We start from the raw sequence: 88,102 nt of genomic DNA on the forward strand, positions 1-88,102 counted from the left end.
CCGGGGCGCGCGATACGCACGTCGGGCAAGGTCAGAATACGTTGCAACAGCAAATCAAGGATCACCGGGCCGCCGTGGCCTTGCAACTCCAGCACGTCTTCGCCGGTGAAGGAGTTGGGGCCGGGAAACCACAGGGCGATGCCCTGGTCGAGCGGCGTGCCGTCGCTATCGCGAAAGGGCAGATAGTCAGCATGACGCGGCCGGGGAATTTTGCCCAGTACGGCTTGCGCCACGGCCGACGCCGCCCGTCCGGATACGCGTAAAATACCTACCCCGCCGCGTCCCGGTGGCGTGGCTTGGGCTACGATGGTGTCGGTATTGCTCATGGTTGTCTCTCTGCGCGTCATAAAAAAAGGCGGTCATCGACCGCCTGAGGTTGATGACAAAATGCGTCGAGCGGTGAGAATGGATAGATCGTAAAGACGCTGCAAGTACATCCCTGTAAGCTCGAACCGCGCCATCCCTGGCGCGGACGCTTTACTCTTCTATTCCATTCTCACCGTTCTGGTTCGGTAGATAGGTTTGTCAACAATAAGGCGGTCATCGACCGCCTTATTGTTGTGATTATAGGTCAATCAGCGTGGTTATTTTTTCTCGCGGCTGTGCAAGCCGCGTTTTTCCAGACCACGGTAAATCAACTGCTGCTGAATGATGGTCACCAGGTTGCTGACGATATAGTACAGCACCAGACCTGACGGGAACCACAGGAAGAACACGGTGAAAATCACCGGCATGTAAGTCATGATCTTCTGCTGCATCGGGTCGGTGACGGTGGTCGGCGACATCTTCTGGATAAAGAACATCGTGACGCCCATCAGGATCGGCAGAATGTAGTACGGGTCTTGCGCCGACAGGTCGTGGATCCACAGGGCGAACGGCGCATGACGCAGTTCGACGGAGCCCATCAGCATGTAGTACAGCGCCAGGAAGATCGGCATCTGAATCAGCAGCGGGAAGCAGCCGCCCAGCGGGTTTACCTTCTCCGACTTGTACAGCGCCATCATTTCCTGACTCATACGCTGTTTGTCGTCGCCGATGCGCTCGCGCATCGCCGTCAGCTTCGGCTGCAACATGCGCATTTTCGCCATCGAGGTGTACTGCGCCTTGGTCAGCGGGTACATGATACCGCGCACGATAAAGGTGATGGCGATAATGGAGAAGCCCCAGTTGCCGATAAAGCCGTGCAGGAATTTCAACAGCTTGAACAGCGGCTGAGAAATAAACCATAGCCAGCCGTAATCAACGGTCAGATCCAGATGCGGCGCGACCGCGGCCATCTTGTCCTGAATTTCCGGGCCGACCCACAGGGTGGCGTTCAGATTTTGCTGGCTGCCGGCCGGTACGACGGTCGGGGTGGATTTAAAGCCGATGGCGGCCTGGCCGTTACCCAGATTGCTGGTATAGAAGGTATTGGCGCCAGCGGTGGTCGGGATCCAGGCGGTTGCGAAATACTGCTGCAACATCGCTACCCAGCCGCCGTTGGTGGTGATATTCAGGTTCTCGTCCATATCGCCGAAGCTGTATTTTTTATACTTGTCTTCGCTGGAAGAGAACGCCGCGCCGCGATAGGTATGCAGCGCAAAGTTGCTGCTGCCGGTATCGCGGTGCTTCGGTAAATCGATGGATTGTTTCAACTGACCGAACAGCGTCAGTTCCAGCGGCTGAGCGCTGGTGTTATTGACGCTGTAATCCACGCTCAGCGCATAGTCGCCGCGTTTCAGGACAAACGTTTTGGTGTAAGTCACGCCGTCGGCCGCGGTATAAGTCAGCGGAATGCGCAGTTCGTCTTGACCGTCGGCCAGCTCAAAGTGATCCTGTTCGGCAGTGAACAATGGACGCGGGCCATTCGCCGGATTATCCGGACCGTTTTTGCCCGTCAGGCCGCTTTGCGCCTGATAAACGAATTCAGGCGTGGTTTCCAGCAACAGGAAGGGTTTATCGGAACCCAGCGTATCCGGATAAGCCAACAGATTAGCCTGCTCGATGTCGCCGCCACGAGTATTGATGGTCAGAGACAAGACATCGGTTTTAACCGTGATGAGCTTACCTTGACCGCTGGCGGGTACGCCCTGGTTACTGGCATCACCGGATGCTGTATTCGTCGCCTGCTGTATGGCCTGCGTGGTCGCTGGCGGATTTTTGTCCGTTTCCCAGGCCTGCCAGATCATAAAGGTTACGAATAGCAGAGCGATGAGAAAAAGATTGCGTTGCGAATCCATCGTTAATGTTCTCTGTTATTGTCGGTTTTTGGCGGTACGGGATCATCACCACCAGGGTTCAAAGGGTGGCATTTTAATACGCGTTTAAGCGTCAACCAACTGCCTTTTATCATGCCGAACCTGCGAATTGCTTCAATACCGTATTGGGAGCACGTTGGCCGAAACCGGCAATGTGGTCCCAGTAACGGGCTGATAACGAGTTGATAACCGCGTATCAACCCGATCAGCAGGCGAGAGCCAAACGACAGTGCCGACGCCATAATTTTTCCAACGCTTCCGTCAATGTTCGGTTATCCAGTTCAGACACCCCTTTTTTGGCGATCACCACAAAATCCATTGCGGGCAATGAATGTTGATGCAGGCGAAAGCTTTCGCGCGTCAGACGTTTAATCCGATTGCGTTCATGAGCACGTTTGACATGCTTTTTGGCGACGGTAAGACCGATGCGGGGATGCCCCAGCGTGTTCAGGCGGCCGAGAATAGTAATTTGCGGCGTGCCAGCCCGTTGCGGCTGCTGGAAGACGAAAGTGAAATGGCTGGGAGTTAACAAACGTAACTCCCTGGGAAAAGCGAGCTTAACCACTCGGTGGGTTAGCTTTTATTACTTAGAAACGGACAGACGAGTACGGCCTTTCGCACGACGGCGGGCCAGAACCAGACGACCATTTTTAGTGGCCATACGAGCACGGAAACCGTGGCTACGGTTACGCTTCAATACGGACGGTTGGAAAGTGCGTTTCATGGCGATTTCTACCTAAACTTGGATAATTAACTTCACAGTAAACGCGTTTGGCTACTCGGCGTGAAAATGACCGACGCCTCAATCGCATAACAAAGAGGCGGGATTGTAATAATTGTACAGTCCTGAGTCAATTAACATCACACTTTACATGCCGGCCATTCCAATTATTTTTGGATTTCTGTCTGGCGGAGCACAGAAACAGGCATTGACGCGCGGGCAGAGAATTATACGGACTCTGGCATAAAGCGCAAGGATCCTGCTGCGATCCTTGCGGCGAGATCATGATCAATGTCAGCGTAACAGGTTTGCCGTCTGGTTTATTCTGGGGTGAATTTCGTCGTCCCGCCAAGAATAAGATTCTTCCGATCTTCTGGGATGGAGACGGGAACTGTTATAAGAATAGCCTGTGGATAAAAAGGATCAAAACTGTGCGGAAGGGGAGGATCTCTTTCCTGGTTTAGGTTATGATCCGCCGTCCCGTTAGCGATCCTTCTTCGGGATCGTCACGGAAAACCGCATCGGTTACGCGGTGCATCTGTCGTCTTTTGTGGACGGGGGCAGGTGCCAAAATCATGAGTCGCATAAATATCTTATTCTTTTCTTTTTGATCGTTCTTGTTCGAGTGGAGTCCGCCGTGTCACTTTCGCTTTGGCAGCAGTGTCTTGCCCGTTTGCAGGATGAGTTACCTGCCACAGAATTCAGTATGTGGATACGCCCGTTACAGGCGGAGCTGAGTGATAACACTCTGGCGCTCTACGCCCCTAATCGCTTCGTTCTGGATTGGGTTCGTGATAAATATTTAAATAATATCAATGGCTTGTTAAATGATTTTTGTGGGATGGACGCCCCGTTGCTGCGCTTTGAAGTGGGCAGCAAACCGTTGGTTCAGACGATCAGTCAGCCGGTTAGCCATCATAGTAACGGCAATGCCAACGTCGCGGCGGCCGTCCAGGTACGCTCTGCGCCGGTGCGCCCAAGCTGGGATAACTCGCCGGTGCAGGCGGAGCATACCTATCGCTCCAACGTAAACCCCAAGCACACCTTTGATAACTTCGTCGAAGGTAAATCGAACCAACTGGCGCGCGCCGCCGCCCGTCAGGTGGCCGATAACCCCGGCGGCGCCTATAATCCCCTGTTCCTGTATGGCGGCACCGGCCTGGGTAAAACGCACTTATTACACGCGGTGGGCAACGGCATCATCGCCCGTAAAGCCAATGCGAAAGTGGTTTACATGCACTCCGAGCGCTTTGTGCAGGACATGGTGAAAGCGTTGCAGAATAATGCGATCGAAGAATTCAAACGCTATTACCGTTCGGTCGATGCTTTGCTGATCGATGATATTCAGTTTTTTGCCAACAAAGAACGTTCGCAGGAAGAGTTTTTCCACACCTTCAATGCGTTGCTGGAAGGAAATCAGCAGATCATTTTGACCTCGGATCGTTATCCGAAAGAGATCAACGGGGTGGAGGATCGTCTGAAATCCCGCTTCGGCTGGGGGCTGACGGTGGCCATTGAGCCGCCGGAGCTGGAAACGCGCGTGGCGATCCTGATGAAAAAGGCCGATGAAAATGATATTCGCCTGCCGGGCGAAGTGGCTTTCTTTATCGCCAAACGTCTGCGTTCCAACGTGCGTGAACTGGAAGGGGCGTTAAATCGCGTGATTGCCAACGCCAACTTTACCGGCCGCTCCATTACCATCGATTTTGTGCGCGAGGCGCTGCGCGATCTGCTGGCTTTGCAGGAAAAACTGGTTACTATCGACAATATCCAGAAGACGGTGGCGGAATACTATAAAATTAAAGTCGCTGATTTGTTATCCAAACGTCGTTCCCGCTCGGTGGCCCGTCCGCGTCAAATGGCGATGGCGCTGGCCAAAGAGCTGACCAACCACAGCCTGCCGGAAATCGGCGATGCGTTTGGTGGTCGCGACCATACCACGGTGTTGCATGCCTGTCGTAAAATCGAACAGCTGCGTGAGGAAAGTCACGACATCAAAGAAGATTTTTCCAATTTAATCAGAACATTATCTTCATAACACTATGAAATTCATTGTCGAACGCGAACATCTGTTAAAACCGCTGCAACAGGTCAGCAGCCCGCTCGGCGGCCGACCAACCTTACCCATTCTTGGCAACCTGCTGTTGCAGGTGACCGAAGGGGCGCTATCGCTTACCGGCACCGATCTCGAAATGGAGATGGTCGCCAAAGTGGCGTTGACGCAACCGCATGAGCCGGGCGCCACCACGGTGCCGGCGCGTAAACTGTTTGATATCTGCCGTGGTTTGCCGGATGGCGCGGAAATCACCATCATGCTGGATGGCGATCGCATGCTGGTGCGCTCCGGCCGCAGCCGTTTTTCGCTGTCGACCCTGCCGGCCGCCGATTTTCCCAATCTGGACGACTGGCAGAGCGACGTTGAATTCTCGCTGCCGCAGGCGACGCTGAAGCGTTTGATTGAAGCCACGCAGTTTTCGATGGCGCATCAGGACGTGCGTTATTACCTCAACGGCATGCTGTTTGAAACCGAAGGCGAGGAACTGCGCACGGTGGCGACCGATGGTCACCGTCTGGCGGTATGCGCCATGCCGGTGGGGCAGACGCTGCCGTCGCATTCGGTGATCGTGCCGCGTAAAGGCGTGATGGAGCTGGTGCGTTTGCTGGACGGCGGCGAGACGCCGCTGCAATTGCAAATCGGCAGCAACAATATCCGCGCCCACGTCGGCGATTTTATCTTTACTTCCAAGCTGGTCGACGGCCGTTTCCCTGATTATCGTCGCGTATTGCCGAAAAACCCGGATAAAACGCTGGAAGCCAGCTGTGATTTACTCAAGCAGGCGTTCTCCCGCGCGGCGATTCTGTCGAATGAAAAATTCCGCGGCGTGCGTTTGCACCTGATCCAGAATCAATTGAAGATCACCGCCAATAACCCTGAACAGGAAGAGGCGGAGGAAATTCTGGATGTCCAGTACGACGGCACCGAAATGGAGATCGGTTTCAACGTCAGTTACGTGCTGGACGTGCTGAATGCGCTGAAATGCGAGGATGTCCGTTTACTGCTGACCGACTCGGTTTCCAGCGTGCAGATCGAGGATAGTCTTAGCCGGGCGGCCGCCTATGTCGTCATGCCGATGCGTCTCTAGTCTATGGCGGGCGAATTTACTTGCCGGGACGGGGCGCATTCACCATCCTCACGCATGTCGAGTACGCTCCGGCTGCTTGCTGCGTGCGCTCGTTGGGCCGGACGACCATCCGCGCCCAATCTGTCTGTGCCGATAACGATTTTAGATCGCAAGAAATAGTCGCATGGCGCTTACTCGTCTTCTTATTAAAGATTTCCGCAATATTGAAGCGGCTGATTTGGCGCTGGCGCCCGGCTTTAATTTTCTGATCGGAGCGAACGGCAGCGGCAAAACCAGCGTGCTGGAAGCGATTTACACGCTCGGGCACGGGCGGGCGTTTCGCAGCGTGCAGGCCGGCCGCGTGATTCGTCACGACCAGCCGGAATTTGTCCTGCACGGCCGCATCGACGGCGTCGAACGAGAACGTTCGATCGGCCTGAGTAAAAATCGCCAGGGCGACAGCAAAGTACGCATCGACGGCAGCGACGGCCATAGGGTGGCCGAACTGGCGCAACTGTTGCCGATCCAACTGATCACTCCCGAAGGATTTACGTTGCTGAACGGCGGGCCGAAATATCGCCGCGCCTTTCTCGACTGGGGGTGTTTCCATAACGAACCCGGTTTTTTCTCCGCCTGGAGCAATATGAAGCGCCTGCTGCGTCAGCGCAATGCGGCGCTGCGGCAGGTGAGTCAGTACGGGCAACTGCGAGCCTGGGACCAGGAGCTGGTGCCGTTGGCTGAACGCATCAGTGAGTGGCGGGCGCAATACAGCGCGGCGATCGCCGAGGATATTTCCGCCACCTGCCGCCAATTTTTGCCGGAATTTTCTCTTAGCTTCGCTTTTCAGCGCGGCTGGGATAAAGAAAGCGATTATGCCGAACTACTGGAACGGCAGTTTGAACGCGACCGTATGCTGGGGTATACGTCGCTGGGGCCGCATAAAGCCGACTTTCGTATCCGCGCCAGCGGCGTGGCGGTCGAGGATATGCTGTCCCGTGGTCAGCTAAAGCTGCTGATGTGCGCTTTAAGGCTGGCCCAGGGTGAGTTTCTCACCCGTCAGAACGGACTGCGCTGTCTGTATCTGATCGATGATTTTGCTTCCGAACTGGATAGTACCCGCCGCCGTTTGCTGGCTGAACGGTTAAAAGCAACCCATGCGCAGGTTTTTGTCAGCGCCATCGGCGCTGAGCAGATAGCCGACATGATTGGTGAAAATGGCAAGATGTTCCGCGTGGAACAGGGTAAAATAACGGTTCAATCACAGGACTAAAATGAGCGAGAAACGTTGATGTCGAATTCTTATGACTCCTCAAGTATCAAGGTATTGAAAGGGCTGGATGCGGTACGTAAACGCCCAGGTATGTACATCGGTGATACGGATGATGGTACCGGTCTGCATCACATGGTATTCGAGGTTGTGGACAACGCTATCGACGAAGCGCTCGCTGGCTATTGTAAAGACATTGTCATCACTATCCATGCTGATAACTCAGTCTCGGTACAGGATGACGGTCGCGGCATTCCCACCGGTCTGCATGAAGAAGAAGGGATCTCCGCGGCGGAAGTGATCATGACGGTGCTGCATGCCGGCGGCAAATTTGATGACAACTCGTATAAAGTTTCCGGCGGCCTGCATGGCGTGGGGGTTTCGGTGGTTAACGCCCTGTCGGAAAAGCTGGAGTTGGTGATTAGCCGCGAAGGCAAGGTGCATCAGCAAACCTATCGCCACGGCGTGGCGCAGGCGCCGCTGGCGGTGACGGGCGAAACCGAAAGAACCGGTACCACCGTGCGTTTCTGGCCAAGCCACGAGACATTCACCAATGTGGTGGAGTTTGAGTATGAAATTCTTGCCAAGCGTCTGCGTGAGCTGTCATTCCTGAACTCCGGCGTTTCTATCCGCCTGATCGATGAGCGTGAAAAAGATAAGTCCGATCACTTCCACTATGAAGGCGGCATCAAGGCGTTTGTTGATTACCTCAACAGAAACAAGACGCCGATTCACCCGACGGTGTTCTATTTCTCCACCGTGAAAGACGATATCGGCGTTGAGGTGGCGTTGCAGTGGAACGACGGTTTCCAGGAAAATATTTACTGTTTTACCAACAACATCCCGCAGCGCGACGGCGGTACGCACCTGGCCGGCTTCCGCGCCGCCATGACCCGTACCCTGAACACCTATATGGATAAAGAGGGCTACAGCAAGAAAGCCAAAATCAGCGCCACCGGCGATGATGCGCGTGAAGGGCTGATTGCCGTGGTTTCCGTTAAAGTACCCGATCCGAAATTCTCCTCGCAGACCAAAGACAAGCTGGTGTCGTCGGAGGTGAAAACCGCCGTTGAATCGCTGATGAACGAGAAGCTGGTGGATTACCTGATGGAAAATCCGTCGGACGCCAAAATCGTGGTGGGTAAAATCATTGACGCCGCGCGCGCGCGTGAAGCCGCCCGTAAGGCGCGCGATATGACCCGCCGTAAAGGCGCGCTCGATCTGGCCGGTCTGCCGGGCAAGCTGGCGGACTGTCAGGAGCGCGATCCGGCGCTGTCCGAACTGTACCTGGTGGAAGGGGACTCGGCGGGCGGCTCCGCCAAACAGGGGCGTAACCGCAAGAATCAGGCGATTCTGCCGCTGAAAGGCAAGATCCTTAACGTCGAGAAAGCGCGCTTCGACAAAATGCTCTCTTCCCAGGAAGTGGCGACGCTGATCACCGCGCTGGGCTGCGGTATCGGCCGCGATGAGTACAACCCGGACAAGCTGCGTTATCACAACATCATCATCATGACCGATGCCGACGTCGATGGTTCGCACATTCGTACCCTGCTGCTGACGTTCTTCTACCGTCAGATGCCGGAAATCGTCGAGCGCGGACACGTTTATATCGCGCAGCCGCCGCTGTACAAGGTGAAAAAAGGCAAGCAGGAGCAGTACATCAAAGATGATGACGCCATGGATCAGTACCAGATTATGCTGGCGCTGGACGGGGCGACGCTGCACACCAACGCCGCTGCGCCGGCGATGGCGGGCGAGCCGCTGGAAAAACTGGTGGCCGAGCATTACGCGGTACAGAAAACCATCGGGCGTATGGAGCGTCGTTTCCCGCGGGCATTGCTGAACAGTTTAATCTATCAGCCGACGCTGGCCGAAGCGGATTTAAGCGATCGCGAGCACGTTCAGCAGTGGATTGAAACGCTGGTCACGCGTTTGAATAACCAGGAACAGCACGGCAGCGCCTACAGCTTTGTGATTAACGATAATCAGGAACGGCAGATTTTTGAACCGGTTCTGCGTGTGCGCACCCACGGCGTCGATACGGACTATCCGTTGGACTACGCCTTCGTTACCGGCGGTGAGTATCGTAAAATCAATCAGTTGGGTGAAAAACTGCGCGATCTGATTGAAGAAGACGCCTACATTGAACGCGGCGAGCGCCGTCAACCGGTCGCCAGTTTCGAGCAGGCGCTGGAATGGCTGGTAAAAGAATCCCGTCGCGGTCTGGCGATCCAACGCTACAAAGGTCTGGGCGAAATGAACCCGGAACAGCTGTGGGAAACCACCATGGATCCCACCAGCCGCCGCATGCTGCGCGTTACGGTGAAAGACGCCATTGCGGCCGACGAGCTGTTTACCACCCTGATGGGCGATGCGGTGGAACCGCGCCGCGCGTTTATCGAAGAGAACGCGTTGAAAGCGATGAATATCGATATCTGATCGGCGACCTCCCCGTTGCCGGGGAGGAAATCAACATGGCCGGCTCAGACCGTTGAGCCGCCATGAATCGCTTTGTCGTCAGCCTCTTGTTTCCGCCGCCTCGCGATGAAGCCGCTCAAGGCGGTTATCGATGACGGCGAGCGTCTCCTCGCCGAGGGCCAGATCGGCGCCGGCCAGATTTTCATGCAGATGCCGCGCTTTCCTGATCCCCAGAATCACGTTGACGTGCTGATGCCGGGCGCGCAGATAGGCGATGGCCAGCGAACTGGTCGAGACGCCGTACTGCCGTGCGATTTCGCCCAGTTCACGGCTAAAGGCCAGCGCCTTGCGGAAGGTTTCGCCTTGCCACCAGGGGTTATTGCGGCGTACATCGTCGGGCGGCAGGATGTGGTCCTCGCCGATACGGCCGCTGAGCAGTCCCTGCGCCAGGGGCGTATAGGCATGAAAGCTGATGCCGTTATCCCGGCACAGCGGCAGGATGTCGTTTTCCGCTTCCCGGAACAGCATGTTGTACTTTTTCTGCACAATCGCGATCTCCCCATGTTCGATATAACTTTGAATATGGTGCGGCTCGCAGTTCGATGCGCCAATCGCTCTGATTTTCCCCTCTTGCTTCAACTGCATCAGCACGTCGATGGTTTCCTCTATCGGGGTGAGAAACGGCGGCATCGCAGGGTTATGAGTATAGTAAATATCGATATAGTCGGTAGCCAGGCGCTTCAGGCTTTGTTCCACTTCGATCCTGATGGTGCGGGGGCTGAGGTTGCGCTTGACGCGCTTTCCCTCCCAGGTAAAGCGATAGCTGCCCTCATCGTCGTCCCACCACAAACCGCATTTGGTGGAAAGGACGACGCGGTCTCTGCGCCCTTTGATCGCTCGCCCGATGATCTCCTCGCTGTGTCCGAACCCATACACCGGCGCGGTGTCGATACAATTGACGCCGGCGTCCAGCGCGGCGTGAATGGCCCGAATGGACTCCGCATCGTCCGTATCCGGAAACTGAAAACCGCCTCCCATACCGAATGCGCCGAGCGTCAGCACCGACGCCTCGATACCGCTGTTGCCGATTTGCATCGTTTTCATGGCGTCGTTCTCACCCCTGGTTCTGGTCCAGCCGCAGCTTGCCGCCGACGCCCACGTTTTCATCGGCATGCTCTTTGATGATCACGATGGTCTTGACCTTAACGCCCGTCAAAATACGTTCGGCCGCCAGTTGGATATTGCCGACCAGCGCTCTCTTGGTTTCAAGCGGCTTACCGGGCGCGGTATAGACAAAGAAAGTGATCTCTTCGTCCTCTTTGGGCGTACTGTTTGTGCGCGGCAGTTCATGCAGCAAGATGGTTTTGAATGCCGGCGGCAGCCGGAACGATGAGGTGACGGCCTGACCGATTTCGTCAATAAACCGTTGCTTGTCGCTCTCGCTGAAGGGCGTGCTGGCGTATACGATTACCGTTGCCATAATGAAATCTCCTTAATACTGATTACAGGTTGTAGGGTTTTTTGACGCCGTGATAAGTCTTCAGCAGCCATTCCGCATATTCTTTGGAGGAGAGCACTTCAACCACGCTATCCAGCCAGGGTTTGTTCTTTTCCGCCGACCCTTCGGGAATGGCCAGCAGCACGCCGCCGTACTGCTTGTACACGTCCGGCGTTTCCTCAAACAGCGCCGTTTCGATGGTGACGTCGGGATCGGCCATCTGGTATACGGTGATGGACGGCGCCGTCATCGCATCCAGATCGGCGAACGCGCCTACCCGGCTGCGCGGGTCGATCTCGATGAATTTAAGATTTTTGGGGTTTTCGGTGATATCCAGCAGCGTCGGCAGTTCGACGCCGGGGCGTAGCTTGATCAAGCCGTTGGCCGCCAGCAGCTCCAGTTCGCGGGCGCGGTTGGCGGAGTCGTTGGCGATGCCGATTTTGGCGCCGTCGGGAAACGCGTTGACGTCTTTATGCTTTTTGGACACAAAAACGACGGGCGTGGTGTAGATATTGGGGCCGTAGGCGACCAGCCGGGTGCCGTTGCTTTGATTAAAGCTGTTCAAATACTTTTCATTTTGGAAATAGTTGGCGTCGATGCTGCCGTCCGCGGTGGCGTGGTTCAGCGCGATATTGTCATTGAACACCTGCACCCTGATGTCATACCCCGCGGGTTTCAGTTTCTGCGCGACGTAGTCGATATCGGGTTGTTCGCGGGCGATGACGCCGATGACGATTTTTTGCGGTTTCCCGGCGTGTTGCGGCTGGCTGGCGAAGACCGGCGAGGTGAGCGCGGAAGCCAGGGAGAGGACGAGCAAAAGCGTTTTTTTCATATCTGCATACCTCGTTTTCAGGTGATTACTTGAGTTTTCGATAGAGAAGATTGCCGCTGAACTGAATGAACTGGACGATGACGATCAGGATAATCACCGTGCTGTACATAATGGTGTCGTTGAAGTTCTGATAGCCGTAGGTCAACGCCACCGCGCCAAGCCCGCCGGCGCCGACCGTACCGGCCATCGCCGTGAAGCCGAGCAGCGAAACGTATCCCAGGGTCAGATGAGAGACCACCGAGGGGATCGACTCGCTGACAATGACGTGAAAGGTGATCTGCCCGTCGGATGCGCCGAACGATTTGGCCGCCTCTATCAGGCTGGGATTGACCTCTTTGAAACAGCCTTCCAGCAGCCGGGCGAGCAGCGGGGAGCCGACGATGGTGATGGAGAAAATCGCCGCCGTGGTGCCGATGGTGGTCCCCACCATAAATCGCGTCAGCGGGATGAGGGTAATGATCAGAATGATGAAGGGTACCGAACGCAGTACGTTGATGATGGCGCTGATGGTTTCATAAGCCGCCCGGTTGGGCCGCAATCCTTTAACGTCGGTGGTGACCAGAATGAGCGCCAGCACAAAACCGAAAAAGGTGCAGCTCACCACCGTGCCGCCGAGCATGATCAGCGTATCCAGCAAACCGGGAAGAATGATGCGATCGAGTATGGTTTGAAAATCATATTGATACATTACAGGCTTCTCCATTCTGCGCCGATCGCATCCAGATAGGTCTGGGCGTTGGCGAAGTCTCGCCTGTCCATCGCGACCGTGAATGTTCCGGCAATATTGTCGGCATAGCGATCCAGGCCGCCCCACAGGACTTCAAACCGAATGCCGGTCGCCAGGGCGAAGTCGGCCAACAGGCCGGTTCGGTCCGGACGCTGGACGATTTCAATCAGCGCTTTGTTGTGATCGGCGTCCAATGCGCGTATGCCGAGCAGCTCATCCAGCGCCGCCGCGCGCTTAAGGAAAATATCCTGCACCGAGCCGGAGGCCTTCAGTTCCCCTTTGCTCAAAATGGAAATGTTGTTGCAGATTTGCTTCACCACTTCCATCTGGTGGGTGACGACGATGATGGTGATACCCAGCTCCTGGTTGATTTTTTTCAACAGCGCCAGGATTGACTTGGTGATGTTAGGGTCGAGCGCGCTGGTGGCTTCGTCGCACAGCAGGATGTCGGGGTTCATCGCCAGCGCTCTGGCGATGGCGACGCGCTGTTTCTGCCCGCCGGAAAGCTGGTCGGGGCGGGCGTGAGTCTTATCGGTCAGCTCCACCAGTTGCAGCAACTCATGAACGCGCGCATCGGCGTCCGCTTTTTTATAGTGGAAGCACTTCATGGGAAACAGGATATTTTCATAAACCGTTTTTCGTTCCAGCAGGGAAAATTGCTGAAAAATCATTCCAATGCCGCTGCGAAATTTGCGCAGCTCGCCGCCGCGCAATTGGCTGATATCGGTTCCGTTCACCAGCAGCGTACCGCGCTCGAAACTTTCCAATCCATTAACGCAGCGCAGTAACGTCGATTTTCCGGCGCCGCTGGCGCCAACCAGGCCGTAAATGTCCCCATCGGCGATAGTGACGTTGATGCCGCAAAGAACGGGCTTGTCCTGGTAAGACTTATACAGATTCCTGATTTCAATCATGGCAAGCCTTTCTTGTTAACCTAATGAAAAAAATGATTTTTTTAGCAGCCGGAAATTTATGTTATAAACTTTACGCAAAAATTATATCGATCTAATTTTTGCGGAAAAAAATGTCGCTTCTCTCCGCGACCAGAAAATAATAAATTCAGCGATGCATTTAGCGTGTTTATTATTAGCAGGATATTATATTGTCGATAATGTTATTAATAGGGCTTTTCTTATGCGATTTATTCATTAACTAATGATAAATATTCAGTTTAACCGGCAGGTTCCAATGAAAACGAAGGGAGATAAGGTGACATGGCTGCGCGCGGCAATCGGGTGACGCTTCAGGATGTGGCGAATGATGCGGGAGTTTCCAGAGCGACGGCGTCGCTGGTGGTTCGGGGAAGCAACGCCATCAAGCCCAGCACGCACAAAAAAGTCATGGAGTCGATCGCCAGGCTTGGCTATGTGTACGACAGGATGGCGGCCAGTTTTCGTCGGCAAAGTTCTTCCTCGCTGGGCATTATCATTACCGATATAGAAAATCCCTTTTATCATCAAATGATAACCAAACTCGGCGATATGCTTTACGAACGGCAGCACACTTTTCTGCTGGGCATCTCTTCCGAGTCTCTGGAGAAACAGACCCGCGTACTGGAAACCATGCTGGAGAACCGCGTGTGCGGTATTTTCCTGACGCCGGTGCTCGGCACGCCGCCTTCCCTGTTCGATAAACTGCGTACGCTGCGCATACCGGCGCTGCTTATCGGCCGGGAGGTGGAGGGGATCGAAACCGATTATGTCGGCACGGACTATCGCCTCGGTTCGCAACTGGCGATACGTCATCTGGCGGAACAGGGACATCGGCGGATTGCCTATATCGGCGGAACGCCGCCTGGCAATACGGCTTACCGGGAGCGTCTGCAAGGCTACTGTAGCGCGATGCGCGAGCTGGGACTAGACGTTGATCCGCAGCTGATCATCCCGTCGCCGCTGAATCGCGAAGGCGGTATTCAGGCAATCCGCAAGGCGCTGGAGCTGGAGCGGCCTCCCACGGCCTGTTTCTGCCATAACGACGTTATCGCGCTGGGCGTGACCATCGGCCTGCGGCTTATGGGGCGAATTCCCGGCGAGCATATGGCGATTGTCGGTTTTGACAACGTGCGCGAGACGGAAACGGCGGAGCCGGGGCTGACGACGGTTTCGGTGTCGCACGATCGCTGGGGCGTGGCGGCCGCCGGACAAATGATGCGCAGAATCGAAAACCTGCACGGCGAGCCGGTGAAAATCATCATTCCCCCCGAACTTATCGTCAGAAAATCGTCCCTGAGCTTTACCGGGCTGCCGGAGATGAAAGTCTGATACCGGTCAGACGAGGGTTATGCCGCCGAGATAGCCCGCTGCTTGCCGCTGCGCAGTTCCTGTCGCAGAGTGATCAGCGCGGTGATCAGCATAAAAATCACCGCCGACCAGAAAATGGCCTGCGGATGGCCGTGGTCCAGTAACCAACCGAACAGCACCGGGCCTGCCGCGCCGCCGATATTAAAGCCGGTGGAGACAATGCCGAACACGCGCCCTTCGGCGCCGGCGGGAGAGGCCGCCCGCACCAGCATGTCGCGCGAAGGCGCAATCATGCCGGACAGAAAGCCGGCGGCTGCCAGCAGTGGAATCAATACCGCAACCGGCAGCGGGTAGAGGGCGACCAGGGTGATTAATCCCGCGGTTATCGCTAATGCCGCGGTCGCCACCAGCCCATGACGCCGGGTCTTGTCCGCCAGCGCGCCGCCTGCCAGTACGCCGAAGGCGCTGGAAAACAGAAAGGATGTCAGCACGATATTGGCCTGCGACAACGGCAGGTCATAACCCGTCACAAACGCCGTCACCGAAAAGTTTTGGATCGACGAGGTACTCAGGTTCAGCAGCAGGAATAGCGCCAACAGCGCCATGATGGGCAGGGTAAAAACCGCGACGCGGCGTTGTTTGCCTGATTGCGCGCCGGCCTGTGCGCCGGTGTGACGCGGGAGCGGTTGGTCGCGCCCGGTTAACAGCAGGGGAACCGTCAGCAGCCCGAGCGCGCCGGCCACGATAAATGCGCTGTCGGTCCCCGCGAAAGCGGCGACCGCCAGCAAGATCCCAGGGGCGATGGCGGTACCGAAGAAGCCGGAGAAGGTATGAATCGAGAACGCCCGTCCCATGCGTTTTTCATCGATTCCACGCGACAACAGCGCGTAATCGGCGGGATGATAGACCGCATTCGCCACCCCGGCCAGCGCCATCGCCGCCACCAGCCAGACGTAGCTGCTTGAAAAGCTCAGGGACAAAAAGCACAGACTGCCGAGCGTCAGTCCGGCGGTCAGGGTGCGGCGGGCGCCAATGCGGTCAACCATAAAACCGATGGGCGTTTGTACGCAGGCGGAGACAATGTTGAACACGCTTAGCGCGAAACCCAGTTCGACGAAGCTGATATCCCGCTGTTCGGAGAGCAGCGGGATAAGGGCGGGCAGCACCATCATGTGAAAATGGCTCATCAGGTGGGCAACGGAAATTTGAGCCAGCAGGGGCAGCTTGATTCGTTTCATTGTTTGTCGTCAGCAGGCGGTGGTGGATTGACGAGTCTGTCTTCTCGTGAAAGGCTTGCGCAGCAAGCAGGCGTCGTTCCTGAGGCAGCTCAGGCATAAGAGTACCATAATGTTCATATTATTAGCGTTCAATCTTTTTATCGCCGCCGGTTATCCCTGCCGGCGGATGATTGCAACGGGATAGAGGCCGGCAGCGATCGCCGGCCTGCGTTGACGCGGGATCAGGCGAGTCTGAACACCTGGACGTTCTGCGCCAGCGCACGGGCGGCGCAGACCGCTTTTATGGAATGAGAAAGCAAATATATTTCAAGGTACGGTAAATCACGCCGCATTCGGGCGTCCTCCCATTCCTCTGCATAATTTTCCCCCCGAATCAAAAGCAAAAAAACCAAGAATAAGTCGAAGGACAGAATGCATAGGGTCTTTAAAGATTGCCTGCTTTGTGGATAAGGGACAGCGGGTAAGGGCGAAGCCGCTCAGGCGGCGGTTAATGGCTTTGCCGGTGTTGCCCAATAGGCTTCAGCACGTTGCATTTCACGGGCTTTCATAGCTGAATCGCGTTAGCATAAAAGCAGTCATCTGCTGCTGGAAAAACTATGTCTATTAAACTAATCGCTATTGATATGGATGGGACGCTGCTGACGCCCCAGAACCAAATTTCGCCTGCGGTAAAATCCGCTATTGCCGCCGCCCGGGCAAAAGGCGTCCAGGTGGTGTTGGCTACCGGCCGCCCGTTTATTGGCGTGGCCCCTTACCTGGCCGAGCTGGATTTACGGCAGGAGGGGTGTTACTGCATCACGAACAACGGCGCGCTGGTGCAACGCGCCGCCGACGGCGAGTGCGTGGCGCAAACCACGCTCAGCTTTGACGACTATCTCTACTTCGAGGCGCTGGCGCGCAAGCTCAACGTGCATTTCCACGCGTTGGACTTCAATTTCGTCTATACCGCCAATAAGGATATCAGCGCCTATACCGTTCATGAGTCGAACCTGACCGGCATGCCGTTGAAGTATCGCGCGGTGGAAGAGATGGATCGCAACCTGAGGTTTCCGAAGTTGATGATGATCGATGAGCCGCCGGTGCTGGATCGGGCGATCGCCCAGATCCCCCCGGAAGCGTTCGAGCATTACACCCTGATGAAGAGCGCCGAGTTTTATCTGGAAATTCTGGATAAGCGGGTCAACAAAGGCGAGGGCGTAAAAATGCTGGCCGAACATCTGCATATTCCCCGTGAAAGCATCATGACGATGGGCGATCAGGAAAACGATCTGGCGATGATTAACTATGCCGGGACCGGCGTCGCGATGGGTAATGCCATTGATAAAGTGAAAGAGGCCAGCCAGTTCATCACCAAAACCAACGCGGAGGATGGCGTGGCTTACGCGATTGAGAAGTTTGTTCTCAACGCCTGAGCCTCTTCTTATTCGAACCGACCAGGTAAAGTAGGATGGTGTGCATCCGGTGGCTGCGCCGATATCCAGCATATTATGCCGAGAGAATCTCGGCGCGGAATAGCGGTCACTGCGTTTTAAACCATAAAGACTAAGGCGGCCTTCATGCAAGATAGCGCGAAAACCCGTTACGATTCGTTTGCCGAGTTCTATGATTCCTGGCACGACCGGTGGCCAGCCAATGCTAAAGCGTATTGCGTCGACACGCTCGCAGAATTGGCTAACGACCAGCCAGTGCTTGAACTGGGCGTTGGCACCGGCAGAATCGCCTTACCTTTATCTCTGAAAGGGTTGCACGTTTCCGGCGTGGATAATTCGATCAAAATGCTCGATAAACTGCGCGCAAAACCAGGGGGCGATCGTATTTCCACCGTTTGCGCAAATTTTGCCGATGTTCCTGTCGACGGACCGTTCGGCCTGATTTACGTGGTGCTGTCATTTGGCTACTTACTTACCCAAGAAGAGCAACTGGGCTGTTTTATCAATGCGAGCAAGAAGTTAACCGAGGATGGCTCGTTCGTCATTCAAACGGTGATACCGAAAAGCTCAATATTTAACGGCGCAGGCAGTATTGACGATCTGTTTGACGTTCCGTCGACGGACGATGCCGAGACTGTGATGTTGCTTGGTTCAAAAACCAACCTGGAGCGGCAGGTCATCGACCAGCGAGTTATCGTACTGAACGAAACGGGAACACAGGTATATTCCCATAAACTTAGGTATGTATGGCCGTCTGAATTGGATCTGATGGCTCGGATCGCCGGGCTGAAACTGCACGCACGCTGGAGCAACTGGCGCCGGGAACCGTTTACCTCGCAAAGCCCGAGTCAAATCTCCGTTTATAAGCACGGGTGACCCGATGTCGCTATGGGCGGCAACTAGGTTGATTTCTGCTATTGGGGTTGATCGGGAAACGATGATTTGATAGCTTAAATTTTGTGCCGAATATGGACACAAAGTAGCCGACTTAATTTAACGAAAGGAGATTATAATGAAGGGAATAATTTGTGCGTTGGCAAATTTTTCACGCGTTATTCGTGGTCAGAAGTTAGGTTACATCTATACGTATTAACGGTTTACTCATCATATAAGGGGAGTTTTGACTCCCCTTTATTTTATCAGAAGGAAGAGAAGCATCCTATTCCGGAGGAATAACCGCCGGATTATTAAAGGAGAACGATGAGTTATGGATAACGGCAACAATGTCCCTCCCGGGCCGAGAGGCAAATTTTTTACCGGTAACCTGGCTGTTTTTTCCAACAATCCGTTGGATTTCCTGTTGATGTGTTCACGCGAGTACGGGGATGTCGTTCGTATCGCCAAGTTTACCTATCTGGTTAACCACCCGGAACTTATCGAGCAGGTCTTTCACGACAAAAACGGGCTATTCGAGAAAGTCGTCCCAGGCGTCGAGCGAAAAAATCATTCTGCTTTCCCCGATGCGGTAATGAACAGTTCCGGGGCCGACTGGCAAATCAAGCGGCGTAAGCTGCAACCGGCCTTTCATAAGACGCTGATCCGTGAAAATATAGCGCAGACCGCATCCATCGCCACTCGATTTCTCCACGCCTGGCGCCGTAACCCTTCTGTACGCGATATCCGCCAAGAGATGGCGCAATTGTCTATGGAAGTCGGTAGCCGGTTCCTTTTCGGGATGGCGGTCAATAATGATGAAATGCGGCAAATAGCGCACATGGTGGAAGTCGTGATGGCGCTGACGCGCAACCAAATTCGCTTCCCGCTTTTTATTCCCACGAGAAATAACCTTCGTTTGCGTCAGGCGCGCCGCGACCTGGATCAGGTAATGAGCCGTATTATCGAACGATATCGATGCACGATAACCAGTCAGACTTGCCTGCTGGGCATGCTGCTGGAGGAAGATGAAAGCGGGAATTCAGCATGGATACGTGACGAATTGGCCACCATGATCATGTCTGGTCTTGAACCAATGGCGGATGCGTTAACCTGGACATGCTATCTGTTGGCTCTTCACCCCGAGGTTAGCCAAAAATTATTTGACGAAGCCGAGGCCGTTATCGGCGGGCAGGGCGGCATATCGGCCGATAATATTTTAACGCTGCGGTATACGGAAGCGGCGGTTAAAGAAGCGTTGCGCTTATATCCGCCAGCATGGATGACCGGGCGAACCGTGGTTCGCGATTGTACTTTCGGCGGCTATCAGGCTTCGGCCGGTGTGACTCTGACTGTCAGTCAGTGGGTTACGCACCGTGATCCGCGTTATTTCGCGCGTCCTGATGAGTACTGTCCCGAACGGTGGCTGACGGACAATTTTGCCGCGACGTTACCCAAATACGCGTACTTTCCATTTGGCGGCGGCGCGCGTAAATGTATCGGCAATTACCTGACGATGACGCAAATGATCACGATCGTCGCATCGATTGTTCACGGATTCGATATACGGTTAACGTCGGACACAACGGTTCAACCCTATCCGGCCTTGGTATTACGCCCTTTGGGGGTACGAATGTCGGTAGCGCCGAGAATGTCATCAGTCAAAAGGAGCTGAACATGAATGAGATCCGTTTTCCCGTTAAAACGGGGGAATACGAAAACCGTTTTTTCGATTCGACGATATGGAATGATTTTGTGTATCGTGATGACGATGTCGTCATTGCGAGTTATGCCAAGGCGGGTACAACGCTCGTGCAGCAAATTGTCGCTCAACTTATTTTCAACGGAAAGGAAGACGTCGAAATATCGAAGATATCCCCCTGGCTTGATTCCGTTTATCCCGATAAGGCAACCAAGTTAAACCTGGTTGAATCCCAAACCCACCGTCGTTTTCTAAAAACGCACCTGCCGGTGGGGTCGCTCGTATTTTCCCCGCGGGCAAAGTACATTTACATATGTCGTGATGGTCGCGATATCGTCTGGAGCCTCTATGATCATCAGTCAGCCCTTAGGCAAGAAACGCAGACAGAGCTGAACGCCAACGGGGAGAAGCCAGGACGCCTGAGGGTGATGGCTCCGCCCCAGGCATTGATCGTCGATTATTTTACCGACTGGCTTAATCAGGACGGCCACCCGTTCTGGCCGTTTTGGGAGGGCATTCGTTCGTGGTGGTCAATACGCCATTTGCCGAATGTGCTCATCGTTCATTTTGCGAATCTGATTGAGGATATGCCCGGTGAAATTCGACGGATCGCGAAGTTTCTCGATACACCCATTGATGAATCGCAGTGGGAAGCGATAATACGCCATTGCAGTTTCGATTATATGAAAACGCATGCCGCCAGATACGTTCCTCTGGGTACGGGTCTATGGAAGGAAGGGGGCAAGGCCTTTTTCAGTAAAGGGAAAAACGCGCGTTGGCAGGACGTTCTCCCGACTGAACTCAGTGAGCAATACCAACGGCGGGCAGTGAAAGAACTGGGCGAAGATTGCGCCCGCTGGCTGGCAACGGGAAAATCGCGCTAGAAAAAAAACTCTCCCGACGCCACAACGTATGGTTATTTCCAGTCGGTATATTTCGTCATTCATTATTCAATAATAGCAATTATAAATAATTAAGATGAATATAAGTAGCGTCCTAATTTATTTTAACGTAAACAGTCCGCTATTTTTTCTTTCATCACCTCGGTAACGTGATTGACTAACCGGCTTCTGGGAATTTGCGGCGGATAAACCGCGCAGTACGCCATTTTTATATTGGGATGAAAAGGTTTAACAATAACCGGCGAGGAACTATTCAATGCTGAAATAAAGTCCACGACGCCGATACCGATATTCTTTGCCGCCAGCGCGCAGCTGTTGGCCATCGAGGTTTCAATCGGATTATGCAAATAGCCGATTTCGTTTCTGATCGACATATCGATTTGCGCCCGTAACGGCGTGGTTCTGCCCGGCAGAATGGCGCGGTAACGGGTTAAGTCGGCAATGGTAATCTGCTTCGCTTTCGCCAGAGGATGCGCCATCGACAGTACGGCTACGGCGCTGGCTTCACCTAGCGCTTCGGCCTCCAGACCTTTGTTGCCCATCTGTCCAAAGATAAAGCCTACGTCGTAGTGGTTAGCCGTAATGGCCTCGGTGATGTGGCTTGTACTTTCTATATCTAAAAACAAAGAGATATCCGCATATTCCTTGATTAAGGCGGGGAGCATGTCTTCCGAACAGAGCTGCGATAACGCCTGGACCGAGGCAATACGCAGCACGCTGCCTTTGGCGTGACGGATTTCATCGGCAATAAGGGCGATGTGATCCAACCCCAGATAAAGGCGATTTACTTCCCGGTATAGCTTCATCGCTTCGGCGCGGGGAATAAGGCCCCGCCCGTCCCGGTCGAACAGTTTCAGGTGCAGGGCGTCTTCAAAATCCCGAATTAGCCGGCTTACCGCTGGTTGGGTAATGTGCATCATGTTGGCGGCAGCCGTGATCCCGCCGGTAAGAATGACTTTGTGAAAAGCTTCAACCTGACGGGGATTGATACGCATATTGTCCACTCCGAAACATAATATTTGGTTATCAATTCAACACAAAATGTAATTTTTATTTGTTTAGTCTAACGCATAGACTCCAGAAATATAATATTTTATCTACGACATATATCTGCCATGGAATAGCGGGGGTGGTGAATGAAACAAGCAACAAAGGTATTATTTTTCGCGTTTTTATTTTCAACTTCACCTTTGGTTTTTAGCGCCGATTTGAATATTGGTTTGGCGACATCCACCACGTCAATGGATCCTCAGTTTTATGTAGGCGGACAAAATAGCGCAATGGCGCGTAATATTTTTGACGGTTTAGTTTCTCAGGATGAAAAGCAACAAATTTCTCCTGCTTTGGCCGTATCGTGGAAGATTATTGACGATAAAACCTGGGAGTTTTCATTACGGCCAGGCGTGAAGTTTCATGACGGCAGTGATTTTACCGCTAATGATGTCATTGCCAGTATCAAACGCGTCGCGCTGGCATCAAAAAACAGCCCGAGCTCTTACGCGCCTTACGTCAACGACATTGCCGATGTCGAGGCGATCGACCCGTTAACGGTGCGCATCACCACCAAAGCGCCCGCCCCCTTGCTGTTGAATAACTTAAGCCGGGTTTCTATTTTGCCAGCCCGTGTTGAAACGGTGCCGACGGAAACGCTGAACGCCGGGAAAGACGTGATTGGAACCGGACCTTTCAAATTTGTTTCCTGGGTGCCTGATGACCGGGTGGTTCTGGCGCGTAACGACGATTACTGGGGAGGAAAAGCCGAATGGGACAAGGTTACCGTTCGCGTATTTAAAAACAGCAGCGCCCGCGTAGCCGCTCTTTTATCCGGCGATGTGGACATGATCGAAAGCGTTCCTACGGCCGACAGCCGTAATATTCTAAAAAATAGCCAGTTACATACGATTTCAACACCAGGGAACCGTATTATTTATCTGCATATGGACCAACAACGCGACGTATCGCCGTTCGCCAAAGGTCCTGATGGCAAAAATCCATTATTAAAAAAAGAAGTCCGCCAGGCGATGTCTTTAGCGCTTAATCGTCAGGCTATCGTCGACCGTGTTATGGACGGACAGGCCACCCCGGCTTCCCAGTTGGTGCCTAAAGGGTATTTCGGCTATTCCGCTTCCATTCCGGCGCCGGTTTACAACCCGGATAAAGCCAGGCAGCAATTGGCGGCGGCGGGTTATCCCGACGGCTTTACGCTGACGTTCCATGCTTCAAACGATCGTTATCCCAATGACGCGAAAATCGCGCAGGCCATCGGTCAGATGTTTACCCGCATCGGCATAAAAACCGACGTTGTGACGATGCCGGGCAGTGTGTACTTTTCGCGCGCGGCCCGCCTTGAGTTCAGTTTGATCATGGGCGGCGCCGCCATCGAAACCGGGGAAGCGTCCGGCGTGCTGGGGCCGTTGCTGGAGACCTTCGGTCCCAATGGCGGGCAGGGCAACCGCGGTCGTTATTCCAATCCCGCATTCGATAAAGCGCTGCTGGAAGCTCGCACGACCTTGGATAGCGCGCGGCGGGAAGCGCTCTTGGCTGAGGCGATGAATATCGGTATGAACGATCAGGGCGTGATTCCGGTGATGTTCCTGTCCAACACCTGGGCGATGAAAAAGCAGTACACCTACGTGGGTCGCTCCGACGCCTACACGCTGCCCTATTTTGTTCGCTCCGTTCACTAACGGCTAAAGAGGATCGGCATGAGCGCATTCAGCGGCGTTTTTCCCTATCTGGTATCGCCGGTCAAGCCCGACGGTCAGGTTGACCGGGCGGTATTGACCCGGCTGACGGAACATCTTATCGGCTGCGGCGTTCACGGCCTGGTGCCGCTGGGCAGCACCGGCGAGTTCGCCTATCTTTCCGCCGCGCAGCGGGAAGAGGTGGTCAGAACGGTGATCGACGCCGCCCGCGGCCGCGTGCCGGTGATCGCCGGCGTCGCTTCGACGACGATTCGGGACGCGCAAGAACAGACCCGGCGCTATTGCGAGCTGGGCGCCGACGGCATTCTCGCGGTACTGGAAGCCTATTTTCCGCTCCAGGACAGCGGCGTGGAAAGTTACTTCCGCGCCGTTGCGGACGCGGCGCACAACAAACCGGTGGTGCTCTACACCAATCCCCAGTTTCAGCGCTCCGATCTTAGCCTGCCGGTGATTGAACGGCTGAGCCATGTCGATAACATCCGCTATATCAAAGACGCTTCCACCAATACCGGACGTTTACTGTCCATCATTGAACGTACCCGCGGCCGGATGGAGGTTTTCTCCGCCTCTGCTCATATTCCCGCCTGCGTGATGCTGATTGGCGGCGTCGGCTGGATGGCCGGCCCGGCCTGTATTGTTCCCAAACAGAGCATCGCCCTGTACGAGGCCGCCCGCTCGGGCGACTGGGTAACGGCGATGGCTCTCCAGCGTCCGTTGTGGCGCATCAATGAAATCTTCGCCCGGTATTCCATTGCCGGCTGTATTAAAGCGGCGCTGCAATTGCAGGGATTCGATGTGGGCGATCCGTTGCCGCCGCAGACGGCGCTGGACGAGCGGGCGCGCCGGGAGATCGCCGACGTTCTGGCCTCCGTCGATGCTTTATAATGCGTAATGAAGTCTGAAAAAGAGAAAGAGCGCCGAATGCGTGCCGTACCGATTATTATTGATTGCGATCCGGGCATTGATGACGCCATCGCGCTGTTGAGCGCCTTTGTTTCGCCAGAGCTGGATATTCTCGGCATTTGCGCGGTATGCGGCAATCAACCGCTGGAGCGCACGGTGCGCAACGCCTTGCAGATTAGCGAACTGGGTCGGCGGACGGACATTCCCGTTTATGCGGGCTGTCATCGCCCTCTTTTCCGCGATCCTATTCACGGGCAGTTTCACGGCAAAAGCGGCCTGGGGAACACGGTCTTGCCCGAGCCGCGGAAGCAGGCCGAGTCTCAGCATGCGGTGAGCTTTATCATTGAGCAATGCGAAAAAGCCGCCGCCGCCGGCAGGCCGCTCACCCTGTGTACGCTGGGGCCGTTAACCAATCTGGCGACGGCGTTGATTATGAAACCGGCGATTGCCGGCGGCATCGCGCGCATCGTGATGATGGGCGGGGCTTACCGGGAAGCCGGCAATCGCAGTCTGACGTCAGAATTCAATATGCTGGCCGACCCTCACGCGGCGCATGTGGTGTTTTCTTCATCCATCCCCATTGTCGCGCTGCCGTTGGATGCTTCTCACCAGGTGATCCTGACGCCGGAACATGTTGCGCGCTTTATCGCGCTTTCCGGGCGGATTTCCGCGCCGCTGGGGGAGATGATGGCGTTCTGGGATCGTAACGATATTCGCCGTTACGGTTCGCGCGGCGGGCCGTTGCACGATCCGTTGGTTATCGCCTGGTTACTGGCGCCGGACTGTTTCAACAGCGAAAAAGCGCGGGTTTACATTGAGCATGAAAGCGAGCTTTGCCTGGGGCAGACCGTCGCCGACTGGTATGGCAAGACCGACGGGCAGCCCAATGTGGATGTGGTGACGAAAGTGGATGCCGAACGGGTTTTCGAACTGTTTGCCGAACGTCTGAATCGCTATCAAGGGCAAGCCTGATATGGTCAGAGAACGCATTATTATCGATACCGATCCCGGTGTGGATGATGCCATCGCCATCTGGCTGGCGATGGCGGCGCCGGAGCTGGACATCCTCGGCATCACGGTCGTGGCGGGTAACGTACCGCTTGAAGATACGCTGGTTAACGCCTGCAAGGTGGTCGGGCTGACCGGCAGACGCGACGTGCCGGTTTTCGCCGGCGCGGCCGGGCCGCTGGTGCGCGAGCAGGTCTACGGAAAATACGCGCATATCGGGGCATTCTCATCTGAACTGGTGCCGGATTCATCTTTCCGCCCGGAGCAGGAGCATGCGGTCGATTTTCTGGTGCGCACGGCGCGTCAGGCCGCGGCGGACAACAATCCCATCACTCTGTGCGCGCTGGGGCCGTTGACCAACCTGGCTTTGGCGCTGCGTCATCACCCCGATGTCGCCCGTGGCATCAAACAGATTGTGACCATGAGCGGCGCCTTTAGCGCATTGGGAAATCGCGTACCCTGGGCGGACTTTAACGTTTATGCCGATCCCCATGCGGCGGCGATCGTTTTTTCCGCCGGCGTTCCCGTGGTGATTATGCCGCTGGATATGACCTTTCAGGCGTTGATTCAGCGGCAACAGGTTGATGACCTGGCGCGTCGCGGCGGCGCGCCAGGCGTGGCGCTGGCGGCGCTGTTACGCCGCTTCGATCGCAATGAGGTGGCGCGTTTCGGGCGGGAGGGCGGCCCCGTTCACGACGCCACCGTGGTGGCGTGGCTGCTCAGGCCGACATTGTTTAACGGCGTCGCCGCCGCCGTCGGGGTGGAAGTGTCCGGACCTACGGCGGGTTATGTGTTCGCCGATTTTTATCATAAGCTCGCCCAGCCCGCCAACGCGCTGGTGATGCGGGATATCGACGAGCAGGGTTTCCTGTCGTTGCTTGCCGACTACCTGAGCCGCTATGGTTCTGAGGACAGTTGATGATTGCCTACCTGCTAAGCCGTGTCGGACAGACGCTATTGACGCTGATCGTTATGTCGGTGCTGGTGTTCGTCGGGGTTTATCTGGTGGGCAATCCGGTGGATATGTTGCTGGGGGCGACGGCGACGCCCGCCGAAAGACTGGCGGTGATCCAGTCTTTCGGTTTGGATAAGCCGGTCTGGGAGCAGTACGGATTATTCGTGCTGAATGCCTTGCAGGGCGACATGGGGAAATCCTTTATCTTTAACCAGCCGGCGCTGACGTTGATTTTTCAGCGTATGCCCGCCACGCTGGAACTGGCGATGACGGCGTTCGTCATCGCGCTGGCGCTGGGTATTCCGCTGGGGATCTATGCCGGCCTGCGGCCGGACAGCGCGGTAGCAAAGTCAATCATGACGTTTTCCATCTTCGGCTTTAGTTTGCCGACCTTCTGGATTGGTCTGGTCATGATCATGTTGTTCAGCGTCAAGCTGGGGCTATTGCCGGCGTCGGGGCGCGGCCAAACCAGCGATTTATTCGGTATTCCCTTCAGCTTCTTAACCAAAGACGGCCTTGAACACCTGATCTTGCCCGCGTTCAATCTGGCGCTGTTTAAAACCTCATTGATTATTCGTTTAATGCGGGCGGGCGTGATCGAGTGTCTGCAACAGGATTATGTGCAGTTCGCCCGCGCCAAAGGGCTATCGGAAACCCGCATTGTGCTGGTGCATGTGCTGCGCAATACCCTGATCCCGCTGATTACCGTGATCGGTCTGGAACTGGGCTCGCTTATCGCGTTTGCCGTGGTTACGGAAACCATTTACGCCTGGCCCGGCATGGGCAAGCTGATTATCGATTCGATAGCCGTGCTGGACAGGCCGGTGATCCTCGCTTATCTGATGATTACCGTGGTGATGTTCAGCGTCATTAACCTGCTGGTCGACCTGCTGTATGTGCTGGTCGATCCCAGGGTTCGGCTGGGAGGGAATCACTGATGTCCGCCAATACGGTACATCAGCGCGCGGCAGGGCGGGAGCGGAACCATTCCGCCTTCATGCTGGCGCTGATCGCGCTGCTCAAAAACAGGCTGGCGCTGTGCGGCCTGATTATACTGGCCGTCTTTATCCTGTTGGCGCTGTTTGCCCCGCTTCTCTCGCCGCAAAATCCTTACGATCTGATGCAGCTCGATATTATGGACGGGCGGTTGCCGCCCGGCTCCGACAGTCTCGGCGGCGCGACCTATTGGCTGGGTACCGACGATCAGGGGCGAGACCTGCTCAGCGCCATTCTTTACGGCACGCGGATCAGCTTGACGGTCGGTTTTTCCAGCGCGGCGCTGGCGCTGCTGATTGGCGCGTCGCTGGGACTGATTAGCGCCTATGCCGGCGGCAAAACGGATGCGGTGATTATGCGTATCGTCGATATTCAGCTCAGTTTCCCGCCGATCCTGATTGCGTTGATTTTGCTGGCGGTGCTGGGGCAAGGCGTCGATAAAATTATTCTGGCGCTGGTGGTGACTCAATGGGCTTACTACGCGCGCACCATTCGGGGATCGGCGCTGGTCGAACGGCGCCGCAGCTACGTGGATGCGGCGCGCAGCATGGCTTTATCCAATCGACGGATCTTGTTCCGCCATATTTTGCCGAATTGTCTGGCGCCGCTGATTGTGGTGGCGACGATGCGCATCGCCTACGCCATTATGCTGGAGGCGACGCTCTCTTTTCTGGGCATCGGCTTGCCGGTAACCGAACCCTCGCTGGGTTTATTGATCTCAAACGGTTTTGAATATCTGATGTCGGGCGACTACTGGATCAGTTTCTTTCCGGGGCTGACGCTGCTGCTGCTGATTGTGGCGATCAATCTGGTTGGGGATGCGCTGCGCGATATCCTCAATCCACGGCATTAAGGGGGAATGCATGACGTCGCCGGTTATGTCGGTATCGCATCTCACCACGGCTTTTCAGGTGAATGGCGAGTGGATGAATGTGGTGAGCGACCTGTCTTTCACTATCGGCGAGAAAGAGACCGTCGCCGTCGTGGGGGAATCCGGTTCGGGCAAAAGCGTGATGGCGAAATCCATTATGCGGTTGTTGCCTGCCGGGCAGAGTCAGATCGGCGGGGAGATTCATTTCGGCGGCGTCGAATTGCTCTCCTTATCGCCCCGCGAGATGCGGGATGTGCGCGGCAACCGCATCGGCATGATTTTTCAGGAGCCGATGACCAGCCTTAATCCGGTGTTGCCGATTGGTTACCAGATTACCGAGGTGCTGCGTCGCCACCGGGGAATGAATGCCGCGCAGGCGAGGGCGGAGGCCGTTCGCCTGCTGGAAAAGGTGCGCATTCCCGGCGCAAAATCGCGATTAAATGAGTATCCGCAAAGTTTTTCCGGCGGCATGCGCCAGCGAGTGGTGATCGCCATCGCGCTGGCCTGCAATCCGCGACTGCTGATCGCCGATGAACCGACCACGGCGCTGGATGTCACCATTCAGTCGCAGATACTGGCTTTGATTAAAACCCTTCAGGAAGAGGAAGGGATGTCGGTATTGTTTATTACCCATGATATGGGCGTGGTGGCCGAAGTGTCCGATCGCACGCTGGTGATGTATCAGGGCGAAATGGTGGAGAACGCCGCCACCAGAGAAATTTTTCATCATCCCAAACATCCTTACACCCGCATGTTGCTGTCCGCCGTACCCCGATTGGGGGCCATGTCGGGCAGCGACTTGCCGCAGCGTTTCCCGCTGGTGGATCGCCGTACCGGCGAGCCGCAGCCGATACCGGCGACGGTCGATACCGTTGGCGGCGATCAACCGGTGCTGGCGGTGAAAAATCTGGTGACCCGTTTTGATATCCGCGCCGGTTTTTTCCGGCGTTTGTCCGGACGGGTGCATGCGGTGGAAAACGTTTCTTTCGATCTATGGCCCGGCGAAACCCTGTCGCTGGTCGGCGAGTCGGGTTGTGGAAAATCCACCACCGGCCGGTCAATCATCCGTCTGACTGAAGCAGATAGCGGAGAGATTCTGCTTCAGGGGCAGGATCTGCTGACGGCGGATAAGCACGCTCTGTCCGAGCGCCGTCGGCTCATTCAGATGATATTTCAGGATCCCTACGAAAGCCTGAATCCGAGAATACGGGTGGGCGACGCCATTGCCGAGCCGATGCTGGCGCATGGGTTGGCCGGAGCAAAAGAGGTCCATGCGCGCGTCGGGGAACTGCTGGAGCAGGTCGGTTTACCAGGCTGGATGGCCGGGCGTTTTCCTCACCAGTTTTCCGGCGGACAACGCCAGCGGGTCTGTATCGCCAGAGCGTTGGCGCTGGAACCGAAAATTATCATCGCCGATGAGTCTGTTTCGGCGCTTGATGTTTCCGTCAAGGCGCAGGTGATCAATTTGATGCTGGATTTACAACAGCAACTGGGTCTCTCTTTCCTGTTTATTTCCCATGATATGGCGGTAGTGGAGCGGATAAGCCATCGCGTGGCGGTGATGTATCTGGGCGAGATCGTCGAGATAGGGCCGCGCGCCGCCATCTTCGGCAATCCGCAGCATGAGTATACCCGCCGCCTGATTGCGGCGGTGCCGATCCCCGATCCCGACACCCGGCCGGCGCGCGCCGTGGCGAGCGATGAATTGAAAAGTCCGGTAAGAGCGCCTGATTTTGTCTGTCCGCCGCGGCGCTATCGGGAAGTCTCTCCCGGCCATTTTGTGCAGGTGCGGGAGGACGGCATCTGATTCGCGGGACAACCGCCCCCGCATACCTTTGCAAAGCGGCGACGCCATTGCCGCATAAGCAAAGGACTCGCCTTTAAACCGAGGCGAACGCCTCAGCTCTGCGACGCTTTTTGCGGAATATAGCGGTTGGCGACGGTTTCTCCGGACGCCTCCACCGCGCGCAGCGGCGTGGGATGCGCCAGATCGAGATGCGGAAACAGCAGTTCGCCGACCCGATAGGCTTCTTCCAGATGCGGATAACCGGAAAGGATAAAGGTATCGATGCCGAGATCGGCGTATTCCTGAATACGCGCCGCCACCGTCGGGCCGTCGCCCACCAGTGCGGTGCCTGCCCCGCCGCGCACCAGTCCCACCCCGGCCCACAGGTTCGGGCTGATTTCCAGCTTGTCCTTTTTACCGCCGTGCAGCGCCGCCATCCGCTGTTGTCCGACCGAGTCGAAGCGGGCGAAGGCGGCCTGCGCCGCGGCGATGGTGTCATCGTCCAGATGTGAAATCAGCCGATCGGCGGCCTGCCAGGCTTCCTCGGTGGTTTCCCGCACGATCACATGCAGGCGGATGCCGAAGCGCACCTGACGGCCTTTGGCCTGCGCTCTGGCGCGCACCGCATCCAGCTTTTCCTTCACCTGCGCCGGCGGCTCGCCCCAGGTGAGATAAAGATCGACCTGGTCGGCCGCCAGATCCTGCGCCGCCTCGGACGATCCGCCGAAGTAGAGCGGCGGGCGCGGCTGCTGCACCGGAGGATAAATCAGTTTCGCGCCTTTCACCTGAAGATGCTTGCCGTCAAAGTCGACGGCTTCCCCTTCCAGCAGCCGGCGCCAGATCTGGGTGAATTCGGCGGATGCCTCATAACGTTCTTCATGATCCAGAAACAACCCTTCGGCGGCCAGTTCTTCCGGATCGCCGCCGGTGACCAGGTTGAACAGCGCGCGGCCGTTCGACAGCCGATCGAGCGTGGCGGCCTGTCGCGCGGCAAGGGTCGGCGAGATGATGCCGGGACGCAGCGCGACCAGAAATTTCAGCCGCTGCGTCACCGGGATTAGTGACGCGGCAACCAGCCAGGAGTCTTCGCAGGAGCGGCCGGTGGGCAGCAAGACGCCGCCGAATCCCTGCTGCTCGGCGGCCTGCGCCACCTGTTGCAGATAACCGTGGTCCACATGGCGCGCGCCTTCCGAACTGCCGAGGTAGCGGCCGTCGCCGTGGGTGGGTAAAAACCAGAATACGTTAAGGCTCATTGCATTATCTCCAGGGTTAGGTCGATTTTTCCGGACTACCCGGCATCAATGTGATTGGGACTGAGGCCGCCAGACGCGTTGCGCGACATCCACTTTCACCGGCACCAGTTTGTTTTCATAGAACAGGTCGGCGGTATATTGCTGGGCTTCGATCGTGTCGGCATCCAGCGGTTTGATGGAGGAAGGCGGACGGTGGCTGAGCGCGGTCTCAATCACCTTTTCCGGCAGACCGACCGCGTTCGCCAGCAGCCTGATGCTCTGCGCGCGATCGCTTTGCGTCAGCGCATCGGCCTGGGTCAACACCTCCAGCACCTGACCGATAAAAACGCCGTATTTTTCGGTATAGGGGCGGGCCGCCAGATAGAAGGAGCCGGTCTTGTTCAGACCGGTGCCGTCGGCCAGCACCCGGACGCCGCCCTGTAATAAGGCGGCGGAGTAATAGGGATCCCAGATGGCCCAGGCGTCGACGTTGCCTTGCTGAAAGGCGGCGCGCGCATCGGCCGGGGTGAGATAGGCGGGCTTGATATCGGTAAATTTAAGACCGGCCTTTTGCAATGCGCGCAACAACAGGTTGTGCGAACTGGAGCCTTTCTGGAAGGCGACTTTATGACCTTTCAGATCGGCGACGGTTTTGATGGGGCTCTCTTCCGGCACCAGAATCACTTCAACCAGCGGTTTGGGCGGCTCCACGCCGACGTACAGCAGGTCGGCGCCGGCGGCCTGGGCGAAAATGGGCGGAATATCGCCGGTACTGCCCAGATCGATACTGCCGACGTTAAGCGCCTCCAGCATTTGCGGACCGGCCGGAAATTCAATCCAGCTGATTCTGGTCTGCGGAAAGCGTTTCTCCAGCAACTGATGGGATTTGGCCAGCACCAGCGGAACGGACCCTTTTTGATAGCCGATGCGAAACTGCGCCGGCGCGGCATCCTGCGCCTGGGCGATGCCCGTCAATAGCGCGCTGAAAGCGACCGCCGCCGCCAGCCAGCGTCGCAGTACATTGTGTAAGCCTGATTGACGTTGATGTGATGTTCCCAAGCTTGGCGCTTTCGTTGAATCCTTCATCATGAATATCACCTGTACCTAGACCACTTATAACCAAAAGTTAAAATAAAGTGATGTTTTGCAACATTGAAGTGATAAACATAACAGGCCTTGCGCGGATTTTTTAAATCTCAATTTTTGGTTTCGAAAGTTAAAAAGGGAAAAAGAAAAGGGATGCAGGCGGCTGACAACGCGGCCGTATGGTCGGTCATCCGCACTTCCTTTCCCGAATCGCCAGCGACGGCATCCTCGTCTTCTCTCTGAAACGCCTCCTGCCGGCTTGCGCCGCCTGCGCGGGTCGACCATCTGTAAAAATCTGTCGAGAGTATTTATTGATATTTTGTTAAATTGCCGATTTTGTGATCCAGATTGTAGTACTAAATATATATGTAGTACTACAATCACTCGCAAGAAGAAGCACTGGTGATGAATATTGTGCAGCACTTCAGCGACGTTCGGCGGCGCGGCGGGTAAAGTAGCCGTGAGAGGGACCAACCTGTTTTTATTCGCTGAGGTGACGATGAACAAACATGAACTAAGCAAAACCGACCGCATCATTCTGGCTATGGGTCAACAGATTGTTAGCGGTAAGTACGCGCCGGGCGCGCCTTTACCGGCGGAAGCGGAACTGTGTGAAGAGTTCCAGACTTCGCGCAACATTATTCGCGAAGTTTTCCGCGCGCTGATGGCGAAACGCCTGATCGAGGTTAAACGCTATCGCGGCGCATTCGTCGCGCCGCGCAACCAGTGGAACTACCTGGATACGGACGTCTTGCAATGGGTGCTGAGCAGCGATTATGACCCGCGCCTGATTGGGGCGATGAGCGAAGTGCGCAACCTGGTTGAACCGGCTATCGCCCGCTGGGCGGCGGAACGGGCGACCTCCAGCGAACTGGCGGTGATTGAACAGGCGCTGAACGACATGATTACGCACCACCAGGATCGTGATGCGTTTAATGAAGCGGATATCCGTTTTCACGAGGCGGTGCTGGCATCGGTGCATAACCCGGTGTTGCAGCAGTTGAGTGTGGCCATCAGCTCGTTGCAACGGGCGGTATTTGAACGCACCTATATGCCGGATAACGAAAATATGCCGCGAACATTGCGTGAACACCAGGATCTTTATGATGCCATCCGGCATCAGGACGTTGAAGCAGCGGAACGGGCGGCGTTGGGCATGATCGCCAGTTCGACCAAACGGTTAAAGGATATTACATGAATGACGGTTATATCGCGATTGACTGGGGATCAACCAATCTGCGCGCCTGGCTTTATCTGGACGGCGTCTGTGTCGATGAGACGCGATCCGAAGCAGGGGTAACGCGTTTAAACGGCCAGACGGCGCAACAGGTTTTTCAGCACACGGTCGCGCCCTGGCGGCGACATGACGTGCCGGTGGTGATGGCCGGGATGGTCGGCAGCAACGCGGGTTGGCTGTCGGCGCCCTACCTGCCGTGTCCGACCCGCCTGACGGAGGTGGCGCGCCGCTTAACCCGCGTTGAGGCGGCGAAACCGCTGGCGGCCTGGATCGTTCCCGGTCTGAGCATTGAACGGGCAGATAACTGCAACGTGATGCGCGGCGAGGAAACGCAACTGATCGGCGCCTATCGAGAATGTCCGTCATCGATCTATCTGATGCCGGGTACGCACTCGAAGTGGGTGTTGGCCGATGGCGACACCGTGACCGATTTTCGCACGGTAATGACCGGCGAACTCCATCACCTGCTGATAAAGCAGTCGTTGATCGGCGTCGGCATCGGCGAGCAGCAGTCGGCTCCCGACGTGTTTCAGCGCGGGCTGGAGCTGGGGTTCGCCGATGAAAATATCCTCCGTTGCCTGTTTGAGACCCGTGCGGCGCACGTACTGGGACGGCTGGAAAAAAGCGCCGTCGGCGACTGGTTATCCGGGCTGCTGATTGGCAATGAAGTCGCACAAATGCAGCGTCAGTATCAGATCGCCGCCGGCGCGAGCGTCACCATTATCGGTAATCCGGCGCTTGGCGCGCGTTACCAACAGGCCTTGCACCAGGCCGGGCTGCGCTTTCAGTCGCTCGATGGCGACCAGGCTTTTCAGGCAGGCATAAGGAGTATTGTGAATGAGTTGGCATACTGATCTTCCCTTAATCGCCATTCTGCGCGGCATTACGCCGGAAGAGGTGGTGGAACATGTCGCCGCGTTGCTGGAGGCCGGTTTTGATACGGTGGAAATTCCGCTGAACTCGCCGCAGCCTTACCGCAGCATTCAACTGACGGTTGAGCATTTCGGCGGCCGGGCGCTGATCGGCGCGGGTACGGTGCTGCAGCCGCAACAGGTCGATGAACTGAAGGATATCGGCGGCAAACTGGTGGTGACGCCGAGCACCAACCCGGCGGTGATCCGTCGCGCGGTTGAGTATGGCATGACGGTTTGTCCCGGCTGCGCGACGGCGACGGAGGCGTTTGGCGCATTGGATGCCGGCGCCCAGGCGTTGAAAATTTTCCCTTCCGTCTCTTTTGGTCCCGGCTACATCAAAGCGCTGAAGGCGGTGTTGCCCGCCGACATCCCGGTGTTTGCCGTCGGGGGCGTGACGCCGGCGAATCTGGCGGATTACCTTGGCGCCGGCTGTATCGGCGCCGGGCTGGGCGGCGATCTTTACCGCGCCGGCCAGTCTGTCGATGTGACTGCACGACAAGCGCATGCATTTGTTAAAGCTTATAAGGATGCTGTTCAATGAAAATTACCAAACTGACGACCTACCGATTGCCGCCGCGCTGGATGTTTCTGAAAATTGAAACGGACGAAGGCATCGTCGGCTGGGGCGAGCCCGTGATTGAAGGACGGGCGCGCACGGTGGAAGCCGCCGTGCATGAGCTTGCCGATTATCTGATTGGTCAGGATCCGGCGCGGATAAACGATATCTGGCAAGTGCTTTACCGTGCCGGTTTTTATCGCGGCGGCCCGATTCTGATGAGCGCCATCGCCGGTATCGATCAGGCGTTATGGGATATCAAGGGTAAGGCGCTGGGCGTGCCGGTTTATCAACTGCTGGGCGGTCTGGTGCGGGATAAAATCAAGGCTTATAGCTGGGTGGGCGGCGATCGTCCCGCGGAGGTGATTGCCGGCATCAACAAACTGACCGAGATTGGCTTTGATACCTTCAAGCTCAACGGCTGTGAAGAAATGGGCATCATTGATAACTCGCGCAAAGTCGACGCCACGGTGGCGGTGGTGGCGGAAATTCGTGAAGCGTTCGGCAATCGTATTGAGTTCGGGCTGGATTTCCACGGGCGTGTTGATGCGCCGATGGCGAAAATCCTGATCAAGGAGCTGGAGCCTTATCGCCCGCTCTTTATTGAAGAGCCGGTTTTGGCCGAACAAGCCGAATATTACCCGCGGCTGGCCGCCCAAACGCATCTGCCGATTGCGGCCGGCGAACGGATGTTCTCGCGTTTTGATTTCAAACGCGTGCTGGCGGACGGCGGTCTGGCGATTATTCAGCCTGATTTATCCCACGCGGGCGGCATTACCGAATGCTTTAAAATCGCCGCGATGGCGGAAGCCTATGATGTGGCGCTGGCGCCGCACTGCCCGCTGGGACCGATTGCGTTGGCCGCGTGTTTACACCTGGATTTTGTTTCCCGCAACGCGGTATTCCAGGAGCAAAGCATGGGCATTCATTATAATAAAGGCGCGGAACTGCTGGACTATGTGGTGAATAAAGAGGACTTCGCCATGACCGACGGCCATTTTTATCCATTAAATAAACCGGGGTTGGGTGTGGAAATTAATGAAGAACTGGTGATAGAACGCAGTAAAAATGCGCCGGACTGGCGTAATCCGGTATGGCGTTATCCTGATGGCGCGGTAGCTGAATGGTAACAGGGAATATTAATAACACGTAGTTAATAACAATTAAATTTATTTTAATGGTCACTGTGTATTCAGTGGCACGGCCTGTTATTGCTGTAATACTGAATACCCTATTATTTGAGGTAATAAATAATGACTGCCGATCTGTACTCTTCAACCCTCAAGCAACTTAATGCGAAAATAATACCATTTATAATTATCTGTTATTTTGTCGCTAATTTGGATAAAACCAATATATCCATCGCCGCATTGCAAATGAATGCCGATCTGGGCCTGTCCGCCAGTATGTATGGACTCGGCGTGGGAATGTTTTATATTTCTTATATTATATTTGAAGTACCCAGTAATATCTTAATGACCAAAGTCGGGGCGCGCATCTGGATTGCCCGCATTATGATAACCTGGGGAATCGTCAGCGCCGGTATGTCATTTATACAAAGCGCCAATCAATTGTATGTGATGCGCTTTCTATTAGGCATGGCGGAAGCCGGGTTTACGCCGGGGATCATTTATTATATCTCTTGCTGGTTCCCGAAAAGTAACCGCGCGCGGGCTATGTCGTTCTTTTATATGGGTTCTGTGCTGGCTTCGGTTATTGGCTTGCCGATTTCAGGCAGTATCCTGAATATGCATGGGATCGCCGATATCGCCGGGTGGCGCTGGCTATTCGCCATTGAGGGGATCCCTGCGGTGATCCTGGGTTGCCTGGTTCTGTGGCGTTTGCCGGATACGCCGGAACATGCCGACTGGCTGAGCCAATCGCAGAAAAACTGGTTAACGACCCAGTTGAAAAAAGATAATGCCGGCGTTGAGGTAGGGAAAACGCATTCATGGGGCAGCGCATTAAGAAATAAAACCGTATTGCTGCTGAGCGTGGTTTGGTTCTTGCAGGCATTCGGTTCTATTGGCATTACGCTCTTCCTGCCGCTGATTATAAAAAGCGTCGTAACGGATCAGAGTAATTTCATTATCGGCGTGTTATCGGCCGTACCCTTTATTTTCGCTACGATCTTTATGTATTTGAATGGGCGTCACTCCGATCTGACTAAAGAACGGTCATTACATATGGGGCTGCCGCTTATTCTTTCCGGGCTATTGCTGGCGGCGTCTATTTATACCAGCAACCTGTTTGTCGCCTATATTCTTCTGGTGCTGACGGTCGGCTTTAACTTTGCATTAACCCCGATATTTTGGGCCGTCACGACAGAAAAATTGGCGGGCGTGGCGGCGGCGGCGTCAATTGCGTTTATTAATGCGATTGCTAACTTCGCCGGCCTGGGGTTGCCTCCTATTCTGGGAAGAATAAAGGATGCGACAAACAGTTATGAATATGGATTGTTGATTGTCGCGGCGGCGTTAATCATCGGGGGAATTATCGGCATTATTATTGCCCGTCCCGGTAAATCGGTTGGTCGGAAAGAGTCGGTCTCTTCACTCTCGTAGTTTTAAGGCTAAAGGTTAATTATGAAACATAAAATATTAAAGCAGGCATCGCTACCGGCACAGTTGGATGAAGAGCTGAATGCGCTGTATGACGTGTATGAAAGCGCCGCCTTGTCGCCAGCCGAATTCTCGCAGTTGGCGTCGGAGTTTCGCGTTGTGATCACCAACGGCGAAGCGGTAGTGACGCGGGATTTCATTAACGCCTTGCCTAATCTGGCGCTGATCGCGGTTTTCGGCGTAGGTTATGACGGCGTGGATGTGGCGGCGGCGAAAGAGAGAGGTATTGCGGTGACGCATACGCCCGGCGTATTGACCGACGATGTCGCCGATCTGGCGCTGGGACTGTTGCTGGCGACGTCCAGACAGATCGTGGACGCGCAAAACTTCATTCAGCAAGGCGGCTGGAAACAGCAATCCTATCGGTGGACGCGGAAAGTCTCCGGTTCGACGCTGGGGATTATCGGCCTGGGCAGAATCGGCCGGGCGGTGGCGCAACGCGCAGCCGGCTTTGATTTAACCATCGCCTATACCGACCGTCAGCCGGTGAGCGATGTGGATTTCGCTTTTTATCCGACGGTCGAAGCGTTAGCGGCCGCCAGTGATTATCTGTTGGTATGCACGCCGGGCGGCTCGGATACCCACTGCCTGGTCAATCGCGACGTATTGCGCGCATTGGGATCGGATGGGATGCTGATTAATATTTCTCGCGGCTCGGTGGTGGATGAACAGGCGCTGGTCGAGGCGATCGAACAGGGAACGATTGCCGGCGCGGGTCTGGATGTCTTTGCCCATGAACCCAATGTGCCGGCAGGATTGCTGGGAAAACCGAATGTGGTCGTCACGCCGCATATGGCCAGTGCGACCTGGTCGACGCGCAGAGAGATGTCGCGTCTGGTGATGGAAAACGTCAACGCCTGGTTTGCCGGACAACCGCTGGTGACGCCCGTTCCTTAAGTTAATTACGATAAAAAACGGGTTCTGCGGTTAATGCCGTAGAACCCGTTTATCTTTTTAAAGAACCGGATTGCCCAGAGGGACAATCCGGAGAGGGCAGATGAATCTGTATGGTAGCCAACGGATTAATTATAAATTACCGCTGAACCGCGCAGTTGGTCGCCACCGGATGCTGAAGTAATGGTAAAGGCTTTGGCGCCGGCCTTGTCCGCTTTTTCAGCCAGTTGCGTTTTCAGCGAGTCCAGATCCAGTGCCGTAGCGGTAACCACTCCCACTTTTTCCAATCCCTGAGCCTGCTGCGCAGAGACATAATCGGCAGCGGAAGCGCCAAAAGAAAGGGTAGCGAGTACAACGGCGGCGGCGATGGTTTTTACGTTTTTCATAATGTTTTATCCTGTTCTTAATGAGTGAATGAAAGGTCATCTCCTTTCGATGTAAATAAGGTTACGCCGATGTTGATACATTAAAAATCTAATGTTTCTGATGTCTATGTTCAGTTTTTTTGAATGAGTAAGGCTTTACTTGTTGCTATTTTTTAAATGTAAAACAAATGCTTATACATAAAACTGAAATATATTTACAATATATTGAAATTTGTTAATTTTTGGGGTGATATCTTGCATGATGAGAATCAGTTAACATTTAGTGCTAACGGACACCAAATTACCAATATTAATGTCTGGTCATGCGATGGGGACTGGCTGGTTTATGACGTTCGTCCGCAAGGCTCTTCGTTTACCGGGACGACGATTGAGCGGGTCAACATTCATAATCGGGAAAGCGAGGTGATTTATCAGGCCGGAGAGGGCGCGCATGTCGGCGTCGTAACCTGTAGCCCGGTGGCGCCGCTACGCTATGTGTTTATCCACGGCCCGGAAAATCCCGATAGCCGCTGGCGGTATGATTTCCATCACCGCCGGGGCGTGATAGTCAATGATAGCGCGCGTGACGGCGCGATAACGCTGGATGCGCTTTCGATTACGCCGCCTTATCAGGCGGGAGCGCTGCGCGGAGGTTCGCACGTCCATGTCTTCAGCCCGGACGGCAGTCGCCTGAGCTTTACCTATAACGATCATGTGCTGCATGAGTACGATCCGTCGCTGGATTTACGCAATGTCGGCGTTGCCGTGCCGCTGCGTCCGGTGTCGATCGTGAAACAACATCCTCGCGAGTATGACGGCAGCCACTACTGCGTGCTGGTCAGCCGCACCACGCCGCATCCCCGACCTGGCAGCGACGACATAAATCGCGCCTACGAAGAGGGCTGGGTCGGTTCGGCCGGCTACCGTCGACAAGATGGCACGCGGCAGCGTTGGGCGCTGGCCTTTATTGGCGATACGCAATCGGCCGACGGAGAGAAAGTTCCTGAAGCGTTCCTTGTCGATTTACCCGAGCAGTCGGCCGATTATGCCAGAGAGGGCGATGCGCCGCTGGCGGGTACGTCGACGACGCTGCCGGCTCCGCCTTTGGGCGTGCAACAGCGGCGGTTGACGTTTACCCATCATCGTCGTTATCCCGGCCTGGTGAATCAGCCCCGTCACTGGTTGCGCGCCTCGCCGGACGGCGGCGAGATTGCCTTTTTGATGAAAGACGATGCGGGAGTTGTGCAACTGTGGTCGGTTTCGCCCAACGGCGGCGAGCCCCGGCAGATTACGCATACTGAATCCGGTATTCAGTCAGCTTTTAACTGGCATCCGCATGACCGTCAATTAGCGTTTGTTTGTGATAACAGCATCATGTTGTGCGATGCCGACAGCGGGAAATTAGTTCGCCAGACCGCTCGCACGGCAAAGGCGCCCAGCGCGGATGCGGTGGTGTTCGCTCCGGACGGGCGGCATATCGCTTATATGCGGGAAATAGACGGTTTTAATCAGATCTTTGTCGTGGCGGTCACGCCAAGCTGAGCGCGCTTTGTAAAAGCGGGCATGGCGTGAATAAGCCTATAGCTGATTGTTAGGCTCGGTGGCGATTTGCGAGCTGGCGGTCTGGTTCTGTTGCTCGCTTTGTAAAATGCGGTCGCGCGTGGTGGTTTTATCACTGTCCGCACGGTAGTAGTCATAGGGCAGCAATAGCGTATCCGCGACGGCGGAGAAGGGCAGATCGAGCGCGACCAGCGGCATCATCGCCCAACTGGTGTCGTCATCGCGCAATATATCCAGACTGGCGCGCGTTCCCGGATAGTACCCCTGATTGTTGCCGGTGTGCGTCATGACGCTGGAGCAACCGCTTGTCGCCATCATTCCGCTGCCGGTGATGATGAAAGAGAATAAAGCACTTTTCAGCATAGCCATACTTACCGTCCGTTAGGGGTAGGGAGGGCGTATCCGCCCTGACTCTCAATATCACTTTATTACCTGAAACCACCGCATTTTTTATTGATTCCCATCATCCGGATCCTGCGCAAAAACATCGGCATCCCCGCGGCCGCGCCGGCAAATCCATGACGCTCGCGGCCTGATGGGCGAATATCTGGGTTACGTTACCGCATCTAATGATTTAAGTGTATGTGATAACAGTAATCTTATCGGTGAATTTTGCATGAAAAGCGACAATTTTTTCTCTGTGCCTATTGAAAATCCGGGAACGGCCACCACTTTTATGACAAGTTCGGAGAGAAAGATATGCCGGAAGGGTATCTAGCCGGGCGACGGCCTGTCCTTAGGGAAGGTTGATTGTGAATCCTCGCTGAATCTTTAGGAGGCTTATTGTGCGTAACCCCGATTTTTCACCGCTTTATCGTTCCGCTATTGGTTTTGATCGCTTATTCAATCTGTTGGAAGCGGGCCAGACCCAGGGTAATGGCGGTTATCCCCCCTACAATGTCGAGCTGGTCGACGAAAACCAATACCGTATCGCCATTGCCGTCGCCGGTTTTGCCGAGCAGGAACTGGAGATCACCGCGCACGATAATTTACTGATCGTGAAAGGCGCGCATGCCGGTGAGCCCGCGGCCCGCAACTACTTATATCAGGGTATCGCCGAGCGTAATTTTGAGCGCAAGTTCCAGCTGGCGGAACATATTCAGGTTAAAGGCGCCAATCTGGAAAACGGGTTGCTGTATATCGACCTGGAACGCATTGTGCCGGAAACGCTGAAGCCGCGCCGGATCGAAATTAAATAAGCGATGCCAACGCCTGCGGCCATGGCGTAACGAATTCATATCACTCTCGTCCGCCGAATGGGGACGAACCCAGTCACCTTGCCGTGACTGGGAGAGATTGTCTCGCTTCATAGAAGGAGTAACGAGTATGCGTAACTATGATTTATCCCCCTTACTGCGTCAGTGGATCGGTTTTGACAAATTAGCCAGTTCGATGCAAGGCAGTCAGGAACCTATTGAGTTTCCTCCCTATAATATCGAGAAAAAAGACGATAACCATTATCGCATCACGCTGGCGTTGGCCGGTTTTCAGCAAAGCGATCTGGACATTGAGGTAGAAGGGCCGCGTCTGACGGTGAAAGGCAGTCCGACGCAGCCGGAAGAAAAAGTGGAGTACCTGCATCAGGGGTTGGTGTTCAAACCCTTCTCTCTGAGTTTTACGCTGGCGGAACACCTGCATGTTGCCGCGGCGAAGTTTGAAAACGGGTTGCTGCATATCGATATGGTGCGTGAAGTCCCGGAAGCCTTGCAGCCGCAGCGGATTGCCATCGGCGGCGCGCGTCCGGAATTAACCCGGCCGTCGGTTGAAACCCAATCCTCCGCCGACGATAAGTCGTAATTTTCTGTTTTGCTTGTTGCGCCCGCCGCCAGACCCGGCAGCGGGCGTTTTTTGTGCTGCCCGCCACGTTTCCCGCCGTGCCATTCTGCCAGAATCTACGACACTCGCTGTTGATGCCTTGCTGAACCGCTTATTTTTGCTTCACTCCTCAATAAGATGCGTTCGCGCCAGAAAGGATACGAAGTATGAGTGATATCGCGCTGACCGTCAGTATGCTGGCGCTGGTGGCTGTTCTGGGCTTATGGATCGGCAACTGGCGAATTTACGGCGTCGGGTTAGGCATCGGCGGCGTGTTGTTCGGCGGCATCATCGTCGGGCATTTCGCCCAGAGCTACCAGTTCACGCTGAATGACGACATGCTGCTTTTTATTCAGGAATTTGGGCTCATCCTGTTTGTCTATACCATCGGTATTCAGGTCGGGCCGGGCTTTTTTTCTTCACTACGCGTTTCCGGCCTGCGTCTCAACGGTTTCGCCATTCTGACGGTATTTCTCGGCTGCGTGGTGACCGTCATCATCCATAAAATCTTCAACGTTCCTTTGCCCATTATTCTTGGCATTTTTTCCGGCGCCGTGACCAACACCCCTTCTCTGGGGGCGGGCCAGCAAATCCTGACCGACCTCGGTTCCAATGCCGAACTGGTGAATCAGATGGGGATAGGGTACGCCATGGCTTATCCGTTAGGCATCTGCGGCATTTTGCTGGTGATGTGGATCATGCGTATTGTGTTTCGCGTGGCGGTTGATGCGGAAGCCCGGCAATTTGAGAGCAATAACGGCATACATCATGAACAGCTGCATACCATGAATGTGTCCGTAGAGAATACCAACCTGCAAGGACTGGCGATCCAGGATGTGCCGGTTCTCAATCTTGATGCCATTGTTTGCTCCCGCCTGAAGCGCGGTAATGAGCTGATGGTGCCTTCTCCGGCCACCATTATTCAACTGGGAGACTATTTGCATCTGGTGGGGGCGAAAAGCGATCTGGAACAGGCGCGGCTGGTGATCGGTCATGAAGTGGACGCTTCGCTGTCGACTCGCGGCACCGAGTTGCACGTTGAGCGGGTCGTCGTAACCAATGAGAAAGTCCTGGGACGCAAGATCCGTGAATTGAATCTGAAGCAAAATTACGATGTGGTGATTTCCCGCCTTAACCGCGCCGGCGTCGAACTGGTCGCCAGCAACAACGCCAGTCTGCAATTCGGCGATATTCTGAATCTGGTGGGGCGTAAAGCCGCGATTGACGCGGTCGCCGATATCGTGGGAAATGCGCAGCAAAAGCTCCAGCAGGTGCAAATGTTGCCGGTGTTTATCGGCATCGGCCTCGGCGTTCTGTTGGGATCGATCCCGCTGTTCATTCCCGGCTTCCCGGCCGCGTTGCGGCTGGGGCTGGCCGGCGGGCCGCTGGTGGTCGCCTTGATTCTGGGGCGTATCGGCGGTATCGGGAAGCTGTATTGGTTTATGCCGCCCAGCGCGAATCTGGCTCTGCGCGAGCTGGGGATCGTGCTGTTCCTGTCGGTTGTCGGGCTGAAGTCGGGTGATGCGTTCGTCGATACGCTGCTGTACGGGGATGGTATCTGGTGGATTGGCTACGGCGCGTTGATTACCATCATTCCTTTGCTGATCGTCGGGGTGCTGGCGCGTGTCGTCAGCAACATGAATTATCTGACGCTGTGCGGCATGTTGTCCGGGTCAATGACGGATCCCCCCGCGCTGGCGTTTGCCAATGGGCTGCATGCCACCAGCGGCGCGGCGGCGTTGTCGTATGCCACCGTGTACCCGTTAGCCATGTTTTTGCGTATTATGTCGCCGCAAATTCTGGCGGTTTTATTTTGGGCGATGTGATCGTGTGAGAAATAATGTTTTCCTGTGCTAGTGAAATAAATAAAAAAGAGAGATCGCTCTAATTTTTACAATTTTTTTTGAGCAATCGAAAATAAATAAAAATGACCATTTATATTGTGGCGGGAGGAGATGAATAACCACATAAAAAGCAAGTCTTATGTTTTTCGGTATTGGCTACTTTAGTTAATTTAATGTTTATTAATTGTTAATTTTAGCGCATTTAATGCGTGATTTGAAATGATTAACATGATAATTAAGCTAATAAATATATTTATTAAGTAAAATAATCACTGAATGTCACGGTGTTACATTATTATATTCCTATGGTTTATCAGAATTTAGTGGGCGGGGAAATCACGCTTGCCCTTATTTTCTAGCTTGTCTTTTTTTGGCTGATGTTTCCTGTTGCGATAGTTAATATTGTATTAACCAGCAGGGTGATGAAGGAAGAATAAGAAATACCAACTCCTCCGCACGGGACATCCGTTATTAGTTAACGAATTCCGTATTAATAATGAAGAGTGGTATTTTATGTCTGCAAATAACAGCAGGTTGTTAAAGCTTCTGGTTATCATCTGTATCGCCGGCGGGTTATGGCTACTCCCGGTTCCTTCTGGCGTTAGTCCCTCCGCCTGGCACTTAATGGCTATCTTTATCGCGACGGTGGTGGGGTTAATCCTCTCTCCATACCCGTTGGGCGCGATGGCGATGTTCAGCCTGACGTCGGTGTCAATATTGGGCTTGTTGTCCATCAAAGATGTTTTGGCCGGCTTCAGCGATCCGACCATCTGGATGATCGCCTGCGCGTTCTTTATTTCCCGCGGTTTTATTAAAACCGGCTTTGGCCGGCGCATCGGTTTGCTGTTTATCAGCAAGTTGGGCAATAGCTCTCTGGGGCTGGCCTACGGGCTGGTCTTTACCGACTTGCTGTTTGCCCCGGCGATGCCGTCAACCTCTGCGCGCTGCGGCGGGATTATCACCCCGTTGTTCCGCTCTATCTCCGAAGCCTATGATTCGACGCCGGAAAAGGGAACGCAACGCCGTATCGGCGCCTTTCTGGTCCAGTCCATTTTCCAGTGTAACGCCGTGACCTCCGCCATGTTCATGACCTCCATGGCCGGTAACCCGATGGTCGCCAAGCTGGCGTCGCAGTTCGGTATTCATATCTCCTGGACGGACTGGGCGCTGGCCACGCTGTTGCCTGGTATCCTCTCACTGGCGCTGATTCCTTATCTGATTTATCGCTTCTATCCGCCTGAACTGAAAACGACCACCGAAATGCGTGCGATTGCGGTGGAACGTCTGCGCGAAATGGGGCCGATGAGCCGCAACGAATGGGTTGTTCTGGGCGTGTTCCTGGGACTGGTCACGTTCTGGGTGCTTGGCTCGACGCTGAAGATCGATCCGACGCTGACGGCGCTGGCCGGCCTGAGCGTGCTGCTATTGAGCCGTGCATTGACCTGGGACGACGTCGTCAGTGAAAAAGAAGCCTGGCATACCGTGGTATGGTTCGCCGTTCTGATGACGCTGGCCGGTCAGTTGAACAAGATGGGATTGATCGCCTGGCTGGGGAGTATGGCGGGAAACGCCGTAAGCGGTATGCACTGGCTGCCGATGCTGGGTCTGCTGCTGTTGGTTTACTACTATAGCCACTATCTGATGGCGAGCGCGATTGCCCATATCAGCGCCATGTATGCCATTTTCGTGTCGATTGCGCTGGCCGCGGGCGCGCCGCCGATGCTGACGGTCTTGGTGTTCGGTATCTTCAGCAACCTGTTTATGTCCACGACCCATTACTCCAGCGGCCCGGCGCCGATTCTGTTCGGTTGCGGCTACATGCCGTTAAGCACCTGGTGGAAGATCGGTTTCTTTGTCAGCCTGGTGATCATTCCTATCTGGCTGGTTGTCGGCGGCATGTGGTGGAAAGTGCTCGGTCACTGGTAAGCCCGTTTCTCTCCCGCTCCCGTTACGGCAGCGGCGTCGGCTCGCTCCAATTGAGCCTGCGCCGCTGTGAACCGCCCAACGTTGGGACAGACCGGGTTCCCCGGCGGCTGGGTTGGCGAAGTTAGCGGGGACTTGTTCGATTGTTGCCTGCCTGTCTCTGGATATTTATCGGGTTACATTGTTGTTTTTTATATTGATTTGATCCGACATAACGTGTTCCGCCCGCCGGTGGCCGACGTATTCAGTGTTTGCTTACACGCGAAACGTGATGAAAAAGTATAAGATAACGGTGTAATGATGGTTATTCCGGAGAGCAAAATGAATAAGAAAAAAACACCGTTGAAGTTGGGTACATCGGTGTTTCTGATGGTTTCAGCGGTGATTGGCGCGGTTCTGCTGGTCGTCTATGCCTTACTGTTTTTTCGCATTAACCAGCTCTCCGAAGATCATTTACGGGAAAAAGCGTTCGCTATCGCCCGCACCTTCGCCTCTTCATCCCTGGTCGTCAATGATCTGAAAGGTCTTGGCAACCCAGATGCCATACAGGATGCGGCAGAGCGTATCAGCCTGAGTAACCAGTTACTTTTCATTACCGTCACCGATATGGATACCATTCGCCATACTCATCCGGAGCGGGAAAGGATCGGCGAGCACTTTGCTGGTCGGGATATTTATCCCGCCCTGCTGGGGATGGAGAATTCATCCATCAGCCGTGGTACGCTTGACCCGGCGCTGAGGGTCTTTACCCCGGTTTTCGACGAGAATCACCAGCAAGTCGGCGTGGTCGCCTTAGGCATTGCGCTGACCAGCGTGCAGAAGGTCATCAACGAGAACCGTTGGATGATCCCCTGGACGATTCTGGCGGGCGCCCTGGTCGGTTGGCTGGGTACGTTGATTTTGGTGAAGATACTCAAACGCATCATGCTGGGTTTTGAGCCGTTTGAGATCTCGAATCTGTTTGAGCAGCGTAATGCGATGTTGAAGCAGATTAAAGAAGGCGTGATTGCGGTCGATAGTAATGCGAACATCACGGTGATTAACGATGAGGCGATACGGTTGTTTCGACAGGGAGGAAGTCAGTCGCCGGAGCAAACGGCGGAGAGCATCAGCCAGCATTGGCTGGATCGCCTGCATTTGAAACAGGTGCTGGAAAAAGGCATTCCACGCCGCGATGAAGAAATTAACGTTCACGGCCATCTGCTGCTGACGAATACCGTACCCGTATTTGTCGAGGGCGATATGATCGGCGCGATCGTGACATTCCGTGATAAAACGGAAATCAGCCAGTTATTACAACGTCTGTCCGGCATGTCTTACTATGCGGACGCGCTGCGGGCGCAATCGCATGAGTTTATGAACAAGCTGCATGTGATATTGGGGATGCTGCATTTAAAATATTACTCTCAGTTAGAGGCCTATATTTTGAAAACCGCCAATAACTATCAGGCGGAAATTGGTTCGATTATCCGTAAAGTCAAATCCCCTGTGATTGCCGGTTTCCTGTTGGGCAAGATTAACCGAGCCCGCGATCTCGGCATTACCTTGTCAATCGGCGAGGATAGCCTGTTGCCCGATACGGACGACGTGGATGCCACCAATGAACTTATTACGGTTCTGGGCAATCTGATTGAAAATGCGATGGATGCCATCGACGGGCAGGAAAACTGTGAAATCAGCGTAAGTTTTCACCATCAGGACGGGCGCTTGCATTTCACCGTGGGTGATGACGGCCCCGGCATTTTACCGGAGAATCAGGAACATATTTATGAGCAGGGTTTTTCCACCAAAGGCAGTGGACGGGGCATAGGCCTGTATCTCACCAGGCAGAGTTTGGAAAAGATAGGCGGAAACATCGATTTTGAGTCGGAACCTGAGGTGTATACCCAGTTTTTCGTTAACATACCTTATCAAGCAAGGCCGTTTGACCATGATTAATGTACTGATTGTTGATGACGATGCCATGGTTGCAGAACTGAACAAATCTTATCTGAGTCAGATTTCCGGATTTAGCTGTTATGCGACGGTACCTACGTTACAGCAGGCGAGAAACTTACTTATGCAACCGGATTCAGGCATCGATCTGGTGTTGCTGGATATTTATATGCAGCAGGATAACGGATTGGATTTGTTGCCGACCATTCGGGAGTTCAGTGAAAGGACGGATGTGATCATCATTTCATCCGCCAGCGACGTGTACTCAATCAAGAAAGCGCTGCACTACGGCGTGGTGGATTATCTGATTAAGCCTTTTCAGTTTTCCCGTTTCGAGCAGGCGTTAACGGCCTATCGGGAAGAGGCCAATTTGCTGAAACACCGTGAGTTTGTGGCGCAGTCCGATATTGATAACCTCATCAGACGCACCAACGGCAACGCCGCCGGCGAACGCAAGAAACTGCCGAAAGGCCTGACCAGCTTAACGCTGCGCACCGTGTGTGAATGGATTGAAGGCAACCAGGGCGCCGAGTTCTCAACGGAAATGCTGGCGAACGCTATCGGCATCTCCCGCGTGTCTTGCCGTAAATACCTGATTTATCTGGCGGATACCGGTATTCTCGCCACCAATATCCTCTATGGATCGACCGGCAGGCCGGTCTATCTCTATCGCTTGTTGCCCGAAAAGCAGGATGCGTTGCGTCAATATTGCGAGTAAGGACGGCTTTTCCGCACCGGTTCAGGGCCGTTTCCGGCCCTGACGCCGGATTATAAGGTATAACCGCTGGCCTGACGCAGCCATGCGCCTGCCCCGAGCAGGCCGGGGTGGGAATGGGTGATCAGGTAAACCGGAATATCGGCCAGATAATCTTTAAACCGCCCTTTATCCTCAAAGGCCGTGCGGAAGCCGGAGTTGAGGAAGAAATCCATAAAGCGCGGAACAATGCCGCCCGCGATGTAGACGCCGCCAAACGTCCCCAGCGTTAACGCCAGATTCCCGCCGAAACGCCCCAACAGAACACAGAACAGCGACAAGGCGCGGCGACAGTCTACGCAGCTGTTTCCCAGCGCCCTGGTGGAAATATCCTTTGGCGTCAGCGCTTCCGGCGTTCTGCCGTCGGCAATGACAATCGCCCGATACAGGTTGACGAGACCGGCGCCGGACAGGAGACGTTCCGCCGAAACATGGCCGAGTTCATCACGCAGTATTTTGAGGATTAACGACTCTTCCTCGCTGTTTGGCGCAAAGTCGACATGTCCGCCTTCGCCGGGCAGACTAATCCATTTGCCGTCCACCGGTACGAGATGCGCCACGCCGAGCCCGGTGCCGGCGCCATAAACCGCAATAGGTTTACCTGCGACGGCCTGGTTTCCGCCGAACTGGATCACATCATCCGGGCTGAGCGTCGGGATCGCCATGCTGACGGCGGTAAAGTCATTGATAATATCCAGACGATCAAAATTCAGATTCCGGGTTTTCTCCGCGATGGAGAAAGCCCAGTTATGGTTGGTCATGGCTACCCAGTCGCCGACGATGGGACAGGCGATAGCGATACAACCTTGTTTGATGGTTAATGAGGGATGTTCAGCCAGAAATAGCCGGATAACCGTCTCCAGGCTGTCGTGCTCGGATACGGCATAGTTTTTGTTGCTCGATATTTCACCGGTTTCTAATGCGCAAAGCGCAAGACGCGCGTTTGTCCCTCCGACATCGCCCACCAAGGCATACTGATGCATAACGTATTATCTCCGCTTAGATTGCAAGAATCTTACTTTCCATTTGTTCAAACGGCAGTCGCTCATCATGGTTATCAGCTCATCCGGCTGATGGAGATGGCGTCCGCACGTCGAAAGTATGGGTATATATAAACAGAAATAGGGGGGGGAGGTCACTGTAAAATCAGCGTGGTAACCCATTTTCGGACAGGCGAGGCTCTCTCTTCCCCATGCGCGGGCCGCGTAACGATCGCTGCTGAAAGGCGTCTTGCGCAAGGGCGATGGGAAGGCGCGGTTGAGCGAAATACTTTCATTAGTATTCAATCGGCTTATTTACTTATTTTAATAACGTGGTATTTTTATCTTATATTCGTTGATGTTCCTGCCTTCATCTGTCAGATATTCCCCAATACCCACACAAAAATTAATTTAATTACAAAAAAATGATATAAGTTATTTAAATAGAACTTGCTAATAAGTTCACAAATATAGCATTAAGAATGTAAAACTATATCATTTTTAACATTTGCCTATGATAGATTACCTCTAATAAAAGTATTCAATAAATAACACCTGCCATTTTTTATTACATATTGATAAAAACAAAAATGGACTTTCTTACTTCCTGAAAATAAACACAGGTTTCCTGTACCGTACTGTCATAGCTGGGTGAATACAATGAAAAAAACTGACACGGATATTCTATGTAAAAACGAGCTTGCCATAAATCCCCCACACTCGTTTATGGAGATATTTTTTAAAAAGACCATTGGTTCTGTTCCTTTTCCGCTATTCATTGCGATAGGCGCGATTGTTTTTATTGCGGCCTATGCAGGATATTTACCTAAAAATATGATCGGCGGTTTTGCCGTTATTATGAGCATGGGTTTCCTGCTGGCGCATATCGGGCATAAAATTCCGGTATTTAAAGATATCGGCGGCCCGGCCATTCTCTGCCTGATGGTGCCTTCCATTCTGGTGTATTTTCATTTGTTTAATGATAACACCATGAAAACCGTTCACCTGCTGATGAAAGAGGCCAATTTCCTCTATTTCGTCATCGCCTGTCTGGTGGTCGGCAGTATTCTGGGCATGAACCGGAAAATCCTGATTCAGGGCATGATCCGGATGTTCGTGCCGCTGGTGGTGGGGACGGCGACCGCCCTGGGAACCGGCCTGCTGGTTGGCAAACTCTGCGGCTACAGCTTCTACCACACCTTCTTTTTCATCATTGTTCCGATTATCGGCGGCGGCATCGGCGAAGGCATCCTGCCTTTATCGCTGGCCTACTCCGCCATTTTAGGGGAAACGCCGGACGTCTACGTCGCGCAGCTGGCGCCGGCCGCCGTCGTCGGCAACATCTTCGCCATTTTTTGCGCCGGCATCCTGTCTCGTCTTGGTTTGCGTCGCAAAGACCTGAACGGCGAAGGCCGTCTGGTGCGCAGCGATGAAGACAATGCGATATTCGCCGTCACCGAAGCGCCTAAACCGGTCGATTTTCACCTGATGGGCGGCGGCTTGCTGATGATCTGCGCGTTTTTCATCGTCGGCGGTCTGTTTGAAAAACTGGTGCATATTCCAGGGCCGGTGCTGATGATTCTGATCGCCGTATTCTGCAAATACAGCCGCGTTATTCCCGCCACCATGGAAACGGGCGCGCACAGCGTTTACAAGTTCGTCTCCAGTTCGCTGGTATGGCCGCTGATGATTGGCCTGGGCATGCTGTACATCCCGCTGGAAAGCGTCGTCGCCGTCTTTTCCGTCGGTTATGTCATCGTGTGCGGCTCCGTGGTGCTTTCCATGGCCCTGGTCAGCTTTTTCATCGCGCCGTATCTGAACATGTATCCGATAGAGGCATCCATCGTCACCACTTGCCATAGCGGGCTCGGCGGCACCGGCGACGTCGCCATTCTTTCCGCCTCCAACCGCATGTCGCTGATGCCTTTCGCCCAGATCGCCACCCGTATCGGCGGCGCTTCTACCGTAATCGGCGCGACCCTGTTGCTGAATTGGATCATCTAACCCGACGTCCCTTCTCTGTGCTCAGGTCAGTCAGCGTCGCTGACTGACCTGTTTATTCGCATATCTATTTTTCTTATCGATAATTAGCATTTTCATCTGCTGTTTAAACTTTTCGCAAATAAAAGTGCTCGCATCTTGCCCGAATAAAGGTTTTTTTATATCGTTTTTCCACTGGTGTCTTATCCTTTTGTTTTTTATTTATACAGTTAAAAAATTGATTTTTTGTCGTTACTATGAAATATAAAACTATATTTTTTTGTTATAGATATATTATTAACTAATAAAGACGTTTTTGCCGCTTTGTAAATCCCTTTGGTTTGTATTGACGTCATGGTGATCTGTTGACAGATTTAAGGCGTCGTAAAGGGAGAAAACCGTGAATGCCTGAATCATTCCTCGCATTCATCGGTCTTCGGCTTTTCTTGCCGCTCCCTCCGTTATTTTACTTTTGCGCCTGAGGGCAAGGCGCGGACCATCACACCTAAAAATACCGGTCCGGCCAAATGAATAACACAACATCATCCACAATGGAGCTCAAATAATGGAAAATTCCTTGGCTAAATCAAGGGCTTTAAAACTCGGGCTTGGCTTGCTCGCCATGTCTGTCGCGGCCGGTCTACAGGCCAAAACATTGGTCTATTGTTCCGAAGGCTCCCCGGAAGGGTTTAACCCGCAGCTGTTTACCGCCGGCACCACGTTCGACGCCAGCTCTATTCCTATCTACAACCGCCTGATCGAATTCAAAAGCGGCACCACCGATATCGAACCGGGTCTGGCTGAAAAATGGGATATCAGTGAAGATGGTAAAACCTATACTTTCCATCTGCGCAAAGGCGTGAAGTGGCAGGATAATAAAGACTTTAAACCGTCGCGCGATTTCAATGCCGACGACGTGCTGTTTTCATTTTTGCGCCAGCAGGACGCCAATCATCCCTATCATAAAGTGTCCGGCGGCGGCTATGAGTACTATCAGGGCATGGGGATGCCGGATCTGATCGGCAAAATCGAAAAAGTGGATGATTACACCGTCCGCTTCACGCTGACCCGCCCGGAAGCGCCGTTCCTGGCCGATCTGGCGATGGATTTCGCCTCCATTCAGTCGGCCGAATACGGCGATAAGCTGTTAAAAGCCGGCACGCCGGAAAAAATCGACCTGAATCCGATCGGCACCGGGCCGTTCAAGTTGCAGCAATACCAGAAAGATTCGCGCATTCTGTATACCGCCTTCTCTGAATTCTGGGGCAAAAAACCGGGCGTCGACCGTCTGGTGTTCTCCATCACGCCGGACGCTTCCGTGCGTTACGCCAAACTGCAAAAGAATGAATGCCAGATTATGGCCTACCCGAATCCGGCCGACCTGGCGCGGATGAAGCAGGATAAAAACATTACGCTGCTGGAAAAACCGGGACTTAACGTGGGTTATCTGGCGTTCAACGTGCAGAAAAAACCGCTGGATGAGGTGAAGGTCCGTCAGGCGCTGACCTACGCGGTAAACAAGTCCGCCATTATCGAGGCGGTCTACCAGGGGGCGGGGCAGGCGGCGAAGAACCTGATCCCGCCGACCATGTGGGGCTATAACGACGATATTCAGGACTACGGCTACGATCCGGAAAAAGCCAAGGCGCTGCTGAAAGAAGCGGGCGTGGCGGACGGTTTCACCATCGATCTGTGGGCGATGCCGGTACAGCGTCCCTATAACCCGAACGCCCGTCGTATGGCGGAAATGATCCAGGCGGATTGGGCCAAGATCGGCGTGCAGGCCAAGATTGTGACCTATGAATGGGGCGAATACCTGAAACGCGCCAAAGACGGCGAGCATCAGACGGTGCTGATGGGCTGGACCGGCGACAATGGCGATCCGGATAACTTCTTCGCTACGTTGTTTAGCTGCGACGCGGCGGAAAGAGGCTCTAACTACTCCAAATGGTGCTACAAGCCGTTTGAAGATCTGATCCAGCCGGCACGCTCGGTATCCGATCATGCCAAACGCATCGAACTGTATAAACAGTCTCAGGTGGTGATGCACGATCAGGCGCCGGCGCTGATTGTGGCGCATTCCACCGTGTATGAGCCGATCCGTAAAAATGTGAAAGGCTATGTTATCGAACCGCGCGGCGTACACAGTTTCAACAACGTGTCGCTCGATTAATTAAACCCGTTATTTTATGGGCAGCCTTTGAGCCCTGCTTCCGCCACAGTGGCGGAAGCAGGGCTTTGCGTCCATAAATGGCAAATGTGAGCATAAATCAGCCCGTAAGCCTATGAGCTAAGCGGGCGCTTAAAGAGAGTTCGGGATATGTTGCAGTTCATACTCCGGCGTTTGGGATTGGTTATCCCAACGTTTATTGGCATTACCTTACTGACTTTTGCTTTTGTGCATATGATCCCGGGCGATCCGGTCATGATCATGGCCGGGGAACGCGGAATTTCCGCGGAACGCCACGCGCAGCTGATGGCGGAAATGGGGCTGGATAAGCCGATGTGGCAACAGTACGTCAACTATATTGGCGGCGTCTTGCAGGGTGATTTGGGCATTTCCCTCAAGAGCCGCATTCCGGTGTGGGAGGAGTTCGTCCCACGCTTTAAGGCGACGCTGGAATTAGGCGTCTGCGCGATGATTTTCGCCATCAGCGTGGGGATCCCCGTCGGTGTTTTAGCGGCGGTAAAACGCGGTTCTATCTTCGATCACGCTTCCATCAGTCTGGCGTTGACCGGCTACTCCATGCCCATTTTCTGGTGGGGGATGATGCTGATCATGCTGGTGTCGGTTCATCTCAATCTTACGCCGGTATCCGGCCGGATCAGCGATACGGTGTTCCTTGATGAAAGCATGCCGCTGACCGGGTTCATGCTGATTGATACTTTTTTCTGGGGCGAACCGGGCGACTTTATCGATGCGGTGCAGCATATGATCCTGCCCGCCGTGGTGCTGGGTACCATCCCGCTGGCGGTGATTGTGCGTATGACGCGTTCCGCCATGCTGGAAGTGCTGGGCGAGGATTACATCCGTACCGCTCGCGCCAAAGGGCTAAGCCGCCTGCGGGTGATTGTGGTACACGCGCTGCGCAACGCCATGCTGCCGGTGGTGACGGTGATCGGATTACAGGTGGGGACGATGCTGGCTGGCGCCATCCTGACGGAAACCATCTTCTCCTGGCCGGGATTGGGACGCTGGTTGATTGATGCTTTGCAACGCCGTGATTATCCGGTGGTACAGGGCGGCGTACTGCTGGTGGCCACCATGATTATTCTGGTGAACCTGCTGGTGGATGTGCTTTACGGCGTGGTCAATCCACGTATCCGTCATAAGAAATAAGGGGAGGCTGAAATGACGCAAATCACTGAGCCGGCTGCAAGCCGCGCGCCCAAGCCGATGACCCCGATCCAGGAATTCTGGCACTATTTTAAACGTAATAAAGGGGCCGTGGCCGGCATGATTTATGTCGCGCTGATGCTGATTATTGCGATTGGCGCGAATGTACTGGCGCCGCATACGCCGGCCGAGCAGTTCCGCGATGCCTTGCTGCACCCGCCGGTGTGGCAGGAGGGCGGCAGCTGGCAGTTTATTCTGGGTACCGATGACGTCGGCCGCGACGTTCTATCCCGGCTGATGTACGGCGCGCGTTTGTCGCTGTTGGTCGGCTGTCTGGTGGTGGCGCTGTCGCTGGTTCTGGGGGTGATTCTCGGCCTGCTGGCCGGTTACTTCGGCGGTGCGGTGGATGCCGTCATTATGCGTATCGTCGACATCATGCTGGCGTTGCCCAGTCTGCTGCTGGCGCTGGTGCTGGTGGCGGTTTTCGGGCCGTCGATCGTCAACGCCTCGCTGGCGCTGACCTTTGTCGCGCTGCCGCACTATGTGCGCCTGACGCGCGCGGCGGTGCTGGTCGAGGTGAACCGTGACTATGTGACGGCTTCGCGCGTGGCGGGCGCCGGCGCATTGCGCCAGATGTTCGTCAACATTTTGCCAAACTGCCTGGCGCCGTTGATCGTGCAGGCGTCGCTGGGTTTTTCCAACGCCATTCTCGATATGGCTGCTTTGGGTTTCCTCGGTATGGGCGCACAGCCGCCGACGCCGGAGTGGGGCACCATGCTTTCCGACGTTTTGCAGTTCGCGCAAAGCGCCTGGTGGGTGGTGACGTTCCCCGGTCTGGCGATCTTACTGACGGTATTGGCATTTAACCTGATGGGGGACGGCTTGCGTGACGCTCTCGACCCCAAACTCAAGCAGTAACAGAGGTAGAGAGATGGCGTTACTCAATATAGAGAAACTGTCCGTGCATTTTGGCGATGAGGGCGTGCCGTTTCGCGCGGTCGACCGCATCAGCTATCAGGTCGAACAAGGGCAGGTGGTGGGGATCGTCGGCGAGTCCGGTTCCGGTAAATCGGTCAGCTCGCTGGCGATTATGGGATTAATCGATTATCCCGGTAAGGTGATGGCCGACAAGCTGGAGTTCGACCAGCGCGATTTGACGCAAATATCCGAGAAGGCGCGGCGTCAGCTGGTCGGGGCGGAAGTGGCGATGATTTTCCAGGACCCGATGACCAGCCTGAACCCCTGCTATACCGTGGGATTCCAGATTATGGAAGCCATCAAGGTGCATCAGGGCGGCAACCGCAAAACCCGTCGCCAGCGGGCGATCGACCTGCTGACGCTGGTGGGCATTCCCGATCCCGAATCAAGGCTGGATGTCTATCCGCATCAGCTTTCCGGCGGGATGAGCCAGCGCGTGATGATCGCCATGGCGATTGCCTGTCGGCCCAAACTGCTGATTGCGGACGAACCGACCACGGCGCTGGATGTGACTATCCAGGCGCAGATTATCGAACTGCTGCTTGAATTGCAGCAGCGCGAAAACATGGCGCTGATTCTGATTACCCACGACCTGGCGTTGGTGGCGGAAGCGGCGCATCACATCATCGTCATGTATGCCGGACAGGTAGTGGAATCCGGCAAGGCGGCGGATATCTTCAGCACGCCGCGGCATCCCTATACGCAGGCGCTGCTGCGCGCCTTGCCGGAATTTTCGCAGGATAAATCACGTCTGGAATCGTTGACGGGGGTGGTGCCGGGAAAATATGACCGCCCGAACGGCTGTCTGCTGAACCCGCGCTGCCCCTATGCCAACGATCGCTGCCGGCGCGAAGAGCCTGAACTACGGGCTATCCCGGGACGTCAGGTAAAATGTCATACACCGCTGGATGATGCGGGGAGGCCAGGCGCATGAGCCAAAATAACCTTACATCGCAGCCGCATTTGCTGCATGCGATCGACCTGAAAAAGCACTATCCGGTGAAGAAAGGGTTATTCAAACCGGAACGCGTGGTTAAGGCGCTGGACGGCGTCTCTTTCACGCTGGAACGCGGCAAAACGCTGGCGGTGGTGGGCGAATCCGGCTGCGGTAAGTCGACGCTGGGCCGTCTGTTGACCATGATCGAAATCCCCTCGGCGGGCGAGCTTTACTATCAGGGGCAGGATCTGCTGAAGCCGGATCAAACGGCGGAAAAGCTGCGTCGTCAGAAGATCCAGATCGTCTTTCAGAATCCTTACGGATCGCTCAACCCGCGCAAAAAGGTCGGTCAGATCCTGGAGGAGCCGCTGCTGATCAACACCGGGCTGTCAAAAGCGGAACGCCGTGAAAAAGCGCTGGCCATGATGGCGAAAGTGGGGTTGAAAACCGAACACTACGAGCGCTATCCGCATATGTTTTCCGGCGGGCAGCGTCAGCGCATCGCCATCGCCCGCGGCCTGATGCTCGATCCGGACGTGGTGATCGCCGATGAGCCGGTTTCGGCGCTGGATGTTTCCGTGCGCGCGCAGGTACTGAATCTGATGATGGATTTACAGCAGGATATGGGGCTGTCTTACGTGTTTATCTCCCATGATCTGTCGGTGGTCGAGCATATCGCCGATGAAGTGATGGTGATGTACCTGGGCCGCTGCGTGGAAAAAGGCAGCAAAGAAGCCATTTTCAATAATCCGCGCCACCCCTATACCCAGGCGCTGCTGTCGGCGACGCCGCGGCTGAACCCGGATTTACGCCGCGAGCGCATCAAGCTGGTCGGCGAGCTGCCCAGCCCGTTGAACCCGCCGCCGGGCTGCGCGTTCAACGCCCGCTGTCAGCGCTGCTTCAGCACCTGCACCCAGTTCCAGCCGCAGTTGAAAACCTATGATGGACAACAGGTAGCCTGCTTCGCGGTCGATCAGGACGAGCAGGGCGTTCAGCCTGCGCATGCCGGCTAATGGGTTGTCGCTGGCCCACGCCTCTGCCATTGCCGGCGAAGCCCTGGCTGCGAAAGTGAGAGAACTGGAACAGGCCCGCTGGCTTGAAGAGAACCAGGAAGCCATCAAGGCGACGAATCGCTTTGTCACAGAAAATGGAATACCACGTAGTAGTAAAGGATTACGGGTAACCCGACCCACTGCGGGAGTTTAATACCCGCGGCGGATGTGCTGGTAGACGCCGTTGATTTTGTGACAACCGGCAGTTGACGTTAGCGACGACGGGCCGAGCGGATAAGATTAAACGCCTCGGCCAGTCGGGCGATGCCGGGTTCAATCCGTTCGGTTTCAATGGAATGGAATCCCAGCCGGAAATAATTTCCCGGCGGCTGATGGTCAAGAAAATGATCCTGCCCCGGCTCGATCAGCACGCCGGCGTGGGCCGCCCGCCAGGCCAACTGTTGCGTATTGATGGATTCCGGCGTGCGGACCCAGAACGCGTTGGCGGGGCCGCTGCCGGGGATACGGGTACATTCGGGCAGATGGGCGTTCAGCGCATCGTTGAGAATATTCCAGCGTCTGGCGGAGTCTTCGCGGTAACGGTGCAGATAGGTTTCGTAGTATCCCTGCGCCAGAAAATGCGCCATCTGATGCTGAATGCTGGTGGGCGGATGACGATAAACCAGCCGACGCAGCGCGCGCAGTTCGTCAATCAGTTCCGACGGCGCCACCACGTAACCCAGTCGCAGTCCCGGCGACAGCGATTTGGACAGGCTGCTGACGTAAATCACCCGGTTGTGGATGTCGCTGGCCTTCAGGGCGGCCTGGGGGTGGGGATCAAAGCTGCTTTCGGAGTCATAATCATCTTCAATAATGATTTGGTCGTATTTGCCGGCGTGTTCAAGCAACTGCGTTCTGCGGGCGTTGCTCATACTGATGCCGGTGGGCGCCTGATGGCTGGGGGTAACATAAAAATAGTCGCAGGCGCGCGACGCCTCCGTCAACCGCAAGCCTTCGCTGTCTAACGAGTGGGGAATGATGTGGGCATCCTGTAAGGCGAAGGTGTTAATGGCCTCGCGGAACACCGGATTTTCCACCCCGATACGGGTATGTCTGTTCAGCAACAGGCGCGAGAGCAGATAGAGCGCATTCTGTGAACCCAGCGTGATAAGGATTTCGTCGCCGCGCGCGATAATGCCCCGTTTGGGAAGAATACGCTTGCGTACCTGTTCAACCAGCGGCGTAACGTCCTGGTCGATATTATCGTATAGCCAGCCGTGGTCGTGGCGGCTCCCCATCACTTTGCGCGTGGTTTCGCGCCACTGCTCCAGCGGGAAAAGCTGCGTATTCGGCTGACCGTAAATAAAGGGGTAGGGATAGTCCATCCACTGGGCGGGTTTCAGGATCGCCAGATAGTTGCTGGGGCAATGATTGAAGCGCTTGCTCCATTCCGGTGCCATCGGCGCGGTCGCCGACGAATCGGCATAACGCGGTATCTCCGGCAGGGCGTCGGTCTGATAATAGTCCGGGTGCAGGTAATACCCGCTGCGTGGTCGGCTGATCAGATAGCCGTCGTTAAGCAGGCCTTCGTAGACCAGCGCTACGGTATTGCGGGAAATATTCAACTGGAACGATAACTTACGACAGGAAGGCAGCGGTTCGTCAATCGGAAATACGCCGGCGAGGATCGACGTAACCAGCGTTTCCCGTAGCTGCTCTTGCAGGCTTCTGTTTGATACAAAATCGATATACAGACAGTGATCAATCATTCCCCGCTCCCGTAAGCGCGACAACACATGCCTAAACACAAGCAAATTGCATACCGGAATGATGAGACGGGCAATTTCAGCGCAGCAACCGGGCGCGCTAACCGCTATGATATATCCCTGCTTCGGGTAGGGACTTGCCTTATGAAATAAACGCGGCTAGGCTGTTTTTCGGAATCTTACGCGGCGGGCCTGATGGTCGTTTGCGTAGATCGATGCACGAAAGGTACGAAGCGCGGCGCAATTCTTCCGCCCGGATATCGTACGCGACTTCAGTCATCTATCGCCCTTCAGAAGCCTGCATGGCGACGCTATATTCGTTTCAAAATAACAGACAGAGAGTTATCCCCCCTATGACAAAATCACGTCTCGAAAAGGCCTCCCTCGGCGCCGCCGTCGGTATTGCATTACTCTCGTTGGTTGGCTGCGCTCAGCAGCCAAAAGACGATCAACAGGCGCAACGGCAGTTGTCGAACCAAATGGTGATGGCGCTGAATTGGTTCCAGCAATCCGGCGAATATCAGGCGCTGGCGCATCAGGCGTTCAATAGCGCGCAACGCGCTTTCGATCAGGCTAAACCGGCCGCCGGCAAGAAAAAGGCCGTGGTCGTCGATCTGGATGAAACCATGCTGGATAACAGCGCCTATTCAGGCTGGATGGCGCAGCAAAACACCTCGTTTGACGTCGAGTACTGGGCTAAATGGTCGCAGGCCGAACAGGCGCTGGCCATTCCGGGAGCGGTGCGGTTCGCCAACTACGTCAATAGCCACGGCGGCACCATGTTCTATGTGTCTAACCGTAAACAGTCGGAATTCGACGCCACCGTCGCCAATATGCAGAAACTGGGCTTTACCGGCATGTCGGCAAAAACCGTCCTGCTTGCGCAGGATTCTTCCAACAAACGGGCTCGTTTCGACAGCATTAAAAACGCCGGTTACGACATCGTCGTCTACGCGGGCGATAACCTGAACGACTTTGGCTCAGCCACGTATCATCAGGATAACGCTCAGCGTCGGTCGTTCGTCAGCGCCAATCAAGACAGGTTCGGCGCCGAGTTCATCGTCTTGCCCAATCCGCTTTACGGCGACTGGGAAAGCGGTCTGGCGCCGGACTATGTCAAGATGACGCCGCAGCAAAAACTCCAGGTGCGCGCGCAAGCGATCCGCGCCTGGCGCGACCGGTAAGCGGCTTTCCGGATACTGTGTCGCGCACCTGCCGTCAAACCGCTTTCTTCCGGCGGACTCTCACCCCCGTCATTCCTGCCTGCACGGGGATTGGGGCAGCAGGGACGGAAAGCCCGTCATTCCTGCGCAGGCAGGAATCAGTCAAGGGCCGTCTACGGTTTCAGCGGGCGATCCCCGCCTACTGCCGCGGGGATGACGGAGGTTGGAGCCTCGGCAGTAGGCGGAGGTTGGAGCCTCGGGGATGACGGAGGTTGGAGCCGCGGGAGCGGCGGGGTTGAGGCAGCGGGGCCGGAAAGCCCGTCATTCCTGCGCAGGCAGGAATCAGTCAAGGGTCGTCTACGGTTTTTCGCCGGGCTCAATCGCGATCGATGGCGAAGGCGGACCATGCCTGCCGTACCGGCATGACTTCAATCCGGTTGATATTCATATGGTCCGGCAGGGTCGCAATCATGTAAATCTGTCCGGCGATGTCCTCGGCGGTGAGCGGCGTGGTGCCGCGGTACAATTTGTCCGACGCCGCCTGATCGCCTTTGGTTCTCACCAGCGTAAATTCCGTTTCCGCGATGCCGGGCGCCAAATCGGTTACCCGTACGCCGGTGCCTTGCAGATCGCAGCGCAGGTTATAACTGAACTGTTTCACGAAGGCTTTTGACGCGCCGTAAACGTGGCTGCCCGGATACGGCCATTGTCCGGCAATAGAGCCGAGATTGATGATGCTGGCGCCTTTGCCGGTTTCAATCAGCGTGGGTAATAGCGCATGGGTGACGTTGACCAGTCCGGTGACGTTGGTGTCGATCATGGTGTGCCAGTCTTCCAGAGCAACCTTTTGCGCGGCATGAGGCGCCAGCGCCAGACCGGCATTATTGACCAGGGTTTTCACCGCCTTAAACTCGGCCGGCAGCGTGTCGACCAGAGTTTTGACCGCCTGCGCGTCTCTGACGTCCAGCGCGGAATAGTAGACCGGAACCTTGCCCGACAGCTCGTCCGACAGTGCTTTCAATCGTTCTTCCCGCCGTCCGGTAAGGATCAACGACCACCCATTGGCTGCAAAATGGTGTGCCGCTGCCTGGCCGAATCCGGAGGTTGCCCCGGTGATAAACACAATATTCTGCATTGAAAACGCCCCTCTGAATAAAATTTGATAACCCGTGTTTTTAACCTGATGCGGGCAGCTTTCCGCCCCCGCTTCGCCACTTTACGGAGAGGAAAACATCTCCGACAAGGCCAGTTGAACGGAATCGGTGGGACAAACTGGCCCAGAGTTATTCGCGATCTGGCTCTATCAACGGCGGCGTTTTTGTCCCTAGTCTGATTTTGCAATACACATTGATCACATTGCGTTACCTCGCCGCGCCTGACCGGAGCGATATTGAACGATGGGGACGTTGTATGTGCCGCGTAATGATGAGGATAAGAAGATGACCCATAAGAATGAAGCCGCGTTGTCCAATGACTACGTCCGTCAACTGGACAGGCAGTACGTTTTTCACTCCTGGTCAACGCAAGGGGCGCTGAACCCGATGGTGATTGCGGGCGGCGAAGGTTGCCGCCTCTGGGATTATGCGGGGAAATCCTATCTGGATTTCAGCAGCCAGTTAGTGAACACCAATATCGGTCACCAGCATCCGAAAGTGATTGCGGCCATCAAGGCTCAGGCGGAATCGCTGGCGACTATCGCCCCGGCGACGGCCAATCTAGCGCGCGGCGAAGCGGCGAAACGCATCGTGGCCCGCGCGCCGGATAAATTCAACAAAGTGTTTTTCACCAACGCGGGCGCGGACGCCAATGAAAACGCCATCCGTATGGCGCGCCTGTTCACCGGCAGAGACAAAGTGCTGTCCGGCTATCGTTCTTATCATGGCAATACCGGCAGCGCGATTGGCGCGACCGGCGACTGGCGGCGTTTGCCCAATGAATATTCCCGTGGTCATGTTCACTTTTTCACTCCCTATCTGTATCGCAGCGAATTCATGGCGAAAACGGCGGAAGAAGAGTGCGAGGCGGCGCTGCGTCACCTGCGCCGCATCATTGAGTGCGAAGGACCGAACACCATTGCCGCCATTTTGCTGGAAACCATTCCGGGTACCGCGGGGATCCTGGTGCCGCCCGCCGGTTATTTGCCGGGCGTGCAGGCGCTGGCCAACGAGTTCGGCATCGTACTGATTATGGATGAAGTCATGGCCGGTTTCGGCCGGACCGGCTCCTGGTTTACGTTCCAGCATTACGGCGTCGAACCTGATCTGATCACCTTTGCCAAAGGGGTGAACTCCGGTTACGTGCCGGCGGGCGGCGTGCTGATTTCCGATCCGATCGCCCATTTCTTCGATACGCGCATGTTCCCCGGCGGTTTGACCTATTCCGGTCATCCCCTGGCGATGGCCGCCATCGTGGCGACGCTGGATGCGATGGAAGAGGAAAAAATCGTGGAAAACGCCGCCAAAATCGGCGACGGCATACTGGCGGACGGCTTGCGCAAGCTAGGCGAGAAATACGCCATTATCGGCGAGGTGCGCGGCATCGGCCTGTTCCATGCGTTGGAGCTGGTTTCCGATCCGGTGAGTAAGACGCCGCTGCCTGCCGCCGCCATGGGCGAGTTTAAAGCGCAACTGCTTGATAAAGGGCTATTGGGTTTTGTGGCTGAAAACCGTCTGCATGTGGTGCCGCCCTGTATCGTGACCGAGGATGAGGTGACGCAGGCGCTGGGAATCATTGATGAAGCGCTCGCCGAGCTAAACGCGAAGTTTTCCTGATGTCCTTTTCATGCGCCATGCCGGTTTCGCGTGGCGCATGTTTTCCTCGTCCCCGCAAGATCCCGCCGGCGATTCGCTTTCGCCGCTTATCCTAAAGTCCTCTGTCGACTTCGCATCTTGTCCGCCAGAGAGGCTCAATTCTTCCCCCGCATCAAACCAATCTATACGTTTTACCTATGCATCTTGCGCCAAATGGAGGCAAACAGGCGGCTATTTGCACCAAATGTGTTTTTCCGTATCTCGGTTGCAGGGCGAATTCCCCTGTCATTCGTGGGGTTGGGCGCAGAACAAAACGTTGGCATGAAAATGGCATCCGTTTAATCAGAAACCTAACCAAATAGTCAGAAACCGCCAATATAGGACAACCGGTATGAGCCAACCAATGTATGCAGATGAGCTACCACTCATGACGACGACATCGGCCCCGAGTACGGCTAGACCGGCAATCGTCGTACATGATGCGAATGTGATTTATCCGGCGGCGGATAAGCCGGTACACGCGTTGAAAGATATTAATCTGACCATTCGTCAGGGCGAGTTCGTTTCCTTCATCGGGCCTTCCGGCTGCGGCAAAACCACATTGCTGCGGGTGATTGCCGACCTGGAGCCGATCACCTCCGGCGAGGTTCTGGTCAATGATATGACGCCTTCGGAAGCCCGGCAGGCGCGCGCCTACGGCTACGTGTTCCAGGCGCCCGTGTTGCTGCCGTGGCGTACCGTGCTGGCTAACGTCATGCTGCCGTTGCAGATTCAGGGCGCCATGCCGGTGCGCTGTGAAGAGATTGCGCGCGAACAGCTGGCGCGGGTCGGTCTGAGCGGGTTCGAGAAAAAATATCCCTGGCAGCTGTCCGGCGGTATGCAGCAGCGGGCGTCCATTGCGCGCGCCCTGGGATTCGAGCCCAAGATTCTGATGATGGACGAGCCCTTCGGCGCGCTGGATGAGCTGACCCGCGATAATCTGAACCAGCAGTTGCAGCAGCTCTGGTACAACGAGCAGCGCACGATGGTGTTCGTCACTCACTCCATTGCCGAAGCGGTCTATCTGTCCACCCGCATCGTTATTATGTCGCCCCGTCCCGGCCGTATCGTCAAAATCATCGACTCGCCCTTGCCCCACGAGCGGGATCTGTCTATGCGCGATACGCCGGAATTCATTCGTCTGGCTCAGGAAGTGCGTGAAGCGCTAATCGAGGGACACCATGAACATTGATGCGCTACGTTACCGGGCCTTCCCGGTGGCCGTGATTATCGCCGCGGCGCTGGTGTTCTGGTATCTGCTGGCGATTGCGTTGAACGCGCAGGGCGCGATTGAACGCAGCCTTGCCGCCGACTGGGGCTGGCGCGAACTGGTGCAGACCACGCTGAATATGACGCGTCCGGTATTGCCTACGCCGCATCAGATTCTGGCCGATATCTGGGCCAGCCTGACGAAATGGCCGCTGACCTCGCCGCGTAATCTGTTGCTGCACGCCTGGGTGACGGCCAGCGCCGCCCTGACCGGCTTTGTGATGGGCGTCGTGCTGGGGCTGGCGCTGGCCATTTGCATCGTGCATTCCCGCACGCTGGATAAAGCGCTGCTGCCGTGGATTGTGGCATCGCAAACGGTGCCGGTGCTGGCGATTGCGCCGATTGTGCTGATTATTCTGGGTAGTCTGGGGATCACCGGCCTGCTGCCGAAAGCCACGATCGCCATGTATCTCTGCTTTTTCCCGGTCACCATCGCCACCGTGCAGGGGCTGCGTTCGCCGCAGAAACTGGAAATGGAGCTGGTGTATACCTATGCCGCCAGCCGTATCGATACCTTCTGGATGGTTCGGCTGCCCTCCGCCTTGCCTTATCTGTTCCCGGCTTTCCGGGTGGCGATCGCCAGCGGTCTGGTCGGCACCATGGTGGCGGAACTGCCGACGGGCGCGCAGGCCGGTCTGGGCGCCCGCTTGTTAACCGGTTCTTATTACGGCAATACCATTCAGATTTGGTCTGCTTTGGTGATGGCTTCTTTACTGGGGTTGTTCCTGACCGCGTTGGTCAGCCTGACGGAATATGCCGTCATGTCGCGTCGTAAAGGAGGTCAGTGATGCGTAAATCCGTTACCGGCGGTTTGGGACTGGTCGTCGCGCTGATCGCGACATTCATGGGGCTGGGGCAGTTGATCCCCGGCGGCGCGGCGCAAACCGGCCTCACGCAGATGGTGGTCATCGAACTGCTGTTGCTGTGCGCGGCGTTGCTGGCGCTGTATCCCTCTTCATCCTCGTGGTTGCCGGTTTTGATGAGCGCGCTGATTGTCGCGGCGGCCGCAATGCTGATTCAACCCGGCGCGCTGGCGCAGCCCAATGCCGTGTACTGGCTGGCGGTATCGGCGCTGGCGCTGCTGGCGTGCCACAGCGTGCAGCGTCTGGCGAACAGCAACAGCAAAAAGCTGCCGGCCGGCACGGTCGCCGCGCTGTTCGGCGCCTGGGTGATTTATTTCTGGCAACTGCTGGTCACGGTGTTCGCCGTGCCTCAGGTACTGCTGCCGACGCCGATCGATATTGTCCGCGCGTTGTATGACAACGCCGGGCTGCTGGCGGGCGATTTTGTGCAAACGGTACTGAAATCGGTGTTGGTCGGCTACCTGCTGGGCAGCGGCATGGGCATCGCGGCGGGCATTCTGATCGATCGGCTGCCATTCCTGCAACGCGGACTGTTGCCGCTGGCCAACCTGACCAGCACCATCCCGCTGGTGGGCGTGGCGCCGATTGCGGTGATGTGGTTCGGCTTTGACTGGCCTTCCAAAGCGGCGGTCATTGTGCTGGTGACGTTCTTTCCCGCGCTGGTCAGCACGCTGGCCGGGCTACAGGCCAACAGCAAACTGGAGCGGGAACTGATGTATTGTTACGCCGCCTCGCCGCGCGCCACCCTGAGAGTCCTGCGCTTACCGGCGGCGCTCCCTTTTATTTTCGGCGCGCTTAAGGTCAACGCCACGCTGGCGATGATCAGCGCGATTGTCGCCGAATATTTCGGATCCCCCACGGCGGGGCTGGGTTTTCGTATCTCAACCGAGGCGGCCCGTATGCATATGCCCACCGTGTGGGCGGCGATTGTGGTCGCTTCCGTGGTGGGATCGCTGTTTTATGCGCTGCTGGTCTGGTTGGAAAGAAAAGTGAATTTCTGGCATCCCTCAGTGCGCGGAGAGTCGTAAGCGGCAAGCCATCATCGTTATCCGCAGACGTCGCCGCCAAAGGACTGTTTGAAAAAACCTTGTAGTTCAAAAGATAGTGTTATTCAGCAAGATGGTGTTGTTAAGCGCATGGGTGTATTTCACCTTAACCCGAGGATACGCATATGAGAGATCGTTCTGCCTTTCGCAAGTGCCTTATTGTGGCCGCCACGACGTTGGCATTGTCGCTGACCGCCGGCGCTTATGCCGCCGAGAAAATCACGCTTCAGCTTAAATGGTTACCGCAGGCGCAGTTTGCGGGCTACTATGTGGCGCAGGCCAAGGGCTATTACAAAGATGCCGGGCTGGATGTCACCATCAAGCCGGGGGGAACCGATATTTCTCCGGTACAGGTCATCGCCGGCAGGTCGGCGGACGTCATCGTCAACTGGATGCCCGATGCGCTGGCGGCGCGCGAGTCCGGAGTGCCGTTGGTGAATATCGCCCAGATATTCGATCGTTCCGGCATGATGCTGACCTGCCGGACATCGACAGGCATCAAGACGCCGGCGGACTTGAAAGGCAAAACGCTGGGCGTCTGGTTTGGCGGCAATGAATATCCTTTCTTCAACTGGATGCACAAGCTGGGTTATAAACCGGATAGCGACATCAAAGTGCTGAAGCAGGGCTTTAACGTCGATCCGCTATTGCAGAATCAGGCCGCCTGTATTTCCGCCATGAACTACAACGAATACTGGCAGTTGATTGACGCCGGGATGAAGCAGAGCGATCTGATTTCGTTCCCGTATGAAGATCAGGGCGTCTCCACCCTGGAAGATGGGCTGTATGTGCTGGAATCCAGCCTGAAAGATCCGGCTTTTGTGGCGAAAATGGCTAAATTCCTGCAAGCCAGTTATAAAGGCTGGAACGAGGCGGTAAATAATCCGGCCGAAGCGGCGGAAATCGTTGTGAACGAGGATACGTCCGGCTCGGCGCTGGTGGAGGTTCAGCAGCGGCAGATGGAAAACGTCGCCAAGCTGATTACCAACGCCAACTCGCCGAAAATTGGCTATCTGGAGCCAGCCGCCTATCGGCGTACCGTGGACGTCTTGCTGAGCGGCGGTAGCGCCTCGGTGATCAAGAAAGACCCCGGCGACGGCGCCATGACCCACGTGGTCTGGGAAGCGGCGGCGAAGTAACGGTCGCGCCGGCAGGACGGAAAGCAGGCCGCTCTTTTGAGAGAGAAAACGCAGAGCGGCGTCTGCTTAACGCCGTATCCGCAGGTCATTCCCGCCCATCCCCGCCGTCTATTGCGGGGATGGCGGCGGGCGACGGCGCGGTGAACGGCGGGGCAGGATTCCGTCGGCAACCTGACTAAGAAGGGAAAAGATGCTGACAAGCGCATTAACCGATGAATCGGCAAAAGGCCGTATCCGGCTTGATAATGAAGCCATGATCCTGCTGGCCGCAGAGCATGTATTTGCCCGTTTTGGTTTTAAAGGCGCCACCATGGCGCAGATAGCCGACGAGGCGAATCTGCCGAAACCGAATCTTCACTACTATTTCGGCAACAAGCAGAATCTGTATTTACGGGTACTGGACGGCATCTTGTACGACTGGTTGTCGCCGTTGGAACATTTCCGGCCGCAGGCCGACCCGCGTACCGTTATCGAACGGTATGTGCGGCAAAAAATGGTACTCACCTTTGAACGTCCCTACGCTTCCAAGCTGTTTGCCAATGAACTGCTGCAAGGCGCGCCGATGGTGCATGAAATATTGCAAACGCAGTTACACGACCTGGTCGCCAGCAAGGCGGCGGTGGTGGACGGCTGGATCGAACAGGGGCTGCTATTGCCGCTGGACAGCAAACACTTCTTTTTCTCTATCTGGGCGATGACGCAAACCTATGCGGATTTTGATATCCAGATTGCCGCCGTGCTCGGTGAAGACGCCTATGCGCCGGGAATACGTCAGCGTGCGATCGATCATGTGCTGACCTGTGTGTTCAGAATGTGTGGGTTGGATACCGCTGAATTGTAGTACATCGGCAGTTGGTTTAAGCGTGCTCAAATCTTTGGCTGACGGTATCATAGACAAAGGTATCGGTGCCGTCTTCGCGAATCACGATCAGCCCGTCCATGCTGTCGTTGTAGAGTTCGGGGATTAATGTCAGCCAGTCGTTGTTTTCTTTTAACCGGTTGTATTCTGAAGACTCTTCATCGCTCTCTATGCCACAAATACGCGTGCCGTCAATTTCAAAACCATCCGTTAACCGGACAAAGGCGCCGTATTCCCGCCAGAAATGGGGCTGGTCAATGGCAATCTTGCGGCCGAAGTCGTAATAAGGCAGCAGCCCCAGATAGCCCTGTCTCTTAGTCACATATTTACCGATAACGGTATATGTAGGCTCAGTGTTATTTCGTGCGCGAGAAGGCCGTCATTTCTCTGCGATGTCGCAGCACGCGCCCGACGCAGGGTGGTTCAAGCGCCACCACCCTACGAACCCGGGCTTGTGGCTGAAATCACGTCGCTGACGCGATGCCTTCGGCGGTCGCCCCCTTTCCCGAACCGCTAGTGACGGAATACTCGTCTCATCCCTGAGACTCGCCCTACCGGGCCAGCGCAAGCGCTGTTCAAAAACGCTCCCGGCGTTTTTGTCCGACGCGGCATTGGCTTGCGCCGCTTCCCTGCGGCGCATTCGCGGGGGCGTCCACCTCAGCGTGATTTCTTACGCCGACGAAAAGCAAAAAACAAAGAATCAAGAATGAACCCAAGACCAGAATACACATGGCCTCTAGAGGTTCCCTGCATTTGTGTATAAGAGACAGGATAGCCGGGGGTTTTCGGATAGCCCAGTTGATCGGCCAGCCTGTGCAACATGATTACGACAGCTTCAATTTCTGTCATATTATTGGTTTACATCCATAAGCTGTTTTACCAGTTCCGCCAACAGCTCGGCCAGCGTGCCGTAGCTAGAATACGCTGTGTCTATAGCTATGCGATCCCGCGCTTCAAATCTTTGGCTGGCGGTATCATAGACAAAGGTATCGGTGCCGTCTGCGCCAATCACGATCAGCCCGTCCATGCTGTCGTTGTAGAGTTCGGGGATTAATGTCAGCCAGTCATTGTTTTCTTTTAACCGGTTGTATTCTAAAACCCCATGGTTTTCGATGCCATGAATACGCGTGCCGTCAATTTCAAAACCATCCGTTAACCGGACAAAGGCGCCGTATTCCCGCCAGAAATGGGGCTGGTCAATGGCAATCTTGCGGCCGAAATCATAATAAGGCAGCGGCCCCTGATAGCCGGCGTTTTTTTGATAGTCCAATTGATCGGCCAGCCTGTGCAACATGATTACGACAGCTTCAATGTCGGTCATATTATTGCTCTGCATCCATAAGCCGTTTCACCAGTTCCGCCAACAGTTCTGCCAGCGTGTTATAGCTCGAATAGGCGTCTTCTATTCTAATGCGATCCCGCGCTTCAAATCTTTGGCTGGCGGTATCATAGACAAAGGTATCTGTGCCGTTTTCGCCAATCACGATCAGCCCGTCCATGCTGTCGTTGTAGAGTTCGGGGATTAATGTCAGCCAGTCGTTGTTATCTTTTAACCGGTTGTATTCTGAAGACTCTTCATCGCTCTCTATGCCACAAATACGCGTGCCGTCAATTTCAAAACCATCCGCTAACCGGACAAAGGCGCCGTATTCCCGCCAGAAATGGGGTTGGTCAATGGCAATCTTGCGGCCGAAATCATAATAAGGCAGCGGACCCTGATAGCCGGGGGTTTTCGGATAGCCTAGTTGATCGGCCAGCCTATTTATCATGATCACTACCGCTTCAATTTCGGTCATATTCTTGGTTTACATCCATAAGCTGTTTTACCAGTTCCGCCAACAGCTCGGCCAGCGTGTTATAGCTCGAATAGGCGTCTTCTATTCTAATGCGATCCCGCGCTTCAAATCTTTGGCTGACGGTATCATAGACAAAGGTATCGGTGCCGTCTGCGCCAATCACGATTAGGCCGTCCATACGCTCATCGTAGAGGTCGGGGACTAATGTCAGCCAGTCATTGTTTTCTTTTAACCGGTTGTATTCTGAAGAACCATAGTTTTCGATGCCATGGATGCGCGTGCCGTCAATTTCAAAGCCATCCGTTAACCGGACAAAGGCGCCGTATTCCTGCCAGAAATGGGGCTGGTCAATGGCAATCTTGCGGCCGAAATCATAATAAGGCAGCGGATCCTGATAGCCGGGGTTTTTTTGATAGTCCAACTGATCGGCCAGCCTGTGCAACATGATTACGACAGCTTCAATTTCGGTCATATTATCACCTTATGGATAAACTAGTCCTTGCGGTAAAACCCATAGTACTTCTTGGGATTCACCATATTTTATATTTTGACTTATGCGTTTCTGTGCAGTCGTGAACATAGCATGCTCAGGGTTATTTCTGATTAACACTAAATTATTAAAATCATTGCTGCCGCTATCATCCAAAGGCAGCTTATGGTGTACGGACCAATTGTCTGGCACACTCCCTCTTTTCATTCTTGCTAAATCATCGGGAGTAAAACCGCGTTTTAATATTTCGGGATGGTTCGCCAGGGATTTAATAAAGTTTTTTCTTACTTTATTTTTGAACTCTTGCCGCAGAAACTGCCGTTCCGCTATTGGCCTTCGCTTATAGATCATTTTAACTACGTCGACATTCTTTAATAAATTCGGCTGTTTTTTATAGCTACCCAGATAATTTTTTAATTTTTCCAGTTCCGCCGCCGACTCCATTCTTTTGAATCCGACCAATGCGGATAGCGCGATCAGCGATCCTACCGTCTGTGGATTATAAACCTGTTCAAAGCCATCGGACGCTTCCCCGCCGAGTTGGCGGGCCGTTTGCGCAAAACCGTCAACATTTTGATTAATCACGCCGCCGGCGGCCAGTAAACGACCGACGTTTTTACTGTTCAACGTGGACAGCCCGGTCGACGAGCCTTCTATTCCTCTCTGAATATCACGCTGTGTCGGCCTGGGGCGGCCGGCATGATGAAAACAAGAGCCGACGGCGGATTCGTAATAATCGATAATCTGTTTCGCGCCGTTGAAGCTAAAAGCAGTAGGGTCGTTACATTTTAACGCGCCCGTTTCATCAATATAGAAAGGATGCAACGTACTTTCCCAGTAGCCTTTTTCATCATTGATGAACACCGCTTCGCCGCGATGGAGCATATCGAATAACCGACCGGCGGACGGCGAATGTCCCGCCGGGGTGGAAAAACTGTTGAGCAAGCGGCGGGTCATATCGATTTGCCGATAAAACAAGCCGGCGTTTGCCGTGCGGTAGCGGTCGAATTCATATTCCGCACTGAGATAAGCCCAGGCGGAAGCGGGATACACAATATATTGAAAGCGCTCTGGTAAGGGCAGGTTATCGTACAGATGATGAAGTCTGGCGTCGGGAAAATACATACCGGTTCCTTGTGGTAGGTTGCGCTCGTTCCTTTAATAAAGAGGATTATAGAGAAACCAGGCTCCTATTCAATTCTTTTAAATACAATGATTTATTTTTGATTTATTTCCCTGCTTACTTTTCACATTGCGATCTATTCCAAAAGACGGCGGCCTCTTCGCAAGGTGTGAGACTGGAGAGCGTTTATCCATTCAGCCTTCTTCCCCGGCAGCACAAAAATAGCGCAACAAATTAAGGATATCGGCTGCCTTGCACCTGAATTGGTCAAAGTTTGTTCTTATGGCTCAAGGTAAATATTTTTAACTTGTTGTTTTATTTGTTTTTTATTTTACGTGCGGAAATGGCACATAAATCGCATGGTTAGTTTGGAAAACTTAACCATTTGGTCAAGATTCTTTGGAAGGTGTGGCGCCACCGGACTTTCTCTTCATTCGACGTTAGCGGGAGAACCACTATGAGCCATCGAAAGCAAGGCGATACGAGCAAACGGTTGAGCGGTTTACCGATGCTTTGCCCTCGTGACCCTGATGTTAACCAACCAGAGGAGGGAGCCGAATGACAACATCATTCCCGCCCGGCATTGATACGCCGGGTATTCAGTCCGGACGACTCAGCGATGCGCAGTACGCGGACAATTTCAGCGACAGCGTCGCCCCGCTTGGCAAAATTCAGGCGGTGATTGAGGCGGAACGCTGCTACTACTGCTACGACGCGCCCTGTACCCGCGCATGCCCGGCGGATATTGATGTGCCGAGCTTTATTCATCGTATCGCGCAGGAAAACGTGCGCGGCGCGGCCGAAGCCATTCTGAGCGAAAACGTGCTGGGCGGTATGTGCGCCAGAGTGTGTCCGACCGAAACCTTGTGCGAACAGGCCTGCGTGCGTAATCAGCAGGACGGCAAGCCGGTGCGGATCGGCCTGCTTCAGCGCTACGCCACCGATAGCTATCTCTCCAATCCGGGACAGCCGCTGTTCACCCGCGCGACATCAACCGGCAAAAAAGTGGCGGTGGTGGGCGCCGGCCCGGCCGGATTAACGGCCGCGCATCGTCTGGCGCAATGCGGACACCATGTGGTGGTGTTCGACGCCAGAGAAAAACCGGGCGGTCTGAATGAGTATGGTCTGGCGGCTTACAAAACGACCGACGATTTCGCTCAGCGGGAAATCGCCTGGCTGTTGTCCATCGGCGGCATCGAACTGCGCCTTAACCAACGGCTGGGGCAGGACATCACGCTGGATAAGCTGCGCGCGGATTACGACGCCGTTTTTCTCGGCATGGGATTAGGCGGCGTCAATGCGCTGGGCATCGCCGAAACGCCGCTGGAAGGCGTTCGCGAGGCGGTTGATTTTATTGCTGAATTACGTCAGGCCCCGCGCCCCGGCGCGGTGGCGGTCGGTCGCAGCGTGGTGGTGATTGGCGGCGGTATGACGGCGGTCGACGCCGCGGTGCAGGCCAAAAAACTGGGCGCGCGTGAAGTCACCATGGTGTATCGCCGCGGCGAAGCGGACATGAAAGCTTCCGCGCATGAGCAGGCGTGGGCGAAAACCAATGACGTCACCCTCCGTTACTGGTCGGCGCCTCTGGCTATTCATGGCGAAGATAATCGCGTCACCGGCGTGTCGTTTAGCGTGATGCAATCGCAGGATGGGGCGCTTGTCGCGACCGGCGAAACCTTCACCTTACCGGCCGACATGGTGCTAAAGGCCATTGGCCAGACCTATGACGCCAGCGCGACGCAGAGCGCCATCGTTTTGAAGAACGGCCGCATCGCCGCCGATGAAGAGGGCCGCACCTCGCTGCCCGGCGTCTGGGCCGGGGGCGACTGCTGCGCCGACGGTCTGGATTTAACCGTGGACGCGGTGCGGCAGGGCAAAGCGGCGGCGGCGTCGATAGACGCGATACTGCGTCCTTTCGCCAACCCGTCCGTCAACCATAAACCTTCAATCCGCGGGGAGTACTCACATGGCTGATATCAGCAGCGACTTTTTAGGTATCAAAAGCCCGAATCCTTTCTGGCTGGCTTCCGCTCCGCCCACTGATAAGGAATACAACGTCGTGCGGGCGTTCGAAGCGGGTTGGGGCGGCGTCGTGTGGAAAACGCTGGGTCAGGATCCGCATGTGGTGAACGTCAACGGGCCGCGCTACGGCACACTGCGCACCACCGACCGCCGCATTATCGGTTTGAACAATATCGAGCTGATCACCGACCGATCGCTGGAAACCAATCTGGAAGAGATTGCCCGCGTGAAGCGCAACTGGCCCGACCGGGCGATGATCGTCTCGATTATGGTGCCTTGCGAAGAGGACGCCTGGAAAAGCATTCTGCCGCTGGTGGAACAGACGGGCGCGGACGGCATCGAACTGAACTTCGGTTGTCCGCACGGCATGAGCGAACGCGGCATGGGCGCGGCGGTGGGGCAGGTGCCGGAATATATCGAAATGGTCACCCGCTGGTGCAAGCAGTATTGCAGCCTGCCGGTGATCGTCAAACTGACGCCGAACATCACGGATATTCGCTATCCGGCGCGCGCGGCGCGGCAAGGCGGCGCTGACGCCGTATCCTTGATTAACACCATCAACTCGGTGATAGGCGTGGATCTGGACCAGATGGTTATGACCCCCAACACCGGCGGCAAAGGTTCGCACGGCGGTTACTGCGGTCCGGCGGTGAAGCCGATCGCCCTGAATATGGTGGCGGAAATCGCGCGCGACGAACAAACGCGCGGATTGCCGATGTCCGGCATTGGCGGCGTCTCCACCTGGCGCGACGCCGCCGAGTTTATCTCGCTGGGCTGCGGCACGGTACAGGTCTGCACCGCGGTGATGGTGCAGGGTTTTCAGATTGTGCGCGACATGATAAGCGGCCTGTCCAACTTTATGGACGAGCGGGGCTACCGCACGCTGGAAGATTTCCGCGGACGCGCCGTCGGCTCAGTCAGCGACTGGCGCTACCTGAACCTGAATCACATCGACAAAGCGGTCATCGATCAGGAGAAGTGCATCAAATGCGGACGCTGTCATCTGGCCTGTGAAGATACCTCGCATCAGGCGATCACCAACATGAAAAACGGCGAACGCCATTATGAAGTGAAGGAAGAGGAGTGCGTGGGCTGCAATCTGTGCGTCTCCATTTGTCCGGTCGAGGACTGTATTTCCATGCGCAGCCTGCAACCGGGCGAGGTGGATTTGCGTACCGGCAAGACGGTGAGCGGCGAGTACGCCAACTGGACGACGCATCCGAATAACCCGATGGCGACGACGGCCGGCACGGTGTGAGTAAGCCTGCTCCATCTTGGCTTACCCCACCCCGACCCTCCCCTTCGCCAGTCTCTTATACACAAATGCAGGAGCGCTGACGGAGGTGGCTGTTACGCGGCGTAAAAAATTATGCTGAGGAGATAGCAGGCTTAGGATGAGCCGCATGGATGCGGCGAAAGCTTGCGCCACGTCGGGAACGTGTCGCAAGCGGTCCGTTAAGCCTGATACCGACGAAGGCACCGCGCAGCGGCATAATTTAGCCGCAAGCCCGGGTTCATAGGGGGCTGGCGCTTGAGCCCCCTATGTCGGGCGCGTGCTACGACGTAGCATGGAAATGGCGGCATTGTGGCGCACGAAACTGCCTCTGAGTCCGCATAAAAATGTGACTAAGAGACAGGGCAAGGGGGAGGCAGCGAGGGTGGCGGCAGGCGAAGGGGCATTAACGGCAAAGCGCCTGACTTTAAGCGGTCAGAACCAGCAATAGCGAGGGGTAAATAATGAGTCATAACCTGTTAATCAAAGGCGGTACGGTCGTCAATGCCGATCGGGAATTTCGTGCCGATGTGCTCTGTGCGGACGGCGTGATCGTGGCTGTCGGCGAGGACGCCGCCCGCGACGCGCCGGCAGGGACTGAGACGATCGACGCCGGCGGCATGTATGTGATGCCGGGCGGCATCGATCCGCATACCCATATGAATTTCCCTTTTATGGGGACGGTCACGGTAGACGATTTCTACAGCGGCACCGCGGCGGGGCTGGCGGGCGGCACCACCACCATTATCGACTTTGTGATCCCCAACCCGCGGCAACCGCTGATGGACGCCTACCGTCAATGGCGCGGCTGGGCGGAAAAAGCGGCGTCCGACTATAGCTTCCATGTCGCCATCACCTGGTGGGATGAGAGCGTCCACCGCGATATGGGTACGCTGGTGAACGAAGAGGGCGTCAACAGCTTCAAGCACTTTATGGCCTATAAGAATGCCATCATGTGCGACGACGAAACGCTGATGAACAGCTTTCGCCGCTCGCTGGAGCTGGGGGCGATGCCGACCGTCCACGCCGAAAACGGCGAAATGGTGTTTCTGTTACAGCAGGAGATCATGAAGCGCGGCATCACCGGGCCGGAGGGGCATCCGCTGTCGCGTCCGCCGGAAGTGGAAGGGGAAGCGGCCAGTCGCGCCATCTCCATCGCCAACGTGCTGGGCGTGCCGATTTATGTGGTGCATGTCTCCTGCCAGGAGTCGGCCGAAGCGATAGCCCGCGCCCGGGCGCGCGGCCAGCGGGTTTACGGCGAAGTGCTGGCCGGTCATCTGGTGATTGACGACAGCGTGTACCGCGATGCGGATTTCGTCAAAGCCGCCGCTCACGTCATGAGTCCGCCGTTCCGGCCTAAAGCGCATCAGGAATCGCTGTGGCGCGGATTGCAATCCGGTCAGTTGCACACCACCGCCACCGATCACTGCACCTTCTGCGCCAGCCAGAAAGCCGCCAGCAAGGGCGATTTCACCAAAATCCCTAACGGCTGCGGCGGCGTGGAAGAGCGTCTGGCGGTTATCTGGGATGCCGGGGTGAATACCGGACGCCTCACCCCCAGCGAATTCGTGGCGATCACCTCCGCCAATACCGCCCGTCTGTTCAATATCTACCCGCGTAAAGGCCGGGTTGCGGTCGGGGCCGACGCCGACCTGGTGGTCTGGGATCCCAATGGCAGTAAAACCCTGTCGGCCAAAACGCATCATTCAAGAAACGATTTCAACGTCTTTGAAGGGCGCACGGTACGGGGTATTCCGCGATATACCGTCAGTCAGGGGACGCTGGTCTGGGCCGATGGCGATCTGCGCGCGCGGGAAGGCGCGGGTCGTTACATCAAGCGCCCTGCCTTTAACGCGGATTTTAGCGCCTGCGCCCTGCGGGAACGTCTGTCGGCGCCCACGGCCGTCTCGCGTTGAGCTGAACATCGTTGCGAGTAAGAAGGTAACTTCACTCTACCTATGAGGAAATCGATTATGAATAGCGAAGTGTTATCCGCAGTGAAAAAGAAAACCGATATTGCCGATCTGCGTATCGACGGCGATCGCCTGTGGCAGTCGCTGATGGATCTGGCGGAGATCGGCGCCACGCCGAAAGGCGGCGTATGTCGGCTCACGCTGACCGATCTGGATCGCCAGGGGCGCGATCTGGTGGTCGGCTGGGGAAAAGCCGCCGGGCTGTCGGTCGAGATCGACAAAATCGGCAACGTTTTTATGCGCCGTCCGGGCCGCAATAACGACCTGCCGCCGATCGTCGCGGGCAGCCACATTGACACCCAGCCGACCGGCGGCAAGTTTGACGGCAATTTCGGCGTACTGTCCGCGCTGGAAGTGATCCGCACGCTGAACGACCATAAAATCGAAACCGAAGCGCCGGTGGAAATGGTGTTCTGGACCAATGAGGAAGGTTCGCGCTTTGTACCGGTGATGATGGGTTCCGGCGTGTTTGCCGGTATTTTCCCGCTGGAATACGCCTACGCCGCAGAGGATGTGGACGGGAAAAATGTGCAGGATGAGCTGGAGAAAATCGGTTACGCCGGCCCGAAAACGCCGGGCGATCATCCGATTGGCGCCTACTTTGAAGCGCACATCGAGCAGGGGCCGATACTGGAAGACAAAAACATTGAAATCGGCGTGGTGCAGGCGGTGTTGGGCATTCGCTGGTATGACTGCGTCGTCACCGGGATGGAGTCTCACGCCGGGCCGACGCCGATGGAACTGCGTAAAGACGCGTTGCAGGTTTCCACCCGCATCATGCAGGAAGTGATCGCGATAGCCGATCGCTTTGCGCCGCACGGTCGCGGCACGGTCGGTATGGTTCAGGTCTATCCCAACAGCCGTAACGTGGTGCCGGGCAGCGTGAAGTGCTCCATCGATTTCCGTAATCTCACCGATGAGCTGGTGGATGAGATGGATGCGGCGCTGAAGACCTACCTTGCCGAACTGGAAGCGGAAACCGGGCTGGGTATTCAACTGACGCAGGTCTCCCAGTATCGCGCCGCGCCGTTCCATCCTGACTGTAAGGATGCGGTACGCCGGGCGGCCAATACGCTGGGTTACTCCAATATGGATATCGTTTCCGGCGCCGGCCACGACGCCGTATATATGGCGGAACTGGCGCCGACCGGGATGATCTTTATTCCGTGTAAAGACGGCATCAGCCATAACGAAATCGAGTATTCATCACCCGAGCAGGTGACGGCAGGCGCGAATGTCTTGCTGCACGCGGTGATGGAAACCGCCGGCGTCGCGGGGCGGGGGGCGGCCTGATTTCCGTCATGCCCGCGGCGGCAGGCGGGAATCTGCTGGCGCTGGCGGCTTGACGTCGTTGAGGATGCCCGCCTGCGCGGGCAAAACGGTGCTGAGGAGCGTTAGCGCCTGCCTTCCTGCATGGCTTTTTCAACCTCTTGCGCCAGAATGGCGACGCCGCGCTCAAGGCTTTCCGGGTCCGGCGCGTAGTTTATGCGCAGGCACTGATGCGCGTGCGGCCACCCTTGTTCCAGGCCGGGGAAGAAGTAGTGACCCGGCACCATCAGCACGCCGCGTTTTTTCAGCCGCTGATAAAGCACTTCGGTGGTGATGGGTAAATTCTTAAACCATAACCACAGGAAAATCGCCCCCTCCGGCTTATGAATCAGACACTGTTCCTGCGGCAGATAGCGGCGGATCAGCGCGATGGTTTCCGTCACGCGCTGTTGGTAGAACGGGCGAACCACTTCATTGGACAGCCGCAGCAGATCGCCGCGTTGGATCATCTCATGCGCGATAGCCGGCCCCACCGCGCCCGGCGACAGGCTGATGATGCCGTTCATATTGCCAATCGCGGCAATCACTTTTTCGTCGCCAATGACGATGCCGCAGCGTGATCCGGGCAGACCCAGCTTGGACAGACTCATGCACAGAATAATGTTTGGGTTCCACAGCGGCGTCGCTTCACTGAAGATAATGCCGGGGAAAGGCACGCCGTACGCATTATCAATCAGCAGCGGCACGTCGTGCTGCTGCGCCAGAATATCCAGCCGCATCAGCTCGTCGTCAGTCAGTACGTTGCCGGTCGGGTTGGTCGGCCGGGATACGCAAATCAGCCCGATATCCTCGGTGATCGACAAATGATCAAAATCGACGTGGTATTTGAATTGTCCTTCGGGCAGCAGCTCGATCTGCGGGCGGGTGGAGACGAACATGTTTTCATCCAGCCCGGAATCCGCATAGCCGATATATTCCGGCGCCAGCGGGAACAGCACCTTGCGCTGGCTGCCATCGGCGTGGCGTCCGGCAAACAGGTTGAATAAGTAGAAAAACGCGCTTTGACTGCCATTTGTCAGTGCAATATTCTGCGGCCCGATTTGCCAGCCAAATTCGTCGCGCAGCAGGTCGGCGAGCGAGTTAAGCAACGCATTTTTTCCCAGCGGGCCATCGTAATTGCATAACGCGTCAGTTAATTTTCCCTGTTCCAGCATTTCCTGACAGAGTTGTTGAAAATAGCTATCCATCGTTGGAATATGCGCCGGATTCCCGCCCCCCAACATGATTGCTTCCGGTGAGCGGAGCCCCTCGTTCATGTCATCCATTAGCTGCGTGATGCCCGCATGACGGGTGAATTTGTTGCCGAAAAGAGAGAAGTTCATAGTTTGTCGATTACTGCTCATACGTGAATAGACGGCCACCATAGCGCTTGCGCAACCACGGTGCAATGCGGCGAAAAATCAATCTTGTCAGATATTGTCCTGCATTAATAGGAAATGGCGGAACAACATGCTGATGCGAAGTATACCCTATCCGGCATGATTGATGAGCGTCGTTATCTTCCGCAAATCGGTATTGATTGAATATTGCGGCTGAATCGATATCAGCTTTAACCGCTTTGTGCGTCATTTTTGTGCAAAAAACATTAATGTTTCTAACGATAATGTGATCTCTATGGGAAATATTAACTGGCAAAAGTCTATTTATTGAACTGGTGATTAGTATCACGTTTCGATGCGTTGCTGATTTGTAGTCTTGGTCGGGTATTAGCTAAATCAATTCAGCAAAGAGGAATAACGAAATGAAAAAATTACTGGCACTGGGCATTTCATTAGCCCTCGCTTCATGGCAGTTATCGGCTCAGACCTTTGTGCTGACGGATGCTGAAAGCAGCGTGGAGAAGGGAAACTGGCAGATCGGCAGCGATGCGCTGAAGATTAAGGATCAGCACTTCAGCATTGAACAGAGCGTGCTGCACGGCGGGCGTCAGGAAGGCAGCAAAATCATTACCATCACCAGTCAAAACGGCTTGAAAATCGTTCTCAGTCCGAGCCGCGGCATGGATTTGCTGCACGTCACCGGAAAAGACATCCGTTTGGGGTGGCATTCTCCGGTCGATGAGGTCGTGAATCCGAATACCATCAATCTGGAAAGCCGCGGCGGCGTGGGCTGGCTGGAAGGTTTCAATGAAATGATGGTGCGCTGCGGCTATGAATGGACCGGCCATCCGGTGGTCGATAACGGCATGATCTATACCCTGCACGGCCGCGCCGGCAATACGCCCGCCTCGAAAGTGGTGGTCGACGTCAGCGAAACAGCGCCCTATCAGATTACCGTGCGCGGTCTGCTGAAAGAGAACAGCTTTAAAAAATCGAATCTGGAAACCTGGACGGAATTGCGCTATGTCCCCGGCAGCGAATCGTTCACCGTTCATGACGTGCTGACCAACAAATCCGACTATGTGCGTGATTACCAAATTATTTATCACAGCAACTTCAGCACGCCGATCCTGGAACAGGGCGCGCGCTTTGTGGCCCCGGTGAAAGAAATTTCGCCGTTTAACGACTACGCCAAAGCGGGCCTGAAAGAGTGGCAGACTTATCTGGGGCCGACCAAAGACTTTGATGAAATGGTCTTTAACCTGACGCCGTATGCGGATAAACAGGGGAAAACGCTGGCGGCGCTGTTCAATCGCGCCGGCGATAAAGGGGTATCGATTGATTTTGATACTCACCAACTGCCGGTGCTGACGCTGTGGAAAAACACCGATACGGTAAAACAGGGCTACGTTACCGGCATTGAACCGGGCACCAGCTACGCCTATCCGGTGACCATTGAGCGTGAACAAGGGCGGGTAAAACAGTTGCAGCCGGGACAGAGCACGGCATTTGAACTGACTTACAGCCTGCTGAGCAGCGCCGACGCGGTACAAAAAACGGAACAGCGGGTAAAAGCCATTCAGGGAGACAATAAAACCACGGTGACGGAAACCCCTATCGCCGTTGAATAACCGTTAGAAAGCCTGCGGTGACGTGATACCGCTTTGCCTGTCGCCGGGTGAAGCGGTATCTTTATTTCAGGATCGCATGATTTCCGCGCGGCATGACGAAAATGGAATATTTTATTATAAAGAGGCGGAGCATTTTGCCGATGCGTCCGGAAAAAGAAAGCGCTCGCATCGGCGCCGTGGTATTAACATTGAGTATCGGCACGGCGGAATTCAATTATTTTTCGCACCATTTTTCAATCAGCGGATAAATATCGTTCCGCCCGATCAATTCCCATAATATTAGCAATCCGTAAATAGCAATGCCTCGCGGCTATTCCAACTATCAAATGAAATATAATCTCCTGGCGTAAAAATACGGATTACTTTTGAGAAGACGCCGAAAAGACGTTGATCACGATGGCGCGCAGCCGGTGAAAGCAGAGGCAGACAAGGCCGCCGTCGCCGCCTTGTCTGCCTCTGCTGAATTTATTTCAGCACCTGCGGGTTAACGCAGTTGACTTTTACCTGTCCGTTCAGCGCGGCGATCAGGTTATCGACGGCGCAGGCCGCCATGGCGTAGCGGGTTTCATGCGTAGCCGAGCCGATGTGGGGCAGGGCCACCACGTTAGGCAAACTCAGCAGCGGGGAATCGACGGGCAACGGCTCCTGAACAAAGACATCCAGTCCGGCGGCGTGGATTGTCCCGTTGCTCAGCGCCTCGATCAGCGCGCTCTCGTCGACGACGGCGCCGCGGCCGATGTTAATCAGGATTGCGCTGGGTTTCATTTTCGCCAACTGTTCACGGCCGATCAAATTCTGCGTTTCGGCCGTCAGCGGCAGAGTGATGCACAGGAAATCGGACTCGGCCAACAGGCTATCCAGATCGCAATAGCGGGCGTCAAAGCGGGTTTCCGCTTCGGAATGACGGCGGCGCGCGTTATACAGCACGGGCATGCTGAAGCCTAAATGCGCGCGCTGCGCGACGGCAAGACCAATGCGTCCCATGCCGAGAATCCCGATGGTTTTATGATGGACATCCGTGCCGAACCAGCTTCTGTCGACCCCTGCTTTCCATTCGCCGGCCTGCACTTTTTCCGCGACTTCCACCACCCGGCGCGCGCTGCTCAGCATCAGCGCCAGCACCGTATCCGCCACGGTTTCGGTTAATACCGTGGGGGTATGCATCAGAACAACGCCGTGCTCGTTCAGCGCATCAACATCGAAATTATCGTAGCCCACCGAGATGGTGGAGGCCGCGCGCAGGCGTGGACAGCGTTGCAAAAAGGCGTTATCCACTTTACCGCCGGCGCCGATGATACCTTCAGCCTGAGCCAGCGCCGGATGGTTCCCTGCGGGTAGGTCGTCCAACACGGTGACGGTGAAATGTTGATCTAAACGCGCGCGTAAATCGTCAGGAATCTTTCTATACAGAATAATGCTAGGTTTCATCGCAAACTCCGGCAATTTAGGGAGATTAAAGCCTTCATGGCTGATGGCATCAGCGTGTGGCCGCCAGCCACACGCATATAGTATGCATGATGAAGAGTATGCGCGATGAAATAAAGTTAGCAGGGAAAGTGAATTGGCATCAGATGGCGGACATCCGTCGTATCGGTTCCCGGAGGGTGCGTAATCGCAGAAGTTCGCGACCGTAGTAGTCAACGTCAAGTCGGTTTACCTCATCCAACTGCTGTTTGAAATGAGGCGCAATACTGGTTACGCCATTGATGGCGCCGCAAATGGCCGTCGCCATCGCGCCGATGGTGTCGGTATCGCCCCCCAGATTAGCGCACAGGATAGCGCAGCGGTTGGGATCGGTTTGCGCCAGTTCCACCATGGCGATAGCCGCCGGAACGGACTCGATCATTTCCGTACCGGTGCCGATCAGATCATAAATACGCGACATGGCGCACAGGGTTCCATTGGCGCGTCTTACCGTCTCCAACGCCAGTTCGATACGACAGGCCAGAGACGCGCTGTAAGTGGTTACGCGCCTATTCTGCGCCGCCTGAGCGACCGCGGGCAGTTCATCGCTGATCCCGCTCCAGGTGGAGACGCCGTCAATCGCTTTTGAGATAGCCCAGGCGATGGCGGAGGCGCCGGCGACGGCCACATCGGATTTGTGCGTCACGCTGGATGCGCACGCTATGTTATCGATGAACTCGCACAGCGAATGCGTCGGCAGCAGGCAGCCTAACGGGGAAACTCGCATGGCGGCGCCGTTAGTGACGCCGTTGTTTTCCAATTTATGGATATCGGTTCCTTGCTGTAACGCGCTCAATGCGGCCTTTGAGGTCGGGCCGAGGATGTTTTTCTCAAAAGCGCCGAAGGCTAACGCCCACTTCAGAATGTGTCGCCCGATTACCGTCGGCTCGATCTGGCCTTCGCATTCGATCAGGGCATCCGCCAGCGCAAGCGCCATTGCGGTGTCGTCGGTATATTGCGCGGCGCTAAAATAGCAGGCGGCGATATTCTCCGGCGGGCCGGGCAGGAAACGGTCGATCCAGCCGAACTGTTTTTTTATCCGTGCGCGAGGCCATAATTCCGATGGCATTCCCATTGCATCGCCCAATATTTGACCATATAACGCACCATTAATACGGTTCTGTTTATTTGATGGCATGACATATCCTTAACAAGCCCAGACAATCTCCTTCCCCAGAAGAGATGATCCAATTGGCTATGTCGCTATTAGTTGATTTTTCTAATAAAATAGTTTTACGCAATGATTAGGCCGTGGTTAAAAAATTAAACAAGAGCGTTATTTGTTGATAGCGTAACATCAAATATAAAAAGCATAGAACGTTTACAGATGTTAGTTGAAGTAATTGTGAGTATTTATTTAATTTAGCAATGTAAAGAAATAAGGACGGTTAATATTGACGGATGAAAGTATTAGCCCATTGCATTATAAGTGTTGTGGCCTGGGTTTCCTGATTGAAGTTTTTATCTACGACCACAAAGCCCTGTTTGCGGTAAAACGCGCAGGCGCGCGCATTCTGTTGGTACACTTCCAGGCTAAGCAAGGAAAACTGTTGCTGGACGTGGTTCATTAACGCCGCGCCAATCTGCCGACCATAATCGCATTGTTGTATAAACAGCGCGCCAATAAAACGCTTTTCCAACACGCTGATAAAGCCGGCGAGGCGTTCCGGCTTTTCATATACCCAGGTTTGCGACTGTGGAAGATAAATGTTACGCACCAGCGAAGCGCTTTCCCGCCAGTAGTCTGCATGAATAAAAGGGTGCGCCAGCGTCGTGCTTTCCAGCCAGAGCGCCATCAGCGACTCCAGATCCTGCGATCGGTACTCGCGGATCATGGCGCGGATTCTTGTTGGCAACAGCAGTCGGCGACATGGTCGTTAACCAATCCGCCTGCCTGCATAAAAGCATAACAGATGGTGGATCCGATAAATTTGAAGCCGCGTTTTTTCAATGCCTTCGACATGGCATCGGAAATCGCGGTTTTGGCCGGTACGCCGGCGAGCGATGCCGGACGGTTAAGCTGAGGCTGATGGTCAACGAATGACCAGATGAAATGAGAGAAGCTTTCGCCCTGATCCTCCATCTCCAGCCAGGCGCGGGCGTTGGCGATGATGGCTTCGATTTTTCCACGATGGCGAATGATGCCGCTGTCTTGCATCAGCAGGTCTACGTCATCCGGGGTCATTTGGGCAATACGGCGCGGCTCGAACTGATGAAAACAGCGGCGGTAGTTTTCGCGCTTTTTCAACACGGTGATCCAGGAAAGCCCGGCCTGCTGACCTTCAAGACACAGCAATTCAAACAATTTCTGGCTGTCGGTGCAGGGTTTCCCCCATTCGTTATCGTGATAATCCTGATATAAAGCGTCCTGGGTGACCCAACCACATCGTTTCATCGGTTTATCCTATCGTTAAGCGCTGGATACGGATTGTTATTCGGTGAGGTTATTGATATTAATGCCGCTGACGAGTGCATCATCATGACACTGATATTGCTGTATATGCAACCAGCTTTTGGCGCCCGCCTCACCGATATCCAGTATGCTGACGGAGCGCGGCTGACAACAAAGCGATTTGATAAAAACGATAACGAATAACGGTCGGGAGACGGGGAATGGCGGTTGAGTGGATTTTAGCCTATCTGGCGTTAGGGGCGGTTGTGGGTTTTATGGCCGGGTTATTGGGGATTGGCGGCGGCGGCATCATGGTTCCGCTTCTGACGGCGATGTTCGCCGCTCAGGGCGTGCAGCATGAACATTTGGTGCATATGGCGTTGGGAACATCGATGGCGGCGATTGTCATTACGGCGATTTCCAGCCTGCGCACTCACCATCAGCATCAGGCGGTGCTGTGGCCGGTGGTCTGGCGGATTACGCCCGCCATCCTGTTTGGCACCTTCGCCGCCACCTGGCTGGCGACGCTGCTGCCGACGCGGGCGCTGGCAATTTTCTTCTCCTGTTTTATGGCCTATGTCGCGCTGCAAATGGTGTTGAATATCAAGCCTAAACCGCAGCGTCACCTGCCCGGCGCCGCGGGGATTTCGTTGGGCGGACTGTGTATCGGCGGTATTTCCGCGCTGGTGGCCATCGGCGGCGGCTCCTTAACCGTTCCTTTCCTGACGTGGTGTAATGTGCGTATCCAACAGGCGATCGGCACCTCGGCGGCGGTCGGTCTGCCGATCGCGCTGGCGGGCGCGCTGGGGTACATGATCAACGGCTGGTCGGCAACCGGACTGCCCTACTACAGCCTCGGCTACGTTTCTCTGCCGGCGGTGGCGCTGATTTCGCTGGTAAGCTTTTTCACCGCGCCGATTGGCGCCCGTTTGGCGCACCGTCTGCCGGTCGCCGTCCTGAGGAAGGTGTTCGCCGGGCTATTGCTGCTGTTAAGCCTGAAGATGTTGCAGACGGTGTTTAGCGGTTGAGTCGGTGCAGGGAGGTGATGATTGAAATAATCCAAATATCTTGGTTTATGGCTGGCATATCCCTTTGCCGAATTCACTTTAATTATCAGGCGGAATGGAAATATTTTTTGTTTTGCCTGATTTTTCATTTCGCAATAATGATAAACAATATTATTAACGATATAATAATTTGATTTTAAATGATATTTTAAATATTCCCCCATCAAAATCGCTTGCCTGTCTGATCGTGTTTTCGGCATAATACGCGCCATAAAATTTCTCAATGGACATGAAAGGGAAACCGCATGGAGCGCAATTACGCCATACCCTCGTCTTTTTCTTCGTTAACCGCCACGCTCGCCCGTTATCAACTGTCCGTCTTTGGCTGCGCCGACCTGGACGTCGAGTCCTTTACCGCCACCGAGGGGCTGAGCCAGACCTACTGCTACCAGATAACCTTTACCAGCAGTCGCGACATCGCCCCCGGCGAGATGCTGTTGCAGGACGCCAGCTTTACCTTCAATCCGCCGGGCAGGCAGTTGGGCGGCATCACGCTGCCTGACGCCACGCCGCCGCGTGCGGTGCATGGGGTGGTGACGCAGTTTCAGCGGCTGTCGGCCTCGGCGGACGAGGTGCGTTACCGGCTGACGCTGGAGCCGCATCTGGCGCTGCTGGGCAATGCCGGTCGGCCGGCGATATACCAGCATCAGTCGGTGCCGGAGATAGTCGAGCAGATATTGCGCCAACAGCATCAGTTCGAAGGCTGGCAGTTCGAGTTCCGCCTGCGCAACCGCTACCCGCAACGGGAGCAGGTGATGCAGTGGCAGGAGAGCGACCGGGCGTTTATCGAGCGTCTGCTGGCGGAGGTGGGTATCTGGTATCGCTTCGAGATGGACGCACGGCTGAAGCGGGAGGTGGTGGTGTTCGCCGACGACCAGCAGTTCTACCAGTTTGACGTGCGATTGCCGCTGCGCAGCCCGTCGGGGATGAACGACAACGGGGTGGAGTCGGTATGGGG

80 protein-coding genes (1 of these 80 only partly in view) are annotated in these 88,102 nt (G+C 55.2%); 51 read left to right on the forward strand and 29 right to left on the reverse strand.

Going from position 1 to position 88,102, the window contains the following annotated elements; all coding sequences use genetic code 11:
* The 5 genes from mnmE to rpmH form a co-directional block, all read right to left on the reverse strand.
* Positions 1–326 carry the 5' portion of a tRNA uridine-5-carboxymethylaminomethyl(34) synthesis GTPase MnmE gene (mnmE, locus tag ABRZ28_RS13975; protein ID WP_330520577.1) on the reverse strand. It extends 1,039 nt beyond the left edge of the window, so 326 of the gene's 1,365 nt are visible here — the first part of the coding sequence; it begins with the start codon at positions 324–326; its stop codon lies beyond the left edge, outside the window.
* A 258-nt stretch (positions 327–584) separates the two neighbouring features.
* Positions 585–2,219, reverse strand: a complete 1,635-nt coding sequence (yidC, locus tag ABRZ28_RS13980) for a membrane protein insertase YidC (RefSeq protein ID WP_319605001.1) — start codon at positions 2,217–2,219, stop codon at positions 585–587.
* Positions 2,220–2,221: 2 nt separating this feature from the next.
* The gene (yidD, locus tag ABRZ28_RS13985; protein WP_009115145.1) at positions 2,222–2,479 is read right to left on the reverse strand and encodes a membrane protein insertion efficiency factor YidD; all 258 of its coding nucleotides are present in this window, start codon (positions 2,477–2,479) and stop codon (positions 2,222–2,224) included.
* Positions 2,443–2,802 carry a ribonuclease P protein component gene (rnpA, locus tag ABRZ28_RS13990; protein WP_319605002.1) on the reverse strand — a complete coding sequence of 120 codons (360 nt, stop codon included), beginning with the start codon at positions 2,800–2,802 and terminating at the stop codon, positions 2,443–2,445. The genes yidD and rnpA overlap by 37 nt, the downstream gene beginning before the upstream one ends.
* An 18-nt stretch (positions 2,803–2,820) precedes the next feature.
* Positions 2,821–2,961, reverse strand: coding sequence for a 50S ribosomal protein L34 (rpmH, locus tag ABRZ28_RS13995; protein ID WP_009115147.1), 141 nt, complete (start codon positions 2,959–2,961; stop codon positions 2,821–2,823).
* Positions 2,962–3,595: 634 nt separating this feature from the next.
* Between rpmH and dnaA the strand changes: the two genes are divergently transcribed.
* The 4 genes from dnaA to gyrB all read left to right on the forward strand — a co-directional run bounded on the left by dnaA (position 3,596) and on the right by gyrB (position 9,786).
* On the forward strand, positions 3,596–4,996 hold the full coding sequence (gene dnaA / locus ABRZ28_RS14000; RefSeq protein WP_319605003.1) for a chromosomal replication initiator protein DnaA: 1,401 nt from the start codon (positions 3,596–3,598) through the stop codon (positions 4,994–4,996).
* A 4-nt stretch (positions 4,997–5,000) separates the two neighbouring features.
* Entirely contained in the window at positions 5,001–6,101 is a 1,101-nt protein-coding gene (dnaN, locus tag ABRZ28_RS14005; protein WP_319605004.1) for a DNA polymerase III subunit beta, read from the forward strand.
* 163 nt (positions 6,102–6,264) lie between these two features.
* The gene (gene recF / locus ABRZ28_RS14010) at positions 6,265–7,350 is read left to right on the forward strand and encodes a DNA replication/repair protein RecF (RefSeq protein ID WP_330520578.1); all 1,086 of its coding nucleotides are present in this window, start codon (positions 6,265–6,267) and stop codon (positions 7,348–7,350) included.
* Positions 7,351–7,368: 18 nt separating this feature from the next.
* Positions 7,369–9,786 (forward strand): DNA topoisomerase (ATP-hydrolyzing) subunit B, encoded by a 2,418-nt coding sequence (gene gyrB, locus ABRZ28_RS14015; protein WP_330520579.1) that lies wholly within the window; start codon positions 7,369–7,371, stop codon positions 9,784–9,786.
* 78 nt (positions 9,787–9,864) lie between these two features.
* On the opposite strand, the gene ABRZ28_RS14020 is transcribed toward gyrB, so the two are convergent.
* The 5 genes from ABRZ28_RS14020 to ABRZ28_RS14040 are packed head-to-tail and all read right to left on the reverse strand — an operon-like array spanning position 9,865 to position 13,736.
* Positions 9,865–10,869, reverse strand: a complete 1,005-nt coding sequence (locus tag ABRZ28_RS14020; RefSeq protein WP_330520580.1) for an aldo/keto reductase — start codon at positions 10,867–10,869, stop codon at positions 9,865–9,867.
* Between the two features lie 10 nt (positions 10,870–10,879).
* Positions 10,880–11,245, reverse strand: coding sequence for a tautomerase family protein (locus tag ABRZ28_RS14025; protein WP_319605008.1), 366 nt, complete (start codon positions 11,243–11,245; stop codon positions 10,880–10,882).
* Positions 11,246–11,267: 22 nt separating this feature from the next.
* Positions 11,268–12,095: a MetQ/NlpA family ABC transporter substrate-binding protein gene (locus ABRZ28_RS14030; RefSeq protein ID WP_330520581.1), complete on the reverse strand. Its 828-nt coding sequence runs from the start codon at positions 12,093–12,095 to the stop codon at positions 11,268–11,270.
* Positions 12,096–12,120: 25 nt separating this feature from the next.
* A complete protein-coding gene (locus ABRZ28_RS14035) occupies positions 12,121–12,783 on the reverse strand; it encodes a methionine ABC transporter permease (RefSeq protein ID WP_319605010.1) in 663 nt (220 codons plus the stop codon).
* Complete coding sequence (locus ABRZ28_RS14040; RefSeq protein WP_330520582.1) at positions 12,783–13,736, reverse strand: methionine ABC transporter ATP-binding protein; 954 nt, start codon at positions 13,734–13,736, stop codon at positions 12,783–12,785. Before ABRZ28_RS14040 ends, ABRZ28_RS14035 begins: the two co-directional genes overlap by 1 nt.
* A gap of 300 nt (positions 13,737–14,036) precedes the next feature.
* Between ABRZ28_RS14040 and ABRZ28_RS14045 the strand changes: the two genes are divergently transcribed.
* Positions 14,037–15,083, forward strand: coding sequence for a LacI family DNA-binding transcriptional regulator (locus ABRZ28_RS14045; RefSeq protein WP_330520583.1), 1,047 nt, complete (start codon positions 14,037–14,039; stop codon positions 15,081–15,083).
* Positions 15,084–15,100: 17 nt separating this feature from the next.
* Here the strand turns inward: ABRZ28_RS14045 and ABRZ28_RS14050 are convergent, their stop codons facing one another.
* Positions 15,101–16,300 carry an MFS transporter gene (locus ABRZ28_RS14050; RefSeq protein ID WP_330520584.1) on the reverse strand — a complete coding sequence of 400 codons (1,200 nt, stop codon included), beginning with the start codon at positions 16,298–16,300 and terminating at the stop codon, positions 15,101–15,103.
* A gap of 596 nt (positions 16,301–16,896) precedes the next feature.
* Here ABRZ28_RS14050 and yidA point away from each other — a divergent pair.
* From yidA to ABRZ28_RS14070, 4 genes are all read left to right on the forward strand, one after another.
* Positions 16,897–17,712, forward strand: a complete 816-nt coding sequence (gene yidA / locus ABRZ28_RS14055; RefSeq protein ID WP_319605014.1) for a sugar-phosphatase — start codon at positions 16,897–16,899, stop codon at positions 17,710–17,712.
* A 144-nt stretch (positions 17,713–17,856) separates the two neighbouring features.
* Entirely contained in the window at positions 17,857–18,606 is a 750-nt protein-coding gene (locus ABRZ28_RS14060; RefSeq protein WP_319605015.1) for a class I SAM-dependent DNA methyltransferase, read from the forward strand.
* 331 nt (positions 18,607–18,937) lie between these two features.
* Positions 18,938–20,278 (forward strand): cytochrome P450, encoded by a 1,341-nt coding sequence (locus ABRZ28_RS14065; RefSeq protein WP_330520585.1) that lies wholly within the window; start codon positions 18,938–18,940, stop codon positions 20,276–20,278.
* 2 nt (positions 20,279–20,280) lie between these two features.
* Positions 20,281–21,189 (forward strand): sulfotransferase domain-containing protein, encoded by a 909-nt coding sequence (locus ABRZ28_RS14070; RefSeq protein WP_330520586.1) that lies wholly within the window; start codon positions 20,281–20,283, stop codon positions 21,187–21,189.
* Between the two features lie 122 nt (positions 21,190–21,311).
* On the opposite strand, the gene ABRZ28_RS14075 is transcribed toward ABRZ28_RS14070, so the two are convergent.
* Entirely contained in the window at positions 21,312–22,202 is an 891-nt protein-coding gene (locus tag ABRZ28_RS14075; RefSeq protein ID WP_330520587.1) for a LysR family transcriptional regulator, read from the reverse strand.
* A 141-nt stretch (positions 22,203–22,343) separates the two neighbouring features.
* Here ABRZ28_RS14075 and ABRZ28_RS14080 point away from each other — a divergent pair, with 141 nt between their 5' ends.
* Genes ABRZ28_RS14080 through ABRZ28_RS14110 form a run of 7 tightly spaced genes read left to right on the forward strand, consistent with a single transcriptional unit; the run spans position 22,344 to position 30,452 of the window.
* Positions 22,344–23,894, forward strand: coding sequence for an ABC transporter substrate-binding protein (locus tag ABRZ28_RS14080; RefSeq protein ID WP_330520588.1), 1,551 nt, complete (start codon positions 22,344–22,346; stop codon positions 23,892–23,894).
* 18 nt (positions 23,895–23,912) lie between these two features.
* The gene (locus tag ABRZ28_RS14085; RefSeq protein WP_330520589.1) at positions 23,913–24,797 is read left to right on the forward strand and encodes a dihydrodipicolinate synthase family protein; all 885 of its coding nucleotides are present in this window, start codon (positions 23,913–23,915) and stop codon (positions 24,795–24,797) included.
* A 36-nt stretch (positions 24,798–24,833) separates the two neighbouring features.
* Complete coding sequence (locus tag ABRZ28_RS14090; protein WP_330520591.1) at positions 24,834–25,787, forward strand: nucleoside hydrolase; 954 nt, start codon at positions 24,834–24,836, stop codon at positions 25,785–25,787.
* A gap of 1 nt (position 25,788) precedes the next feature.
* Positions 25,789–26,742: a nucleoside hydrolase gene (locus tag ABRZ28_RS14095; RefSeq protein ID WP_330520592.1), complete on the forward strand. Its 954-nt coding sequence runs from the start codon at positions 25,789–25,791 to the stop codon at positions 26,740–26,742.
* Positions 26,742–27,716 (forward strand): ABC transporter permease, encoded by a 975-nt coding sequence (locus ABRZ28_RS14100; RefSeq protein WP_319605023.1) that lies wholly within the window; start codon positions 26,742–26,744, stop codon positions 27,714–27,716. The genes ABRZ28_RS14095 and ABRZ28_RS14100 overlap by 1 nt, the downstream gene beginning before the upstream one ends.
* The gene (locus tag ABRZ28_RS14105; protein WP_330520594.1) at positions 27,716–28,627 is read left to right on the forward strand and encodes an ABC transporter permease; all 912 of its coding nucleotides are present in this window, start codon (positions 27,716–27,718) and stop codon (positions 28,625–28,627) included. Before ABRZ28_RS14100 ends, ABRZ28_RS14105 begins: the two co-directional genes overlap by 1 nt.
* A gap of 10 nt (positions 28,628–28,637) precedes the next feature.
* Entirely contained in the window at positions 28,638–30,452 is a 1,815-nt protein-coding gene (locus tag ABRZ28_RS14110; protein WP_330520595.1) for an ABC transporter ATP-binding protein, read from the forward strand.
* 92 nt (positions 30,453–30,544) lie between these two features.
* Here the strand turns inward: ABRZ28_RS14110 and ssuD are convergent, their stop codons facing one another.
* The gene (ssuD, locus tag ABRZ28_RS14115; RefSeq protein WP_319605026.1) at positions 30,545–31,684 is read right to left on the reverse strand and encodes an FMNH2-dependent alkanesulfonate monooxygenase; all 1,140 of its coding nucleotides are present in this window, start codon (positions 31,682–31,684) and stop codon (positions 30,545–30,547) included.
* A gap of 45 nt (positions 31,685–31,729) precedes the next feature.
* Positions 31,730–32,752: a sulfonate ABC transporter substrate-binding protein gene (locus tag ABRZ28_RS14120; RefSeq protein ID WP_330520596.1), complete on the reverse strand. Its 1,023-nt coding sequence runs from the start codon at positions 32,750–32,752 to the stop codon at positions 31,730–31,732.
* 496 nt (positions 32,753–33,248) lie between these two features.
* Here ABRZ28_RS14120 and dgoR point away from each other — a divergent pair, with 496 nt between their 5' ends.
* The 6 genes from dgoR to ABRZ28_RS14150 all read left to right on the forward strand — a co-directional run bounded on the left by dgoR (position 33,249) and on the right by ABRZ28_RS14150 (position 38,974).
* The gene (gene dgoR, locus ABRZ28_RS14125) at positions 33,249–33,947 is read left to right on the forward strand and encodes a D-galactonate utilization transcriptional regulator DgoR (RefSeq protein WP_319605109.1); all 699 of its coding nucleotides are present in this window, start codon (positions 33,249–33,251) and stop codon (positions 33,945–33,947) included.
* Positions 33,944–34,840: a 2-dehydro-3-deoxygalactonokinase gene (locus ABRZ28_RS14130; RefSeq protein ID WP_330520598.1), complete on the forward strand. Its 897-nt coding sequence runs from the start codon at positions 33,944–33,946 to the stop codon at positions 34,838–34,840. Before dgoR ends, ABRZ28_RS14130 begins: the two co-directional genes overlap by 4 nt.
* The gene (locus tag ABRZ28_RS14135) at positions 34,824–35,441 is read left to right on the forward strand and encodes a 2-dehydro-3-deoxy-6-phosphogalactonate aldolase (protein WP_330520599.1); all 618 of its coding nucleotides are present in this window, start codon (positions 34,824–34,826) and stop codon (positions 35,439–35,441) included. The genes ABRZ28_RS14130 and ABRZ28_RS14135 overlap by 17 nt, the downstream gene beginning before the upstream one ends.
* Positions 35,438–36,586 (forward strand): galactonate dehydratase, encoded by a 1,149-nt coding sequence (dgoD, locus tag ABRZ28_RS14140; RefSeq protein WP_319605031.1) that lies wholly within the window; start codon positions 35,438–35,440, stop codon positions 36,584–36,586. The genes ABRZ28_RS14135 and dgoD overlap by 4 nt, the downstream gene beginning before the upstream one ends.
* A 123-nt stretch (positions 36,587–36,709) precedes the next feature.
* Positions 36,710–38,020 (forward strand): MFS transporter, encoded by a 1,311-nt coding sequence (locus tag ABRZ28_RS14145; protein WP_319605032.1) that lies wholly within the window; start codon positions 36,710–36,712, stop codon positions 38,018–38,020.
* A 21-nt stretch (positions 38,021–38,041) separates the two neighbouring features.
* Positions 38,042–38,974 carry a 2-hydroxyacid dehydrogenase gene (locus tag ABRZ28_RS14150; RefSeq protein WP_319605033.1) on the forward strand — a complete coding sequence of 311 codons (933 nt, stop codon included), beginning with the start codon at positions 38,042–38,044 and terminating at the stop codon, positions 38,972–38,974.
* A 125-nt stretch (positions 38,975–39,099) separates the two neighbouring features.
* Here ABRZ28_RS14150 and bhsA read toward each other — a convergent pair whose 3' ends face one another.
* Positions 39,100–39,357, reverse strand: coding sequence for a multiple stress resistance protein BhsA (gene bhsA, locus ABRZ28_RS14155; protein ID WP_319605034.1), 258 nt, complete (start codon positions 39,355–39,357; stop codon positions 39,100–39,102).
* 234 nt (positions 39,358–39,591) lie between these two features.
* Here bhsA and ABRZ28_RS14160 point away from each other — a divergent pair, with 234 nt between their 5' ends.
* Positions 39,592–40,878, forward strand: coding sequence for a YidR family protein (locus ABRZ28_RS14160; RefSeq protein ID WP_330520600.1), 1,287 nt, complete (start codon positions 39,592–39,594; stop codon positions 40,876–40,878).
* A gap of 36 nt (positions 40,879–40,914) precedes the next feature.
* On the opposite strand, the gene ABRZ28_RS14165 is transcribed toward ABRZ28_RS14160, so the two are convergent.
* Positions 40,915–41,265 carry a YceK/YidQ family lipoprotein gene (locus ABRZ28_RS14165; RefSeq protein WP_319605036.1) on the reverse strand — a complete coding sequence of 117 codons (351 nt, stop codon included), beginning with the start codon at positions 41,263–41,265 and terminating at the stop codon, positions 40,915–40,917.
* Between the two features lie 416 nt (positions 41,266–41,681).
* Between ABRZ28_RS14165 and ibpA the strand changes: the two genes are divergently transcribed.
* The 6 genes from ibpA to dcuR all read left to right on the forward strand — a co-directional run bounded on the left by ibpA (position 41,682) and on the right by dcuR (position 49,131).
* A complete protein-coding gene (ibpA, locus tag ABRZ28_RS14170; protein WP_319605037.1) occupies positions 41,682–42,095 on the forward strand; it encodes a small heat shock chaperone IbpA in 414 nt (137 codons plus the stop codon).
* Positions 42,096–42,222: 127 nt separating this feature from the next.
* On the forward strand, positions 42,223–42,693 hold the full coding sequence (gene ibpB / locus ABRZ28_RS14175) for a small heat shock chaperone IbpB (protein ID WP_330520601.1): 471 nt from the start codon (positions 42,223–42,225) through the stop codon (positions 42,691–42,693).
* Between the two features lie 185 nt (positions 42,694–42,878).
* On the forward strand, positions 42,879–44,537 hold the full coding sequence (locus ABRZ28_RS14180) for a putative transporter (protein WP_330520602.1): 1,659 nt from the start codon (positions 42,879–42,881) through the stop codon (positions 44,535–44,537).
* A 531-nt stretch (positions 44,538–45,068) separates the two neighbouring features.
* The gene (locus ABRZ28_RS14185; protein ID WP_319605040.1) at positions 45,069–46,481 is read left to right on the forward strand and encodes an anion permease; all 1,413 of its coding nucleotides are present in this window, start codon (positions 45,069–45,071) and stop codon (positions 46,479–46,481) included.
* A 318-nt stretch (positions 46,482–46,799) separates the two neighbouring features.
* Positions 46,800–48,416, forward strand: coding sequence for a sensor histidine kinase (locus tag ABRZ28_RS14190; RefSeq protein ID WP_319605041.1), 1,617 nt, complete (start codon positions 46,800–46,802; stop codon positions 48,414–48,416).
* Positions 48,409–49,131 (forward strand): two-component system response regulator DcuR, encoded by a 723-nt coding sequence (gene dcuR, locus ABRZ28_RS14195; RefSeq protein ID WP_319605042.1) that lies wholly within the window; start codon positions 48,409–48,411, stop codon positions 49,129–49,131. The genes ABRZ28_RS14190 and dcuR overlap by 8 nt, the downstream gene beginning before the upstream one ends.
* Positions 49,132–49,181: 50 nt before the next feature.
* On the opposite strand, the gene glk is transcribed toward dcuR, so the two are convergent.
* The gene (glk, locus tag ABRZ28_RS14200) at positions 49,182–50,150 is read right to left on the reverse strand and encodes a glucokinase (RefSeq protein WP_319605043.1); all 969 of its coding nucleotides are present in this window, start codon (positions 50,148–50,150) and stop codon (positions 49,182–49,184) included.
* Between the two features lie 657 nt (positions 50,151–50,807).
* On the opposite strand from glk, the gene ABRZ28_RS14205 reads away from it, so the two are divergent.
* From ABRZ28_RS14205 to ABRZ28_RS14235, 7 genes are all read left to right on the forward strand, one after another.
* Entirely contained in the window at positions 50,808–52,151 is a 1,344-nt protein-coding gene (locus ABRZ28_RS14205) for a 2-hydroxycarboxylate transporter family protein (protein ID WP_319605044.1), read from the forward strand.
* Positions 52,152–52,692: 541 nt separating this feature from the next.
* Positions 52,693–54,300: a dipeptide ABC transporter periplasmic-binding protein DppA gene (gene dppA, locus ABRZ28_RS14210; RefSeq protein WP_330520603.1), complete on the forward strand. Its 1,608-nt coding sequence runs from the start codon at positions 52,693–52,695 to the stop codon at positions 54,298–54,300.
* A 147-nt stretch (positions 54,301–54,447) separates the two neighbouring features.
* Positions 54,448–55,467 carry a dipeptide ABC transporter permease DppB gene (dppB, locus tag ABRZ28_RS14215; protein ID WP_330520604.1) on the forward strand — a complete coding sequence of 340 codons (1,020 nt, stop codon included), beginning with the start codon at positions 54,448–54,450 and terminating at the stop codon, positions 55,465–55,467.
* A gap of 12 nt (positions 55,468–55,479) precedes the next feature.
* Positions 55,480–56,382, forward strand: coding sequence for a dipeptide ABC transporter permease DppC (gene dppC, locus ABRZ28_RS14220; RefSeq protein ID WP_319605047.1), 903 nt, complete (start codon positions 55,480–55,482; stop codon positions 56,380–56,382).
* Positions 56,383–56,395: 13 nt separating this feature from the next.
* Entirely contained in the window at positions 56,396–57,376 is a 981-nt protein-coding gene (dppD, locus tag ABRZ28_RS14225) for a dipeptide ABC transporter ATP-binding protein (protein WP_319605048.1), read from the forward strand.
* The gene (gene dppF / locus ABRZ28_RS14230) at positions 57,373–58,392 is read left to right on the forward strand and encodes a dipeptide ABC transporter ATP-binding subunit DppF (RefSeq protein WP_319605049.1); all 1,020 of its coding nucleotides are present in this window, start codon (positions 57,373–57,375) and stop codon (positions 58,390–58,392) included. The genes dppD and dppF overlap by 4 nt, the downstream gene beginning before the upstream one ends.
* Positions 58,382–58,585 carry a type II toxin-antitoxin system CcdA family antitoxin gene (locus ABRZ28_RS14235; protein WP_349824364.1) on the forward strand — a complete coding sequence of 68 codons (204 nt, stop codon included), beginning with the start codon at positions 58,382–58,384 and terminating at the stop codon, positions 58,583–58,585. Before dppF ends, ABRZ28_RS14235 begins: the two co-directional genes overlap by 11 nt.
* A gap of 58 nt (positions 58,586–58,643) precedes the next feature.
* Here ABRZ28_RS14235 and pdxR read toward each other — a convergent pair whose 3' ends face one another.
* On the reverse strand, positions 58,644–60,140 hold the full coding sequence (gene pdxR / locus ABRZ28_RS14240; RefSeq protein ID WP_319605050.1) for a MocR-like pyridoxine biosynthesis transcription factor PdxR: 1,497 nt from the start codon (positions 60,138–60,140) through the stop codon (positions 58,644–58,646).
* Positions 60,141–60,490: 350 nt separating this feature from the next.
* Here pdxR and ABRZ28_RS14245 point away from each other — a divergent pair, with 350 nt between their 5' ends.
* On the forward strand, positions 60,491–61,321 hold the full coding sequence (locus ABRZ28_RS14245; RefSeq protein ID WP_319605051.1) for a 5'-nucleotidase, lipoprotein e(P4) family: 831 nt from the start codon (positions 60,491–60,493) through the stop codon (positions 61,319–61,321).
* A gap of 355 nt (positions 61,322–61,676) precedes the next feature.
* Here ABRZ28_RS14245 and ABRZ28_RS14250 read toward each other — a convergent pair whose 3' ends face one another.
* Positions 61,677–62,435 carry an SDR family NAD(P)-dependent oxidoreductase gene (locus ABRZ28_RS14250; protein WP_319605052.1) on the reverse strand — a complete coding sequence of 253 codons (759 nt, stop codon included), beginning with the start codon at positions 62,433–62,435 and terminating at the stop codon, positions 61,677–61,679.
* A 304-nt stretch (positions 62,436–62,739) separates the two neighbouring features.
* Here ABRZ28_RS14250 and ABRZ28_RS14255 point away from each other — a divergent pair, with 304 nt between their 5' ends.
* The 6 genes from ABRZ28_RS14255 to ABRZ28_RS14280 all read left to right on the forward strand — a co-directional run bounded on the left by ABRZ28_RS14255 (position 62,740) and on the right by ABRZ28_RS14280 (position 69,247).
* Positions 62,740–64,071 (forward strand): aspartate aminotransferase family protein, encoded by a 1,332-nt coding sequence (locus ABRZ28_RS14255; RefSeq protein ID WP_330520605.1) that lies wholly within the window; start codon positions 62,740–62,742, stop codon positions 64,069–64,071.
* Between the two features lie 406 nt (positions 64,072–64,477).
* Positions 64,478–65,281 (forward strand): ABC transporter ATP-binding protein, encoded by an 804-nt coding sequence (locus ABRZ28_RS14260; protein ID WP_330520606.1) that lies wholly within the window; start codon positions 64,478–64,480, stop codon positions 65,279–65,281.
* Entirely contained in the window at positions 65,271–66,146 is an 876-nt protein-coding gene (locus tag ABRZ28_RS14265; RefSeq protein ID WP_319605055.1) for an ABC transporter permease, read from the forward strand. The genes ABRZ28_RS14260 and ABRZ28_RS14265 overlap by 11 nt, the downstream gene beginning before the upstream one ends.
* Positions 66,146–67,249, forward strand: coding sequence for an ABC transporter permease (locus ABRZ28_RS14270; protein WP_330520607.1), 1,104 nt, complete (start codon positions 66,146–66,148; stop codon positions 67,247–67,249). The genes ABRZ28_RS14265 and ABRZ28_RS14270 overlap by 1 nt, the downstream gene beginning before the upstream one ends.
* 143 nt (positions 67,250–67,392) lie before the next feature.
* Entirely contained in the window at positions 67,393–68,406 is a 1,014-nt protein-coding gene (locus ABRZ28_RS14275) for an ABC transporter substrate-binding protein (protein WP_330520608.1), read from the forward strand.
* Between the two features lie 190 nt (positions 68,407–68,596).
* Positions 68,597–69,247 (forward strand): TetR/AcrR family transcriptional regulator, encoded by a 651-nt coding sequence (locus tag ABRZ28_RS14280; RefSeq protein WP_319605058.1) that lies wholly within the window; start codon positions 68,597–68,599, stop codon positions 69,245–69,247.
* A 16-nt stretch (positions 69,248–69,263) separates the two neighbouring features.
* Here ABRZ28_RS14280 and ABRZ28_RS14285 read toward each other — a convergent pair whose 3' ends face one another.
* From ABRZ28_RS14285 to ABRZ28_RS14305, 5 genes are all read right to left on the reverse strand, one after another.
* Positions 69,264–69,587, reverse strand: a complete 324-nt coding sequence (locus ABRZ28_RS14285; protein WP_330520609.1) for a hypothetical protein — start codon at positions 69,585–69,587, stop codon at positions 69,264–69,266.
* Between the two features lie 528 nt (positions 69,588–70,115).
* Positions 70,116–70,601, reverse strand: a complete 486-nt coding sequence (locus ABRZ28_RS14290) for a YrhA family protein (protein WP_330520610.1) — start codon at positions 70,599–70,601, stop codon at positions 70,116–70,118.
* Positions 70,588–71,061 carry a YrhA family protein gene (locus ABRZ28_RS14295; protein ID WP_330520611.1) on the reverse strand — a complete coding sequence of 158 codons (474 nt, stop codon included), beginning with the start codon at positions 71,059–71,061 and terminating at the stop codon, positions 70,588–70,590. Before ABRZ28_RS14295 ends, ABRZ28_RS14290 begins: the two co-directional genes overlap by 14 nt.
* Entirely contained in the window at positions 71,048–71,533 is a 486-nt protein-coding gene (locus ABRZ28_RS14300) for a YrhA family protein (RefSeq protein WP_330520612.1), read from the reverse strand. Before ABRZ28_RS14300 ends, ABRZ28_RS14295 begins: the two co-directional genes overlap by 14 nt.
* Positions 71,534–71,542: 9 nt before the next feature.
* Positions 71,543–72,676 (reverse strand): DUF8093 domain-containing protein, encoded by a 1,134-nt coding sequence (locus ABRZ28_RS14305; protein ID WP_502880475.1) that lies wholly within the window; start codon positions 72,674–72,676, stop codon positions 71,543–71,545.
* 556 nt (positions 72,677–73,232) lie between these two features.
* On the opposite strand from ABRZ28_RS14305, the gene ABRZ28_RS14310 reads away from it, so the two are divergent.
* The 4 genes from ABRZ28_RS14310 (at position 73,233) to ABRZ28_RS14325 (ending at position 79,235) form a co-directional block, all read left to right on the forward strand.
* Positions 73,233–74,648, forward strand: a complete 1,416-nt coding sequence (locus tag ABRZ28_RS14310; RefSeq protein WP_330520614.1) for an NAD(P)-dependent oxidoreductase — start codon at positions 73,233–73,235, stop codon at positions 74,646–74,648.
* The gene (gene preA / locus ABRZ28_RS14315; protein ID WP_319605066.1) at positions 74,641–75,954 is read left to right on the forward strand and encodes an NAD-dependent dihydropyrimidine dehydrogenase subunit PreA; all 1,314 of its coding nucleotides are present in this window, start codon (positions 74,641–74,643) and stop codon (positions 75,952–75,954) included. Before ABRZ28_RS14310 ends, preA begins: the two co-directional genes overlap by 8 nt.
* Positions 75,955–76,433: 479 nt before the next feature.
* On the forward strand, positions 76,434–77,885 hold the full coding sequence (gene hydA / locus ABRZ28_RS14320) for a dihydropyrimidinase (protein WP_319605067.1): 1,452 nt from the start codon (positions 76,434–76,436) through the stop codon (positions 77,883–77,885).
* A 57-nt stretch (positions 77,886–77,942) separates the two neighbouring features.
* Entirely contained in the window at positions 77,943–79,235 is a 1,293-nt protein-coding gene (locus ABRZ28_RS14325) for a Zn-dependent hydrolase (protein WP_330520615.1), read from the forward strand.
* A 101-nt stretch (positions 79,236–79,336) separates the two neighbouring features.
* Here ABRZ28_RS14325 and ABRZ28_RS14330 read toward each other — a convergent pair whose 3' ends face one another.
* Positions 79,337–80,593, reverse strand: a complete 1,257-nt coding sequence (locus ABRZ28_RS14330) for a valine--pyruvate transaminase (RefSeq protein WP_319605069.1) — start codon at positions 80,591–80,593, stop codon at positions 79,337–79,339.
* 419 nt (positions 80,594–81,012) lie between these two features.
* Here ABRZ28_RS14330 and ABRZ28_RS14335 point away from each other — a divergent pair, with 419 nt between their 5' ends.
* Positions 81,013–82,221 carry an aldose 1-epimerase family protein gene (locus ABRZ28_RS14335; protein ID WP_319605070.1) on the forward strand — a complete coding sequence of 403 codons (1,209 nt, stop codon included), beginning with the start codon at positions 81,013–81,015 and terminating at the stop codon, positions 82,219–82,221.
* 465 nt (positions 82,222–82,686) lie between these two features.
* Here the strand turns inward: ABRZ28_RS14335 and ghrB are convergent, their stop codons facing one another.
* The 4 genes from ghrB to ABRZ28_RS14355 form a co-directional block, all read right to left on the reverse strand.
* Entirely contained in the window at positions 82,687–83,649 is a 963-nt protein-coding gene (gene ghrB / locus ABRZ28_RS14340) for a glyoxylate/hydroxypyruvate reductase GhrB (protein WP_330520616.1), read from the reverse strand.
* Positions 83,650–83,788: 139 nt separating this feature from the next.
* Positions 83,789–84,823 (reverse strand): ADP-ribosylglycohydrolase family protein, encoded by a 1,035-nt coding sequence (locus ABRZ28_RS14345; protein WP_319605073.1) that lies wholly within the window; start codon positions 84,821–84,823, stop codon positions 83,789–83,791.
* A 250-nt stretch (positions 84,824–85,073) separates the two neighbouring features.
* Positions 85,074–85,520: an N-acetyltransferase gene (locus ABRZ28_RS14350; RefSeq protein ID WP_319605074.1), complete on the reverse strand. Its 447-nt coding sequence runs from the start codon at positions 85,518–85,520 to the stop codon at positions 85,074–85,076.
* Positions 85,517–86,080, reverse strand: coding sequence for a DNA-3-methyladenine glycosylase I (locus ABRZ28_RS14355; protein ID WP_319605075.1), 564 nt, complete (start codon positions 86,078–86,080; stop codon positions 85,517–85,519). Before ABRZ28_RS14355 ends, ABRZ28_RS14350 begins: the two co-directional genes overlap by 4 nt.
* A 33-nt stretch (positions 86,081–86,113) precedes the next feature.
* Here ABRZ28_RS14355 and ABRZ28_RS14360 point away from each other — a divergent pair, with 33 nt between their 5' ends.
* The 3 genes from ABRZ28_RS14360 to ABRZ28_RS14370 all read left to right on the forward strand — a co-directional run.
* Complete coding sequence (locus ABRZ28_RS14360; RefSeq protein WP_330520617.1) at positions 86,114–86,281, forward strand: hypothetical protein; 168 nt, start codon at positions 86,114–86,116, stop codon at positions 86,279–86,281.
* Between the two features lie 17 nt (positions 86,282–86,298).
* Entirely contained in the window at positions 86,299–87,105 is an 807-nt protein-coding gene (locus tag ABRZ28_RS14365) for a sulfite exporter TauE/SafE family protein (RefSeq protein ID WP_330520619.1), read from the forward strand.
* A gap of 284 nt (positions 87,106–87,389) precedes the next feature.
* On the forward strand, positions 87,390–88,102 hold a 713-nt coding region (locus ABRZ28_RS14370; RefSeq protein ID WP_330520620.1), incomplete at its 3' end, for a type VI secretion system Vgr family protein.

Source organism: Brenneria sp. g21c3, from assembly GCF_040240345.1.
Lineage (GTDB): Bacteria > Pseudomonadota > Gammaproteobacteria > Enterobacterales > Enterobacteriaceae > Brenneria.

Coding starts and splice junctions, on each gene's coding strand:
- ABRZ28_RS14355 (WP_319605075.1), bottom strand. CDS start 86,080: ATGAAACGATGTGGTTGGGTCACCCAGGACGCTTTATATCAGGATTAT.
- ABRZ28_RS14020 (WP_330520580.1), bottom strand. CDS start 10,869: ATGAAAACGATGCAAATCGGCAACAGCGGTATCGAGGCGTCGGTGCTG.
- ABRZ28_RS14180 (WP_330520602.1), top strand. CDS start 42,879: ATGAGTGATATCGCGCTGACCGTCAGTATGCTGGCGCTGGTGGCTGTT.
- ABRZ28_RS14265 (WP_319605055.1), top strand. CDS start 65,271: ATGAACATTGATGCGCTACGTTACCGGGCCTTCCCGGTGGCCGTGATT.
- dnaN (WP_319605004.1), top strand. CDS start 5,001: ATGAAATTCATTGTCGAACGCGAACATCTGTTAAAACCGCTGCAACAG.
- ABRZ28_RS14335 (WP_319605070.1), top strand. CDS start 81,013: ATGAAAAAATTACTGGCACTGGGCATTTCATTAGCCCTCGCTTCATGG.
- ABRZ28_RS14130 (WP_330520598.1), top strand. CDS start 33,944: ATGAATGACGGTTATATCGCGATTGACTGGGGATCAACCAATCTGCGC.
- yidA (WP_319605014.1), top strand. CDS start 16,897: ATGTCTATTAAACTAATCGCTATTGATATGGATGGGACGCTGCTGACG.
- ABRZ28_RS14095 (WP_330520592.1), top strand. CDS start 25,789: ATGGTCAGAGAACGCATTATTATCGATACCGATCCCGGTGTGGATGAT.
- ABRZ28_RS14045 (WP_330520583.1), top strand. CDS start 14,037: ATGGCTGCGCGCGGCAATCGGGTGACGCTTCAGGATGTGGCGAATGAT.
- ABRZ28_RS14165 (WP_319605036.1), bottom strand. CDS start 41,265: ATGGCTATGCTGAAAAGTGCTTTATTCTCTTTCATCATCACCGGCAGC.
- ABRZ28_RS14080 (WP_330520588.1), top strand. CDS start 22,344: ATGAAACAAGCAACAAAGGTATTATTTTTCGCGTTTTTATTTTCAACT.
- ABRZ28_RS14050 (WP_330520584.1), bottom strand. CDS start 16,300: ATGAAACGAATCAAGCTGCCCCTGCTGGCTCAAATTTCCGTTGCCCAC.
- ABRZ28_RS14280 (WP_319605058.1), top strand. CDS start 68,597: ATGCTGACAAGCGCATTAACCGATGAATCGGCAAAAGGCCGTATCCGG.
- ABRZ28_RS14150 (WP_319605033.1), top strand. CDS start 38,042: ATGAAACATAAAATATTAAAGCAGGCATCGCTACCGGCACAGTTGGAT.
- ABRZ28_RS14060 (WP_319605015.1), top strand. CDS start 17,857: ATGCAAGATAGCGCGAAAACCCGTTACGATTCGTTTGCCGAGTTCTAT.
- ABRZ28_RS14065 (WP_330520585.1), top strand. CDS start 18,938: ATGGATAACGGCAACAATGTCCCTCCCGGGCCGAGAGGCAAATTTTTT.
- ABRZ28_RS14250 (WP_319605052.1), bottom strand. CDS start 62,435: ATGCAGAATATTGTGTTTATCACCGGGGCAACCTCCGGATTCGGCCAG.
- ABRZ28_RS14030 (WP_330520581.1), bottom strand. CDS start 12,095: ATGAAAAAAACGCTTTTGCTCGTCCTCTCCCTGGCTTCCGCGCTCACC.
- ABRZ28_RS14035 (WP_319605010.1), bottom strand. CDS start 12,783: ATGTATCAATATGATTTTCAAACCATACTCGATCGCATCATTCTTCCC.
- ABRZ28_RS14105 (WP_330520594.1), top strand. CDS start 27,716: ATGTCCGCCAATACGGTACATCAGCGCGCGGCAGGGCGGGAGCGGAAC.
- ABRZ28_RS14090 (WP_330520591.1), top strand. CDS start 24,834: ATGCGTGCCGTACCGATTATTATTGATTGCGATCCGGGCATTGATGAC.
- ABRZ28_RS14120 (WP_330520596.1), bottom strand. CDS start 32,752: ATGATGAAGGATTCAACGAAAGCGCCAAGCTTGGGAACATCACATCAA.
- gyrB (WP_330520579.1), top strand. CDS start 7,369: ATGTCGAATTCTTATGACTCCTCAAGTATCAAGGTATTGAAAGGGCTG.
- glk (WP_319605043.1), bottom strand. CDS start 50,150: ATGCATCAGTATGCCTTGGTGGGCGATGTCGGAGGGACAAACGCGCGT.
- ABRZ28_RS14040 (WP_330520582.1), bottom strand. CDS start 13,736: ATGATTGAAATCAGGAATCTGTATAAGTCTTACCAGGACAAGCCCGTT.
- bhsA (WP_319605034.1), bottom strand. CDS start 39,357: ATGAAAAACGTAAAAACCATCGCCGCCGCCGTTGTACTCGCTACCCTT.
- ABRZ28_RS14270 (WP_330520607.1), top strand. CDS start 66,146: ATGCGTAAATCCGTTACCGGCGGTTTGGGACTGGTCGTCGCGCTGATC.
- ABRZ28_RS14330 (WP_319605069.1), bottom strand. CDS start 80,593: ATGAACTTCTCTCTTTTCGGCAACAAATTCACCCGTCATGCGGGCATC.
- ghrB (WP_330520616.1), bottom strand. CDS start 83,649: ATGAAACCTAGCATTATTCTGTATAGAAAGATTCCTGACGATTTACGC.
- ABRZ28_RS14365 (WP_330520619.1), top strand. CDS start 86,299: ATGGCGGTTGAGTGGATTTTAGCCTATCTGGCGTTAGGGGCGGTTGTG.
- ssuD (WP_319605026.1), bottom strand. CDS start 31,684: ATGAGCCTTAACGTATTCTGGTTTTTACCCACCCACGGCGACGGCCGC.
- yidD (WP_009115145.1), bottom strand. CDS start 2,479: ATGGCGTCGGCACTGTCGTTTGGCTCTCGCCTGCTGATCGGGTTGATA.
- dgoD (WP_319605031.1), top strand. CDS start 35,438: ATGAAAATTACCAAACTGACGACCTACCGATTGCCGCCGCGCTGGATG.
- ABRZ28_RS14290 (WP_330520610.1), bottom strand. CDS start 70,601: ATGCAGAGCAATAATATGACCGACATTGAAGCTGTCGTAATCATGTTG.
- ABRZ28_RS14325 (WP_330520615.1), top strand. CDS start 77,943: ATGAATAGCGAAGTGTTATCCGCAGTGAAAAAGAAAACCGATATTGCC.
- ABRZ28_RS14235 (WP_349824364.1), top strand. CDS start 58,382: ATGCCGGCTAATGGGTTGTCGCTGGCCCACGCCTCTGCCATTGCCGGC.
- ABRZ28_RS14070 (WP_330520586.1), top strand. CDS start 20,281: ATGAATGAGATCCGTTTTCCCGTTAAAACGGGGGAATACGAAAACCGT.
- rpmH (WP_009115147.1), bottom strand. CDS start 2,961: ATGAAACGCACTTTCCAACCGTCCGTATTGAAGCGTAACCGTAGCCAC.
- dppC (WP_319605047.1), top strand. CDS start 55,480: ATGACGCAAATCACTGAGCCGGCTGCAAGCCGCGCGCCCAAGCCGATG.
- preA (WP_319605066.1), top strand. CDS start 74,641: ATGGCTGATATCAGCAGCGACTTTTTAGGTATCAAAAGCCCGAATCCT.
- ABRZ28_RS14310 (WP_330520614.1), top strand. CDS start 73,233: ATGACAACATCATTCCCGCCCGGCATTGATACGCCGGGTATTCAGTCC.
- ABRZ28_RS14300 (WP_330520612.1), bottom strand. CDS start 71,533: ATGACCGAAATTGAAGCTGTCGTAATCATGTTGCACAGGCTGGCCGAT.
- ABRZ28_RS14295 (WP_330520611.1), bottom strand. CDS start 71,061: ATGACCGAAATTGAAGCGGTAGTGATCATGATAAATAGGCTGGCCGAT.
- ABRZ28_RS14145 (WP_319605032.1), top strand. CDS start 36,710: ATGACTGCCGATCTGTACTCTTCAACCCTCAAGCAACTTAATGCGAAA.
- dcuR (WP_319605042.1), top strand. CDS start 48,409: ATGATTAATGTACTGATTGTTGATGACGATGCCATGGTTGCAGAACTG.
- ABRZ28_RS14345 (WP_319605073.1), bottom strand. CDS start 84,823: ATGCCATCAAATAAACAGAACCGTATTAATGGTGCGTTATATGGTCAA.
- dppA (WP_330520603.1), top strand. CDS start 52,693: ATGGAAAATTCCTTGGCTAAATCAAGGGCTTTAAAACTCGGGCTTGGC.
- dppB (WP_330520604.1), top strand. CDS start 54,448: ATGTTGCAGTTCATACTCCGGCGTTTGGGATTGGTTATCCCAACGTTT.
- hydA (WP_319605067.1), top strand. CDS start 76,434: ATGAGTCATAACCTGTTAATCAAAGGCGGTACGGTCGTCAATGCCGAT.
- ABRZ28_RS14205 (WP_319605044.1), top strand. CDS start 50,808: ATGAAAAAAACTGACACGGATATTCTATGTAAAAACGAGCTTGCCATA.
- ABRZ28_RS14185 (WP_319605040.1), top strand. CDS start 45,069: ATGTCTGCAAATAACAGCAGGTTGTTAAAGCTTCTGGTTATCATCTGT.
- yidC (WP_319605001.1), bottom strand. CDS start 2,219: ATGGATTCGCAACGCAATCTTTTTCTCATCGCTCTGCTATTCGTAACC.
- ABRZ28_RS14350 (WP_319605074.1), bottom strand. CDS start 85,520: ATGATCCGCGAGTACCGATCGCAGGATCTGGAGTCGCTGATGGCGCTC.
- recF (WP_330520578.1), top strand. CDS start 6,265: ATGGCGCTTACTCGTCTTCTTATTAAAGATTTCCGCAATATTGAAGCG.
- ABRZ28_RS14075 (WP_330520587.1), bottom strand. CDS start 22,202: ATGCGTATCAATCCCCGTCAGGTTGAAGCTTTTCACAAAGTCATTCTT.
- ibpB (WP_330520601.1), top strand. CDS start 42,223: ATGCGTAACTATGATTTATCCCCCTTACTGCGTCAGTGGATCGGTTTT.
- dppF (WP_319605049.1), top strand. CDS start 57,373: ATGAGCCAAAATAACCTTACATCGCAGCCGCATTTGCTGCATGCGATC.
- dppD (WP_319605048.1), top strand. CDS start 56,396: ATGGCGTTACTCAATATAGAGAAACTGTCCGTGCATTTTGGCGATGAG.
- ABRZ28_RS14255 (WP_330520605.1), top strand. CDS start 62,740: ATGACCCATAAGAATGAAGCCGCGTTGTCCAATGACTACGTCCGTCAA.
- ABRZ28_RS14110 (WP_330520595.1), top strand. CDS start 28,638: ATGACGTCGCCGGTTATGTCGGTATCGCATCTCACCACGGCTTTTCAG.
- ABRZ28_RS14245 (WP_319605051.1), top strand. CDS start 60,491: ATGACAAAATCACGTCTCGAAAAGGCCTCCCTCGGCGCCGCCGTCGGT.
- ABRZ28_RS14085 (WP_330520589.1), top strand. CDS start 23,913: ATGAGCGCATTCAGCGGCGTTTTTCCCTATCTGGTATCGCCGGTCAAG.
- ABRZ28_RS14275 (WP_330520608.1), top strand. CDS start 67,393: ATGAGAGATCGTTCTGCCTTTCGCAAGTGCCTTATTGTGGCCGCCACG.
- ABRZ28_RS14025 (WP_319605008.1), bottom strand. CDS start 11,245: ATGGCAACGGTAATCGTATACGCCAGCACGCCCTTCAGCGAGAGCGAC.
- dgoR (WP_319605109.1), top strand. CDS start 33,249: ATGAACAAACATGAACTAAGCAAAACCGACCGCATCATTCTGGCTATG.
- ABRZ28_RS14260 (WP_330520606.1), top strand. CDS start 64,478: ATGACGACGACATCGGCCCCGAGTACGGCTAGACCGGCAATCGTCGTA.
- ABRZ28_RS14190 (WP_319605041.1), top strand. CDS start 46,800: ATGAATAAGAAAAAAACACCGTTGAAGTTGGGTACATCGGTGTTTCTG.
- ABRZ28_RS14305 (WP_502880475.1), bottom strand. CDS start 72,676: ATGTATTTTCCCGACGCCAGACTTCATCATCTGTACGATAACCTGCCC.
- pdxR (WP_319605050.1), bottom strand. CDS start 60,140: ATGATTGATCACTGTCTGTATATCGATTTTGTATCAAACAGAAGCCTG.
- ABRZ28_RS14135 (WP_330520599.1), top strand. CDS start 34,824: ATGAGTTGGCATACTGATCTTCCCTTAATCGCCATTCTGCGCGGCATT.
- ABRZ28_RS14100 (WP_319605023.1), top strand. CDS start 26,742: ATGATTGCCTACCTGCTAAGCCGTGTCGGACAGACGCTATTGACGCTG.